This is a genomic window from Sphingomonas sp. R-74633 (assembly GCF_013416555.1).
Classification (GTDB): domain Bacteria; phylum Pseudomonadota; class Alphaproteobacteria; order Sphingomonadales; family Sphingomonadaceae; genus Sphingomonas.
Genome location: NZ_JACCFG010000006.1, coordinates 1 through 111,791, shown reverse-complemented (window position 1 = coordinate 111,791; position 111,791 = coordinate 1). Strand labels below are relative to the sequence as shown.

111 protein-coding genes, 2 tRNA genes and 1 pseudogene (1 of these 114 running past the window's edge) are annotated in these 111,791 nt (G+C 66.4%); 53 read left to right on the top strand and 61 right to left on the bottom strand.

What is annotated here, in order from left to right; all coding sequences use genetic code 11:
• Positions 1-2,447, top strand: the 3' portion of a protein-coding gene (locus HZY97_RS19160) for an HWE histidine kinase domain-containing protein (protein WP_180147699.1). Its footprint begins 106 nt before the window's first position; 2,447 of the gene's 2,553 nt are visible here — the last part of the coding sequence; its start codon lies off the left edge, out of view; the stop codon is at positions 2,445-2,447.
• Between the two features lie 44 nt (positions 2,448-2,491).
• On the top strand, positions 2,492-3,298 hold the full coding sequence (locus HZY97_RS19155; protein WP_180147698.1) for a hypothetical protein: 807 nt from the start codon (positions 2,492-2,494) through the stop codon (positions 3,296-3,298).
• Positions 3,299-3,342: 44 nt separating this feature from the next.
• Here the strand turns inward: HZY97_RS19155 and HZY97_RS19150 are convergent, their stop codons facing one another.
• Positions 3,343-4,170: a sigma-70 family RNA polymerase sigma factor gene (locus tag HZY97_RS19150; RefSeq protein WP_180147697.1), complete on the bottom strand. Its 828-nt coding sequence runs from the start codon at positions 4,168-4,170 to the stop codon at positions 3,343-3,345.
• 113 nt (positions 4,171-4,283) lie between these two features.
• Here HZY97_RS19150 and HZY97_RS19145 point away from each other — a divergent pair, with 113 nt between their 5' ends.
• Entirely contained in the window at positions 4,284-4,592 is a 309-nt protein-coding gene (locus HZY97_RS19145) for a hypothetical protein (protein WP_180147696.1), read from the top strand.
• 66 nt (positions 4,593-4,658) lie between these two features.
• On the opposite strand, the gene HZY97_RS19140 is transcribed toward HZY97_RS19145, so the two are convergent.
• Both HZY97_RS19140 and HZY97_RS19135 read right to left on the bottom strand, forming a co-directional pair.
• Positions 4,659-5,045 (bottom strand): glycine zipper 2TM domain-containing protein, encoded by a 387-nt coding sequence (locus tag HZY97_RS19140; protein WP_180147695.1) that lies wholly within the window; start codon positions 5,043-5,045, stop codon positions 4,659-4,661.
• 119 nt (positions 5,046-5,164) lie between these two features.
• Positions 5,165-5,995 (bottom strand): tail fiber protein, encoded by an 831-nt coding sequence (locus HZY97_RS19135; RefSeq protein WP_180147694.1) that lies wholly within the window; start codon positions 5,993-5,995, stop codon positions 5,165-5,167.
• A gap of 327 nt (positions 5,996-6,322) precedes the next feature.
• Between HZY97_RS19135 and HZY97_RS21095 the strand changes: the two genes are divergently transcribed.
• A complete protein-coding gene (locus tag HZY97_RS21095; protein WP_180147693.1) occupies positions 6,323-7,603 on the top strand; it encodes a YdcF family protein in 1,281 nt (426 codons plus the stop codon).
• Between the two features lie 149 nt (positions 7,604-7,752).
• Here the strand turns inward: HZY97_RS21095 and dnaJ are convergent, their stop codons facing one another.
• The gene (gene dnaJ, locus HZY97_RS19125; protein ID WP_180147692.1) at positions 7,753-8,877 is read right to left on the bottom strand and encodes a molecular chaperone DnaJ; all 1,125 of its coding nucleotides are present in this window, start codon (positions 8,875-8,877) and stop codon (positions 7,753-7,755) included.
• 72 nt (positions 8,878-8,949) lie between these two features.
• Positions 8,950-10,860: a molecular chaperone DnaK gene (gene dnaK, locus HZY97_RS19120; protein WP_180147691.1), complete on the bottom strand. Its 1,911-nt coding sequence runs from the start codon at positions 10,858-10,860 to the stop codon at positions 8,950-8,952.
• A gap of 162 nt (positions 10,861-11,022) precedes the next feature.
• Here dnaK and HZY97_RS19115 point away from each other — a divergent pair, with 162 nt between their 5' ends.
• Together HZY97_RS19115 and HZY97_RS19110 are read left to right on the top strand one after the other, a co-directional pair.
• Positions 11,023-11,463, top strand: a complete 441-nt coding sequence (locus tag HZY97_RS19115) for a copper chaperone PCu(A)C (RefSeq protein WP_180147690.1) — start codon at positions 11,023-11,025, stop codon at positions 11,461-11,463.
• 155 nt (positions 11,464-11,618) lie between these two features.
• A complete protein-coding gene (locus HZY97_RS19110) occupies positions 11,619-12,155 on the top strand; it encodes a PH domain-containing protein (protein ID WP_180147689.1) in 537 nt (178 codons plus the stop codon).
• Between the two features lie 43 nt (positions 12,156-12,198).
• On the opposite strand, the gene HZY97_RS19105 is transcribed toward HZY97_RS19110, so the two are convergent.
• Positions 12,199-12,576, bottom strand: a complete 378-nt coding sequence (locus HZY97_RS19105; RefSeq protein WP_180147688.1) for a hypothetical protein — start codon at positions 12,574-12,576, stop codon at positions 12,199-12,201.
• A 198-nt stretch (positions 12,577-12,774) separates the two neighbouring features.
• Here HZY97_RS19105 and HZY97_RS19100 point away from each other — a divergent pair, with 198 nt between their 5' ends.
• On the top strand, positions 12,775-13,248 hold the full coding sequence (locus tag HZY97_RS19100) for a hypothetical protein (RefSeq protein ID WP_180147687.1): 474 nt from the start codon (positions 12,775-12,777) through the stop codon (positions 13,246-13,248).
• 36 nt (positions 13,249-13,284) lie between these two features.
• On the opposite strand, the gene HZY97_RS19095 is transcribed toward HZY97_RS19100, so the two are convergent.
• Positions 13,285-14,862: an ABC-F family ATP-binding cassette domain-containing protein gene (locus HZY97_RS19095; RefSeq protein WP_180147686.1), complete on the bottom strand. Its 1,578-nt coding sequence runs from the start codon at positions 14,860-14,862 to the stop codon at positions 13,285-13,287.
• A 193-nt stretch (positions 14,863-15,055) separates the two neighbouring features.
• Between HZY97_RS19095 and HZY97_RS19090 the strand changes: the two genes are divergently transcribed.
• Positions 15,056-15,523, top strand: a complete 468-nt coding sequence (locus tag HZY97_RS19090; protein WP_180147685.1) for a vgr related protein — start codon at positions 15,056-15,058, stop codon at positions 15,521-15,523.
• A gap of 49 nt (positions 15,524-15,572) precedes the next feature.
• On the opposite strand, the gene HZY97_RS19085 is transcribed toward HZY97_RS19090, so the two are convergent.
• The 5 genes from HZY97_RS19085 to HZY97_RS19065 all read right to left on the bottom strand — a co-directional run bounded on the left by HZY97_RS19085 (position 15,573) and on the right by HZY97_RS19065 (position 22,275).
• Positions 15,573-17,051: a hypothetical protein gene (locus HZY97_RS19085; protein WP_180147684.1), complete on the bottom strand. Its 1,479-nt coding sequence runs from the start codon at positions 17,049-17,051 to the stop codon at positions 15,573-15,575.
• Between the two features lie 90 nt (positions 17,052-17,141).
• The gene (locus HZY97_RS19080) at positions 17,142-20,027 is read right to left on the bottom strand and encodes a M10 family metallopeptidase C-terminal domain-containing protein (RefSeq protein WP_180147683.1); all 2,886 of its coding nucleotides are present in this window, start codon (positions 20,025-20,027) and stop codon (positions 17,142-17,144) included.
• A 75-nt stretch (positions 20,028-20,102) separates the two neighbouring features.
• Positions 20,103-20,435, bottom strand: a complete 333-nt coding sequence (locus HZY97_RS19075) for a hypothetical protein (protein WP_180147682.1) — start codon at positions 20,433-20,435, stop codon at positions 20,103-20,105.
• Positions 20,436-20,486: 51 nt separating this feature from the next.
• Positions 20,487-21,554: a hypothetical protein gene (locus tag HZY97_RS19070; protein ID WP_180147681.1), complete on the bottom strand. Its 1,068-nt coding sequence runs from the start codon at positions 21,552-21,554 to the stop codon at positions 20,487-20,489.
• Positions 21,555-21,747: 193 nt separating this feature from the next.
• Positions 21,748-22,275: a hypothetical protein gene (locus tag HZY97_RS19065; RefSeq protein ID WP_180147680.1), complete on the bottom strand. Its 528-nt coding sequence runs from the start codon at positions 22,273-22,275 to the stop codon at positions 21,748-21,750.
• Between the two features lie 91 nt (positions 22,276-22,366).
• Here HZY97_RS19065 and uvrA point away from each other — a divergent pair, with 91 nt between their 5' ends.
• Together uvrA and HZY97_RS19055 are read left to right on the top strand one after the other, a co-directional pair.
• Complete coding sequence (uvrA, locus tag HZY97_RS19060) at positions 22,367-25,321, top strand: excinuclease ABC subunit UvrA (protein WP_180147679.1); 2,955 nt, start codon at positions 22,367-22,369, stop codon at positions 25,319-25,321.
• 53 nt (positions 25,322-25,374) lie between these two features.
• Positions 25,375-25,761 (top strand): hypothetical protein, encoded by a 387-nt coding sequence (locus HZY97_RS19055; RefSeq protein WP_180147678.1) that lies wholly within the window; start codon positions 25,375-25,377, stop codon positions 25,759-25,761.
• Positions 25,762-25,839: 78 nt separating this feature from the next.
• On the opposite strand, the gene HZY97_RS19050 is transcribed toward HZY97_RS19055, so the two are convergent.
• Positions 25,840-26,499, bottom strand: a complete 660-nt coding sequence (locus HZY97_RS19050) for a hypothetical protein (RefSeq protein ID WP_306670085.1) — start codon at positions 26,497-26,499, stop codon at positions 25,840-25,842.
• 206 nt (positions 26,500-26,705) lie between these two features.
• On the opposite strand from HZY97_RS19050, the pseudogene HZY97_RS21145 reads away from it, so the two are divergent.
• Positions 26,706-26,915: pseudogene (locus HZY97_RS21145) on the top strand (hypothetical protein); the annotation flags it as partial.
• Between the two features lie 49 nt (positions 26,916-26,964).
• Here HZY97_RS21145 and HZY97_RS19045 read toward each other — a convergent pair.
• Positions 26,965-28,275 carry a hypothetical protein gene (locus HZY97_RS19045; protein WP_180147677.1) on the bottom strand — a complete coding sequence of 437 codons (1,311 nt, stop codon included), beginning with the start codon at positions 28,273-28,275 and terminating at the stop codon, positions 26,965-26,967.
• A 130-nt stretch (positions 28,276-28,405) separates the two neighbouring features.
• Between HZY97_RS19045 and HZY97_RS19040 the strand changes: the two genes are divergently transcribed.
• The 10 genes from HZY97_RS19040 to HZY97_RS18995 all read left to right on the top strand — a co-directional run bounded on the left by HZY97_RS19040 (position 28,406) and on the right by HZY97_RS18995 (position 33,238).
• The gene (locus tag HZY97_RS19040; RefSeq protein ID WP_180147676.1) at positions 28,406-28,582 is read left to right on the top strand and encodes a stability determinant; all 177 of its coding nucleotides are present in this window, start codon (positions 28,406-28,408) and stop codon (positions 28,580-28,582) included.
• Positions 28,582-28,857 carry a type II toxin-antitoxin system RelE/ParE family toxin gene (locus tag HZY97_RS19035; protein ID WP_180147675.1) on the top strand — a complete coding sequence of 92 codons (276 nt, stop codon included), beginning with the start codon at positions 28,582-28,584 and terminating at the stop codon, positions 28,855-28,857. The genes HZY97_RS19040 and HZY97_RS19035 overlap by 1 nt, the downstream gene beginning before the upstream one ends.
• Before the next feature lie 197 nt (positions 28,858-29,054).
• Positions 29,055-30,206, top strand: a complete 1,152-nt coding sequence (locus HZY97_RS19030; RefSeq protein ID WP_180147674.1) for a hypothetical protein — start codon at positions 29,055-29,057, stop codon at positions 30,204-30,206.
• 218 nt (positions 30,207-30,424) lie between these two features.
• Positions 30,425-30,637, top strand: a complete 213-nt coding sequence (locus HZY97_RS19025) for a cold-shock protein (protein WP_180147673.1) — start codon at positions 30,425-30,427, stop codon at positions 30,635-30,637.
• 102 nt (positions 30,638-30,739) lie between these two features.
• Positions 30,740-30,949: a hypothetical protein gene (locus HZY97_RS19020; protein WP_180147672.1), complete on the top strand. Its 210-nt coding sequence runs from the start codon at positions 30,740-30,742 to the stop codon at positions 30,947-30,949.
• Positions 30,946-31,107, top strand: a complete 162-nt coding sequence (locus HZY97_RS19015; protein WP_180147671.1) for a hypothetical protein — start codon at positions 30,946-30,948, stop codon at positions 31,105-31,107. The genes HZY97_RS19020 and HZY97_RS19015 overlap by 4 nt, the downstream gene beginning before the upstream one ends.
• Positions 31,108-31,247: 140 nt before the next feature.
• Positions 31,248-31,784, top strand: a complete 537-nt coding sequence (locus tag HZY97_RS19010; protein WP_180147670.1) for a DUF3617 domain-containing protein — start codon at positions 31,248-31,250, stop codon at positions 31,782-31,784.
• 80 nt (positions 31,785-31,864) lie between these two features.
• Positions 31,865-32,257 carry a hypothetical protein gene (locus HZY97_RS19005; protein ID WP_180147669.1) on the top strand — a complete coding sequence of 131 codons (393 nt, stop codon included), beginning with the start codon at positions 31,865-31,867 and terminating at the stop codon, positions 32,255-32,257.
• A 67-nt stretch (positions 32,258-32,324) separates the two neighbouring features.
• Positions 32,325-32,732 carry a glycine zipper 2TM domain-containing protein gene (locus HZY97_RS19000; protein ID WP_180147668.1) on the top strand — a complete coding sequence of 136 codons (408 nt, stop codon included), beginning with the start codon at positions 32,325-32,327 and terminating at the stop codon, positions 32,730-32,732.
• Positions 32,733-32,812: 80 nt separating this feature from the next.
• Positions 32,813-33,238 carry an OsmC family protein gene (locus HZY97_RS18995; protein WP_180147667.1) on the top strand — a complete coding sequence of 142 codons (426 nt, stop codon included), beginning with the start codon at positions 32,813-32,815 and terminating at the stop codon, positions 33,236-33,238.
• A gap of 1,072 nt (positions 33,239-34,310) precedes the next feature.
• Here HZY97_RS18995 and HZY97_RS18990 read toward each other — a convergent pair.
• Entirely contained in the window at positions 34,311-34,748 is a 438-nt protein-coding gene (locus tag HZY97_RS18990) for a cupin domain-containing protein (protein ID WP_180147666.1), read from the bottom strand.
• Between the two features lie 105 nt (positions 34,749-34,853).
• Between HZY97_RS18990 and HZY97_RS18985 the strand changes: the two genes are divergently transcribed.
• The 5 genes from HZY97_RS18985 (at position 34,854) to HZY97_RS18965 (ending at position 38,051) form a co-directional block, all read left to right on the top strand.
• Complete coding sequence (locus tag HZY97_RS18985; RefSeq protein WP_180147665.1) at positions 34,854-35,213, top strand: glycine zipper 2TM domain-containing protein; 360 nt, start codon at positions 34,854-34,856, stop codon at positions 35,211-35,213.
• A 99-nt stretch (positions 35,214-35,312) separates the two neighbouring features.
• Entirely contained in the window at positions 35,313-36,491 is a 1,179-nt protein-coding gene (locus tag HZY97_RS18980) for a glycosyltransferase (protein WP_180147664.1), read from the top strand.
• Between the two features lie 55 nt (positions 36,492-36,546).
• The gene (locus HZY97_RS18975; protein ID WP_180147663.1) at positions 36,547-36,696 is read left to right on the top strand and encodes a hypothetical protein; all 150 of its coding nucleotides are present in this window, start codon (positions 36,547-36,549) and stop codon (positions 36,694-36,696) included.
• A gap of 77 nt (positions 36,697-36,773) precedes the next feature.
• A complete protein-coding gene (locus tag HZY97_RS18970; protein ID WP_180147662.1) occupies positions 36,774-37,376 on the top strand; it encodes a hypothetical protein in 603 nt (200 codons plus the stop codon).
• A gap of 45 nt (positions 37,377-37,421) precedes the next feature.
• Complete coding sequence (locus HZY97_RS18965; protein WP_180147661.1) at positions 37,422-38,051, top strand: TMEM175 family protein; 630 nt, start codon at positions 37,422-37,424, stop codon at positions 38,049-38,051.
• Between the two features lies 1 nt (position 38,052).
• On the opposite strand, the gene HZY97_RS18960 is transcribed toward HZY97_RS18965, so the two are convergent.
• Genes HZY97_RS18960 through yajC form a run of 5 tightly spaced genes read right to left on the bottom strand, consistent with a single transcriptional unit; the run spans position 38,053 to position 42,507 of the window.
• Positions 38,053-39,174, bottom strand: coding sequence for a DUF3089 domain-containing protein (locus tag HZY97_RS18960; protein ID WP_180147660.1), 1,122 nt, complete (start codon positions 39,172-39,174; stop codon positions 38,053-38,055).
• A gap of 57 nt (positions 39,175-39,231) precedes the next feature.
• Positions 39,232-39,603: an Mth938-like domain-containing protein gene (locus HZY97_RS18955; protein WP_180147659.1), complete on the bottom strand. Its 372-nt coding sequence runs from the start codon at positions 39,601-39,603 to the stop codon at positions 39,232-39,234.
• Between the two features lie 4 nt (positions 39,604-39,607).
• A complete protein-coding gene (gene secF, locus HZY97_RS18950; RefSeq protein WP_180147658.1) occupies positions 39,608-40,564 on the bottom strand; it encodes a protein translocase subunit SecF in 957 nt (318 codons plus the stop codon).
• A gap of 15 nt (positions 40,565-40,579) precedes the next feature.
• Positions 40,580-42,169, bottom strand: coding sequence for a protein translocase subunit SecD (gene secD / locus HZY97_RS18945; RefSeq protein WP_180147657.1), 1,590 nt, complete (start codon positions 42,167-42,169; stop codon positions 40,580-40,582).
• Positions 42,169-42,507 (bottom strand): preprotein translocase subunit YajC, encoded by a 339-nt coding sequence (gene yajC, locus HZY97_RS18940; protein WP_180147656.1) that lies wholly within the window; start codon positions 42,505-42,507, stop codon positions 42,169-42,171. The genes secD and yajC overlap by 1 nt, the downstream gene beginning before the upstream one ends.
• A 144-nt stretch (positions 42,508-42,651) precedes the next feature.
• On the opposite strand from yajC, the gene HZY97_RS18935 reads away from it, so the two are divergent.
• A tRNA-Pro gene (locus HZY97_RS18935) sits at positions 42,652-42,728 on the top strand.
• Positions 42,729-42,868: 140 nt separating this feature from the next.
• The gene (locus HZY97_RS18930) at positions 42,869-44,218 is read left to right on the top strand and encodes an MFS transporter (protein WP_373684439.1); all 1,350 of its coding nucleotides are present in this window, start codon (positions 42,869-42,871) and stop codon (positions 44,216-44,218) included.
• Positions 44,219-44,254: 36 nt separating this feature from the next.
• On the opposite strand, the gene HZY97_RS18925 is transcribed toward HZY97_RS18930, so the two are convergent.
• On the bottom strand, positions 44,255-46,504 hold the full coding sequence (locus HZY97_RS18925; RefSeq protein WP_373684438.1) for a glycoside hydrolase family 3 N-terminal domain-containing protein: 2,250 nt from the start codon (positions 46,502-46,504) through the stop codon (positions 44,255-44,257).
• A gap of 229 nt (positions 46,505-46,733) precedes the next feature.
• Between HZY97_RS18925 and HZY97_RS18920 the strand changes: the two genes are divergently transcribed.
• Both HZY97_RS18920 and HZY97_RS18915 read left to right on the top strand, forming a co-directional pair.
• A complete protein-coding gene (locus tag HZY97_RS18920; RefSeq protein ID WP_180147653.1) occupies positions 46,734-47,750 on the top strand; it encodes a LacI family DNA-binding transcriptional regulator in 1,017 nt (338 codons plus the stop codon).
• A 172-nt stretch (positions 47,751-47,922) separates the two neighbouring features.
• Positions 47,923-49,356 carry a glucoamylase family protein gene (locus HZY97_RS18915; RefSeq protein ID WP_180147652.1) on the top strand — a complete coding sequence of 478 codons (1,434 nt, stop codon included), beginning with the start codon at positions 47,923-47,925 and terminating at the stop codon, positions 49,354-49,356.
• On the opposite strand, the gene HZY97_RS18910 is transcribed toward HZY97_RS18915, so the two are convergent.
• Together HZY97_RS18910 and HZY97_RS18905 are read right to left on the bottom strand one after the other, a co-directional pair.
• On the bottom strand, positions 49,349-51,154 hold the full coding sequence (locus HZY97_RS18910) for a family 43 glycosylhydrolase (RefSeq protein ID WP_257215177.1): 1,806 nt from the start codon (positions 51,152-51,154) through the stop codon (positions 49,349-49,351). The genes HZY97_RS18915 and HZY97_RS18910 overlap by 8 nt on opposite strands.
• A 74-nt stretch (positions 51,155-51,228) precedes the next feature.
• Positions 51,229-54,192, bottom strand: coding sequence for a TonB-dependent receptor domain-containing protein (locus tag HZY97_RS18905; RefSeq protein WP_373684437.1), 2,964 nt, complete (start codon positions 54,190-54,192; stop codon positions 51,229-51,231).
• 230 nt (positions 54,193-54,422) lie between these two features.
• Between HZY97_RS18905 and hslV the strand changes: the two genes are divergently transcribed.
• From hslV to hslU, 4 genes are all read left to right on the top strand, one after another.
• A complete protein-coding gene (hslV, locus tag HZY97_RS18900; protein ID WP_180147651.1) occupies positions 54,423-54,974 on the top strand; it encodes an ATP-dependent protease subunit HslV in 552 nt (183 codons plus the stop codon).
• A 19-nt stretch (positions 54,975-54,993) separates the two neighbouring features.
• Positions 54,994-55,368 carry a hypothetical protein gene (locus HZY97_RS18895; protein WP_180147650.1) on the top strand — a complete coding sequence of 125 codons (375 nt, stop codon included), beginning with the start codon at positions 54,994-54,996 and terminating at the stop codon, positions 55,366-55,368.
• 68 nt (positions 55,369-55,436) lie between these two features.
• Positions 55,437-56,549 (top strand): FAD-dependent oxidoreductase, encoded by a 1,113-nt coding sequence (locus HZY97_RS18890; protein ID WP_180147649.1) that lies wholly within the window; start codon positions 55,437-55,439, stop codon positions 56,547-56,549.
• Positions 56,550-56,610: 61 nt separating this feature from the next.
• Positions 56,611-57,903: an ATP-dependent protease ATPase subunit HslU gene (gene hslU / locus HZY97_RS18885; RefSeq protein WP_180147648.1), complete on the top strand. Its 1,293-nt coding sequence runs from the start codon at positions 56,611-56,613 to the stop codon at positions 57,901-57,903.
• 146 nt (positions 57,904-58,049) lie between these two features.
• On the opposite strand, the gene HZY97_RS18880 is transcribed toward hslU, so the two are convergent.
• The 9 genes from HZY97_RS18880 to HZY97_RS18840 form a co-directional block, all read right to left on the bottom strand.
• On the bottom strand, positions 58,050-58,457 hold the full coding sequence (locus HZY97_RS18880; RefSeq protein WP_180147647.1) for a hypothetical protein: 408 nt from the start codon (positions 58,455-58,457) through the stop codon (positions 58,050-58,052).
• Positions 58,458-58,468: 11 nt separating this feature from the next.
• A complete protein-coding gene (locus tag HZY97_RS18875) occupies positions 58,469-58,864 on the bottom strand; it encodes a hypothetical protein (protein WP_180147646.1) in 396 nt (131 codons plus the stop codon).
• Positions 58,865-58,915: 51 nt separating this feature from the next.
• Entirely contained in the window at positions 58,916-59,641 is a 726-nt protein-coding gene (gene gloB / locus HZY97_RS18870) for a hydroxyacylglutathione hydrolase (RefSeq protein ID WP_180147645.1), read from the bottom strand.
• Between the two features lie 83 nt (positions 59,642-59,724).
• The gene (locus HZY97_RS18865; RefSeq protein ID WP_180147644.1) at positions 59,725-60,066 is read right to left on the bottom strand and encodes a hypothetical protein; all 342 of its coding nucleotides are present in this window, start codon (positions 60,064-60,066) and stop codon (positions 59,725-59,727) included.
• A 38-nt stretch (positions 60,067-60,104) separates the two neighbouring features.
• A complete protein-coding gene (locus HZY97_RS18860) occupies positions 60,105-61,133 on the bottom strand; it encodes an NAD(P)H-dependent flavin oxidoreductase (RefSeq protein ID WP_373684436.1) in 1,029 nt (342 codons plus the stop codon).
• Positions 61,127-61,582, bottom strand: a complete 456-nt coding sequence (locus HZY97_RS18855) for a VOC family protein (RefSeq protein ID WP_180147643.1) — start codon at positions 61,580-61,582, stop codon at positions 61,127-61,129. Before HZY97_RS18855 ends, HZY97_RS18860 begins: the two co-directional genes overlap by 7 nt.
• Positions 61,583-61,630: 48 nt before the next feature.
• Positions 61,631-62,389 carry a tetratricopeptide repeat protein gene (locus HZY97_RS18850; protein ID WP_180147642.1) on the bottom strand — a complete coding sequence of 253 codons (759 nt, stop codon included), beginning with the start codon at positions 62,387-62,389 and terminating at the stop codon, positions 61,631-61,633.
• The gene (locus HZY97_RS18845; RefSeq protein WP_180147641.1) at positions 62,374-63,123 is read right to left on the bottom strand and encodes an alpha/beta hydrolase; all 750 of its coding nucleotides are present in this window, start codon (positions 63,121-63,123) and stop codon (positions 62,374-62,376) included. The genes HZY97_RS18850 and HZY97_RS18845 overlap by 16 nt, the downstream gene beginning before the upstream one ends.
• Before the next feature lie 195 nt (positions 63,124-63,318).
• Positions 63,319-64,206 carry a neutral zinc metallopeptidase gene (locus HZY97_RS18840; protein ID WP_180147640.1) on the bottom strand — a complete coding sequence of 296 codons (888 nt, stop codon included), beginning with the start codon at positions 64,204-64,206 and terminating at the stop codon, positions 63,319-63,321.
• A 117-nt stretch (positions 64,207-64,323) separates the two neighbouring features.
• Between HZY97_RS18840 and HZY97_RS18835 the strand changes: the two genes are divergently transcribed.
• From HZY97_RS18835 to HZY97_RS18820, 4 genes are all read left to right on the top strand, one after another.
• Positions 64,324-65,463, top strand: coding sequence for a patatin-like phospholipase family protein (locus HZY97_RS18835; RefSeq protein WP_180147639.1), 1,140 nt, complete (start codon positions 64,324-64,326; stop codon positions 65,461-65,463).
• A 9-nt stretch (positions 65,464-65,472) separates the two neighbouring features.
• On the top strand, positions 65,473-66,258 hold the full coding sequence (locus tag HZY97_RS18830) for a 3-hydroxybutyrate dehydrogenase (protein ID WP_180147638.1): 786 nt from the start codon (positions 65,473-65,475) through the stop codon (positions 66,256-66,258).
• Between the two features lie 17 nt (positions 66,259-66,275).
• Positions 66,276-66,899: a DUF4893 domain-containing protein gene (locus tag HZY97_RS18825; protein WP_180147637.1), complete on the top strand. Its 624-nt coding sequence runs from the start codon at positions 66,276-66,278 to the stop codon at positions 66,897-66,899.
• A 69-nt stretch (positions 66,900-66,968) separates the two neighbouring features.
• Positions 66,969-68,276, top strand: coding sequence for an amidohydrolase (locus tag HZY97_RS18820; RefSeq protein WP_180147636.1), 1,308 nt, complete (start codon positions 66,969-66,971; stop codon positions 68,274-68,276).
• A gap of 10 nt (positions 68,277-68,286) precedes the next feature.
• Here the strand turns inward: HZY97_RS18820 and HZY97_RS18815 are convergent, their stop codons facing one another.
• Complete coding sequence (locus HZY97_RS18815) at positions 68,287-68,712, bottom strand: hypothetical protein (protein WP_180147635.1); 426 nt, start codon at positions 68,710-68,712, stop codon at positions 68,287-68,289.
• 210 nt (positions 68,713-68,922) lie between these two features.
• Between HZY97_RS18815 and arr the strand changes: the two genes are divergently transcribed.
• The gene (arr, locus tag HZY97_RS18810; RefSeq protein ID WP_180147634.1) at positions 68,923-69,309 is read left to right on the top strand and encodes an NAD(+)--rifampin ADP-ribosyltransferase; all 387 of its coding nucleotides are present in this window, start codon (positions 68,923-68,925) and stop codon (positions 69,307-69,309) included.
• Between the two features lie 138 nt (positions 69,310-69,447).
• On the opposite strand, the gene dmeF is transcribed toward arr, so the two are convergent.
• From dmeF to HZY97_RS18780, 6 genes are read right to left on the bottom strand one after another with little or no spacing between them, the layout of a single operon-like run.
• On the bottom strand, positions 69,448-70,344 hold the full coding sequence (gene dmeF / locus HZY97_RS18805; protein ID WP_180147633.1) for a CDF family Co(II)/Ni(II) efflux transporter DmeF: 897 nt from the start codon (positions 70,342-70,344) through the stop codon (positions 69,448-69,450).
• A gap of 8 nt (positions 70,345-70,352) precedes the next feature.
• The gene (locus tag HZY97_RS18800; protein WP_180147631.1) at positions 70,353-70,628 is read right to left on the bottom strand and encodes a metal/formaldehyde-sensitive transcriptional repressor; all 276 of its coding nucleotides are present in this window, start codon (positions 70,626-70,628) and stop codon (positions 70,353-70,355) included.
• A 40-nt stretch (positions 70,629-70,668) separates the two neighbouring features.
• Positions 70,669-71,079, bottom strand: a complete 411-nt coding sequence (locus HZY97_RS18795) for a thioesterase family protein (protein WP_180147629.1) — start codon at positions 71,077-71,079, stop codon at positions 70,669-70,671.
• The gene (locus HZY97_RS18790) at positions 71,076-71,645 is read right to left on the bottom strand and encodes a hypothetical protein (protein WP_180147627.1); all 570 of its coding nucleotides are present in this window, start codon (positions 71,643-71,645) and stop codon (positions 71,076-71,078) included. The genes HZY97_RS18795 and HZY97_RS18790 overlap by 4 nt, the downstream gene beginning before the upstream one ends.
• Positions 71,642-71,929: an antitoxin Xre/MbcA/ParS toxin-binding domain-containing protein gene (locus tag HZY97_RS18785; protein WP_257215176.1), complete on the bottom strand. Its 288-nt coding sequence runs from the start codon at positions 71,927-71,929 to the stop codon at positions 71,642-71,644. Before HZY97_RS18785 ends, HZY97_RS18790 begins: the two co-directional genes overlap by 4 nt.
• Positions 71,929-72,102 (bottom strand): hypothetical protein, encoded by a 174-nt coding sequence (locus HZY97_RS18780; RefSeq protein ID WP_180147625.1) that lies wholly within the window; start codon positions 72,100-72,102, stop codon positions 71,929-71,931. Before HZY97_RS18780 ends, HZY97_RS18785 begins: the two co-directional genes overlap by 1 nt.
• A gap of 169 nt (positions 72,103-72,271) precedes the next feature.
• Between HZY97_RS18780 and HZY97_RS18775 the strand changes: the two genes are divergently transcribed.
• Positions 72,272-73,141, top strand: a complete 870-nt coding sequence (locus tag HZY97_RS18775) for a LysR family transcriptional regulator (RefSeq protein ID WP_180147623.1) — start codon at positions 72,272-72,274, stop codon at positions 73,139-73,141.
• A 7-nt stretch (positions 73,142-73,148) separates the two neighbouring features.
• Here the strand turns inward: HZY97_RS18775 and HZY97_RS18770 are convergent, their stop codons facing one another.
• From HZY97_RS18770 to HZY97_RS18760, 3 genes are all read right to left on the bottom strand, one after another.
• On the bottom strand, positions 73,149-74,099 hold the full coding sequence (locus HZY97_RS18770) for a cation diffusion facilitator family transporter (RefSeq protein WP_180147621.1): 951 nt from the start codon (positions 74,097-74,099) through the stop codon (positions 73,149-73,151).
• A complete protein-coding gene (locus HZY97_RS18765) occupies positions 74,100-74,450 on the bottom strand; it encodes a hypothetical protein (RefSeq protein ID WP_180147619.1) in 351 nt (116 codons plus the stop codon).
• 139 nt (positions 74,451-74,589) lie between these two features.
• Positions 74,590-75,339 carry a Bax inhibitor-1/YccA family protein gene (locus tag HZY97_RS18760; protein WP_180147617.1) on the bottom strand — a complete coding sequence of 250 codons (750 nt, stop codon included), beginning with the start codon at positions 75,337-75,339 and terminating at the stop codon, positions 74,590-74,592.
• Positions 75,340-75,434: 95 nt separating this feature from the next.
• Between HZY97_RS18760 and thpR the strand changes: the two genes are divergently transcribed.
• On the top strand, positions 75,435-75,968 hold the full coding sequence (thpR, locus tag HZY97_RS18755) for an RNA 2',3'-cyclic phosphodiesterase (protein WP_180147615.1): 534 nt from the start codon (positions 75,435-75,437) through the stop codon (positions 75,966-75,968).
• 132 nt (positions 75,969-76,100) lie between these two features.
• Here the strand turns inward: thpR and HZY97_RS18750 are convergent, their stop codons facing one another.
• Positions 76,101-78,407, bottom strand: coding sequence for an ATP-binding protein (locus HZY97_RS18750; protein WP_180147613.1), 2,307 nt, complete (start codon positions 78,405-78,407; stop codon positions 76,101-76,103).
• Positions 78,408-78,556: 149 nt separating this feature from the next.
• Between HZY97_RS18750 and HZY97_RS18745 the strand changes: the two genes are divergently transcribed.
• Genes HZY97_RS18745 through HZY97_RS18735 form a run of 3 tightly spaced genes read left to right on the top strand, consistent with a single transcriptional unit; the run spans position 78,557 to position 80,420 of the window.
• Positions 78,557-79,087 carry a hypothetical protein gene (locus HZY97_RS18745; RefSeq protein WP_180147612.1) on the top strand — a complete coding sequence of 177 codons (531 nt, stop codon included), beginning with the start codon at positions 78,557-78,559 and terminating at the stop codon, positions 79,085-79,087.
• Complete coding sequence (locus HZY97_RS18740; protein WP_180147610.1) at positions 79,084-80,070, top strand: acyl-CoA desaturase; 987 nt, start codon at positions 79,084-79,086, stop codon at positions 80,068-80,070. The genes HZY97_RS18745 and HZY97_RS18740 overlap by 4 nt, the downstream gene beginning before the upstream one ends.
• Complete coding sequence (locus HZY97_RS18735; RefSeq protein ID WP_180147608.1) at positions 80,067-80,420, top strand: hypothetical protein; 354 nt, start codon at positions 80,067-80,069, stop codon at positions 80,418-80,420. The genes HZY97_RS18740 and HZY97_RS18735 overlap by 4 nt, the downstream gene beginning before the upstream one ends.
• Here the strand turns inward: HZY97_RS18735 and HZY97_RS18730 are convergent.
• From HZY97_RS18730 to HZY97_RS18715, 4 genes are all read right to left on the bottom strand, one after another.
• A complete protein-coding gene (locus HZY97_RS18730) occupies positions 80,417-80,887 on the bottom strand; it encodes a low molecular weight protein-tyrosine-phosphatase (RefSeq protein WP_180147606.1) in 471 nt (156 codons plus the stop codon). The two genes, HZY97_RS18735 and HZY97_RS18730, sit on opposite strands and share 4 nt — an antisense overlap.
• Positions 80,884-81,408, bottom strand: coding sequence for a superoxide dismutase family protein (locus tag HZY97_RS18725; protein ID WP_180147604.1), 525 nt, complete (start codon positions 81,406-81,408; stop codon positions 80,884-80,886). The genes HZY97_RS18730 and HZY97_RS18725 overlap by 4 nt, the downstream gene beginning before the upstream one ends.
• Before the next feature lie 64 nt (positions 81,409-81,472).
• The gene (locus HZY97_RS18720) at positions 81,473-82,498 is read right to left on the bottom strand and encodes a hypothetical protein (protein ID WP_180147602.1); all 1,026 of its coding nucleotides are present in this window, start codon (positions 82,496-82,498) and stop codon (positions 81,473-81,475) included.
• Positions 82,499-82,578: 80 nt separating this feature from the next.
• Positions 82,579-82,944, bottom strand: a complete 366-nt coding sequence (locus HZY97_RS18715; protein WP_257215175.1) for a RodZ family helix-turn-helix domain-containing protein — start codon at positions 82,942-82,944, stop codon at positions 82,579-82,581.
• A 179-nt stretch (positions 82,945-83,123) separates the two neighbouring features.
• On the opposite strand from HZY97_RS18715, the gene HZY97_RS18710 reads away from it, so the two are divergent.
• Positions 83,124-84,047, top strand: coding sequence for a helix-turn-helix domain-containing protein (locus HZY97_RS18710; RefSeq protein WP_180147598.1), 924 nt, complete (start codon positions 83,124-83,126; stop codon positions 84,045-84,047).
• A gap of 227 nt (positions 84,048-84,274) precedes the next feature.
• Here the strand turns inward: HZY97_RS18710 and HZY97_RS18705 are convergent, their stop codons facing one another.
• Together HZY97_RS18705 and HZY97_RS18700 are read right to left on the bottom strand one after the other, a co-directional pair.
• Positions 84,275-85,996, bottom strand: coding sequence for a hypothetical protein (locus tag HZY97_RS18705; RefSeq protein WP_218943165.1), 1,722 nt, complete (start codon positions 85,994-85,996; stop codon positions 84,275-84,277).
• A gap of 245 nt (positions 85,997-86,241) precedes the next feature.
• Positions 86,242-87,294, bottom strand: a complete 1,053-nt coding sequence (locus HZY97_RS18700) for a hypothetical protein (RefSeq protein ID WP_180147596.1) — start codon at positions 87,292-87,294, stop codon at positions 86,242-86,244.
• A gap of 350 nt (positions 87,295-87,644) precedes the next feature.
• Between HZY97_RS18700 and HZY97_RS18695 the strand changes: the two genes are divergently transcribed.
• Positions 87,645-90,287, top strand: coding sequence for a TonB-dependent receptor (locus HZY97_RS18695; protein WP_180147594.1), 2,643 nt, complete (start codon positions 87,645-87,647; stop codon positions 90,285-90,287).
• 198 nt (positions 90,288-90,485) lie between these two features.
• Here HZY97_RS18695 and HZY97_RS18690 read toward each other — a convergent pair whose 3' ends face one another.
• The 4 genes from HZY97_RS18690 to dcm form a co-directional block, all read right to left on the bottom strand.
• A complete protein-coding gene (locus HZY97_RS18690) occupies positions 90,486-91,382 on the bottom strand; it encodes a hypothetical protein (RefSeq protein ID WP_180147592.1) in 897 nt (298 codons plus the stop codon).
• A 91-nt stretch (positions 91,383-91,473) separates the two neighbouring features.
• Positions 91,474-92,778, bottom strand: a complete 1,305-nt coding sequence (locus HZY97_RS18685; protein WP_257215174.1) for an MvaI/BcnI restriction endonuclease family protein — start codon at positions 92,776-92,778, stop codon at positions 91,474-91,476.
• Between the two features lie 22 nt (positions 92,779-92,800).
• Entirely contained in the window at positions 92,801-93,253 is a 453-nt protein-coding gene (locus HZY97_RS18680; protein ID WP_180147590.1) for a very short patch repair endonuclease, read from the bottom strand.
• Positions 93,254-93,256: 3 nt separating this feature from the next.
• Positions 93,257-94,480, bottom strand: a complete 1,224-nt coding sequence (dcm, locus tag HZY97_RS18675; RefSeq protein WP_180147588.1) for a DNA (cytosine-5-)-methyltransferase — start codon at positions 94,478-94,480, stop codon at positions 93,257-93,259.
• Positions 94,481-94,803: 323 nt separating this feature from the next.
• Between dcm and acnA the strand changes: the two genes are divergently transcribed.
• A complete protein-coding gene (gene acnA, locus HZY97_RS18670) occupies positions 94,804-97,473 on the top strand; it encodes an aconitate hydratase AcnA (protein WP_180147586.1) in 2,670 nt (889 codons plus the stop codon).
• A gap of 117 nt (positions 97,474-97,590) precedes the next feature.
• Here the strand turns inward: acnA and HZY97_RS18665 are convergent, their stop codons facing one another.
• Positions 97,591-97,785 carry a hypothetical protein gene (locus HZY97_RS18665; protein WP_180147584.1) on the bottom strand — a complete coding sequence of 65 codons (195 nt, stop codon included), beginning with the start codon at positions 97,783-97,785 and terminating at the stop codon, positions 97,591-97,593.
• A gap of 343 nt (positions 97,786-98,128) precedes the next feature.
• Between HZY97_RS18665 and HZY97_RS18660 the strand changes: the two genes are divergently transcribed.
• The 4 genes from HZY97_RS18660 to HZY97_RS18645 are packed head-to-tail and all read left to right on the top strand — an operon-like array spanning position 98,129 to position 101,882.
• Positions 98,129-98,881, top strand: coding sequence for a GDSL-type esterase/lipase family protein (locus tag HZY97_RS18660; protein WP_257215173.1), 753 nt, complete (start codon positions 98,129-98,131; stop codon positions 98,879-98,881).
• Entirely contained in the window at positions 98,878-100,092 is a 1,215-nt protein-coding gene (locus HZY97_RS18655; RefSeq protein WP_180147580.1) for a GDSL-type esterase/lipase family protein, read from the top strand. Before HZY97_RS18660 ends, HZY97_RS18655 begins: the two co-directional genes overlap by 4 nt.
• Before the next feature lies 1 nt (position 100,093).
• Entirely contained in the window at positions 100,094-101,500 is a 1,407-nt protein-coding gene (locus tag HZY97_RS18650; RefSeq protein ID WP_180147578.1) for an MBOAT family protein, read from the top strand.
• A 10-nt stretch (positions 101,501-101,510) separates the two neighbouring features.
• Entirely contained in the window at positions 101,511-101,882 is a 372-nt protein-coding gene (locus tag HZY97_RS18645; protein ID WP_180147576.1) for a hypothetical protein, read from the top strand.
• Positions 101,883-101,941: 59 nt separating this feature from the next.
• Here HZY97_RS18645 and HZY97_RS18640 read toward each other — a convergent pair whose 3' ends face one another.
• The 4 genes from HZY97_RS18640 to HZY97_RS18625 form a co-directional block, all read right to left on the bottom strand.
• Positions 101,942-105,001 carry a TonB-dependent receptor domain-containing protein gene (locus HZY97_RS18640; RefSeq protein ID WP_180147574.1) on the bottom strand — a complete coding sequence of 1,020 codons (3,060 nt, stop codon included), beginning with the start codon at positions 104,999-105,001 and terminating at the stop codon, positions 101,942-101,944.
• A gap of 308 nt (positions 105,002-105,309) precedes the next feature.
• Positions 105,310-105,783, bottom strand: coding sequence for an FKBP-type peptidyl-prolyl cis-trans isomerase (locus HZY97_RS18635; RefSeq protein WP_180147572.1), 474 nt, complete (start codon positions 105,781-105,783; stop codon positions 105,310-105,312).
• A 9-nt stretch (positions 105,784-105,792) separates the two neighbouring features.
• Complete coding sequence (gene mtnP, locus HZY97_RS18630) at positions 105,793-106,662, bottom strand: S-methyl-5'-thioadenosine phosphorylase (RefSeq protein ID WP_180147570.1); 870 nt, start codon at positions 106,660-106,662, stop codon at positions 105,793-105,795.
• Positions 106,663-106,665: 3 nt separating this feature from the next.
• Entirely contained in the window at positions 106,666-108,081 is a 1,416-nt protein-coding gene (locus HZY97_RS18625; protein ID WP_180147567.1) for an amino acid permease, read from the bottom strand.
• A 260-nt stretch (positions 108,082-108,341) separates the two neighbouring features.
• On the opposite strand from HZY97_RS18625, the gene HZY97_RS18620 reads away from it, so the two are divergent.
• Positions 108,342-108,821, top strand: coding sequence for a rhodanese-like domain-containing protein (locus tag HZY97_RS18620; RefSeq protein ID WP_180147565.1), 480 nt, complete (start codon positions 108,342-108,344; stop codon positions 108,819-108,821).
• 270 nt (positions 108,822-109,091) lie between these two features.
• Here the strand turns inward: HZY97_RS18620 and HZY97_RS18615 are convergent, their stop codons facing one another.
• Positions 109,092-109,907: a glutaminyl-peptide cyclotransferase gene (locus HZY97_RS18615; RefSeq protein ID WP_180147564.1), complete on the bottom strand. Its 816-nt coding sequence runs from the start codon at positions 109,905-109,907 to the stop codon at positions 109,092-109,094.
• Between the two features lie 53 nt (positions 109,908-109,960).
• The gene (locus HZY97_RS18610; protein WP_180147562.1) at positions 109,961-110,518 is read right to left on the bottom strand and encodes a hypothetical protein; all 558 of its coding nucleotides are present in this window, start codon (positions 110,516-110,518) and stop codon (positions 109,961-109,963) included.
• 92 nt (positions 110,519-110,610) lie between these two features.
• Here HZY97_RS18610 and HZY97_RS18605 point away from each other — a divergent pair, with 92 nt between their 5' ends.
• Positions 110,611-111,516, top strand: coding sequence for a LysR substrate-binding domain-containing protein (locus HZY97_RS18605; protein ID WP_180147560.1), 906 nt, complete (start codon positions 110,611-110,613; stop codon positions 111,514-111,516).
• A gap of 161 nt (positions 111,517-111,677) precedes the next feature.
• Here the strand turns inward: HZY97_RS18605 and HZY97_RS18600 are convergent.
• Positions 111,678-111,754 (bottom strand) — tRNA-Met (locus HZY97_RS18600).
• Positions 111,755-111,791: the final 37 nt, after the last annotated feature.

The following is a 111,791-nucleotide window of genomic DNA, read 5'->3' as shown; positions in this document are numbered from 1 at the left end:
TCGACTGGCTGATCCGCCGCGTCTCGGCCAATGCCGAGCAATTCCTCGAAAAGCCCGCCGACGACCTGCTCGGCACCTCCGCGGTCGACCTGCTCGGCGACCATGCCGTCCACACGCTGCGCAACCGCCTGGCGATGCTGCGCGGCCATGACGCAGTCGAGCGCGTCTTCGGGCTGAAGATCGCCACCGGCCGCTGCTTCGATTTCGCGCTGCACATGATCGGGGACACGATCATCCTCGAAGGCGAGGAATGCTGCGAGGATGCCGGCACCGATATCGGTTCGGCGATCCGCGCGATGATGGCCCGGCTCGACGAGACCAGCGACGCCCCCGCCTTCTACCGCGAAGGCGCCCGCCAGGTCCGCGCGCTGACCGGCTTCGACCGGGTGATGGTCTATCGCTTCGATCGTGACGGTTCGGGCGTCGTCGTGGCCGAGGCGGCGCGCGCCGGCATCGGCAGCTTCCTCGACCTGCGCTACCCCGCCAGCGACATCCCGCAACAGGCGCGCAAGCTCTATATCCGCACGCCGTTCCGCATCATCGCCGACGTCAATGCCGATCCGGTGCCGATCGTCCCCCGCCTCGACGAGAGCGGCGCGCCGATCGACCTTTCGCTCTCGGTGCTGCGCTCGGTCTCGCCGATCCATATCGAATATCTCAAGAACATGGGCGTCGGCGCCTCGCTGTCGATCTCGATCATCGTCGAGGGCCAGCTCTGGGGCCTGTTTGCCTGCCACCATTATGCCGCGCGCTGCCCCAGCTTCGAGCGCCGCTCGATCGCCGAGCTGTTCGGCCAGATGTTCGCGCTCAAGCTCGAGAGCCGCGAGCGCAAGGAGCTCGCCGCCTATGAGCTCGCCGCGCGCTTCGCCAGCGACCGGCTGCTTGCCGCGGTGGCCGGCGATTCGACGCTGCTCGACAATCCCGAATGGCTCGGCACGATGATGCGCGAGACCGTGCCGTGCGACGGCATCGCGATCTGGCTCGACGGCAAGGTCTCCTATTCGGGGATGACCCCGCCGGCCGACGCCTTTTCGGCAATCACCCGCCGCCTCAACGCGATGGCCGCCGGCAAGATCTTCTCGACCGATCGCCTCGCCGACACGCTCCCCGCCGCCGCCGACTATGACGATGTCGCCGCCGGCCTGCTGGCGATCCCGATCTCGCGCCGCCCGCGCGACTATGTCCTGCTCTTCCGCCAGGAGAAGATCCGCACGGTCAAATGGGCCGGCGATCCGCACAAGCCCGCCCAGCTCGGCCCCAACGGCCCCCGCCTGACGCCGCGCAAGAGCTTCGAGCTGTGGAGCCAGGAAGTCCGCGGCCGCTCCGAGCCTTTCCTCAACGCCGAGCTGCGCGTCGCGGAGATGCTGCGCGCCTCGCTGATCGAAGTCGTGCTGCGCCTCAGCGACGATGCCCAGGAAGAGCGCCGCCGCTTTTCCGAGCGCCAGGAGCTGCTGATCGCGGAGCTCAACCACCGCGTCCGCAACATCCTCAGCCTGATCCGCGGCCTGGTCCGCCAGTCGCTCGATCCCGACGCGGACAAGCGCGACACGATCCATCTGCTCGAGGGCCGGATCGAGAGCTTGGCCCGCGCGCACGACCAGATCACCCAGGATAACTGGTCCGCCGCGCCGCTGTTGCGCCTGATCGAGACCGAGGCCGCCGCCTATCTCGCCGGCAAGGCCGGCCGCGTGACCACCGACGGCCCACCGGTGCTGCTCCACCCCCAGGCCTTTTCGACGCTGGCGCTGGTGCTCCACGAGCTGATGACCAATTCCGCCAAATATGGCGCGCTCTCGGACAATGGTTCGGTCCATGTCGGCTGGCAGATCGACCGCGAGGGCGACCTGTCGATCGAATGGCGCGAGCGCGGCGGCCCCGCGGTGCAGCCGCCCAAGCGCCAGGGCTTCGGCACCACGATCATCACCCGCTCGATCCCCTATGACCTCGGCGGCCGCGCCGATGTGCGCTACCCGCTCACCGGGCTCGAAGCCGATTTCTGCGTCCCCGCCCGCCATATCGAAGTCGATCCCACCCGCGCCCCGCGCCCGGCTCCTCCGCCCGAGCCGACGCCCGGCGCCACCGCGCCGAAGCTGCTCTCGGGCGTTGTCCTGCTGGTCGAGGACAGCCTGATCATCGCGATGGACGCGGAGGACATCCTCACCCGGCTCGGTGCCAGCCGCGTCGTCACCGCCGGCTCGCTCGCCCAGGCGCGCGAGGAGATCGGCCGCGAGGCGTTCGAAGTCGCGGTGCTCGACGTCAATCTCGGCGCCGAGACCAGCCTGCCCCTCGCCGACGACCTTGCCGCCGCCGGCGTGCCCTTCCTGTTCGCCACCGGCTATGGCGAGCAGCTCAAGCTCCCGCCCGAACATGCCAAGGCGCTGGTCACCCAGAAGCCCTATACGCTGGCCAGCATCTCCCGCGCGGTAAGCGACCTGCTTTCAAACTAGGATTTCACGGGATACGCCTGTCTCCGACCAGAGGAGGCAGGCGAATGGCGATCGGCGCATCGGTGGGCAAGGGCGGGATCAATGATCTCGCGGACGTGCTCGTCGTCCAGCATCTGCTCAACGACTGGCTGGGCTTCACCGGCCAGAAGCTGCTGCCGACCAGCGGCGAATGCGGCACGCTCACCGTCGCCGCGATCACCGGCTATCAGGGCAAGGTCCTCGCCATGCCCGCCCCCGACGGGCTGATCAGCCCCGGCGGCAAGACCTGGCTCGCGCTCGCCGCCGGCCAGGGCGCCCGCCCGCCGCTCTCGGGCGCCGACTGGTGGAACGCCAATCAGGCCAAATACCCGAACAGCGCCGCGGTCACCGACCTGATCCAGCCCTTCCAGGCCAATGCCGCCGCCTTCCTCAAGGCACTGAAGGACGCGGGCGCTACCGTCACCGTCTCCGCAACCCGCCGCAACGCGACCCGCGCCCACCTGATGCACTATAGCTGGTGCGTGGCGAAGGGCTCGGTCGCGCCGAACAAGGTCCCCGCCCTTCCCGGCCTCAAGATTCAATGGGATCATGGCGACCTCGCCAAATCGAAGGCCGGCGCCCAGGCGATGAGCGACCTGTTCCAGATCGCCTTCGAACCCTCGCTCACCTCGCGCCATATCGAGGGCCGCGCGATCGACATGACGATCTCATGGTCCGGCACGCTCAAGATCAAGGACAAGCAGGGCAAGACGCGCGAAATCGCCGGCACGCCCCGCTCGGGCGACAATCCCGACCTGCAGAAGCTCGGCGCCGGCTACGGCGCGATAAAATTGCTCTCCGACCCGCCCCACTGGAGCGACGACGGGCACTAAGGGTTGGCGAAACTGGGCCCCGGCCTTCGCCGGGGAACCGTAAATCAGTCCAGCCCCAGCCCCTCCATCACATAGCCCGCATAGTGGAAGTCGCGGATGCCCGCGATCCTGCCGCCCTGCCAGTCGAGCAGCACCACGAAGCGCGCCACGCCGTCGGTACTCCGCGCGACCACCACCGGCCGCCCCTCGGCCACCCCCACCTCCATCCGCCACACCGGATTCTCGGCATAGCGGGTGAAATACACCCCGACATTGCCCGCGCCGGCCAGCCGCGTCCGCGCCACCAGGTCGAGCCGCACATCCTCGGCAAGCAGCTCGCGCAGCGCGTCCCAGTCATGCGCGTTGAACCGCGCGGCATAGTCCTCCAGCCGCGCGCGCTCGGCGGGGTCGAGCCGCACCGGCGCCTCCGCCATGTCGCGCAGCCGTGCCCGCCCGCGGTGCAGCGCCGCCTTCACCGCGGCCAGCGTCGTGTCGAGGATCGCGGCGACTTCCTCGCCCGAATGGCCGAGCACATCGGCGAGCACCACTACCGCGCGCTGTCCGGGCGGGATCGCAAGGAAGGTGGAGAGCGCCGCGCTCGCCGCCGCGCGGCTCTCCGCCGGTGCGCCGCCCGGCACCTCCTCGTCGAGCAGGTCGAACGCCTCGCGCCGCCGTTTGCGGATCGCGTCGAGCGCGGCGTTGTGGGCGATGCGGAACAGCCAGCGCTGCGGCTCTTCGACCTCGGCACCCGCCGCCAGCGCCGCGCCCGCCTTGGCATAGGCGTCCTGCACGACATCCTCGCCGTCGAATGCCGATCCCATCATCCGCGCGCAATAGCGGTGCAGCGCCGGGCGCATCGCAGCCAGGGTGTCGGGCAAAGTCTCGGATGTCATCGCCACTCCTATCGTGTCCCGCACGATAGACGATGCCGCGCGCCAAAAGGATTCGCACGGCGCGAATCCTTTTCGTGGCCGCCATCGTCATGGCCGGCGGAAGGAGAAATCAAATGCCCCGATTGACGATGGTCCGCTACACCGTGAAGCCCGAGGCCGCCGGGGAGAATGTCCGCCTCTCCCAGGCAGTGTTCGCCGAGGCCAACCGCACCCGGCCCGAGCACATCGCCTATGGCCTGTTCCGCCAGGGCGACGAGTTCGTCCATGTCTTCCTCAACCTCGCCGAAGACAGCAGCGAGGCGCTCACCGGGATGCCAAGCTTCCAGGCCTTTGAAGCGGGCATGGCTGACCGTGTCCTCGCCGCGCCGGCGGTTACCCGGCTCGCGGTCGAGCGGATCGGCAGCTACGGCCTGCCCGCCTGACACGCACGAGAAAGGGGCCCGGCGTTTCCACCGGGCCCCTTGCCTCCACTCGATATGTTCGAGGACTTAGCGGCAGCGACGGCCGCCATTATCCTTGTCGATCGCCTGGCCGACCAGCGCGCCGCCTAGGGCGCCCAGCAGGGTGCCGGGGGTACGATCGCCGTAGCGGTCGATGCTGCGGCCGACCAGCGCACCGGCGACACCGCCCAGCAACAGGCCCGTGGTGCCATCCGAACGGCGGCAATAGTTGCGGCCGTCGCGCCCGCGCCAGCTCGGGCCGTTATAATAGCCACCGCGATCGTTGTAGCCGCGGTTGTAGCCACGATTGTCATAGCCGCGCTCGTAGCGACCGTGATCCTGATAGCCACCGCCGTAACGCTGCGCGCTGGCAGGAGCCGAAAGGGCGGGAAGGGCAACGGCCATGGCCGCGAGGCCCAGAAGCGTCTTACGCATGATCTTTCTCCTCATCTGGCCGGCGCCGCAGCACCGGTGTTGAGGATGGTCTAAGCGATTCGGCCTGAGGCGATCCTGAACTGCCCTTGCAGCTTACGTTAACGTAATGATCTCGTAGGCTAGCCCCCCGCCAGCATCTTCCCGCGCAGGTCGGGCAACGCGAAGCTGGTCTTGCCGTCGCCGCCCCAGACATTGCCGATCGCCTGAAACAGCACCGGCCAGCCCGACACCGCCAACAGGCTGCCGTCGCACACCGCCCAGCCCGGCGGCACCTGCGCCCCGGCAAAGGCGATCACCTGCCCGGCATAGAAGCTGCCCGCCGGCGGTGCGCCATTGCCCGTCGCGGGCGCGAGCGGGCCGCTGGTGTTGATCAGATAGTGCAGCCCCAGCCCGTCGATCGTGCCCGCGACCTTCTGGCCGAGCGCCACCGCCAGCCCCACGCCGATCGGCGCAGCGCCGTTCAGGTCGGGCAGCTGGAAATAGAGCCCGTCGCTGCCGCCGAACGCCGCGCCGATCGCTTGGTACAGCGCGACATTCTGGCGAACCGGCAGCGTCGAGCCGTCGCACACTGCCCAGCCGCTCGGCGCATAGGTTCCGCCAAACGGCACCAGCATGCCCAGTACCGGCGCGTCGCCGCCGGTCATCGTCGCGATCAGCCAGGTCATGGTCAGGCCCCCTTGCGTCATCCGCCCGATCGGCGCGCCGCCCAGCGTGACGCGGCCATGGAGGTTGGGCAGCCCGATATGCTGCTCGCCGTCCCCGCCGAAGTTCAGCCCGATCACGGCGGTCAGCGGCTGGTATTGGATGATCGGCAGCAATTGCCCGGTGCAGGCGGGCGCGCCCCAGGCCGGATAGCCGCCGGCGAAACTCTCGACCATGCCGATGGTGAATTGCGCATTGCCCGGGCCCTGCTCGGGAAAGCTGCCATTGACCGCCATGAGCTGCTGCATCCCCGCCGGCGGCGGTGGCGGCATGGGGCCCGGTCGAAAGCTCTCCGCCAACGGCGCGGACGGCTGGCGCGCCCCGCTCCCGAACAGCCGCGCGAACAATCTCCTGAGCCAGGCCCACATGGCATATCTCCCACCCTCCGATACTGCAGACTCGTGCAACTATCGATGCGCGGATAGCTCCCAGATGGGAGGGACTGGACGATAATGGTGGGATTGCTCGCTTCCACCTGGCGAAAAGCGATCGCCCGCGCGCTATCGGGCGGGGGCGCCGATATGATAGCTCCCGCCAACCGCCCCGCGATTCAAACCCTGACAGGAAGACCCATTGTGCGCCTAGGCCTTGCCACTGCCCTGCTCGGCGCCGCGCTGGGCGCCTCGAGCCTGACCCTGGTCCCCGCAGCGCCCGCGCAACATGCGCCTGCCGGCCCGGTGCGCAGCTATGCCTGGGTGCAGAGCGGCGCGCCGGTGCAGGACGAGAATTTCTACCTGCTCACTTTGCTGACCCGGCTGCCCGAATATCGCGCGGCGATCCTTGTTTCGCCCCGGCTCAACCGGATCAAGGCCGACCGCGCGCAGCGCATCGCCGCGGCGCTTACAAGCTGCGGCGCCGAAAGCGCGAAATGCCGGATCGACGCAATGCTGTGGCAGCCGCAGGAGATCGACGCGATCGGTGACGCGCTAGCAAGCGATCCGCGCATCGCCGGGATCGCCGCCCGCCATCTACGCCCCTCGGGCGCCTTCCAGCTCCACGCCGCGAAGGACGATGCCGGCCTGCTGCGCGCCGCCTGGGTGGACGCCGCCGCCGCGATGAACCGTATCTACCGGGTCTATGGCCTGGCCGAAGCGCCGCGCTATCCGAAGATCGATTCGGGCGACTTCAAGCCGGATGATCCCGCTTTTGGCCGCCTGCTCGCCGAGGGGATGGATATTGCCGCGCGGGGTACGCCCGACGACGCGCCCGTCTTCGCCGCCCCGCTCCAGTTCGCGCTGATGCTGCTCTATCTCAACGATCGCGAGCTGGTCCGGGTCAGCGCGCCGCTCGAGAAGCAGGAGAACGCCGCCGCCGCGGCGCGCGTGGCGCACACCGACTGGTCGCGATACCCTTATACCTCGATCCTGGTGCTCGGCAGCGGCCCGGGCGCGCTCGGCACGGGCATCAGCAATATCGGCAAGCTGCGCACGATGCGCGCCGCCCAGCTCTACCGCGAAGGCAAGGCGCCGTTCCTGATCGTCTCGGGCGGCGCGGTCCACCCGGTGCATACCGACCTCACCGAAGCGATGGGGATGAAGCGCGAGCTGGTCGAGCGCTACGGCATCCCGGCAAGCGCGGTGCTGATCGAGCCGCAGGCGCGCCACACGACCACCAACTTCCGCAACGCCGCGCGGCTGATCTTCCGCTACGGGCTACCGATGGATCGCCCTGCGATCGTGACCTCGAGCGCGTCGCACATCACGTCGGTGGTCGCCGACAGCTTCCGCCAGCGCCTCGACGCCGAACTCGGCTATCAGCCGATCACGCGCGGCCGCCAGCTGGGGCCGTATGAAATGGAGTGGCACGCGCTCCCGGCCGCGCTGCACCGCGACGCGACGGACCCGCTCGATCCCTGAACCCTTCGTGCGCTTTCTTTGAACTTTTCCCCGGCGAAGGCCGGGGCCCAGCCCTTTAAAAATCACGCGCGGTAGCGCGTCTTCGCGCGCACGCCGAGCCTGGGGCCCGGCCTTCGCCGGGGAAAGCTTAATGCAAGCGTCAGGCTAAATCAGCCCAGCGCCGCCTTGAGCTTGGCGAAGAACCCCGTCGATTGCGGGCATTCGTCGCCGGTCTCGGTCGAACGGAATTCCTCGAGCAGCTCGCGCTGCTTCGCGGTCAGCTTGCTCGGCATCTCGACGACGAGCTCGACGACCAGGTCGCCGCGCCCGCGGCCCTGCAGCACCGGCATGCCGACGCCGCGCTGGCGCACTTCGCGGCCGCTTTGCGTGCCGGGCGCGATCTTGATGACGTGCTTCTCGCCGTCGAGCCCGGGGATGACGATCTCGCCGCCCAGTGCCGCGGTGGTGAAGCTGATCGGCGCATGGGCGAACAGGTTCGTCCCCTCGCGCTCGAACAGGCTGTGCTTCTTGACGTGCAGGAAGATGTAGAGGTCGCCGGCCGGCGCGCCGCGCCCGCCCGCCTCGCCTTCGCCCTGCAGGCGGATCCGCGTGCCTTCGTCGACGCCGGGCGGCACGTTGATCTTGAGCGTCTTGGTCTTGTCGGTCCGGCCCTCGCCGCGGCAGTCGCGGCACGGCTCGTCGATGATCTCGCCGGCGCCGTGGCAATGCTGGCAGGCGCGCTCGACCATGAAGAAGCCCTGCTGCGCGCGCACCTTGCCGTGCCCACCGCAATATTTGCACTGGGTCGCCTTGGTGCCCGGCTTCGCGCCGGTGCCCTCGCAGGTGTCGCAGTGCCCGGAGACGTCGACGGTGATCTCGCTGGTCTTGCCGTGAAAGGCCTCTTCCAGCGTGATTTCCATGTCGTAGCGCAGGTCGGCGCCGCGGCGCACCTGGCGCCCGCCGCCACGGGCACCGCCCATGAACTCGCCGAACACGCTTTCGAAGATGTCGCTGAATGCGCCGAAGTCCTGCGGACCGGCACCGCCGCCCCCGCCGCCCATGCCGTTCCGGAAGGCGGCATGGCCGAAGCGGTCATAGGCCGCGCGCTTCTGGGGATCCTTCAGGCAGTCATAGGCTTCGTTGATCGCCTTGAACTTGGCCTCATGGTCCTTGCACCCGGCATTCTTGTCGGGATGATATTTGATCGCGAGCTTGCGATAGGCGGATTTGAGCGTCGCGTCGTCCGCGGTGCGCTCGACTTCGAGCAGCTCGTAGAAATCAACTTCGGTGGTCATTTAAAACTCGGGCCCCCGCCTTCGCCCGGCATTCCCGACCCGCAGTCAGGAATGCCGGGGAAAGACATGCAGTTACGCCTTGTTGTCATCCACCTCGGAGAATTCCGCGTCGACGACTTCTTCGCCGCCCGCTTCGCTCTCCGCTGCGCCGCCGGCCTGAGGCGAAGCCTCGGACGCCTGCTGCTTCTCGTAGATCGCCTGGCCGAGCTTCATCGCCACCTGGGCAAGGTTCTGGCTCTTGGCCTGCATGTCGTCGGCGTCACCGCCCTCGACTGCAGCCTTGGCCTCGGCCACCGCCGCCTCGATCTCCGCCTTCAGGCTGGCATCGACCTTGTCGCCATTCTCCGCGAGCTGGCGCTCGGTGGTGTGGATCAGGCTCTCGGCATTGTTCTTGGCTTCTGCGCCGGCACGACGCTTCTTGTCCTCTTCGGCGAAATTCTCGGCGTCGCGGACCATCTGCTCGATGTCGCTGTCCGAAAGGCCGCCCGAGGCCTGGATGCGGATCTGCTGCTCCTTGCCGGTGCCCTTGTCCTTGGCCGACACATTGACCAGGCCATTGGCATCGATGTCGAAGGTGACTTCGATCTGCGGCACGCCGCGCGGCGCCGGCGGAATGCCGACCAGGTCGAACTGGCCGAGCATCTTGTTGTCCGCCGCCATTTCGCGCTCGCCCTGGAAGACGCGGATCGTCACCGCCTGCTGATGATCATCGGCAGTCGAATAGACCTGGCTCTTCTTGGTCGGGATCGTCGTGTTGCGGTCGATCATGCGAGTGAACACGCCACCCAGCGTCTCGATGCCGAGCGACAGCGGCGTCACGTCGAGCAGCAGCACGTCCTTGACGTCGCCCTGCAGCACGCCGGCCTGGATCGCCGCGCCGATCGCAACCACCTCATCGGGGTTCACGCCGGTGTGCGGCTCCTTGCCGAAGAACTCCTTCACGATCTGGCGCACCTTGGGCATGCGGGTCATGCCGCCGACCAGCACCACTTCGTCGATCGCCGAACCCTTGACGCCGGCATCGGCCAGCGCCTTGCGGCACGGCTCGAGCGTGCGCTGGATCAGCTCCTCGACGAGGCGCTCCAGCTCGGCGCGGTTGATCGTCTTCACCAGATGCTTCGGCCCATTGGCGTCGGCGGTGATGAAGGGCAGGTTCACTTCGGTGGTCTGCGCGCTCGAAAGCTCGATCTTGGCCTTCTCGGCGGCTTCCTTCAGGCGCTGGAGTGCCAGCTTGTCCTTGGTGAGGTCGATGCCCTCGGCCTTCTTGAAGTCCTCGGCCAGGAACTGCACCAGCTTGGCGTCGAAATCCTCGCCGCCCAGGAACGTGTCGCCGTTGGTCGCCTTCACTTCGAACACGCCGTCGCCGATCTCGAGCACCGAGATGTCGAACGTGCCGCCGCCAAGGTCATAGACCGCGATCGTCTTGCCGTCGTTCTTCTCGAGGCCGTAAGCGAGCGCTGCCGCCGTCGGCTCGTTGATGATGCGCAGCACTTCCAGGCCCGCAATCTTGCCGGCGTCCTTGGTCGCCTGGCGCTGCGCGTCGTTGAAGTATGCCGGAACCGTGATCACCGCCTGGGTGACGTTCTCGCCCAGATAGCTCTCGGCGGTTTCCTTCATCTTCTGCAGGATGAAGGCGCTGATCTGCGACGGGCTGTAATCCTCGCCGCCGGCCTGCACCCAGGCGTCGCCATTCGGGCCGCGCACGATGGTGTAGGGCACCAGCTCGGTGTCCTTCTTGGTGATCGGGTCGTCGAAGCGACGGCCGATCAGCCGCTTGACCGCGAACACGGTCGAATCCGGGTTGGTCACTGCCTGGCGCTTGGCCGGCTGACCGATCAGCCGCTCGCCATCCTTGGCGAAGGCGACGATCGAAGGCGTGGTGCGTGCGCCTTCGACATTCTCGATTACCTTGGGCTTGCCGCCCTCCATCACAGCTACGCAGCTGTTGGTGGTGCCCAGATCGATACCGATTACTTTAGCCATGTTCCCTCGTTGGCCCCCAGGTCCTAATCTAACAAATTGGCCCCCTCGCCCCTGCTAAGAGGCAGCGCGGAGAACCGGTCACGTCGCCGGATATAGGTGCGCATGCGCTTGCCGCAAGAAGCTTGGCTTTCTAGAGGCTTTCCCGAAATGGGAGTTAACTGCATGCGGCTGTTTCCGGGTCTCCTCGCACTGGCGGCGCTCAGCGCCTGCGCACCCAAGGGCGAGCTCAAGGCGGACGGCGCCTGGGTGCGCCTCCCCGCGGTCGCCGGCCAGCCCGGCGCGGCCTATTTCACCGTCCAGGGCGGCGCGGCGCAGGACACGCTCCTCGCCGTCTCTACCCCCGCCGCGATTCGCGCCGAATTGCACGAGAGCATGAAGGGCGATCACGGCATGATGCAGATGGCCCCGCTCAAGGACGTCGCCGTCCCCGCCGGCGGCAAGCTCGAATTCGCCCCCGGCGGTCGGCACGTGATGCTCTTCTCGATCGGCCCCGCCGTGAAGCCGGGCCAGAAGATCCCGCTCACTTTGTCCTTCGCCAGCGGCAAGGCGCTGCGGCTCGAGGCAAAGGTGGTCGGCGCAGGCGACGCGGCGCCGGGGAGCTAACGCCAAAACCCCCAATTCGTCATCCCCGCGCAGGCGGGGATCCAGGGTTTCTCGACCGCATCGCCCGTGACTCTGGATCCCCGCCTGCGCGGGGATGACGGAGGATGGGGACGCCGCTATCCTCCCCGCCAAACCACCGAGGGAGGCCCGTACTCATGCCCCAGATCCTGGACCGTTTCCGCTCCTCCACGCTCGGCTGGCTGTTCGGCACGCTCGCCGGTTGGAGCACCTGCTTCCTGTTCCTCGCCGGGCTGGTCGGCAGCTTCTATTTCCTGGCGCAGGGCACTTTGGTCGGCGCCGCCTGGGTCGCGCCGCTGCTGCTCGCCGTCGCTTTGGTCGTCGTCATCCTCAAATGGTTCGAGAATATCGCGATCGCCTATGAGGTCACCGAGGACCGGCTGATCCTCCACAAGGGCATCCTGCAAAAGTCGATCGACGAGATCGAGCTCTACCGGGTCAAGGACGTCCGCATCGATTTCTCGATCATCAACCAGATCGCCGACATCGGCACGATCACCATCACCTCATCGGACGAGACCACCCGGGACGCCCCGCTGGTGATCCGCGACGTCGCCAAGGCCCGCGCCCGCCGCGAAAAGCTGCGCGACCTGGTCAACACCGCCCGGCGCAACCGCGGCGTCCGCGAGATCGACATGGTCCAGGAAGGGTTCGGCGAGCCGCCGCTGAACTAAGGCGGCTTTCACCCCCAAAGTCAGCCGTCAGAAGCGATCCCTTTCAACGATCGACTGGTTTCGCGGCCGACGACGAGCCTTGCCGGACGAGGAGGCCGGCCAGCAGATCCTGCACGGCTCGCTCGCAAGTATCGATGATGGCTTGCAGCTCGTCCAACGCGGGCCACATGCTTTCCAGCGCCGACGACCTGCCTGCCAGCACCCCTCCCAATTCGGTTGCGTAGCGCCGGGCGAGTTGCACCTTGCCCGGCAATTCGCGTGTCGGCTGATCGTCGATCCATACCGCCGAGAATTTTGCCCGAAGCGCCGCCAGTTCCCTGTCGTTGATCCGGCGTTCCAGGTCCTCGATCTGCTTGAGGCAATTGCGATGGAATTCGCGCTGAAGGCCGAGTTGCTCGTCCCGTTTGAAAAGACCGAACATCACGCAGCCCTCCCGAGGTTCAAAGCACCAGCGCAATTGAACAGGGCTGGGCGGCCAGTATCGTGAGCGTGTGGCGGTTAATATTCAACGACCGACATCGCCATCTGGCCGCCCGCAAGCGGTCAGGCCGGAAACGCCCAATAGCGGACATCGGAATGATCGCTTAAGGTCGCTTGATGATGCAAGTGCAGGTGTCGAATGAGGATCGAGTTTGCTAACAGGCCCGATGCGGCCGCAATGGTTCCGCCCGATCTTGAGCTCGAAGCGGTTTGCGGCGGATTAGTCGTTGGATGGCGCGATCATCGGAGCGGCTTGGCGTTTGAGTGGGAAAACTATGACGTCGTTGGCACCCCGACAGAATTTCATTTTAGGCTGTTTCATGCGGAATTCCCGTCGAAGATAATTGTCAGCTTCAGGTTTGAGCGCATTAGCAATGGTCAGGTAGGCAGGACGTTGCTCTATCGGGTTAGTCGCTCCGACTTTGAACGCGGGCTTAGTTTGACTGATGCCGACGCCGACGCTGTATTTACCGCCATCGGCAAGGAGAACGATCTCCTAGAGTTTTGCCTGAAGGCTACGCGAGTTTGTCATCTGAGGCCGTTGAGGATCGAGCCGGACTGTGTTCGCGTGCATCCACGAGCGGAGTGGGTAGACTTTCGCGTAGTGGACTAAGCCCGAAATGACCGCTTCCCACCCAAGAGCCGCCCCTCACCGCCCCACCGCAATCTCCCGCTCCACCCCGATCGCTTCCAGAAACGCCCGGTCGTGGCTCACCACCAGCAGTGCGCCGTCATAGCCCGCCAGCGCCGCCTCGAGCACTTCGGTCGACTCGAGGTCGAGATGGTTGGTCGGCTCGTCGAGCAGCAGCAATTGCGGCACCGCCGCGCCGCCCAGCACGCAGGCCAGCCCCGCGCGCATCCGTTCGCCGCCGCTCAGCTCCGCCACCAGCTTCAGCGCATCGCGATTGCGGAACGCGAATCGCGCGCACGCCGCATACGCCCCACGCTCGGTAGCGCCCGGGTGCAGCCGCCGGAAATTGTCGAGCACGCTCGCCCCGGCCTCCAGCAGCCCGACATGCTGGTCGAGCATCGCCACCCGCCCCTCGGCCCGCCACACGCTGCCCCGGTCCGGCGCCAGTTCCCCCGCCGCCAGCCGCAACAGGCTGGTCTTGCCCGCGCCATTGGGCCCGGACACCGCCACCCGCTCGGGCCCGATGATCTCGAAGCGCCACGGCCCGAACACGCGGTCGCCGCGCAGCAATGCCGCATCCTCGAATGCCAGCAACCGGCGCCCCCTCGGCAATCCCGTCAAAGGCAGCTCGATCACCAAAGGCGTCACCACTTCCACCGCCTCGCGCGCCGCTGCCAGCCGTTCCTCGGCCGACCCAACCAGCCGCTCACCGACCTCGGCCCCGCGCCCGGCCGAATTTTCCGCCCGCTCCTTTTGCCGCCCGAGCAAGATCTTCGGCGCCGACCCGCTCGCCGCAAAGGCCCGCCCCGCCCGATCACGCCGCGCCTGGCGCTCGCGTGCCTGTTGCGCCCCTGCCTCGGCGCTGCGCAGCGCCCCGCCCGCCCGCTCGACTTCCGCCGCCGCCCGCTCGCGCTCGGCATCGCGCGCCTCGGCAAAGCCCGACCAGCCGCCGCCGAACACCCGCTCGCCGAGCGGCGTCAGCTCGACGATCCGGTCCATGCCTTCCAGCAGCGCCCGGTCATGGCTGGCGACCAGCACCCCGCCCTTCCACTCGGCAAGCAGCGCCGCCACCGCCGCGCGGCCCTCGGCATCGAGATTGTTGGTCGGCTCGTCGAGCAGCAGCAGATCGGGCGCGTCGAGCCGCAGCCTTGCGATCCCCACCCGCGTCCGCTCGCCGCCCGACAGCGTCGCCACCCGCCGGTCGAGCGCGAGTTCACTCAGCCCGGACGCCGCCAGCGCCGCGCTCACCCGCTCCTCGAGCGTCCAGTCGGCCTCGGCAAAGTCGCTATCGTCGCCCGTACCGCCCAGCACCCGCGCCACCCGCACCAGCCCCGCGCGCACGCCCAGCACTTCATCGACGCGCCAGTCCTCGGGCCAGCTCTGCCGCAGCACGCCGACGCTCCCCGCGCGCACCACGCTGCCCGCCACCGGCGCGAGATAGCCCGCGACGATGCGCAGCAAGGTCGACTTGCCCGAACCATTGCGCCCGACCAGCCCGGTGCGTTCCCGCCCGAGCGCCAGCGTCAGATTGTCGAAGAGCCGCGCGCCCTCAGGCGTTGCGGCGGAAAGCGAATCCAGGGTTACGAAGCAAGACATGAGGCACCTGCGGGCAGGACGAGACGATCGGGCGAATGGCGATCGGTTCCTGGCGCATGGCGGTACACTCCTTCGAGAATTCGAGAGCGCTATCTGGCGAAGCGGCGCGCGCCTGACAAGACCGACGCGGTGCGAATAGCGGTGGCCGGAACCTGCCCGCCGTCCTAGCAATTGACCCCGGGAAGGGGCGACGATGACCGAAAAGGGCGAAGCGCGGAAACTGACGGCCGGCGAGATCGCGCTCGCCCGCTCGATCTATCACGACGCGATCGACCTGAGCGGCGTCGAGATCCGCCGGCGCAAATGGTTTCCGTTCCAGCCGGTCAAGACCACGATGGCGCCGACCGGCCATATCCATTTCCACCCCGACAGCGACAAGTGGCGCGAGGATTACAGCAAGGAAGGCATCGGCTTTCACGGCCTGCTGCTCCACGAGCTCTGCCATATCTGGCAGACCCAGCGCGGGATCTTCCTGCCGCTCCGGCGCCACCCGTTCTGCAGTTACACCTATGCGCTCAAGCCCGGCCAGCCCTTCACCAAATACGGGCTCGAGCAGCAGGCCGAGATCGTCCGCCACGCCTATTTCCTGCGCCACGGCGTGGTCGTCGAGGGTGCGCCGGGACGCGAAGCCTATGAGACGCTGATCGCGGCCTTCCGCTGACGCAGCGCGGGCGCGGCGCCGGTCCACCCGGCACCGCGCCCCTCGCCTGCTAATCCACCTTGAGCGAGTCGTTCTGGATCTTGGCCGGCGGGCTCGGCCGCGACGGCGGCGGGCTCGGGCGCGAGGGCGGCGGCGATGAAGCGCGCGGCGGCGGCGTGAAGCTGGGCCGCGACGGCTGCGGCGCCGCGCTCGGTGCCGGCGGCGTGTAGCTCGGCCGCGGCGCAGGCGGCGCGCTGCCAACCGGCGGCGTCGGGCGCGGGCGGAACTGCGGCGGCGACGCGTCGGGCGTACCCGCGTTGCCCGGTGCAGGACGCGGACGCCAGCCTCCCTCGGGCCGTGGACGCGGCGCGGGCGGCTCGCTCACGACAGCAGGCGGCATCGGCGCTGCGCCGGCGCTCGGCGGAGTCGGTGCGGGGCGCGGGCGCCAGCCGCCATCGGGCCGCGGACGCGACGGGCGCGTCTCGACCGGAGGCTGCGGCGCGTCCGAGACCGGCGCGGGCACGTCGGTCACCGGCTGCTTGACCACCGGTGCCGGCGGCGGCGTAACCGGGCGGCCGCGGCGCCAGTCGGGCGAACCGTCGGGCCGGCTCGGCCCCGGGCGCGTGAAGGGCGGGCGCGGCGGGTTTCCGGGCGTCGCGACCGGCGGGGTTCCGGAGGATGGCGGCGGGTTGGTGCCCGGGCCACCCGGGCGGCCCGGCCTGCCGGGCTGGCCCGGCCGTCCGCCATTGCCCGGCTGGTGCGACCAGCCCGAGCCCGGCTGCGGCGGGCGCCCGGTGCCGGGGCGTCCCGGCTGGTCCGGACGGTGGTAGCGGCCCGGCGGCGGTCCCTGGAAGCCGCCCTGGCGCCAATGGCTGAAGCGCAGCGCCTGCTCGCGGCGACGGCGCTGCTCGTCGTCGAAGCGCCGGCGCCATGCCGCGCTGTCGCTGCGCGCATGATAGCGGCTCCAGCCCGGATAGCGGCTGCGCCCCTCGTCCCACAGCTGAATGAAGCCGAAGATATAGGGGCTGGCATCGACCCAGGCGTCGGCATCGACCGGGCGATAGTCGCGCCCGCTCAGCGCCTGGAACAGCGCCCGCCCGCGCGCATAAAGATCGTGCGCGGCATCGTCATAATCGCCGAACTCGCCGCGCGGCGCGGCCTCGCCATCGGCGTCATAGACCATCACCAGCCGCCCGCCGACAAAGGCGAAGCTCATCCCGGGCTCGACGGTGAGGAACGGGCTGGTCGCGCCGGGCGCGAAATAATAGCTGCGGATGCCGCCTTCGCCGGCGTCCTCGACGATGATCGTATAGCCGTCGCCGGTCTGCCAGGCCCAGGGCTCCTGCCCTTCAAAGGCGAAGGCAGTGTCGGGCGGCGCATCGCCGATCGCGTCCCACAGCGCATCGGCCTGGTCGATCCACTGATAGTCGTCGGCCGATTGCTGGCTGGACTGGCCCATCGCCGCCGCCGGGGCGGCCTGCGCAACACCGGGCAGGGCCAGTGCCACGCCCGCCAGCATCGTCAGCCTGATCATCCTCTCGAACCGCATGGCCTTCCCCTCTCTCTCCGTCCTGACCGAATTTCCGCCCCGGCCGCTGAACGGCGCGTGAAACCGCGGTGCAGCTTCCTGAAAGGAAAGTCAGGCGAGGTGGAGGAGGTCGGCGTCGTACGGCACGAAGTGATGCGTGTGCGGCCCGGTCGGCTCGTAGCTATCCGGACCGGCATGGAAGATCTCGGCCAGGCTGCCGCCCGCCGGCTGCTGGACGTCGTGCAAGCCGGCCAGCGCGTCGTCATGCGCAGGCAGCAGGATCTGCTGCGCGTCGCCCTTGCCCCCGCCGTCGACCGCCATCACCGGTGCGCCCTTGCTGCTCGAGGCCGGCGCCATAACCTCGGCCTTTTCGGGCGCCTGGCTGGTCGAGAGGATGAAGTCGCCCGACGCGAGCTGCGCCTTGGCCACGCCGATCAGGATGATGTAGTTCCCGCCGCCCAGCGCGATGTTCATGATCCCGCCGCCCTGGTCGGTCATCGCCGCCTGCACCGCCGCGAAATTGGCGAAGCCATAGGCGCTCAGGTCGATCTTGTCGGTGCCCGGCGTGAAGTCGCCGATCGTGTCGATGCCGCTGCCCGCGCCGAACACGAACGTGTCGTTGCCATCCTGGCCGAACAGCACGTCGTCACCCTTGCCGCCATCGATCCGGTCATTGCCCGCGCCGCCCAGCAGCCAGTTGGTCGCATCGCTGCCGGTGATCGTATTGGCGAGTTCATTGCCCACGCCATACAAAGTCGTGCCCTGCAGGATCAGGTTCTCGACATTCGCGAAGAGATAATAGGTCCCGCCGGCGAAATTGGCATAGACCGTGTCGGTGCCGCCGTTGACGTCCTCGAAGGTGAAGTCGTTCTGCGCATCGACATAATAAGTGTCGTTGCCGGCCCAGCCATAGAGGAAGTCCTGCTCGCCCGCGCCATTCTCGCCGTGCAGCACGTCATTGCCATTGTCGCCGACCAGATAGTCCACGCCGGCACCGCCCCACAGCGTGTCGTTGCCGTCCTCGCCATAGATCCAGTCGTTGCCGGCGCCGCCGTTGATCGTGTCGTTGCCCAGCCCGCCGAGCAGGCGGTCGCCGACGTCGTTGCCGGTGATGACGTTGTCGAGCTCATTGCCCACGCCGATATGCCCGAGCGCCCCGTAGAGCACCAGATTCTCGACATTGGCGTAGAGCTGGAAATTATCGAAGGCATAGGCGGTGTCCGTGCCTTCGCCCGCGGCCTCGTAGATCACGTCGCCCTGGTTGACGACATAATAGGTGTCGTTGCCCAGCCCTCCGTTGAGCTTGTCGTTGCCCGCGCCGCCATCGAGGATGTCGTCGCCGGCCAGCCCGATCAGCGTGTCGTCGCCCAGCCCGCCGGTCAGCTTGTTGGCCACGTCGTTGCCGATCATCAGGTCGGCGCCGCTGCCGCCGATCGCATTCTCGATCACCGCCCCGCGCGCGATCGAGACATTGCCCGTCCGCCCGCCGACGCTGGAGAATTGCTCCTGGGTCAGGTTGATCGTCTGCGCCTGGCCGAAGCCCGAATAATCGAGCGTGTCGACGCCGCCATTGTCGAACACCGTATAGGCGACGTTCGCATTCTTGGTCGCGTCATAGATGTCGCGCCCGGCATTGCTGTTGAAGCCGTAGACGGTGTCGCCGGTCCGGGTCAGCGTGTTGGCGCCGTAGAGCGAGGCGATCGCCAGCCCGTCCGCCACCATCGGGCTCACGGTATATTGCCGCGTGAAGCCGAGGTTGTCGAAATACGTGTTCTCGTTCTCGTCGAAATACGACATCACCGTCGTGATCCACGCATCGTTGAGATACGCCGCATCCGACGGATAGTCGGCGGTGCCGTTATACGGTCCGCCATGGCCGAGACCCAGCGCGTGGCCGATCTCGTGGATGAAGGTCTGGAACGAATAGCTGTTCAGCCCGGTGCCGTACTGGGTCACCCAGGCCTGCGAGACGTTCACCGTCGCGCTGGTGGTGATCCCGCCCGAATAGACCGCGCCGGTCGAGGCGCCCTCCTCGGTGTTGGTGAACAGGATCTGCCCGCCGCTGGTCACTTCGGAGAAGGTGATCCCGGTCACGTCGGTCCACAGCAGCAGCGCCTGGCGCGCCAGGTTCGCCGCGGCGGTACCCAGCCCGCTCACGTTGAAGGTCAGCGTGCCGCCCGCCACCACGTCGAAATGGTGGCGATTGCCGCTCCAATAATCGTCGGTCAGCTGGTGGGCGATCTGGTCGTTGGTATAGACTTCGAGCGGCGGCGCCGTGATCATGTTGAGCCGGTAGGTGCCGGTCTCCTGGTCGTTCCAGCCGGCGACATCGATATAATAGGTGCCGCTCGTCGTGGGCGTGAAGCGCACACCCGAATAGGTGCCGACGCGGTCGTCATTATAGCCATATTCATTGCCGGCGCCGTCGCGGTCGGCGCCGCTGGCGTTGCGGATCATGATCGTCGAATCGACATCGCCCGCACCGCCGGTCGACTGGGTCTGGAACAGATAGCTCTGCCCCGCGACCAACGTGACCCGGTAGAAATCATGGTCGCCCGCGCGATCGATGCTGCTGTTGGCGGTGCCGTCGAGCGCGATCACGCTCGTCGTCGTCACATCGCCCGCGATCGTGTCCGCACCCGACGCCGCGGTGTCGGTCGCCCGGATCAGGAAGGTGCCGGTCGTCCGATCCTCGAAGGTGCCGCCGGCGATGTAATAGGTGCCGCTCGTCGTCGCAGTGAAATGGATCTCGGAAAAGGTCCCCGCTGCGCCGTCATCGTCTTCGGCCAACAGCGTGCCGCCCGAATTGTACAGCCGCAAATAGCTGTCGACATCGTCCTGGTTCACCGAGTTGGTGGCGAAGCTGTAGCTGTGCCCCGCGACCAGCGTGACGCGATACCAGTCGCGGTCGCCTGCCGTGTCGATCGTGGTAGTAACCGTGCTGCCTATATCGAGGACGACGGTTGTAGAGCTGTCACCGGGGACCGTGTCGGGCATGCGCTCTCACCAGAAAAAGGCGTGAATTGACGGACTTGCTTCCGTCATTCCAGCATATGGGCACCTAAGCTAGTCTTACCGCTTCGCCAGTCGCCCCGCAATCTCCCGCGCGAGGAGATCGATCGTGGATGGTCCCATCGCCTTGTCCGAGGTCGCGACCGAGATTTCAGGGAGCTCGGTGGCCCGCCCGCCCGCCACCCGGATCACTCGCGCGCTGGCGATACCGGGCTTCTCGAAGCGCAGCGCGACCCGCACCCCGTCAGGCCGCACCCCCGCCCGCGCCAGCCCCGCCCTCAGCCGCGTGCACGCGGCATCGGGCGTCGTCGCGGGGACGAGCAGCTTGGTGCCGGTGGCGGCGCAGCTGAAACCGGGATCGGTCAGGCTCAGAACCAGGAGAAGCGCAAGCATGCCCGATCGCGTATCACGCCCTGCCTCGCCGTGCGATGAACGGGCGCCCGGTCACACCTTGGCGCGCACCACGCAGATCTGCAGCTTGGTCTGCATCAGGTCGAGCTCGGTCTTGTCCTTCCGCTGCTGATATTCGGGATCGCTCTTGGTCAGTACACCGCCCTTGTCGTCGTTGAGCTTGCCCGTTTCGAGATCCTTCTTGTCCTCGGTTCCCTCCTTCTCCTTCTCGCCGAGTTGGGAGAACTCGGCGGCGATGCCGGCGGAATCAAAGCTGCCGATGCTGCTGAACCGCTGGGCGAGCACGCGTTCGATCGAAAGCAAGGCAGTGGACACCATCTCGTAATGCACACGCGGCGCCGAGAAGCGGCTGCGCAGCACCGCCAGCTCGATCTCCACGGTGCGCAGCGTATCCGCGGTCGCCGCTACTTCCTTCGCCTTGGCATCGGCCGCTGCGTCTAGCGCGGCTACACCGGCCTGCGGCGTGGCTGTATTCTGGTGGGCCTGCAGCAATGCCTTGATGCCGGGATCGACCGGCGGAGCCACAAGCCCGGCGACGCGCGCCTTCTCGGCGGCGATCCGCAACTTGCCGACATCTTCGGTCTGCTCGGTCAGGTCGGCCCGCAGCCCGGCGGCATTGGCCTCCTGCACCTCCTGGCGCGCCATATCGACCGAAGGCGCCGCGCCATGGGTGTCGAAAAAGTCGAAGCCCACCGCCGCCGCCTTCACGCACAGCACTGCGTCCAGCGCGGAATCGAGCACCGCCGCCTTCTCCTTCGGCGCGTAATAGCTGTTGCCGCGGCCATAGATCGCCGCCCCAGCGCTCGCCGCCAGCGCCGCGTCGGGGCTAAGGCCCAGCGCCGGGCCCACACCGGCGACGAACAGGCCGAGCATCGAAGGCACTTCGAAGATCTGCCGACCGTCCGCGGCTTCGTGCGCGGCGCAGCGATAGGCGCGGATGTAATTATTGATCAGCTGGACCGAGCCTTCGATGTCGGGCGTGATCTTGTTGCTGTCCGGATCCTTCGTGCCGGCCACATCGAGCTGGTCGCAGGTAAAAAGCCGCCCCGCCTCGACCCTGCGATCCACTACGACCTTCGGCGGCGCGAAGCTCGTCGTCACGCAGCCCGAAAGCATGCACCCCGCGGCAATCGCGCCCAAAATCCCGGACGGATTCCGCCCTGTCTTCCGTTCCCCCATCCTGTTCGTCCCCCGCCAACATCTGCACGAAGGTTAAGGTATGAGTAATTATGTCCAAGTCGAACTTGGTCCTTTTCGGGGGTGTTTCTGCGCCGGGGTGCCGGCCACCGGCCAATTACCCCTCCAGCGCCGCATGCAGCGCCATCCAGCGCGGCGTGATCGCGTCGAGCCGGGCCTGGTCCTCGGGGGTGATCGCGTGCTCGACGCCGGGCTCGCCATAGGCGTTGAGGATCGCCGCGCGGGCATTGGCCAAAGCGACATATTCGGCCGCCGCGGCATTGCCCGGCTCGGCGCCCAGTATGTTGGTGCGATAGCGCTCGGGGTCGAACACCGCAGTCGGATCGCTGAGGAACAGGATCCGCGTCTGGCCGTAGAGCATCGGTGTCACATCGTGCAGCCTGCCCTGCGGATCGCGCCAGATGCCGTGATGCTCGGCCTCGAAATAGCGCCCCGGCCAGCGCCAGATCGCCCAGCCCCAGGCGATCTCGCCGCCGTACTGCGCCACCTGCGCCGCCGCATTGTCGAAGCAATAGGCGATGCGCGCGCCTTCGCCCGGCGTCACGTCGACATATTCGGGCAGGCCCGGCGCGACGGTCGCGCAAAATGCCAGAACCGCCGCGTCGATCGCGGCCGGCGTGTCCATGCCCATCGCCTGCCCTTGCTCCTGTGGGTGCCCGTTACCATCTTCGAACGGACACTTGACCTAACGAACAAATCTGGAACAAACCAGCCCCATGGCACTCACTACCATCTCCGTCCGCGGCGCACGCGAGCATAATCTCAAGAGCGTGGACGTCGACATTCCGCGCGACACGCTGACGGTGATCACCGGCCTGTCGGGCTCGGGCAAGTCCAGCCTCGCCTTCGACACCATCTATGCCGAGGGCCAGCGCCGCTATGTCGAGTCGCTCTCGGCCTATGCGCGCCAGTTCCTCGAGCTGATGCAGAAGCCCGATGTCGATCATATCGAGGGCCTGTCGCCGGCGATCTCGATCGAGCAGAAGACGACGTCGCGCAATCCGCGCTCGACGGTCGCCACGGTCACCGAGATCTACGACTATATGCGCCTGCTCTGGGCGCGCGTCGGCATTCCCTATTCGCCCGCCACCGGCCTGCCGATCAGCGCGCAGACCGTGTCGCAGATGGTCGACCGCGTCCTCGCGCTTCCCGAAGGCACCCGCCTGCTCCTCCTCGCCCCCGTCGTGCGCGGCCGCAAGGGCGAGTATAAGAAGGAGCTCGCCGAATGGCAGCGCGCCGGCTTCCAGCGCGTCCGCATCGACGGCGAGACCTATCTGATCGAGGACGCCCCGGCGCTCGACAAGAAGTACAAGCATGACATCGAAGTCGTGGTCGACCGCCTCGTCGTCGGCGGCGACATCGCCACGCGCCTCGCCGAGTCCTTCGAAACCGCGCTCAAGCTCGCCGAGGGCCTGGCCTATATCGACCTGGTCGATACCACGGTGGCGGAGCTCGCTGGCAACCGCGTCCAGGAAGCCCGCGCCGAGTTCACCGTGGACGGCGGCGCGATGAAGGGTGCCGGCATCGCCGCCAACCGCATCGTCTTCTCCGAGAAGTTCGCCTGCCCCGTCTCCGGCTTCACCATCCAGGAGATCGAGCCGCGCCTCTTCTCGTTCAACGCCCCCCAGGGCGCCTGCCCGACCTGTGACGGCCTTGGCGAGAAGCTGGTGTTCGACGAGGATCTCGTCGTCCCCAATCACGATTTGACGATCAAGAAGGGCGCGATCGTGCCCTGGGCCAAGTCGAACCCGCCCTCACCTTATTACATGCAGGTGCTCGGCTCGCTCGCCCGCGAGTTCGGCTTCAGCCTCGACACGCCGTGGCGCGACCTGCCCGGCGAGGTCCAGCTGATCATCCTCCACGGCACCGGCGGCAAGCCCGTCACCCTCACCTTTGTCGACGGCCGCAAGTCCTACGACGTGAAGAAGCCGTTCGAGGGCGTGATCGGCAACCTCAACCGCCGCATGCTGCAGACCGAATCCGCCTGGATGCGCGAGGAGCTGTCGAAGTACCAGGCCTCGCACCCCTGCGAAGTCTGCCACGGCGCCCGCCTCAAGCCCGAGGCGCTGGCGGTCAAGGTCGCGATGCGCGACATCTCGAGCGTCACCCGCCTCTCGGTGGTCGACGCGCTCACCTGGTTCGCCACCCTCCCCGACCAGCTCACTCCGCAGAGCAAGGAAATCGCCCGCGCGATCCTCAAGGAGATCGACGAGCGGCTCGGCTTCCTCAACAATGTCGGCCTCGACTATCTCAACTTGGATCGCACCTCGGGCACGCTCTCGGGCGGCGAGAGCCAGCGCATCCGCCTCGCCAGCCAGATCGGCTCGGGCCTGTCGGGCGTGCTCTACGTCCTCGACGAGCCGAGCATCGGCCTCCACCAGCGCGACAACGACATGCTGCTCGCCACGCTCCGGCGGCTGCGCGACCTCGGCAACACCGTGATCGTCGTCGAGCATGACGAGGACGCGATCCGCACCGCCGACTATATCCTCGACATGGGCCCCGGCGCCGGCGTCCATGGCGGCGAAGTCGTCGCGCGCGGCAGCCTTAAGGACGTGCTGAACACCCCCGGCAGCATCACCGCCGACTATCTCTCCGGCCGCCGCGAAGTCCCCGTCCCGAAGAAGCGCCGCAAGGGCACCGGCAAGAAGCTGACCGTGGAAAACGCCACCGCCAACAACCTCACCGGCGTCACCGCGAGCATCGCGCTCGGCACCTTCACCTGCATCACCGGCGTCTCGGGCTCGGGCAAGTCGAGCTTCACGATCGACACGCTCTACGCCGCCGCCGCGCGCCAGCTCAACGGCGCCCGCGTCCTCGCCGGCAAGCATGACCGGATCACCGGCCTGCAATATCTCGACAAGGTGATCGACATCGACCAGTCGCCGATCGGCCGCACCCCGCGCTCGAACCCGGCCACTTACACCGGCGCCTTCACCAGCATCCGCGACTGGTTCGCCGGCCTGCCCGAGGCGCAGGCGCGCGGCTACAAGCCCGGCCGCTTCAGCTTCAACGTCAAGGGCGGCCGCTGCGAGGCGTGCCAGGGCGACGGCGTGCTCAAGATCGAGATGCACTTCCTCCCCGACGTCTACGTCACCTGCGATGTCTGCCACGGCGCCCGCTACAACCGTGAAACCTTGGAAGTGAAGTTCAAGGGCAAGAGCATCGCCGATGTGCTCGACATGACCGTCGAGGATGCCGTCGAGTTCTTCAAGGCGGTCCCGCCGATCCGCGACAAGATGGCGATGCTCGCCGAAGTCGGCCTCGGCTATGTCAAGGTCGGCCAGCAGGCGACCACGCTCAGCGGCGGCGAGGCGCAGCGCGTCAAGCTCGCCAAGGAACTCGCCCGCCGCGCGACCGGCCAGACGCTCTACATCCTCGACGAGCCCACCACCGGCCTCCATTTCGAGGACGTCCGCAAGCTATTGGAAGTGCTCCACGCGCTGGTCGAGCAGGGCAACACCGTGGTGGTGATCGAGCATAATCTCGACGTCATCAAGACCGCCGACTGGATCCTCGACCTCGGCCCCGAGGGCGGCGTCAAGGGCGGCGAGATCGTCGCCCAGGGCACGCCCGAGGACGTGATCAAGGAACCGCGCAGCTTCACCGGCAAATATCTCGCGCCCTTGCTCAAGCCCGCCAGGGTGCGCGAGACCGAAGCGGCGGAGTAACCCACTCCCTCTCCCCTCCGGGGGAGAGGGCCGGGGAGAGGGGCAGTGCCGCAATGACCGAGCCCATCGAAAACCCCGACGACCCCGCGCACCTCGCCCGTCTCGAGGCCGAGACCGAAGCCGCCGCCCGGGCCGAGAACGACGCGCTGCTGCTCGGCATGTCGCCCTGGCTTATGATCGGCGGCTGCCTGGTGCTGGCGGTGATGAGCCCGCTGCTCATGATCTGGCTGGGCGCCCTCCCCTTCGGCACCACCAACGGCGTCACCGGCTGGCTCTGGGTCAGCTTCCCGCTGCTGGTCTATGCCGGCCTCGTCTTCCGCCGCGCCCGCTTCAAAATGCCGAACGGGCAGGTGTACCAGGGCTGGAAGGTCCGCGCCGCCGCAGTGCTGGCGGTGCTGGTGTCGCTCGCGATCTTCCTGCTGCGCTGGTTCGCGCCCTAGGCCCCGCGATACCCCAGCCCAGAATAAAGGCGCCACCGGGCGAGCCCGACAGCGCCTCCATTCTCGATCCGGCTCTGCTCAGTTGGGCGAAGCGCCCGCCGCCGGCTTCTCCGCCACGGCCGGCGTCAGCACGGCCGGCGCCGAGGCCGCCGCGGGTGCCGAAACCGCCAGCGGCGCCTGCGACACGTTGATCGACAGCGGCACGTCCTCGTCGGTGAACGCCTTGACCTGCGCGCCGATCGGCACGCGCGCGCTCGTCCCGGTCATGAAGAAGCCCGCCGGCAGGAACACCACCGCCGAGACCGCCGCCGCGCCAACGCCGCCCGCGACACCCTTGTCGTCGAACGTGCCGGTCAGGCGGATCTGGCGGCCATTCACTGTTACATAGAGGATATGCGCGCTGAGATGGCCCGACTTGCCCCACATGCCCTTGTTGCGCACGTCGGTGACTTCGCCCACCGCCGGGCTGCCCGCCGGGATCACGACGACGCCGTTGAGCATCACCGGCTCATAGGTCTCGAGATGAAAGCGCTGGCCGACGCGCAGCTTCTTGCCCTTGGTGGTCAGTTCCTCGGTCAGCTTGAGCGGCACCGCGGTGCCGACGCGAAGAACAGAGGTCTCCGCAGTAATGCCCGGAACCGGCGCAACGACCGAAGCCGTCTGTGCCGCGTCCTGCGCATAGGCCACCGGCGCGAACATCCACAATGCGCCGACTACGGCGCAACCCATCGATTTCATGGCAATCCCCCCTTTACGCCCAGCCCCCCTGGGTCGCTCCGGCAAAAATGACAGGCCGGTTAAGCATGTCAAGGAGTCGCGGATGGCTGCAATGTTGTGCGGGTATTGGGGCGCGTCGTAGCTTCGTCACGGAGAATTGGTTTGTACGAGAGCCAGGATTCACATGTGCAAGCTGATTACCCGCAGGCTGACGCGCTCTTGGTACGAATGGGAGCCGGATGATCGAGCATAATCTCGACGTCATCAAGACTGCCGACTGGATCCTCGATCTGGGCCCGAGGGCGGCGTCAAGGCGGCGAGATCGTCGTCCAGGCACCCCGGAGGATGTGGTGAAGGAACCGCGGAGCTTTACGGGGAAGTATCTCGCGCCGTTGCTAGGGAAGGGCGGAGCGAGGGAGACTGTAGCGGCGGAGTGAGGCCCTCTCCCGGCTTGCGGGAGAGGAGCGCATGCAGCGCAATATAAAATCAATGCATCTTCGTCCCTGATGCTACTAGCACGGCCCGAGCTATAAATTGCATGAGATCGATGTCATGCGCTAGTGACTGCTCCTCTTTGCTATAAGGGAGTAGTATTCCAAGCTCATCCTTACCATCTTCCTTGGTATGCACAACCCTGCACCGAATTCCATATAGCCTTTCTGCGGCTACAATCCTTAGATCTTGACCAACAGCATCCGTGACAATGTTAATGTCATGTATTTTTTTACAATCTTTTTTATAGAAGGTCTTTTTCTCATCTGAAGATTCTATGAATTGCCTTATCGCATCCGACGTCAAACATTCGTTCATAACCGCCTTAAGCTGACTTCTCTCGTCAAGAAATCCACCAGATCGATTGATAGACAATGCGTTAACCAACCTTCCTATATCGGAATCTCGCTCCGGGCGAAAAGAAGGGTCATTGAGCACCAATTTTAGACGACGATTGACCTCTACTTTTGAATAAACAGGATAGAAATATTCAACCACCTGATAGAAAGCCAAAAACTGTAGGAGTGGCATAGCCGAAGCGGCCCTTCCATACCAATATAGAGAACTCGGAGCCTCATCATATTCGTGCTTAGGATATTCCACTTGACTCAGAATAACGGGGCGCCTCCGAAATGCCCTCCTCCCGATTGTAACAACGTCTCTTGATCTACTCAGAGCGATTGGCTGATTAAAGAGGAGGTCAATTTGAAAGAAAAGTGAATTAGATAACGTCTTTAGATGAGATATAATTTTATCGTGCCCCTGCAATCCCTCTATAGACATAGTCATGGTCAGTCGACGATATGTAGGGCGCGTGGCAAATACTCTATATTTCTGACTAGCAAAACCGATCCGAAAAGTGTGCTGTCCGTCATCGCTTTTCAAAATTAACTCAGGCGGATTGTCCTGATCGGGCTGCGAGCTTGGAAAAAAGTGCCGTGCAAGTGAGCTGGATGACAGATTGCCTACCGGCTCAAGCCCGACCTCCACGGTGCCAGCTTTATAATCACACAGGGCCTCCAATCCGTCTAGAAAACTTAGACCTTCTAGTTCTACGCTTAGGAAGTTTGACAAGTCCGCCGAATCGTTAAGCAATATACTTCTTTTATTCCTACCACACGGTAGAGAAATTATTAAATAACGACTGCCAAAATCTGGATCGGTAACGTCATCCGCATCAAGCTTGGCAGCCTTTGCAGCATCTAGAACCTTTGGCGCCAAGCTTTCGAACGCTTCTTTCTCTTGAAGTTCTTCCTGCTCCTCATCACCAAAATCTTCGCTCGTTTCATTAGTTACATCAGGCATATTTCCCCCCTTAGAGATTGAAATTTGCTCGGGTGGGAAAAAGAATCAATAAGAACAGTCGCGATAATGGAGTGGCCAGTCCGAGATCGGACAGTCTTTCCCTTCCACCCATTCAAGCTATATTCCCCCCATGGCAAAGCTCGCGCCCATCGTGTCCGAATTCGCTTCCACCGAGGAAGAGGCGGCGCATGATGCCTGGGTTCGCGCCAAGGTGGAGAAGGCGCTCGCCTCCACCGCGCCGCGCATCCCGCATGCGGAAGTGATGGCGGAGATGCAGGCGATCCTCGACCGGCACAAAGAACCCTGATGCTTCCGCTGGTCTGGCGCGATACCGCGCGCCAGGACATGCGCGACATCATCGGCTATGTCGCCGCGCACCGGCCTCCAGCCGCGCGACGCCTTGCCGAAGCGGTCCGTCACACCGCCGATCGACTACCTGCGCATCCCCATCTCCACCGCCCGGGCCGCGCTCCCGACACGCGCGAGGCGGTGATCCACCCCAACTACATCCTGATCTACCGCGTCACCGCAGACGCCATCGAGATCCTCGCGCTACTCCACGCCCGCCAGCTTTATCCCTAGCCCCGCCGCGGCAACGCTGCGTCGTCGGTCGGCGCTGGCAGCGCCACCGGCCGTGCGCGCCTCGTGCGCTTGCGGCTAGCTTCGCTACCCGCCTCACCGGCGCGCCCTTAGAACAAACCATAAACAAACCCCTTTCCTACAGCCCCCAATCCAGCATATCTGAACGGTCCTCAAACCAACCCGAGAGGACCAAGCAAATGTCGGTGCATCATCCGATCCCGCCCAATCCCTATCACCAGGGCGACGACCTCCTCCCCGAACTCGCGCCCGCCGATTTCCGCACGACGCCGTCGCAGCGCATCACCGGCTGGTCCGCGGAGAAGCAGGTCCTTTTCCTCCGCGCGTTGCTCGAGGGGCATTCGGTCGGCCAGGCGTGCCGGCTGGTCGGGCTGTCCAAGCAATCGGCCTATGCCTTTCGCCACTCGCCCAAGGGCACCGGCTTCTCGCTCGGCTGGGACGCGGCGGTGCTGCGCGCCCGCAACTTCCTTGCCGACGAGCTGATGGAGCGTGCGCTCCACGGCACTGTCGAGACGGTCACGCGCGACGATGGCAGCGCGGTCGAGCGCCACCGCTATGACAATCGCCTCGGCATGCAGCTGCTCAACCGGCTCGATCGCATGGCCGATCGCAATGCCAGGGAGACCACCCACGCCGCCGCGCGGCTGATCGCGCAGGATTTCGACGGCTGGCTCGAGCTGATCGCGCGCGAGGCCGGCCCCGCCCGCGCCGGGCTCTACCTTGCCCAGCATATCGAGCCCGCCGGCGAAGCGGATCTCGCCCCGTTGCGCGCGCTCGCCCGCGCCGACACATGGCTGCGCACCCATAGCGACCTTGCCGAGCCGCTCGCCGAGCTGGACCCCGCCGCCCGCGCGGACTGGTCGGGCGGCGACTGGAACCGTGCCGAGGCCGCCGGGCTGGTCGCGCTCGCCCCGGCGCCACCCGAGCCTCCCGTGCAGGCGAGTCAACGGAATCAACATTTTCAGGACCCCGACAATCCCGACGGCGACCCCGTCTGGTGGGACAGCGCGGCCGAGGACTGGCGCACCCGCTTTCCGCCGCCCGCCGGCTATGACGGCGAGGAGGACGGCGCCTATGGCGAGCCCGATTATTCGCGCGCACTGACGCTCGAGGAAGCCGAGACCGTCGAGGCGCCGATGCGCGCCGAGATCGCCGCGCGCCGCCTGGCCGAGGCGGCCGAGCGCGATGCCTGGTTCGCCCGCGAGGCGGCATCGGTGCCGGCGGCGGAAGGCGAATCCTCCCACCGTCATGCTGAACTTGTTTCAGCATCCAGCGCACCCCCGGTGATATCCTCTCGAGGCACGCTGGACCCTGAAACAAGTTCAGGGTGACGGGGAAGATTTGCCGTGATTATCCGCGAAGCTGTGCAGAGAAGAGCGCAAAATATTGCCGCGCCCTTGTAATACCGCAATTCGCGCCCATATCGCTTCCGCTACAGTCGCACATCGACGGTCTTCGGCGCTTTGCGGCCCCTTCTTCCTTCTTTCTGCCCCTTGCAGCGCGAGGTCCGCCCGCTCTTGGGCGCGCCGACAATTGAAGGAATAATCACATGAGCCACACCGGAACCGTCAAGTTCTTCGACGCCACCAAGGGCTTCGGCTTCATTTCGCCGGACGGCGGCAGCCAGGACCATTTCGTCCATATCAGCGCAGTCGAGCGCTCGGGCATGGGCACGCTGAGCCAGAATCAGCGCGTCAACTATGAGCTCGAGAACGACAAGCGCGGCCGCGCTTCGGCAGCGAACCTCTCGCCGGCCGAGTAAGCGAAAGCGAAAGGGCGGCCTCTGGCCGTCCGGCGGCGCCCCCAGGTCCCCCCTTACGGGGCGCCGCCATTCCCTTTCCATCCCTCCCCGGGAGAACAGACTTTGGCCAACCACCCCGATTATCGTGCCCAGGCCGCGAAATGCCGCGCCGAAGCCGATGCCGCCACGCTCGACAATGTCCGTGATCAGCGCCTCCGCGCCGAAGCGGCCTGGATCGAAATGGCGGTCCGCCAGGAACGCGTCGCCAGCTCGCGCATTGCACGCGAAGCGCCGGTCGCGATCCACTTACAAACTGAACAAGGAATTCCATGAACTTTTTTGACAAGATCCACGAAACACAGATTATTCGTACCCGCGGCAAGAAGCCCTTCCAGGCCTTCGTTCCGCTCCACCGCCGCCTCTTCCCCGTCGATCCCAGCCAGCGACAGCGCGCCATTGCCCGCGCCGCGGCGATCGAAGTTCTCGGGTAGAAGACCCGGCGCGGTTCCGGGGCCAGCCAGACAGCCTGGCCCCGCTTAACCCTCTTCCACAGCATCGCCCCGTTGCTTCCGTGTCGCACCAGCCTATGTTCCCATCCGGGGCGGGGCTGACCACCGATAAGGGGATGTCCATGAAGCGCTTGACGATGCTGCTGCCGCTGGTGCTGGCGGCCTGCAATTCCGGGCCGACGGTCACGGCGAAGAACGCCTCGGTCGAGGAAGTCTCGAACAAGGTCGCCGCGGCGCAAGGTGCCGGCAGTTTCATTTCGCCGGGCCATTGGGACGGCAAGGTCACCATCACCAACCTCAGCGCCCCCGGCATGGAAAAGATGCCGCCGGAATCGCTGAAGATGATGAAGGACAAGATGGCGGCGGGGCAGAGCTTCTCGAGCTGCGTCACTGCCGAGGACGTCAAGTCGCCCAAGGCCGGCATGTTCGGCGGCGACAAGAGCTGCCGCTATGAGCATTTCACCATGGCCGGCGGCACCATCGACGCCAAGCTGACCTGCGAGACTGCGGGCCAGAAGCGCGAGATGACGATCAAGGGCAGCTATTCCGGCGACGCCTATCACACCGAAGTCACCTCCGACGGCGGGGCGATGGGCACGATGTCGGCGAGCGTCGACGCCAAGCGCGCCGGCGAATGTACCGGCAAGGAGAAAAGCTGAGCTTAGCGGCGGCGGGGCGGCGGGAACGCTCGCCCCGCCCGCCCGTTCAGGCCGAAACCCCTGGAACCAGAGGAATTTCGATGGCCACCACCCGCAAGACCGGCACAACGACCCGCAAGCCCGCCGCCAAGCCGGCAGCAGCCCGCAAGCCCGCGGCCCGCAAGGCGCCCGCCAAGCCCAGGGCAAAGGCAAGCGCAGCACCCGCTCCGGCCCGCACTGCCCATTCGGCAAGCATGGCCTCGCTTGGCGCGCTCGCCGTGGCGGCGCTGGGTGCCGTGGCATTTGGTGCGTGGCGGCTGCTCCGCCGTCCGGCCGAGGGCGTCGAGCCTACCGACCTGATGGGCGACGAGCACCCCGACGGCTCGGAGCGTGCCATCCCGGCCTTCCGTCCCGATCCCACCGCCCCGGTGCCGGCATCCGAGCGCGAGCAGTTCCGCCCCGCCCTGGCCCAGCTCGGCAACACCGTTTCGTGATGCAGGCGAAACCTTTCCGCCACGCTGCGCATTCCCCCGGGCAGAGTGGGTTCACGGAGAGAAAACCATGCGTATCCTGATCCTTGGCGCAGTCGCGGCGGTCTCGACCCTCGCCGGCTGCACCGACTATAACAGCGGCCCGCGCAGCTACGGCTATTCCAGCTACGACTATAACCGCCCCGATCCGTCGTACGGCGGCTATTATGCCGATCGCTATTACCGTGAGGGCGCCAACTACCGCGAGCACCGGCTGAGCCGGAACGACCGGGTCTATCGGGGCCAGGACGGCCGCTATTATTGCCGCCGCTCGGACGGCACCACCGGCCTGGTCGTCGGCGGCATCGCCGGCGGCGTGCTCGGCAACATCATCGCCCCGGGCGGCTCGGAGCTGCTCGGCACCGTGCTCGGTGCGGCGGCCGGTGCCGCGGTCGGCTCGTCGGTCGACAAGAACAGCAGCGACGCCCGTTGCCGCTAAGCGTTCACCCTAAAGGGTAACCTTCCGGCCGGGCCTCCGGTCGCCTAGATCAGGGGCCCGGCCATGAGGGAGACTCGACGATGACGACGCGTACCGCAACTGCCCGCTACGACGGCTTCGGCAAGGAAGGCAAAGGGCATATCAGCACCCAGTCGGGCGTGATGACCGACCAGTTCTACGGCTTCAACACGCGCTTTGGGGATGAACCCGGTACCAACCCCGAAGAGCTGATCGCCGCTGCCCATGCCGGCTGCTTCACCATGGCGATGAGTTTCGCCCTGGCCCGAGCCGGCTTCAGCGACGGCAGCCTGGAAACCAGCGCCGCGGTGAAGCTCGAGCAGGATGGCGACGGCTTCAGCATCACCCGCTCGGACCTGACGCTCAAGGCGAGCGTGCCCGGCCTGGCCCAGGAGCAGTTCGAGGCGCTGGCCGCCGGCGCCCATGCCAATTGCCCGGTCTCCAAGCTGCTCAAGGCCGAAAGCAAGCTCGACGCGACCTTGCTCTGAACCGGATCCGGTTCGGCTTGTAATGTAGGATTTTGCCTGCTTTGCCAGTGGTATGGCGGAGCTAGTTTCCGATGCGAGACCATCAATGCTGATCCCCGGCGAAGGCCGGGGCCCAGTATCGGCGCACCCGCAAATGCGCAGCCACCTCTCGAACGACATTGCAACGGGGCCCCGGCCTTCGCCGGGGAACCGGTCGCGAACCACCCCAAGACGCAAAAGGGGCCCGGCATTGCTGCCAGGCCCCGTGTCGCCGGACTGCTGCCGTGGACCCGGACGGATCATCGGCATGGTTTCGGCGGCTCCTCGGCCCGCGCCGGCAAGGGCATGCGAACCTTGGGTCGGTCGTCGAGGCTGGCCGTTGTCCGCTCATCCCGAAGGAGAGCTGCGGTTACCAGCCTCGGCGGCCCGCTTCGTCCTCCCGGCCGGGGGCCGGAACTCGGAAGCCTTGCTGGACGCGATCTTCTCCGTCCGATCCCTTCAACACTCTCCGCTCCGCTTGCGCTTCGCATCGAGCCATCCGGTTTCTCCGGCGGGCCGTTCCTTCGTTCAAGGTCCCGAGCGCTTGCGCACCGTTTCCGCGAACCAGGGTTCCGTCCCCTTTCCGTCTCTTCCTTCCACGTCCGGCGGCGCTTGCGCACCCCCTTCGGTCCGAGCTTCGAGCAACGCTTGCGCGCTACCGTCGGCTTCCGCTTCAGGCCACGTTTGCACGCCGCCTTCCACTTCAGTTTCGCACGTCGCTTGCGCGCCGCGCTCCACTCTCGCTTCGCGCCACACTTGCGTGCCGCGCTCCGCATCCGGTCGAGCCGTGCCCTGGTGTCCCTCGAAACGTCAGCAGCGCGTGGGCGGCACTTCCATTTCGCAACTTCCGGGGCTTCGCATCCCCGAACCTTCTCCGACTGCGGTTTCCCGAAGGCACCTGCGTCGTTTCCGGTCCGTGTAAGCCTCTGATCTTCCTTTGGTTTCCCGCCGTTGGACCGTTCCGCTTACAGTTATGAAGGTGTCATCGAACCCGAGTCGTGCAAAGGGCGAAATGCGTCTGCAAACCTGTGAAGACTGTGGATAACGTGGAGAACTAGGCAATATTATTGCGTGGAGCCCAGTTGGGAGGTGCCAATTCGAACCCGGCGAAATCGAAGCCCGGAACGACGAGGCAGCTCACCAGCGCCCATCCGTGCGGCGCTTCGGTCGCCTGCCAGCGATTCGCCGGGACCAGGCACTGGGGCGCATAGCCGGCGACCACATCGCCGCCAAGCCGGATGATCGCCGGATCGCTGCCCGCCGCATCGGCGATGTGCACCTCGATTGGGCTGCCGGCATGCCACAGCCACCATTCGTCAGCGTCGACCCGGTGCCAGTGCGAGCGCTGGCCCGTCTCGAGCAGGAAGTAGATCGCGGTGCCCAATGCCCGCCCGTCGCCACCCGGCGCCGCGCGCCAGGTCTCGCGGTACCAGCCGCCCTCGGGATGCGGAGCAAGCCCCAGCTGCGCGATGATCGCCTGCGCTTCGTCCACTGCCTTACCTCCGCTGAACGGAACGTAGTTTCCCGTTCATGCAACCTGATCAAGATCAAGAACGTTACGTCCCCGGTTCGCCTGTAGAATATCGAGGAGTGAGAGATGCGTAAGTTTATTCTGGCGCTTGGCGCCCTGGCCGTCGCGGTGCCCGCCGCGAGCGTGGTTCCGGTCGCCGTGAACGCTGCCCCCATCGCCAAGGCCGGCGTTGGCGTCGAGAGCCCGGCGCAGCAGCGCTACCGCAAGCGCTATGCCTATCGCGAGTGGCGCGGGCGTGACGGCCGCAGCTATTGCCGCAAGCCCGATGGCACCACCGGCCTAGTCGTCGGCGGCGTTGCCGGCGCGCTGGTTGGTCGCACGATCGACACGCGCGGTGACCGTACGGTCGGCACGCTGCTCGGCGCCGCTGCCGGTGCCGTCGCCGGTCGCGAGATCGAGCGCAGCGGCAAGAAGAGCTGCCGCTAAGCCCTGAGACCATCGCGGCCCGCCCGGCAGAACGCGCCGGGCGGGCCGCTTTGCGTCCGCGCGCGGAGATTTAACCCTTCGGCGCTATAAGCCCGCTTAATGCTCCGCGTGCTCATCCTGTCGACGCTGTTCCCCGACGCCTCGCGCCCCAATTTCGGCATCTTCGTCGAGCGCCAGACGCTGTCGCTGGCCGAGCGCGACGATGTGGAGGTGCGCGTCGTCGCTCCGCGCGGCCTGCCACCCTTCCCGCTGTCGCTGCACCCCCGCTATGCGCCCCTCACCGCGCTGCCGTCGCGCGAAGAGTGGAAGGGCCTGACCGTCCACCGCCCACGCTTCCTCAACCTGCCCGGCACCGGCGGCCGCTTCCATGCCCAGGCCATCGCCGCCGCCGCCGCGCCGCTGCTCAAGGAGATCCGCAAGGACTTCCCCTTCGACGTGATCTCCGCCGAGTTCTTCTTCCCCGATGGCCCCGCCGCGGTGCTGCTGGGCAAGCGTCTTGGCGTGCCCATCTCGATCAAGGCGCGAGGCTCCGACGTCCATGACTGGGGCCGGCGCGAGCCCACCGCCAGCCAGGTGATCGCCGCCGGCCAGACTGCGGACGGCGTGCTGGCAGTGAGCGAGGCATTGCGCGACGACATGATCGCGATGGGCATGCCCGGCGAGAAGATCGAGACGATCACCACCGGCGTCGACCTCACCCGCTTCGCACCGCGCGACCGCGCTGCCGCCAAGGCGGAGTTCGGCATCACGGGCCCGCTGGTCCTCTCGGTCGGCGCGCTGATCCCCTTGAAGGGGCATGACATCATCATCGACGCGGTCAGCACCCTGCCTGGCGTCACGCTGTGGATCGCCGGCGAAGGCGCAGACCGCAAGCGCCTCGAAGCGCAGATCGAGCGCCTGGGACTTGGCGACCGGGTCAAGCTGCTAGGCTCGGTCCCGCCCGACCGCGTCGCCGCCGCGCTTGCCGCAGCCGATGCGATGGCGCTTGCCTCGGAACGCGAGGGGCTGGCCAACGCCTGGCTCGAGTCGATCGCCAGCGGCACGCCGGTGGTGATCCCCGATGTCGGCGGCGCCCGCCAGGTTGTGACTGCGCCCGCTGCGGGCCGCATCGTCGCACGCACCCCTGCCGCATTCGCCGAGGCGCTGGCCGGGCTGATCGCCAATCCCCCCGTTCCGGCCGACACCCGCGCCATCGCCGCCCCTTTCACCTGGGCGGCCAATAGCGCGCGCTATCGCGGCTTCCTCCAGCGCCTGGTCGATCGCCGCCAGGCCCTCTGAGGGAACCGCCGCCTCCTCCCCGCCGTTCGTGTCGGGGGCGTGACGGAGTGAAGCGATGGATCCCTTTAGCAATCTGCCCGAGCCGCGCGCCGATGCGCCGCCTCTGGTCTATTACATCCTGCCGCAGGAAGAGCCGCCGATCGGCCCCGGCGACCTGGAAATCGAATTCGAGTTCGAACTCGATTCGGACGAAGAGGATGAATGATCCATTTCCGCGTTGACTAGCCCGCCTTGCTCCCTGACATTCGTGACAGTGCAGTTACTATGGGCGGAGACCAGGTGATGGCGGGCAAGAAAGACAAGAAGTCGGGCGAAGCGAAGACCGAGAAGAAGGGCTTTCTTCCCAAGAGCATCGCCGGGATGAAGCTGCCCAAGGAGCTGCGCAAGCAGCTTGATGCGCTCGCCAAGCATCCGGTGGTGAACGACCTGCTGGCCGCGGGTCTTGTAGCGCTCGCAGCCCGGCTCAAGCCCAGCGACAAGGCCGCGGAGGCGGCCCCCGCGCCGTCTGCCACGCCCGCGACCGCCGCCAAACCGGTGGTGAAGCGCGCGCGCAAGCCTGCAGCCGCGAAACCAGCGGCCAAGGCCCCGGCCAAGACCGAAGCGAAGCCGGCTGCGAAGCCCGCCGCCAAGGCGCCTGCCAAGACCGCGACAAAACCCGCCGCGAAGCCGGCAGCGGCCAAGGCTCCCGCCAAGCCTGCCGCCGCGAAGCCTGCAGCAAAGGCGCCCGCCAAGGCTGCCGCAACCGCCAAGCCGGGCACCAGCGAAACCGCCGCGCCAAAGCCCACTCCCAAACCGCGCAAGCCGGCCGCGGCCAAGGCGCCGGCCGCCAAGCCGCGCGCTACCACGCGCCGCACCAAGGCCACACCGCCCGCGACGACGCGCTGATCCTCTGCTAGGCGCGGCGCCGAATCGATTTGGGGGGGCAGTTGAATGAGGCCGAAGGACACGCACGCCGATAGCCCGGCGCACGGGCTGGAGCGCATGGCGTTCTTCTCCGACGCCGTGTTCGCGATCGCGATTACCCTGCTGGTGATCGAGATCCATGTCCCGCACCTCACCGCGCCCTACACCGACACGGCATTCCTAGAGGCGCTGAATGCGCTGATCCCCAATTTCATCGGCTTCTTCGTTTCGTTCTTCGTGATCGGCGCCATCTGGGCCGGGCACCACCGCGCGTTCGATTGTGCGCGCCACTGGAGCCCAACGCTGTTCGCGCCCAATCTGCTGCTGCTCAGCGCCATCGCGGCGATGCCGTTCTTCACGGCCTTCTCGTCGGAATATTACGGCCACCGCGTGCCCGCCGCATTCTACTGCGGCTGGATGGTGGTGATCGCGATCTGCAATATCCTGGTCCAGCGCATCCTCACCGCGCCGCCGGTGGTGGGCGAGCAAGTGACCGGCGAGCACCGCACGATGATCCGCCAGCGCGGTCTCGCCCTGCTGCTCGGTTCGCTCACCGCCTTCGTGACCAGCCTGTTTATCCCGTTCCTCGGCCAGATCGCGCTGATCACCATTCCCTTCTGGCGCCAGCTGCTGATCCGCCTCGCCCCGGCGCGCTAGTCTAGCGCGTCTTCGCCCAGGCCCGATATTGCCGCGCAGTCAGGTCGACCAGGTCGCCCTGCGCCAGGTTCATGTCGATCAGGTGCAGGCCCCAGTCCTTCAGGATGGCAGTGCCCACCTTCACATCGCCCGCGATCGTATCGGTGCGCGGATCGGCGGGGTCGGCGTTCACGCTCACCGCGAGATAGTTGAACCCGTCCTTGTTGACGCATTCCGCGGAGATCAGCCCCGGCACGCTGACGAACGGCGTCGTCACCGCCGCGCCGTCCTTGCTCCAGGCATCGGCCGGCCCCGGGACGAGCATGTTGCCGCCCGCGTTCAGATAGGCGTGCATCACGGCCTTGCCGCCGCCCAGCGCCGCCGGGTTGGTGCACCCCGCCTCGACGCCCGGCCGATCGCCCTTGGCGAAGCGCGTATTGGCCGGCGGCGGGGAATCGGCGCGGAAGCTGGCATAGGTGATAACGCAGCCCGCCTGATCGGCGCTGCGGCATAGCGGGATTGTCGGGAACACCCCGCCCACGTCCTTGCCGATCGGCACCGGGATCGTACTGCCGATCAGCATCGCCGAGACCAGCTGCTTCTGCGCCGGCTTGCCGTCGATCGCGGTCGCGACGAGGCGCGTCAGGATCAGCGAGCCCTGGCTGTGCCCGATCAGCACGACGCCGCGGCCCTTATTGTCATGGGCCATGTAGTCGTCCCACGCCGCCTTCACGTCCGCGAATGCCATGTCGCGGTCGATCTTGGGCGTGCCGCCGCCGATCACGCTGCGCAGCGCAGTAAGCGTCACCTGGCGATAGACCGGCGCGAACACCCGGCAATTCTTCGCGAAGCGCGCGGCCTGGAACTGGGCGACGCGCTTCTCCTCGTCGCCGGGGATCATGTCGCTATTCGGCGTCGTGTCGAGCGAGATGGTCGGATAGACGTAGAAACAGTCGAACTTGGGGTCGCTCGCCGCCTTGAACGGCTCGGCGCTGCGTTTGCCGCTGGCCGCGACCACGGTGGTCGACAAGTCCATGGTGCACGCATCCTGGCGGCCGGGCCGGCACAGCCAATTGGCGTCGTTGCGATAATCCGGCGTGTCGGACTGCGCGGCCATCGCCAGAGCAAGCGCGAGAATCATCATGCGAGCATCCTCCCTTTTGCCGGGAGCATACCCAATATTCGACTGTCGGAAAGCCGCTTAGTCGAGCGGGTACAGCGCGCCCGCAATCCAGCGCAGTTCGGCGCGCAGCACGCCCCAGGCGCGGGCCGCAGCGCGGCTGTCCATCGCCTCGATGCCAATGCCTCTGGCACCCAGCGCGCGGCTCAGCGCAGCCGAGGGGCGCACCAGGGTCGCGCCGGTGCCGAGCAGCAGGAACTCAGGCTTGGGGTCGAGCGCCAGCAGCGGCGCGAGATCGGCCTCGGTCAGCTCCGCGATCGGCGGCGGCGTCCAGCCATCGGCACGCTCGGGGGTGATCAACAGCCCCTCATACACGCCTTCGTCGACCCGGAAGCCGCGCCCGGAGAAGCCGGCAATCACCGGCCCCTCCGCGCTGGCGCGCTTCACTTCCATCAGCTCAGCCGATGCGCTCGGCGCCGGTCGCCGCCGAGGGCTTTTCCTCGCGCGGGCCGGGCTTGAGGCCGAGCGAGATCAGCAGCGACGACGAGACGTAGATCGACGAATAGGTGCCGACGACGATGCCGAGCATCATCGCCGCCGTGAAACCGCGCAGCACCGGGCCGCCGAAGATCAGCAGCGCGGCGAGCGCGAGCATGATCGTCAGCGAGGTCATCACGGTACGCGGCAGCGTCTCGTTGACCGACAGGTCGATAAGCTCGCTCATCCCCATCTTGCGGTACTTGCGCATATTCTCGCGGATACGGTCGTCGATCACCATCTTGTCGTTGATCGAATAGCCGATGATCGTCAGCACCGCGGCGACGATGTTCAGGTCGAACACCATCTGGGTGAGCGCGAAGAAGCCGATCGCCATGAGCACGTCGTGGATGATCGCGACCGCGGTCGAGACGCCAAACTGCCATTCGTAGCGGAACCACGAGAAGATCGCGATGCCGATGATCGCGAGGACCACCGCCAGCACGCCCTTGTTCACCAGCTCGCCCGAGACCTTGCCCGACACGGTGGAATAGGTGGTGAAATCCGCGTTGAACTTCGCCTTCAGCGCTGTCTTCACCGATTCCACCATCGCGTTGACCGCGTCCGGTGCGGCCGACTTGGGCACCGGCAGGCGGATCGTCACGCTGTTCTGGCCGCCGAGCTGCTGGAGCGCCGGCTCGCCGAAGCCGAGCTGGTGGACCGTCTCGCGGATCGTATCGAGATGCGCCTGGGGCGGGCTCGGGAACTTCTCCTCGATGGAGACGCCGCCGACAAAGTCGACGCCCATGTTGAGCCCGCGGACGCCGACCAGCGCGACGGCCGCGATGGTGAGCAGCATCGTGACCGCGAAGGCGATGTGGCGGACGCGAACGAACCCGATGTTCGTGTTGTCCGGGATGATCTTGAGGAGCCGCATGTGCGTCGCTTCCGATTAAATATGGATTTCGGTGGGCCGGTTGCGGCGCAACCAGATCGTGACGAGCATGCGAGTGAACACGACCGCGGTGAACACCGAGGTCGCGATACCGATCAGCAGCACGATCGCGAAGCCACGGATCGGGCCCGAGCCCAGGATCACCATGATCAGGCCGGCGATCGCGTGGGTCACGTTCGCTTCGAAGATCGTACGGCTGGCTTCCTTATAGCCCAGCTCGATCGCCTGCATCACGCTTCGTCCGCGCCGCCTCTCTTCCCGGATGCGTTCGTTGATCAGCACGTTGGCGTCCACCGCGGTGCCGATCGTCAGCACGAAGCCGGCGATGCCCGGCAGCGTCAGCGTCGCGTTCATCAGGCCCATCACCGCGAGGATGACCAGCACGTTGATGATCACTGCCAGCGTAGCGTACAGGCCGAAGCGGCCATAGGTGAGGATCATGAACGCGATCACCGCGACCACCGCGATGATCGACGCGGTGATACCCGCGCGGATCGAGTCGGCGCCGAGTTCCGGGCTGACGGTCGATTCCTGCACCACCTTCAAGTCCACCGGCAGCTTGCCCGATCGAAGCGCGATCGCGAGGTTGTTGGCGCTCTCCACGGTGAAGCCGCCCGAAATCGAGGCGCTGCCGCCGAGGATCGGCTCGTTGATGTTCGGTGCCGAGATCACGACACCGTCGATGATGATCGCGAACGGCTTGCCGCTATTTTCCTGCGTCACCTTGGCGAAGCGCTTGGCGCCGGCGCCGTTGAGCTGCAGCGTCACGTCCGGCAGACCCTGCTGGTTGTAGCTCTGCTTGGCATCGATCAGCATGTCGCCGGTGATCATCACCTGGCGCTGCACCGCGACCTTGCCACCGCCCTCGTGCGGCAGGACGATGTCCTCGGGCGGCGCCTGGCCTGCCTGCACGGCATTCTGGTCGGCATTGGCGTCAACCAGGCGGAATTCGAGTTTCGCCGTCTTGCCGACCAGCGCCTTGAGCGCAGTCGGGTCCTGCAGGCCGGGGACCTGCACGACGATGCGGTTGGCGCCTTCGCGGATCACGGTCGGCTCGACCGTGCCGAGCGCGTTGATGCGCGTCTCGATGATCTCGCGCGCGTCGTTCATCGCGGTTTCGATCGCTTCGTTGATGCCCGCCTCGGTGGGGGTCAGCACGAACTGCGACGAATTGACCACGGCGACGTCCCACTGGCGCTGGCCGGTGGTGCCCACGCCGGTGCCGGTGATCGCGAGCAGCTTCTCGCGCGCCGCATCGACCTTGGACGGGTCGCGCAGCATGAAGCTGACCTTGCCGCCCTGGATCGAGATATCGCCGATGTCGATCTTGGGGTCCTTGCGCATCTCGGCGCGGACCTGCTCCTGCATCTGCGTGAGCCTGGCCTGGCGCACGTCATCGGTGTCCGCCTCGAACAGCAGGAAGCTGCCGCCGGCAAGGTCCAGGCCCAGGTTGATCGCGGGCTTGGGCACCCAGCTCGGCCAATGGTCGCGCGCGCTCTTCGGGAAAAAGCTCGGGACCGACAGCGCGATCATGATCGCGATGCCGACGAGGATCGTGGTGATCTTCCAGCGGGGAAAGTCGAGCATCAGTCGTTCGCGGGCTTCGCGCCGCCGGCAGGCTTCACGCTGGTGAGCGTGGCCTTGATCGCGCGGACCTTGACGTTCGGGCCAAGCTCGAGCTCGACCTCATTCTCGTCGACCTTGGTGACCTTGCCGATCAGTCCGCCGCCGGTGACGACCTGGTCGCCCTTCTTGACCGCGTTGATCGAGCCCTGAAGCTCCTTCATCCGCTTTTGCTGCGGGCGGATCATCAGGAAATAAAAGGCAACGAAGATGAGGACGAGCGGCGCAAGACCGAGGATTCCGCCCATCGGGCTGGCCTGTGCCGCGCCTGCGGCCTGTGCATATGCTGGGGTGATGAACATGGGATCCTGGAATTAGCTGGGTAGCCGGCGCGAAGTCCGCTCCGTTCAAGCGCCGCGCGCTAACATGCGTGACCTGCACGCGCAACTATTGTCGGGAGCGGCTTGCATCCTGCGCCGCACCGGCCTAGAGGCCCCAACCTCGGTCGGGGCGTAGCGCAGCCTGGTAGCGCATCACACTGGGGGTGTGGGGGTCGCAGGTTCGAATCCTGTCGCCCCGACCAACTAAAATTCCCCTCGGGCCGCCCGACGCGGCGCCCGATTCGGCCTTTGGGCCAAACCCTTTGAAAAGCACCGTTCCCGCGCACTGCTACCCGCGCTAGGCAATTGCCATGTCGGCGGAGGACGGGATGTCGAATCAATGGTGATCGCTCGCCTTCGCGCGGCCCCTGCCCGCGCGCGCTTGCTACTCTTCGCCTTCGGGGACTTCGCCTTCAATCTCTACTGGCAGAGCATCATGCTCTTCCTGCTCTTCTACTATACCGAAGCGCTCGCGCTGCCGGTGGCGACCGCGGCGGCGATCTACACGATCGCCTCGGTGTGGGACGGCCTCGCCAACTTCATCGCCGGCGCCGTTGCGGACCGGCGCGAGCCCGGGCGCGGCTATGGCCATTTCCTGATGCTCGGCAGCATCCCGCTCGGCCTCGCCTTCGTGCTTACTTATGTGCCGCCGCTCGCCAGCGGCTGGTGGGGCATTGGCAGCATCTTCGTCGGCCATTTGCTGTTCCGCACCGCCTATGCCGCCCTGAACGTGCCCTATCTAGCGATGAGCGCGCGGGTGAGCAGCGACAGCCGCGACCGCGCCTTCCTCGCCGGGATGCGGATGTTGTTCGGCACGATGGCCGCGGTGTTCGTCGCGCGCGGCACGCTGCCGTTCGGCGCCTGGTTGAGCGGCAGCCCGATTCCTGCGCATGCCTATCTCGGCGCGGCGATCCTGTTCGCGATCCTCGGCACCGTGATCTTGATGCTGGTCGGCGCCAGCTACCGCGAGCAGGTCGTGCCGGTGCGCACTGCCCCGCCCTCGATCGCGGCAAGCCTGAAGAGCCTCGCCGCCAACCGCGCCTTCGTCACGCTGAACCTGGCGATGATGGCGATGATCGTCGCGGTGACGATCCTCAACAAATCGGTGCTCTATTATTTCAAATATTTCGTCGGCGACGACGTGGCCGGGCAGAGCGCGCTCGCCTGGATGGGCGTCGTCGGCGCCGCGGCGGTGCCGCTATGGATGCTGCTCCAGCGTCTGCTCGGCACCCGCGGGCTATGGTTCCTCGCCGCCTCGGCCTGCATGGCGGGACTGGTCTTCTTCGTCGGCGTGCACATCGACAAGGCCGGGCCGATGCAGCTCTTCCTCGTCACGATGCAGGCGCTGATCGTCGGCCTGCACTTCGCCTATTGGGCGATGCTGCCCAACACGGTGGAATATGGCGAGCGCGCCACCGGGCTACGCGTCGAGGGCGCGGTGTTCGGCATGGCGGCGCTGCTCCAGCGCATCGCCATCGGCCTCGCCACGCTGCTGCTCGCCGCCGGATTCGACGCCGCCGGCTATGTCGCCAATGTCCAGCAGAGCAGCGCCACGCTCGCCGCGATGCGCGGCACGATCGCGCTGGTGCCGCTGGCGTTCCTGGCGCTGTCGGTCGCGTTCATGCTGCTCAACCCGCTCGGCAAGGGCGCGCATGCGAAGATCGTGAAGGACCTCGAGGATCGGGGTTCCTGAAAATCCTCCCCCGGCTTCGCCGAGGGAGGAATCACCTCAAGCAGTAAGCGTGAACTGCGCTTTCACGCCTTCGGCCTCGGCCGACGGGGCGATCCACACATCGAACAGCCCCGGCTCAACGGTCGGCTTGTTCTCCCGCCCGATGAACAGCAGCTGCGCGCGACTGAGCTTGAACGTCACCGTCTCGCTCGCCCCGGGCGCCAGCGCCAGCTTGCGGAAGGCCTTGAGCTCGCGCACCGGCCGGGTGACGCTCGCCACGCGGTCGCGGATATAGAGCTGCACCACTTCCTCGATCGCGCGCGATCCGGAATTGGTGATCTTCGCCGAGACGGTGATCTCGCCGTCCCACGCCAGCGTCGCCGGCGCCGACAGCTCCGAATAGGCCACCTTGCCATAGGTCAGCCCGTGCCCGAACGGGAACAAAGCCGAGTTCGGAATGCCGCGATAGTGCGCCTTGTAGGGCTGCAGCGCGCCTTCCGGGTTCGGGCGCCCGGTCGGCTTGTGGTTGTAGTAATAAGGCTGCTGCCCCGGCGAGCGCGGGAAGCTGCACGGCAGGCGCCCGGCGGGGCTGTAATCGCCGAACAGCACATCGGCGGTGGCGTTGCCGCCTTCCGAGCCCAGGAACCAGGTGACGAGAATCGCGCCAGCGTTCAACACCGCGCCCTCGAGCGCCAGCGCCCGGCCGTTCTTGAGCACCGCCACGATCGGCTTGCCCGTCTTCGCCACGGCCTCGGCCAGCGCCATTTGCGGCTCGGGGATCACGATCTCGGTGCGCGACTGCGCCTCGCCCGACATGTTCTCGGCCTCGCCGATCGCCAGGATCACCACGTCCGCCGCATTCGCCGCGGCCACCGCCGCCTCGATCCCGCCGGCCAGCGGCGCCTCGACACCCGAGCCCAGCGCCACGCTTACCGCGCCCTTGTCGGCCACTGCCGCACGCACGCCGCTCGCCAGGTCGATCGCCTGGGCATTGTCGCCATAGACCACCCAAGGGCCGTTGATGTCGTGCTTGCCCTCGGCGAACGGCCCGATGATCGCGATTCGCTTGCCGCTCTTGGGCAGCGGCAGCAGGTCGCCGTCATTCTTGAGCATCACGATCGACTTGCGCCCGGCCTCGCGCGACAGCGCAATCGCCGGCTTGGTGCGCGAGCGCGCCTTTTCGCGCTTCACGTCGATGCGGCGGAAGGGGTCGTCGAACAGACCGAGCTTCGCCTTCATCGCCAGCACGCGGCGCACCGACGCGTCGAGCACCGTCATCGGCACTTCGCCCTTGGCGACGAGATCGGGCAGATGGTCGCGGTAGAAGCCGCTGGTCATGCTCATGTCGACGCCGGCGAGAAAAGCTAGCTTGGTCGCCTCGCGCGCATCCGCGGCAAAGCCATGGTCGATCATCTCCATGTCGCCGGTGTAGTCCGACACGACAAAGCCCTCGAAACCCCATTCCTCGCGCAGGATCTTGCGCATCAGCCAGTCATTGGCGGTCGAGGGCACGCCCGAAATCTCGTTGAACGAGGCCATGCCCGAAAGCGCGCCGGCGTCGAGCGCCGCCTTGAATGGCGGCAGATACACCTCGCGCAGCGTCCGCTCGGAGACATCGACGGTATTGTAGTCGAGCCCCGCCTCCGCCGCGCCATAGGCGGCGAAATGCTTGAAGCACGCGAGCATCGCGTCGTTCGCCTTCAGGTCCTTGCCCTGGAAGCCCTTCACCCGCGCCACGGCGATCAGCTCGCCGAGCAGCACGTCCTCGCCCGCGCCTTCCATCGTGCGGCCCCAGCGCTGGTCGCGCGCAATGTCGACCATCGGCGCGAAGGTCCAGTCGATGCCCGCCGCGGCGCCTTCATAAGAGGCCATGCGCGCAGTGCGCTCGGCCAGCTCGGGCTCGAACGACGCCGCCTCGCCCACCGGCACCGGGAAGATCGTGCGGTGGCCGTGGATCACGTCGGCGGCGAAGAGCAGCGGAATCTTGAGCCGCGACTTGGTCATCGCCACCGTCTGCATCCGCCGCGCCATCTCGGCGCCATTGCCGTTGAACACGCCGGTGAGGCGCCCCTTCTCGACATCGGCGAGTTGCTCCTCGAAGCTCGGACCATTGGTCGGCGGGTTGAGCGCGGTGGCAACACCGCCGCCCCAGGCCGCGGGCAGCAGCGTGAGCTGGCCGGCCTTTTCGTCGACCGTCATCTTGGCGATCAGCGCATCGATGAAGGCGGGGACGGGCAGATTGCCGGCCGCCTGCAGCATCGCCCGCGCCGGGCTCGCAGCCCAGGCCGCGACCGCTCCGGCTCCCATCAAGGCCGCGCGTCGCGAAATCCGGGTGTCAAACATGTCCATTCCTCTCCTGATCGGCCCGAGCCAACCCTCAACGGGCTTTGTCACCATGATGTCCGCGCGTGAAACTTTTTTGCTTGTTTGCGCCGTCCGTAACCGGTTACATAACTCGGGCACGGCTTGCATTGCAATCGCCGAAGCGGTCTGGAACGTAGGAAAACGCTGCGAAGGCCGGGAAGAAGGGACTGAAATGGGCGAGGCCACTATCCGCGATGTCGCACGCCGCGCCGAAGTTTCGGTCGCGTCGGTGTCGCGCGCCCTGAACGGCCTCGACAATGTCCGTGCCGAAACCCGCGACAAGGTGATCAAGGCAGCGTCCGAATTGGGCTATGTCCCGCATGCCGGCGCGCGCAGCCTCAGCCTGGCGCGCAACCACGCAATCGGCGTGGTCCTGCCCGATCTTCACGGCGAGTTCTTCTCCGAATGTGTGCGCGGCATGGACCGCGAAGCGAGCCGCCGCGGCTATCTCCTGCTGCTGTCCAACATGCACGACGATGGCGATCAGGCGGCCGTTGCCCTCCGCGCAATGCGCGGCCGCGTCGACGGCCTGCTGGTGATGGCCCCGCATATCGACCCCGAGACGCTCGAGCGTGCGCTGCCGCCGGCCCTGCCCTCGGTGATGATCAACAGCCACCGCGAGGTGCCGGGCCGCCCGTCGCTCCGCCTCGACAACCGCGCCGGCGCCGAAGCGATGGTCGCGCACCTCCACGCCAATGGCTATCGCCACATCGTCCACATCGCCGGCCCCGAAGGCAATGTCGACGCGCAGGAGCGCGCGCAGGGCTATCGCGACGCATGCGCCCGGCTCGGTCTGCCGCCGCGCATCATCGCGGGCGATTTCAACGAGGAAACCGGCGAATCCGCCGCGGCCGAGATCCTGGCAAGCTCCACGCTCACCGACGCAGTGTTCGCCGCCAACGACATGATGGCGATCGGCTGCCTCTACGGCCTGCGCACCGGCGGCAAGCGCGTGCCCGAGGATATTGCCGTCGCCGGCTTCGACGACGTCCCCCTCGCCCGCTATCTCTCGCTCAGCACGATGCGCGTGAACGTTGCCGAGATGGGCGCCCGCGCCGTCTCCCGGCTGATCGACATGCTCGAAGGCCGGGACCAGGTCCGTGCCAGCGAAACCCAGATCCCCGAGCTGGTGACGCGCGCCACGACGGCGCCGCACACCGCCTCCCAAGGCGGAGCCGCGCATGCGTGAGTGTGGCTCCGTTTCTTTTTGTCCCGAAACTGTAACCGGTTTCAGCAATAGCGCTTCGCACCCTACACCCCCCCTGGGGGGCGGCGCCTCGTGCACCGCCCCCGATTTTTTGGACCCGATTTTCTAGGTCCGGGGCGAACCGTCATCCGTTCTCGTGTATGAGGCTTTGATCATGATCGACCGGCGCGCGCTCCTTTCGCGGTCTTCGCTCCTGTTGGCCGGCTCGGCCCTGCCCGCCGCCGCCAACGCCCAGTCGCGCAAGCCCGCCGCGGTACGCACGCTCCCCGCCTTTTACGAAGACATCGAGGAGCGCACCTTCCGCTGGTTCTGGGAGACCGCGCGGCGCGACAATGGCCTGGTCCCCGATCGCTATCCCTCGCCCAGCTTCTGCTCGATCGCCTCGGTGGGCTTCGCGCTCACTGCCTATCCGGTCGGCGTCGAGCGCGGCTGGATCACCCGCGCCGAGGCCCGCGACCTCACGCTCACCACGCTGCGCTTCTTCTGGGAAGCGCCCCAGGGGCCCGAGCCGACCGGCAAGATCGGCCACAAGGGCTTCTTCTATCACTTCATCGACATGATCAGCGGAGAGCGTTTCCGCGACGTCGAGCTGTCGAGCGTCGACACCACATTGCTGCTGATGGGCGTCCTCTTCGCCGGCCAATATTATGACCGCGCCGACGCGAAGGAGCGCGAGATCCGCGACCTCGCGCAGAAGCTCTATGCCCGTGCCGACTGGAACTTCTTCCGCTCGGACGGCCGCAAGGCAGTGTCGATGGGCTGGCACCCCGGCCGCGGCCTGATCGAGCGCAGCTGGGACGGCTATAACGAGGGGATGTTCGTCTACATTCTCGGTCTGGGCGCCCCCGAGCACGCCTTGCCGGCGGACAGCTGGGAGGTGTGGACCGCGCCCTATGCGCATAGCTGGCGCGGCGAGGGTCCGACCCGCCACCTCGCCTTCGCGCCGCTGTTCGGCCACCAGTACAGCCAGATCTGGATCGACTTCCGCGGCATTCGCGACGCGACAATGCGTGAGGCCGGCATGGATTATTTCGAGAATAGCCGCCGCGCCACCTATGCCAGCCGCGCCTATTGCATCGCCAACCCGCAGGGCTGGGACGGCTGGTCGAAGGACATATGGGGCCTCACCGCCTGCGACGGCCCCGGCGATTTCAAGCTGCCGTTCAAGGGCAGGACCGTCGAGTTCTTCAGCTATTCGGCGCGCGGCCCGCTGGGCCAGCCCGACGAGCGCGACGACGGCACCCTCGCCCCGACCGCGGCACTCGGCTCGCTGCCCTTCGCGCCCGAGATCGTGATCCCCGCTGCCGAAGCGCTACGCCGCGAGCATGGCGCGTTGCTCTACGGCAAATATGGCTTCTTCGACTCGTTCAACCCGAGCTTCCGCTGGACCGACAAGCGCGTCAGCAATGGCCGCGTCGATCCGGTGAAGGGCTGGTACGACACCGACTATATCGGCATCGACCAGGGCCCGATCCTGCTCCAGGCGGCGAACTATCGCAGCGAGTTCGTGTGGAAGCGGATGCGGTCGTGCCCGCCAATCCGGAAGGGACTGAAGGCTGCAGGGTTCACCGGGGGCTGGATTACCTGATCTTCACCGGCTTCGAGCGCCGTGAAACCCCATTCTCGTCAAACGCCTCGACCGCCACCCAATAGCCAACCCCGACATTCAGCGCCCGGATATCCAGCGCGGCGCCCTGATCCGCCCAGCGCTGATAGGTCAGCGTTAGCCGGTCCGGCCGCACGCCCCACAGCACGTTATAGCCAACCGCCCCGCGCACGGGCTTCCACGCCACATGCGCATTGCGCGCGTCGCTATCGCGCACCGCGGTCACGCCGGTTGGCATCGCCGGCGCCTTGCCATCGGCCGAGCCAAACACCCGCAAATCGCTAATCGCCAGGTTCGCGCCGCCGACGTGGCCGTGCACATAGCGCACATAGCGCGCCCGCACCGGCGCCGGCAGCTGGAAATAGGCATTGGGCCGGTCGCGGCGCGGTGCCTCGGTCTTCGCCAACGGAGACCACGCCTTGCCATCCAGCGAAGACTGCAACTCGAACTCGGTATAGATGTCGGGCGCGTCGCCGAAGCGGCCCGCCTTATAGTCGGCGAAATTCACCTGTACCGCGCGCAGCGTCCTGGCGCCGCCCAGGTCGACGGTCAGCGTCTCGCCCGGCTTGTTCGCCGCCGCCACCCAGAAGGTCCGCGGGTTCTCGTCGGTCGCGCGATCCGCGGCGAACGCGCCCTGGGTCGACGAAGCCACCGCCGGCTTCCGGTACGAAAGCAGCATCCAGCCGGTGAACAGGCTCTCCGGATCCTCGACCTTCGCGGTCGGCGCATAATGCGGGAAGTCGCCGAAGCGCGTCGAGACCGCCATCTGCCCGTCCGCCCAGAACTTCGCCGGCCACATCCCGATGCGCCGCTCGAAGGTCCAGTTATAGCCGATCCACGGCGTGCCGGTGTTCCACCAATTGCCGTGGACGTCCTCGAAGGTCGAGCCGTGCCCCGCGCCCTGCACGAACCCGCCGGGCTTGTAGGCCACCGGATTCCACGGCGCATATTCGAACGGCCCGAGCGGCTTGTCGGAGACATAGGTGCCGTTCGAATAGGCGTTATATTCGGTCCCCGGCGCGCCGTATTGGAGATAATAGCGCCCGCCGACCCTGGTCATCCAGGCGCCCTCCATGAAGGGCTGGATCGGGGTGCCGTTCGGCAGCGTGCCACTGTGATCCTGGCCGAAGCGCTCCCAGCCATGTTCCTCGGGATGCAGCGCCAGCATCGGCTTTGGCTTGCCCTTATAGGCCAGCTTGCCGTCTTCGAAGGCGATCTCGATCCCGTAGAGCGGGAAGACGTTGGACGATCCCCAGTAGAGATACCATTTGCCGTCCTCGTCCTTGAACAGCGCGGGATCCCAGGGTCCGGGCGGCACCTTGTCCTCGCCGGGCGCGGGAACGTGCCCCTCGCCCACCGAGTCGACCAGCTCGGGCATCCGCCGCACGAAGAAATCGAGCTTGCCGCTGTCGGGGTCGCTGGTCGACAGGATCGATTCCGCCCGGGTCATCGACGGCTGGATGAGGATGCGCTCGCCATCGCTCCACACCGCGGGCGCGACGATCGAGTTGAACGGCCAGCGGCTCGGCGTGATGAAGGTCCAGTGGACGAGATCGCTCGACGACCAATAGCCGTCGGCCAGCGTCTGGAAGAGATAGTATTTGCCCTTGAAGGTGACGACCGCCGGGTCCGCGCCGGTGCGGTACGAGACGCCCTGGTTCACCTGCTCGAAATTGTAGCGGTAATCGATGTCGATCGGATTGGCGTAGGTCTGGCGCGCCTCCTGCGCCTGCGCTGCACTCGCCGCGACCATGCCCGCCAGCAGAAATCCGAACCGCATCGCCAATCCCCAAAAAGAACAGGGGGAGGAGAGCCGAAGCCCGCCTCCCCCAAATTGCATTGCTCAGGCCAGGCTCAGAACTTGTAGCCGAGGCGGAACTGGATGCGCCGCGGCAACGTGACGGTGTTGTTGCCGATGCGGCCCGGATCCAGCGGATCGGTCAGGCTGAAGAAGCCGTCGAAATCCTTGAAGTTCTTGTTGTTGAACGCATTGAGCAGGTCGACCGCTGCCTCGACCTGGCCGAAGCCATGGATCTTGAAGCGGTTGGCCAGCGTCAGATTGACTTCGCAGAAGGCGAACAGCCCCTCGATACAGTTCTTCTCGGGATAGGCTGTGGTCAGCTTGAGCTTGCCCACGTCGAAGCCCTGGGTCGCGTCGGTGACCAGATAACCCTGGCCGCTGCCGAGCGTGGTGAGCGTCGAGAAGGAGAAGCCGAACGGCAGGTCGACCATGCCCGAGATCACCAGCCGGTGGCGCTCGTCGCCCGGACGAGTGCGCCAGCCATAGGAATCCGGCGTGATGCCATCGAGGCTGAACAGGTCGTTGCCGTTCTGCTCTGCCTTGGACAGCGTATAGGCGATGTTGAGGCCCCAGCCCGACGCGGCGGTGTAGTTCTTGTCGAGCGTGACGTAGAGCGCCTTGTAGCGGGTATCGAGCCCGTCATAGCCGATCAGCACATTGGCATAGCCGAACGGCGTCACCGGCGCGGTGTTGCAGCAATTGCCGAGACCATTGTTCTGCCGCGTGGCGAACAGGTTGGTATAGCCGTTGCGGCCGCGCTGGTACGAGCCGGTGATCGCGGCCTGGAACACGCCGAAACGCTGGCGCACGCCCAGGCTGAACTGGTCGTTCACCGGCGGCTTGGCATCGTTCTTCACTGCGAACAGCTCGGGCAGGCCGGCGCCGGCGGCGCTGCCCTGGAGCGCGAGCAGGCCCGCACGGGTCCCATAGGCCGGGTTCCACGCCACGGTCGGCAGGCCCGACCGCGGCGAGCCGTCGACCGAGAAGCGGAACACGCCCACCGGGTTGAGCACGCGCGACAGCTCGTCGATCGTGTTGTTGAAGTTGTTGCGGTCGTAATAGCGGCCAAAGCCACCGAAGATCACCGTCGAGCGATCGCCCTTCAGGTCATAGGAGAAACCAAGGCGCGGGGCGAAGGCGCCCATGAACGGCTTCCGGTCATTGCCGTCGGTGATGTAGTTTTCGGGATTGAAATAATAGGTCGCGGGCAGTGCGCGCAACGCCGCCGCGGCATTGGCCGGGGTCACATAATCATTGTTGAACCCGTTGGTCTCATAGTCCCAGCGCACGCCCAGGTTGAGCTGGAGCTTCGGGGTGACGTTCCAGTCGTCCTGCACGTACAGACCAAGCTGGGTGTTCGACGCCTGGATCAGCGAGCTGCCCAGGCCCAGGCGCGCCTCGCTCGGGAAGGCGAAGCTCAGATCGTCATTCGGGTTGAGCGGCGTGCCATTATTGCCGTTGTCGGTGAAGGTATAGTGCGGCTGGACATAGCTGTGGTCGTCGAAGGTGATGTCGGTCACCTGCACGCGGATGCCCGCCTTGAACACATGGCCCGCCAAGCCCGACCAGGTGAAGTCGTCGCGGAACGTATAGCTGTTCTGCACTTCGTTGCGGGTCGAGTCCTTGCCGCCCGCGATGATCACGCCGGCATATTCATATTGCGGCAGATCGGGGTGCAGCGAGGTCGGATTGAATGTGTAGTTCAGATAGCTGGCATTGAATTCGTTGACGAAATTGCTGCCGTTATACGCCCATTTGAACTGATAGGTGTCGACCCGGTTCTTCTTGTTCTCCGCCGCCTCATAGGAAACGTTGTTGCCGAAGGCCTGGATGTCGCTCTCGTCGCGGCGGCTGAACGACAGGTCGAAGGTCTGGCGGTCGTCCGGGGTCAGCGTCAGTTTGCCGAAGTAGAAGTCGCTGCGGAACGGGCTGACGAACGCGCCCTCGAGCGTGTGGATATCGCGGCCGAGCGATGCCGATGCCGCGGCCTGCAGCGCCGCGTTGCCGCCCGCGACCACGTTGAACGCGCGGTTCTGGTCGTTGCCTTCATAGGCACCGAAGAAGAACAGCTTGTCCTTGATGATCGGGCCGCCCAGCGCCACGCCATACTGCTTGCGCTCGAAGTCCGGCTCGGCGCGGTTGTTGCGCTTGTCGAGATACGCCTTCTCGGCCAGGCCCTTGTCCGTATACTGGCCGAAGGCCTCGCCGTGGAACTCGTTGGTGCCCGACTTGGTGATCGCCGTGACGATCGCCGCGCCGGCCTGCTCATACTCGGCCTTGTAGTTCTGCGTGAGGACGCGGAATTCCTGCACGGCGAGCTGGCCGAACGGGTTGCCGCGGCTGTTCTGCTGGCCGGCGACACCGCCCTCGCGCAGCTGGTTCTTCAGGCTGACGCCGTCGATGAACACATTGACCTGGCTGGCGGTCGACGCACCCGAGGTGAAGCTCTTGTCGGTCTCGCTGTCATTGTAGCGCACGCCCGGGGCGAGCGCCGTGAAGGACAGGAAGTTGCGGTCGGTCTGCGGCAGCCGCTCGATCTGCGTAGTGCTGACGTTCGTCGCGATTTCGCTGGTCCGCGTCTCGCGCAGGCGCGATCCGGTGACGACGATCTGGCCCTCGGGCGCGGGCGTCGCTGCCACCGTGCCGCCTACCGCCAGGTCGAGGCTCGCCGCCTCGCCGACGCCGACGATCACCGTCTGCGACACCGTCTCGGTGCCGATCGTCGCGACGACTTCATACTGGCCCGGACGCAGGCCGTTGAGCGTGTAATAGCCGCTTGAATCGGCCACTGCGCGTGCGGTCTGGTTGGTGCCGGTGTTGCGCGCGCTGACCTGCGCACCTGCCGCGCCGGCGCCATCCGCGCCGGTCACCTGGCCGCCAAGGCTGGCGGTGCTCACCTGCGCCGAGGCCATGGTCGGCAGCAGCACGGCGCCGGTCGCAAACAGCGTGGCTGCCGCCATTGCCGTCACGGAGATGCCGCGCGTCAGGGCACGGCTATGCTTATTCTGAATTCCCACTGTATTTCCTCCCCAGCGAGGTTGTAACCGGTTACAAGCGTCGGCGGCGGTTGTTTTGTTTTTCGTGTTTGCCTGAAACCCCCATGAAACCGGTTTCATGAAACTGTCAATCCTGCGGACGCGTCAGCGTTGTCGGGTGTGAATTTTGCTGCGGTGCGATGTGTCGTCGATGCAACACTGACGCAGCGTGCCTCTTGCGGGCCATGCCATCGTCTCCCCATATCGTCTCCATGAGCGAAACAAATGCGTGGCACGGCACAACGATCCTCTCCGTGCGAAAATCTGGCAAAGTGGTGATTGCGGGTGACGGTCAGGTCTCGGCCGGCAGCACCGTGATGAAGCCCAATGCGCGCAAGGTCCGCCCCTTGGGCGACGGCAAGGTGATCGCGGGCTTCGCCGGCGCCACCGCCGATGCATTCACTCTGTTCGAGCGGCTCGAGGCCAAGCTTGAGCGCCATAACGGTCAGCTTCTCCGCGCCGCAGTCGAGCTGGCCAAGGACTGGCGGACCGACAAATATCTCCGCAACCTCGAGGCGATGCTGATCGTCGCCGACAAGGAAGTGACGCTGGTCGTTACCGGCAATGGCGATGTGCTCGAGCCCGAGGGCGGCGTTGCCGCGATCGGCTCGGGCGGCAATTTCGCCCTCGCCGCAGCGCGCGCGCTGGTCGACTATGAGACCGACCCCGAGAAGATCGCCCGCCAGGCGATGAAGATCGCCGGCGAGCTCTGCGTCTACACCAATGACCGGCTCACCGTGGAAATGCTGGACAGCGATAGCTGAGCCGAGCATCGGCGGCGGCATGAAATTCCGCCTCGACTATGATTCCCGCCGCAACCTCATCCTGATCAACATTCGTGAGTTCTGGACCGTCGAGACGGTCCGGGACTTCGCGACAGCGGCCGGCGCGAAGGCGCAGGAAGTGCGCGCGATCCGCGACGACTATGACGTCCTGATCGATTCGCGCGATTTTCCGGTCCAGGCGAATGACGTCGCCGACCTGCTGCCCAGCATCGCCGAGGCGGGGCTTACGCTCACCTCGGGCCGCGCAGCCTCGGTCGTCGGCAGCCATCTCAACAAGCTCCAGGCCGAGCGCACCCAGACGCATCCCCGGATGCGGATCTTCATGACCTTCGAGGAAGCCGAGGCCTGGCTGGCGGAGCCGCGCGAGCCATGACTTCCGCTCATACCTCCCCCAATCCAAAACAGGGTTGAGCGCAGCCGCCTCTCCCTTACCCTGCGCCCATGCTGATCGCCCGCCGCCCGCTGATCGCCTCCGCCGCGCTGGCCCTGCCCGCCTGCACGACGACGCCCCGCCCCCTGAAGGCAGTGAACCCCAGCCGCGGGCCCAAATGCCTGCCGATCGCGAACGTCTCGGCGAACCGCGTCATCCGCACCGTCGCGGGTCTGCGTCCCTATCGCGCTTCGGGCTTCGTCGTCCGCGCCGAGCCGTTCGGCGACAAGCGCCTCGTCCATAATTACGGCCATGGCGGCTCGGGCATCACGCTCGGCTGGGGCACCGCACGGCTCGCGGTCGATCTCGGTCTTCCCGGCCATAGCGGTCCGGTCGCAGTGCTCGGCTCGGGCATCGCCGGGCTCACCACCGCGCGCCTGCTGCAGGAGGCCGGCCGCCAGGTCACGCTCTACGCCGCCCAGCTCCCGCCCCACACCACCTCGAACATCGCCGGCGGGCAATGGCACCCCGCCGGGCTCTACCAGCATGACCGCGTCACCCCCGAATGGCTCGCCCAGTTCGAAGCGGCGATGGACTATAGCTGGCGCCGCTTCCAGATCATGACGGGCGACGAATACGGCATTCGCTGGCTGCCCACCTATATCGAGCTGGGCGACGGCGATGCGGACGAGCCGAGCTCGCCTGCGACCCGCCACGAGACCGACCGCGTCGTGCTGGGCCCCGGCGAGCATCCCTTCCCCGTCCAGCGCGTCACGCGCTTCATGACGATGTACGCGGAGAGCGGTCATTTGCTGCGCCAGCTCACCCGCGACGTGCAGCTCGCCGGCGGCAAGTTCGTAGTCCGCGAATTCGCCACCCCCGCCGAGGTCGCCGCGCTGCCCGAAACTTTGGTCTTCAACTGCACCGGCCTGGGCGCCGGCAAGCTGTTCGGCGACGCCGAGATCGAGCCGGTGCGCGGCCAGCTCGCCGTGCTGCTCCCCCAGGCCGAGGTGCAATACGCCTTTGCCGGCAAGATGGGCTATATGTTCCCCCGCGGCGACGGCATCATCTGCGGCGGCACCTTCGAGCATGGCGAATGGGACGCCACGCCCCAGCCCGATCGCATCGCGAAGATCATCGCCAGGCAACAGGCCTTCTTCGCCGGCTTCCGCTGCACGGCTTGAAGCGGCGTCCCCGGCACCCGACATCGGGGTCCGAAACAATGCCAGAGTATCCATTTCCCAAATGAACGAAGCACTCACCCCCAAGGCGATCGTCGCCGCCCTCGACGCGCACATCATCGGCCAGCAGGACGCCAAGCGCGCCGTCTCGGTCGCGCTGCGCAACCGCTGGCGCCGCCAGCAGCTCTCCGCGGATCTCCGCGATGAGGTCACGCCCAAGAACATCCTGATGATCGGACCGACCGGCTGCGGCAAGACCGAGATCAGCCGCCGCCTGGCGAAGCTCGCCGATGCGCCCTTCGTGAAGGTCGAAGCGACCAAGTTCACCGAAGTCGGCTATGTCGGCCGCGACGTCGAGCAGATCGCCCGCGACCTGGTCGAGGAAGCGATCCGGCTCGAAAAGGAGCGCCGCCGCTCGGCGGTGAAGGACAAGGCCGAGGAGGCCGCGATGCAGCGCTTGCTCGACGCGCTCACCGGCAAGGACAGCTCCACCGCCACCCGCGAAGCCTTTCGCCAGCGCTTCCACGAAGGCACGCTCGACACCAGCGAGATCGAGATCGAAGTCGAGCAGGCGCCGTCGATGCCCTTCGACATCCCCGGCGCCGGCCCGCAAATGATCAACCTGGGCGAGATGATGAAGGGCCTGAGTGGCTCGCCGCTCAAGCGCCGCAAGCTCAACGTCCGCGCCGCCTGGGAGAAGCTCGTCGAGGAAGAGGCCGACAAGCGCCTCGACCAGGACGAAGTCAGCCGCGTCGCACTCGCCGATGCGGAGGCGAACGGCATCGTCTTCCTCGACGAGATCGACAAGATCGCGGTGAGCGACGTGCGCGGCGGCTCGGTGAGCCGCGAAGGCGTCCAGCGCGACCTGCTGCCGCTGATCGAGGGCACCACGGTGGCCACGAAGTACGGGCCGATGAAGACCGACCACATCCTCTTCATCGCTTCGGGCGCCTTCCACGTCGCCAAGCCCTCTGACCTGCTCCCCGAGCTCCAGGGCCGCCTGCCGATCCGCGTCGAATTGAAGGCGCTGACCGAGGCGGACTTCGTCGCGATCCTCAGCGACACCAAGGCGAGCCTGGTCCAGCAATATGCCGCGCTGCTCGGCACCGAAGGCGTGCAGATCGACTTCACCGACGACGGCATCCGCGCAGTCGCGAAGATTGCCGCCGAGGTGAATGCCGAGATCGAGAATATCGGCGCCCGCCGCCTGCAGACGGTGATGGAGAAGCTGCTCGAGGACATCAGCTTCGGCGCCGAGGACCGCAAGGGCGAGACGCTGGTGATCGACGGGGCTTATGTGGACAGCCAGCTCGCCGCCGTCGCGCGCAACACCGATCTCAGCCGCTACGTGCTGTAACCGAAACACCCTCCCCCGGAGTGGGAGGGGGACCAGCGAAGCTGGTGGAGGGGGAGTGCCGCGGGCGATGCGCTCGGGGGCTTCCCTCTCCACCACCGGCTTCGCCGGCGGTCCCCCTCTCCCTCCGGGAGAGGATTTCGCTTTTCCTACTTCGCCTTCTCGTACGGCGTGAACTTGCCGAACATGCAATACGGCCCCGGAATGCTCGCTCCCGGATCGATCGCCCGGAAGCGGTCGTTCCGGCAGATCTGCGATCCGTGCACTTCCACGATCAGCGTCGTATAGGGCCTGAGCCCCGGGCAGGCGCTCGCCAGGTCGTTGCGCCACAGCGTGCGCCCCACCGGCTTGTAGATGATCGTGTGGTCATCGATGATCTGCGGCCCCTCGGAATCGCTGACCGAGATACAGTCGCGCGGAGTGCCGGGGGTGCGATCGCCGAGCACATCGGCCAAATCCTTGGCCGCTTCCGCCTGCTCGGATGCCTGCATCTGCGCGCTCGGCGTACAGCCCGCCAGCGCGAGCAGGCCGAGCGCGACGATCGGGGCGATACGCATGGCGGCTCTCCTCATTTTGCTTTGGTATAGGGCACGAACTGGCCGAGCGCGCACGAGCTGGTCATCATCCCGCCGATCCGCGCACGGGTCTGCACGATGTCGCCGCGGCACAGCCGGCCCGACATGCTGCGCACCACCGGCAGGTCGCCATAGGAAAGCCCGGTGCAGCTGCCGACCGTGTCGTTGCGCCACACCTTGGTCTTGCCGCCCACATAGAGGATCGTGTCACGATAGCCGCGGGTCTCGCCGACCCGGCTCTGATCGATGCATTCCTGCGGCTTGCCGGGGGTCAGCCCCGCCAGCGTCCTGGCGATCTTGGCGTCATCATTGTTCGAAGTCTTCTGGGGCAGTGCGGCATTGGCGCCGCAGGCACCCAGGATCAGTACAGGCAAGGCGAAGCGGATCATCGTGATTCTCCCGTCGCCCCCGACACCTGCCCGCTTATAGCGCCTCGCCGATCAGAATGCATCCTTTGCCGCACGGCGCTCGGCGAGCTGCTCGGCGCTTTCCGCGCGCAGGAACGGGTTGGTCGCCAGCTCCGCGCCGATCGTCGTCGGCACTGTCGGCTCACCCGCCTCGCGCAGCGCGTCGACCTCGGCCATCCGCGCCTGCAGCGCTTCGTTGTCGGGCTCGACGGTCAGCGCGAAGCGCCCGTTCGCCTGGGTATATTCATGCGCGGGGTAGACCATCGTCTCGGGCGGCAGCTTGGCGAAGAGCTGCATGTTCTTGAACATCTGTGCCGCCGTTCCTTCGAACAGCCGGCCACAGCCCATCGCGAACAGCGTGTCGCCCACGAACAGCATCTGATCCTCGACGAAGTGATAGGCGATGTGCCCCGCGGTATGGCCCGGCACTTCTAGGATATGCGCGACGTGCTGGCCGACCTTGATCTTGTTGTTGCCCCCGGCCAGCCAGTCGGCGCCGGGAATGCGCGTGCCCTCGCCCGACGGCGCGATGATGATCGCCCCGGTCTCGGACTTCAGCGCCGCATTGCCACCAGTGTGATCCGGGTGCCAGTGGGTGTTGAGGATCGCGTTGAGCTTCCAGCTGCGCCGCTTCAGCTCGGCGAGCACGGGCGCGGGATCGCCGGGGTCGACCACGGCGGTCTTGTCCGCGCGCTTGTCGTGGATCAGCCAGATGTAATTGTCGCTCAGCGCGGGAATGCGCACGATCTCGAGTGCCATTGTAAACCTCCTCCCCCGCTTAGCTTTGTAGCTCCTTAACCAGGCTTTGCACCAATTTAGCGGAATTTAGGGGTTTTCGCCGCTCATTCGACGCGGTCGTGCTGGTCCTTGCGGATCCGCGCATAGCCGGCGGCGAGCTTGATCGGCTTGCACCTGACCAGCGCCGCCACCTCGGCCTTGACGCATACGCTCGCGCCCGGTGCGACATTGGAGAAGCGCCGCATCTCGCCCGGCTGGAGCACCCTGCGCTTCGGCCACGCGTCGCGAAAGTCGATCTGGCAGGTGCCGCCGCTTGAGGCGATGCATTTCACGCTGGTCGCGCTGCCATCGTCGTCGACGTCGAACGCCACGTCCACGCCCGGCTTTTGTTGCGCGCCGTGGCATCCGGCCAATGCCAGCGCCAGCAAACCTGCACGAAAACGCATCTACGCAACCTCGCAACTGTATTAGTAGAATAATACAGTTAAGCCCTTGCCGAGGCAAGCGCCTCGACGAGCTGGCGGACCAGTTGCTCCGCCCCCATCGCCCGCACCCGCGCCACGCCGGTACCGGCCCAGAGCGGCGAATAGTCGCCCCGCCCGTCCGCCTCGGCCTTCGCCCTGAGCGGAGCCAGCGCGTTCGAGCCATAGGGGAAGGCGGGCGCCTCCGTGCGGATCGGGCCGAGCTCGCGCATCAGCCGGTTGCGAATCCCCTGCGCCTCGCGCCCGGAGAAGAGATTGGTGAACTCGGTCGGCACGTCGCTGCCGAGCAACGCGCGGAACGGCGCCGAGATGCTGCTTTCCTCGGCCGCGAGAAAGGCAGTGCCGATCTGCACCCCGCTCGCCCCCGCCGCCAGCGCGCGCGCGATGTCGGCGCCATCGACGATCCCGCCCGCCGCAATCACCGGCACCGCGATTTCCTCGGCGAGCAGCTCGGCAAGCGGCGTCGGCGCATGGCCCTCGCCCAGGAACCAGCCAGAATGTCCACCTGCCTCGGCACCCTGCGCGATCACCGCGTCGACGCCGCGCTCGGCGAGCCAGCGCATCTCTTCGATCGTCGTCGCATTGCCGAACACCAGCGCGCCGGTGCCGCGTACGCGCGCAAGCAACGCCGTATCGGGCAGCCCGAAATGGAAGCTGACGATCTCGGGCCGCGCTTTTTCGACCGCCTCGCACAGCGCCGCATCAAACGGCCGGCGCAGCGGCGGCGCCGGGCCGGGCTCGACGCCCTCTTCGGCATAATAAGGCTCGAGCAATGCCCGCCAGGCCGTCTCGTCCGGCGCCGGCTCGGACAGATGGTGGCAGAAGAAATTGAGGTTGAGCGGCCCGGTCGCACCCACACGGACCTCGGCAATCTGTTCGGCGAGCTGCGCCGGCGTCAGCAGCGCGCAGGGCAGTGATCCCACCGCCCCGCCCTTGATCGCCGCAATCGCCAGCCGCGTGCCACCGGCGCCGGCCATCGGCGCCTGCACGATCGGGGCGCCTGCCCCGAGCTTCTCGAGAAAGCCTACCACGCCCCCACATTGGGCATCGACGCCCAGGGCTCGGCGGGGGCGAGCGGATCGCCCGCCTGGAGCAGCTCGATCGAGATATTGTCGGGGGTGCGGACGAACGCCATGTGGCCGTCGCGCGGCGGGCGGTTGATCGTCACGCCGCCGTCCTGCAGCCGCTGGCAGGTCTCGTAGATATTGTCGACGCGGTAGGCGAGATGCCCGAAATTGCGCCCGCCGCTATATTCCTCGGGCGCACTGCCGTCCTCGGCCGGCCAGTTCCAGGTCAGCTCGACCTCGGCGTCGGCGCGCTGGCCCTCACCCTTGGAATCCTCGTCGGCGGCGAGGAAGATCAGCGAGAACCGCCCCTTCTCGCTGTCCATCCGCCGCACCTGCTTCAGGCCCAGCAGTTCGAAGAAAGCGACGGTGGCATCGGGATCCGTGACGCGGATCATCGTGTGGAGATAGCGCATGGGCGCGGAGATAGGCCCTACCCGCCCCTCCCCGCAAGGGAGGCTCGGCTACTTCTCCGTCGCGGAGAATTGCTCCAGCGCCTTGCGCGCCGCGCTTGCGATCGCGGTGCCCGGCGCCAGCTCGATCGCCCGGCTCCAGGCGGTGCGCGCATCCGCCTCGTTGCCGCTCGCCGCGGCGATATTGCCCGCCTCGAGCTGGACCGAGGGATCGTCGCCCGCGCGCTGCAGCGCCTCGGTAATGTCGTTTGCAGCACGCGGCAGGTCGCCACCGCGCCGCGCCAGCGTCGCCGAGAGCAGCCAGGCGAGCGGATCGCTGGCGGCATAGGTCAGCGCCTTGTCGAGGTCGCTGCGCGCCGCTTCATTGTCGCCGAGCGCCACCATCGCCCGCGCCCGGTCGAGATGCGCCTCGCCCAGGTCGAGCCCGGCCAGCGTGCCGGTGGCGAGCGCCGCATCGATCGCCGCGCGCGCCTTGGCCGGCTCCTGCGCCGCGATCCAGGCATTGCCGGCCGAAGCCCAATATTGCGGCGCGCGCGGGTCCTTGGCGACTTCCGCCTCGTGCGCGGCATCCTCGAACGTGCCCGCCGCGGCCGCCCATTTGCCCTGATTGGCATAGGCGACGCCCATGCACTGGCGCGCCATCACCCCGCCGCCTTCGGAGCGCCACTGCACCGCGTCGGCCAGCGCCTTGCCCGGATCGCCGGTCGCGAGATCCATGCACTGAGTGAAGCGCGGCGGCTCCTTCGCCGGCGCGGCCGGCGCACTCTGCACCGGGGCGGTCTGAAGGGCGAGGATCAGGAGGGGGAGCATAGGGCCAGGACTTCCTCGAGCGCGCGCACGATCAGGGCCAGGTCCTGCTCGCGCGAAAAACGGTGTTCCGCGTCCTTGACCAGCAAAGTCTGCACCATGTCTGAACGGATCGCGGCGGCCAGCCGGGGGGCGTGCTCCCACGGCACTTCCTTGTCCTTCTGCCCCTGGAGCAGCCGCACCGGCCCGCCCCAGGCGATCGGCTGGACGAGCACGCGATTGGCCTCGCCCGACGCCCAGAAAGCCCGGGTGGTCACCGTCGGCTGGTCGCCATAATCATTGGGCTGCTCGATCCGTCCGCTCTGAAGCAGCGCGAGCTTCTGCTCCATCGTGAAGCCCCAGTCGGTGAAGTCAGGCGCCGGGGCGATGCCGATCATCCCGGCAACCAGCTCGGGCCGCGCCTTGGCGATCATCGCCATGATCCAGCCGCCCATCGACGAGCCGACCAGCACCGCCGGCCCCTTCACGACCTCCTCGATCATCCGGATCGCATCGTCACGCCAGGTAGCGAGCGTCTCATCCTCGAAATTGCCCTCGCTCGCGCCGCAGCCCGAATAATCGAAGCGCAGGAACGCCCGGCCATGCGCCTTCGCCCAGGCCTCGAGGTGCAGCGCCTTGGTGCCGTTCATGTCCGACGCATAGCCGCACAGGAAGACCACGGTCGGGCCGGCGCCCGGCGTGTGGCGATAGGCAAGCTTGGGGCGGGCGGGGATTTCGGCGGGGGTTTCTTCGGTCATGCCGCGGGGATAGCGGGCGGGCCGTCACCTTAAAACCCTCTACCGCTTGCGGGAGAGGGTGGCCGCCCGAAGCGCAGGCCGGGTGAGGGTCAGTGCGGGAAGCAAGCGCGCCGCCCGCGGTCCGCACGCACCCTCACCCGTCCGCCGACTGCGTCGGCTCCTTCCCTCTCCCGCAGGCGGGAGAGGGAGAGAAGGTCAAATCCCTCCCGAAAACGTGTCGCACGCTCCAGGATCGCCGCTCTCCAGACCCTTCCTCAGCCACGCCATACGCTGCGCCGAGGTGCCGTGGGTGAAGCTCTCCGGCACGACGGTGCCCTGACCCTGCTTCTGCAGCGTATCGTCGCCGATCGCGTTCGCCGCAGTCATGCCTTCCTCAATGTCGCCCGGCTCGATCCGGTCCTTGTTCTTCGCCGCCCACACGCCGGCATAGCAGTCCGCCTGCAGCTCGAGCCGCACCGACAGCGCATTGCCCTCGCTCTCGCTCGCCCGGGCCTGGCGCCGCGAGACTTCGGTCGAGACGCCGAGCAGGTCCTGGATATGGTGCCCCATCTCGTGCGCGATCACATAGTCGCGGGCGAAGTCGCCCTTCGCCCCGAAGCGCTGCTCGAGTTCCTGGAAGAAACTGGTGTCGAGATACACGCCGGCATCGCGCGGGCAGTAGAACGGCCCCACCGCCGCCGAGGCCGAGCCGCAGCCCGACTGCACCTGTCCGGCATAGAAGTTGATCGTCGCCGGCTGGTACTGCTTGCCTTCGCCCTGGAAGATCGCCGCCCAGGTATCGTCGGCGGACTTCATCACCTTGCACGCCTCGAGCCGCAGCGGCGATTGCTCGCACACCTGCCGCCCGCTCTGCCCGGCCGTGGGCGACTGGCCGCCGCCGCCGGTGGTGCCCAGCATCCCGCCCCCGCCGCTCATCGCGAAATAGGCGATGGCGATGATCCCGATCACTGCGATGCTCCCGCAGCCCATGCCGCGCCCGAGCAGCAGCGGCAGCAGCCCGAGCAGTCCGAAACCGCCACCGCCGCCCCCGCCGCTTCCCAGGTCGCGGGCATTGTCGGTGGGGTCGATATCGTCGAGCCGCATGGCGATCCCTCTTCGTTGATACCCCGCAACAATGCCCCAAGCCGCGCACGGTTGCACGCGGCGAACCTTACGAAAGATACACTTCCCTCGCTCCGCCGTTTCGGCCACAGCACCGCCATGGCAGACGCAGAGACCCGTCCCCGCCGACAAGCCCCCGGCCTGCCGCTACCGGACACGGTGGCGCTGGTGCTCCAGGGTGGCGGCGCATTGGGCGCCTATCAGGCCGGCGTGATCGAGGAACTCCATACGGCCGGCATCGAAGTCGACTGGGTCGCGGGCATCTCGATCGGCGCAGTCAACGCCGCGCTGTTCGCCGGTAACCCGCCCGAGAAGCGCCTGTCCGCGATCCGTGCCTTCTGGGACCAGGCGACTTCCGCGCTCCCCGACATCTCGCTGCCGATGAACGACGCCGCGCGCGAGTTCAGCCATGAATGGGCCGCCGGCCTGGTCATGCTCGGCGGCGTCCCCGGCTTCTTCCGCCCACGCCTGCTGCCCCCTGGCTTCGCCACCCCCGGCACCCCCGAGGCACTGAGCTTCTACGACACTAGCCCTTTGCGCGAGACGCTCGACCGGTTGGTCGACTGGGACCTGCTAAACAAGGGCCCCATCCGCCTCTCGGTCGGCGCAGTCGACATCCAGAGCGGCAATTTCCGCTATTTCGATACGCGCGACGAGACGCTCGACGCGCGCCACATCATGGCCTCGGGCGCCCTCCCGCCGGGGCTGCCCCCGGTAGAGATCGACGGCGCCTGGTATTGGGACGGCGGCCTCGTCTCGAACACGCCGCTGACGCACATTCTCGACCGGCAGGATGCCGAGACATTGATCTTCCAGGTCGATCTCTTCCCCGCCGCCGACGAGCTGCCGCGCACGATCACCGACGTCGTCGCCCGCGAGAAGGAAATCCGCTTCTCCAGCCGCACTCGCACCGTCTCGGACGAGCGCATGCGCCTGCGCCAGGAGCGCCAGATGGTCTGCCGCCTGCTCGACAGGCTGCCGCCCGAATTGCTCGAGGATCCCGAGGTCCAGGCGATCCGGGCGCGCGTCTCCGAATATCCGGTCAGCCTCGTCCAGCTGATCTACCGCGCCAATGCCTGGGAAGGCGGTTCGCGAGACTTCGAATTCTCGGCGCGCTCGATGCACGAACATTGGCAGGCCGGCCGCACCGCGGTGGTCGAGACGATGGCGAATGCCCGGATCGTCGCCAGCAACATCCTTGACGGCAACACCGCCGCCTTCGATCTCACCCAGCGTTAGGAGTAGTTCATGTTCCTCAAGGGCAAGTCCGCGATCATCACCGGTTCCACTTCGGGCATCGGCCTGGCCTATGCCAAGGCGCTGGCCGCCGAGGGCGCGAGCGTGATGATCAACGGCTTCGGCGACGCCGCCGCGATCGAGAAGGAGCGCGCCGGTCTCGAGGCGCTGAGCGGCGCCAAGGCGCTCTACGACGCGGCCGACATGACCAGGCCCGACCAGATCGATGCGATGGTCCAGCGCTGCCATGACGAACTCGGCGGCCCGCACATCGTCATCAACAATGCCGGCATCCAGCATGTCGCCCCGATCGAGGAATTCCCCGTCGAGAAGTACGATGCAATCATCGCGATCAACATGTCCTCGGCCTGGCACGTCACGCGCGCCGCGGTGCCGTTCATGAAGGCGCAGAAATGGGGCCGGATCATCGCCACCGCCTCGGCGCACAGCCTCGTCGCCAGCCCCAACAAGAGCGCCTATGTGATGGCCAAGCACGCCATTGCCGGCCTGACCAAGACGATCGCGCTCGAAGTCGCGACCCACGGCGTCACCGTCAACTGCGTCTCGCCCGGCTATGTCTGGACGCCTTTGGTCGAGAACCAGATCCCCGACACGATGAAGGCGCGCGGCCTCACCCGCGAGCAGGTGATCAACGACGTGCTGCTCGATGCGCAGCCGACCAAGGAGTTCGTCACCGCGGAACAGGTCGCCGCGCTGGTGCTTTTCCTCTGCCGGGACGAAGCCGCGCCGATCACCGGCGCCAACTACTCGATCGACGGCGGCTGGACCGCGGCCTGATGAAGGAATTGAAGCGCATGAAATGGCCCCCCGCCGCCGCGTTGCTCGCGCTCGGCCTGACCGGCTGCAACGTCTATCGCGAGGCGACGACGAGCGAGCCGCCGTCCGGCTGGGGCTGGCGCAAGGTGGCGACCGACAGCGACGCCGACCGGGTGCGCCAGTGGCGCAAGGCATGGGACGATGCGCTCGCACCTGCCAAGGCCGAAGCGCCGGCGGCGATCGCGGCGGACCCGAAGCTGTTCGATCCCGACGTCGCGCTCGGCCATGCGATGCCGCCGGCCGGCGAGTATCGCTGCCGCACCATCAAGCTCGGCTCGCAGCAGCCGATCACGCGCTATTACACGGCCTATCCCGCCGGCCGCTGCGTGATCGCGCCGCGCGGCGACGCGCTTCGCCTGGTCAAGGCCGACGGCGAGCAGCGTCCCGACGGCATCATCTATCCCAACACCGATGCCCGGGCGATGTTCGTCGGCGTCATGGTCTATGGCGACGAGACCGCCCCGCTGCGCTACGGCGTCGACCGCAAGCGCGACATGATCGGCTATATCGAGCGCATCGACGAAGCCCGCTGGCGCCTCGTCCTCCCCTATCCCGGCTTCGAGTCCAAGCTCGACGTGATCGAGCTGACGCCGGCGAACTAATCACGGGCGGGCGTTTGACACCCCGCCCGCCCCACGCGACACTCTTCCCTCGATCCAGGGGGGAACCAAATGCTCGCTACTCTTCTTCTCGCCAGTGCGATGAGCTTCAGCACGCCCCCTGCCGCCGATCCGGTGCACGACGCGACCCAGGCCGCGCTGCCCCAGCTCCTCGAATTCTACCGCGACTTCCATTCGAACCCCGAGCTCAGCCTTCACGAGGTCCGCACGGCCGCCAAGCTCGCCGAGGAAGCGCGCAAGGCCGGCTTCAAGGTCACCGAGAAGGTCGGCGGCACCGGCGTGGTCGCGATCCTCGAGAACGGCCCCGGCCCGGTCGTGCTGATCCGCGCCGACATGGACGGCCTGCCCGTCACCGAGGCGACCGGCCTGCCCTTCGCCTCCACGGTGCGCACCACCACCGATGACGGCGTCGAGGCCGGCGTGATGCATGCCTGCGGGCACGACACGCACATGGCGAGCTGGATCGGCACGCTGCGCAACCTCGCCGCGATGAAGGCGAAGTGGCACGGCACCGTGATCATGATCGCCCAGCCCGCCGAGGAGCGCGGCGCCGGCGCCAAGGCGATGCTCGACGACGGGCTGTTCACCCGCTTCCCCAAGCCGCAATTCGCACTCGCCTTCCATGACAGCGCCAGCCAGCCCGCCGGCCAGATCGGCGTGACGCCGGGCTATGCGCTCGCCAATGTCGATTCGGTCGACATCCTCGTGAAGGGCGTCGGCGGGCACGGCGCCTATCCGCAGACCACCAAGGACCCGATCGTCCTCGCCGCGCGCATCGTCACCTCGCTCCAGACGCTGGTCAGCCGCGAAGTCGATCCGCAGGATGCCGCGGTCGTCACCGTCGGCATGATCAAGGGCGGCTCGACGCACAACATCATCGGCAGCGACGTGACGATGCTGCTCACCGTGCGCAGCTTCAAGCCCGAGGTCCGCAAGCTCCTGCTCGACGGCATCGCGCGCATCGCCAAAGGCGAGGCGATCGCCGCGGGCGTGTCTGACGACCGGATGCCCGAGGTCAAGCTGCGCGACAATTTCACCCCCGCGACCTTCAACACCCAGCCGCTCAGCGACCGGATGAAGACGCTATGGACCGCCCGCTTCGGCAAGGACCGCGTCGTCGAGACCCGCGCGGTGATGGGCGGCGAGGACTTCAGCCGCTACTGGCTCGCCGACCAGTCGATCCAGAGCCTGATCTTCTGGGTCGGCGGCGTGCCGGCCGAAAAATGGGCGGCGTCGGACGATGGCAAGAAGCCGCTCCCTTCGCTCCACAGCGCCTATTGGGCGCCCGACGCGGAGAAGGTGATCGGCACTGCGACCGAGGCGATGACCGCGGCGGCGCTGGATATCCTCAAGAAATAGCGCAGCGCGATCAGCTGGTCGCGCGATCCTCCGCCTTTTCCAGCAACGGATAGAGGATCGACTTCTCCGTCGCGATACGCGCGCGCATCGCCTTGCGCATCTCGATCGACGCCGCGCGATAGCCCGGCCAGTCCGCGACGACGCGCTCGATCGTCCAGGCGCCGACATGGCGGCTGGTCGCGGAGAGCATGTCGGTATTGCTGTCGCGCAACACATCGAGCTGCGGCGCGGATCGCGGCGCATCCGCGGCCAGCCGCGTACAGGCCTGCTCCACCAGCCGCCGACGCCGGCTGCTCGCCCGGCTCAGCCGCCAGCGGATCGCAGCCAGCGCGCTCGGATCGGGCGCCGGCGCGCGCGTCGCATCCTCCAGCTCCTGGATCCCCGCGAGCAATGTCGCATGTGCTTCGTGCAGCTCGGTTAGCATGTCGTCGTTCAATGCCTCTTCGGCTCAACGCCGGGGCGCGGACAGCGATCCCATGGCACCGCGAACGCGGGAAAGAGGCAGGTCCTGGGGAGTGCGGGGCGCCGGCGAGTCGTCGCGGCCTCTTCCCACTATCATTGTCTAACCCAGGACGGGGCTTGCGGCAAGCCGGGGTCCCTGCGCCATGAGGCTGCCCTCGATTCGCAACGAGGGAAGCAGCAGCACATGATCTACTATCACGGCACCCGCGCGGACCTGCGCATCGGCGACCTGATCGCCGCCGGCTATAATTCCAACTACGGCCAGCGGAGGGCCGCCTCCTGGGTCTATTTCGCCGGCACGCTCGAAGCCGCGACCTGGGGCGCCGAGCTGGCGCAGGGTGCAGGCCGCGAGCGCATCTACATCGTCGAGCCGACCGGCGCGTTCGTCGACGATCCCAACCTCACCGACAAGAAATTCCCCGGCAACCCGACCCTCTCGTACCGTTCGGCCGACCCGCTTCGCGTGGTGGGAGAGGTGGCGGAATGGCAGGGCCATTCGCCCGAGCAGCTCCAGCACATGAAGGACGCACTCGAACGCCTGAAAGCGCAGGGGATCGAGGCGATCGACTAAATTCCTTCTCCCGTTGGGAGAAGGAGGGGCCCGCTCAGCGAAGCTGAGTGGGAGGATGAGGACAGGCGCGTTTCAGGCACCTCGCTCGTGGCTAAACTGCCCTCACCCAACCCTCTCCCAAAGGGGAGAGGACTTAAATCAGCGGCACTCCACGGTAAGATGCGCCAGCTCATGCACCGGCGCCAGCCGTACGCGGATCGCCTCGGCATCGCCTCCCGCCACGCTGACGATCGCCGCCCGCGCCTCGGGACCTACCCGCCACACATGCAGGTCGAGGATCCGCACGTCCCCGAGCAGGGTGCGCACTTCCTCCGCGACATGGTGGTCGGTCCGGTCGAGCAGCACCGCCGCGGTGTCGCGCATCAAGGTCCACGACCAGCGCGCGATCACCACGCCGCCAACGATCCCCATCGCCGGATCCATCCACGCCCAGCCGAGATAGCGCCCAGCAAGCAGCGCCGCGATCGCCAGCACCGAAGTCAGCGCATCGGCGAGGACATGGACATAGGCCGAGCGCATATTGTTGTCCTGGCCATGGTGATGGTGATGGCCGTGGTCATGATCGTGGTGGTCATGCCCGCCCGAAAGCAGGAAGGCGCTGGCGATATTCACCACCAGCCCCAGCACCGCGACGATCGCCGCCTCGCCGAACGCCACGGTGATCGGCTCGAACAGCCGCAGCACCGACTCCACGCCAATCCCCAGCGCGATCAGCCCGAGCACCATCGCCGAGGCAAAGCCTGCCAAGTCGCCGACCTTGCCCGTACCGAAGCTGTAGGCCGCACTGCGCGCATGTTTGCGCGCATAGGCATAGGCCGCCGCGGCCACCGCTAGCGCGCCGGCATGCGTCGCCATGTGGAAGCCGTCGGCGAGCAGCGCCATCGATCCGGTCCAATATCCGGCGACGATCTCGCCGACCATCATCACCGCGGTGAGCGCCACCACCCACAAGGTCCGCCGCGCATTCTCGTCATGCGCGGCGCCCAGGAAGACATGCTCGTGCGCCAGCGCATCGATTTCGGGAAGACTAGCCATGTCGGGTCCTATTTCGAATAGCGGCGGATCACTGCCAGCAGGTCCTCAGCGCCCTGCGCGCGCTCGGCGTCGCTGAGGTCCGGATGCGCGACATGCGCCTCAAGGTGATCGGCGATGATCTCGTCGAGAAGCCCGTTCACTGCGCCGCGCACCGCGGCGACCAGCTGGAGCACCTGCGCGCAGTCCGCATCGCCCTGCAGCGCGCGCTCGACTGCACCGACCTGCCCGCCGATGCGGCGGACCCGCGCCAGCAGCGCGTCATCGTTATGGGAAAGATGAGCCATACCCATACCCCCTATAGGTATGGGCGCACCCGGTAAAGTCTTAGGCCGCTTCGGTCCGCGGCAGGAAGCACGCCACCGTCTCCGCCGGCAGCCGCGCGGGCTGCAGCGTGTCGGCGTCGAGGCAGCACCAGCGCGACTTGACCTCGGCCAGCGTCTCGCTGCCGCGGCGGATCACCGTGTCGTAGAACGCGCTCTCGCGCCGCACGCTCTCCAGCACCACGGTCGCGACCAGCGCGTCGGCGAGGAAGGCGGGCTTGCGATAGGTGATGTCGTGCCGCACCGCGACCCAGCGATGCGCGGTCACCGCCTCGGGCGGCGCCAGCGCCTCCCAATGATCGACCACCGCGGCCTGCACCCAGCGCAGATAGATCGAATTGTTGACGTGCCCCAGCGCGTCGATGTCGTCCGCTTCGATCCGGATGGCATAATGGTGCGGGCTGCTCTGCGTCATGAAGCTCCGTTCGGGATACTGCGCGCCTCGGCGAGCAGGCGGTCGGCCAAATCGAGATAATAGCGGCAGACTTCGGACAGATCCGTGACAGAGACCGCCAGCTCGGCACCCACCGCAACCCGCTTAAGCCGGCCGCCGGGAGTCCGCCAGCCGATCGTCATCGCATCGTCGCCTGCCCCGTCGCCGCGCAGCACCGTGCCCGCGCAGTAGAACAGGCAGTCGCGCGAGCGGCCAAGCGCGGCGAGCCGATCATGGTCGGGATCGGGCACGCTGAGCGCGCGCCGTAGTCGGGCGAGCTTGTTCGCAGTGTTGCGCTCGCCCTCGGGCAGCGCGATCCCGCGGCAGCGCGCCGCCTCGCCGACCAGCAGGTTCAGGAAACGGTCGAGCTCGCGCAGCCCGTTGCCGATCACCTTGGCGCGGTAGCGCCCTGCGATCGCCCGCGGCGCTTCCCCGGGTCCGCCCAGGCCGATGCCCAGGAACCGCGATCCGCGCTGCAGCGTCGCATAGGCACGGATCAGTTCGGGGCTGGTCACGATCGCTGCGTTGCGCGCAGCGCCTTGCCTCACTGCGCCTCGCGGCGTGCGGCAATTGCCTTCTCGACAGCGGCCAGCCCCTCGGCACTGGCGATCGCCAGGTCGAGCGGGCGCCCGCCCAGCGCGTCATCCTGTTCGTTGAGGAAGGCAGTGGCGCCCTCGCGGCCCAGTGCCTCGAATGCGATCCGCGCGATCCGGCCCTGGCGCTCGGCGCTTTCGGGCGAAAGCCGCACCTCGGAATATTTCTTGCGAAAGCCCGACGTCCGCGCCGGCTTTTCGGGGGCGCCTTCGGCGGCCGGCTCCTGCATGTCCGACATCAGGCGGCCGACACCGGCAAAGTGGCGATGCGCAGCGCGCCGCACAGCCGGGCGATGCGCTCGGCATAGAGCCGCGCCAGCCCGCGATGGGCAAGCCGCGCCTCGGCACAGGCAGCATTGGCTGCGCGCATCAGCGAAATTTGCTGTCGGTAGAGTAGCTCGTTGAGGTCCATTGTCCTGCTTCCGTGGCGTAAGCGGGAGCACAAGGGCTCTCAGTCGCGGGCGCCTACGAATGGAACTGCCAACGATGCCTGGAGCCTAGCGCATCGCCACTGCGATAGCCACCGGCGATACGGATCGGCGCTGGCACCCGTCATTAGATAAACTTATGCTCGCCGGCCTATGGTCCGCCCTCACCTCCCCCTGAACGCGCTGCGCGCCTTCGAGGCTTCGGCCCGCCACCTCAGCTTCACCCGCGCCGCGATCGAGCTGTGCGTGACCCAGGCGGCGATCAGCCACCAGGTAAAGGGGCTCGAGGAGCGGCTTGGCGCCCAGCTCTTCCGCCGCCTGCCGCGCGGGCTGGCGCTCACCGATGAAGGACAGGCGCTGCTCCCCGCACTCGGCGACAGCTTCGATCGCATCGCCGAGCTGGTCGAGGGCATTGCGAGCGGCACTGCCGCGCAGCTCCTCTCGGTCGCCGCGGTCGGCACCTTCGCCACCGGCTGGCTGCTCCCGCGCCTTCCCGGCTTCCACGCCGCCCATCCGCGCATCGACTTGCGCCTGTTCACCAACAACAACCGCGTCGACCTTGCCGGCGAGGGCCTCGATTATGCGATCCGCTTCGGCGCCGGCGCCTGGCATGGCACCGAGGCCGTGCCGCTGATCGAGACCCCGCTGACGCCGCTCTGCACGCCCGACCTCGCCGCACGGCTGACCATGCCCGCCGACCTGCTCGCGCTCCCGCTGCTGCGCTCCTACCGCGCCGACGAATGGCCGCGCTGGTTCGCCGGCGCCGGCATCGCCCCGCCCACGCTGCGCGGCCCGGTGTTCGACAGCTCGCTGGCAATGGCCGAGGCGGCGATCCAGGGGCTGGGCATCGCCCTCGCCCCGCCGGCAATGCTGACTCGCCACCTGGAGGAAGGCCGCCTCGTCCGCCCCTTCGATCTCGAAGTCAGCACCGGCCGCTACTGGCTTACCTGGCTCCAGTCCCGCACCCCGAGCCCGGCGATGGTGGCGTTCCGCGAGTGGATCACGGGGGAAATCGCCACATAGAAGCCCTCTACCCCATCGCCACTGCGTCCACCGCATCCTCACGCTTTTCGGGCCGGATATAGATCGAGCTGAGCTTGGGCTCCTGCGCCTTCAGCCTATGCTCCAGCCGTTCGATCAGGCTCTCCGCCTCGCCCATCGGCAGTGCGTCCGAAAAATCGGCGCTCACTGCGACGAACACGCGGTCGGGCGCGGTGTGGATCGTGCGGACATGGTTCACATGCGTGATGCACGGCTCGGCCTCGAGCAGATTGCGGATCGCCGCGATCATGGCCGGATTGGCCCGCTCGCCGATCAGCAGCCCCTTGGATTCGCGCGCCAGCAACATCGCCACGCCCGCCAGGATCACGCCGATGACGATCGAGGCCCAGCCGTCGATCCTGGGGTCGCCATAATGGTGGCTCGCCCATACGCCGGCGCCCGCCACGATCAGGCCGGCCAGCGCCGCCGAATCCTCGAACAGCACGATGAAGCCCGACGGGTCCTTCGATTCCTTGATCGCCTTCCACCAGCCGCATTCGGCCTTGGACTTGGCGAACTCGCGCATCGCGATCCACCAGCTCGTCCCCTCCAGCGCAAAGGCGATGGCGAGCACGACATAGTTGATCAGCGGATCGCGCAGCGGCTCGGGCGACTGGATATGCTTCCAGCCCTCATAGACCGACACGCCCGCGCCCAATCCGAAGATCAGGATCGCGACGATGAAGGCCCAGAAATAGAGCTCGCGGCCATAGCCGAAGGGATGGTCGCTGTCCGGCGCACGCTTCGCGCGGCGCTGCCCGTAGAGCAGCAGGCCCTGATTGCCGGTATCGACCAGGCTGTGCACCCCCTCAGTGAGCATCGAGGAGGAACCGGAAATCGCGGCCGCCACGAACTTGGCGACCGCGATTCCGAGATTGGCGGCCAGCGCCGCATAGATGACGATGTTTCCGCGCCATCCCGACGCGGGCGAAGCCGCCACTTAGCCGAGGCCGATCTTCGACAGGATATTGCCGATCACGCCCTTGTCTTCGCCGCCCTTGGCGAGCTTTGCCTCTGCCTTGGGGTCATAGCCCGAGCTTTCGGGAAGCTCGTTGGCGCTGTGGCTGTGGACCGGCTGCGTCGATGCCGGCGGATCCGACGCGTCCATCGACTCGTCGAGCCCGCGGTCGAGCCGCGCTTCCTTGCTCTCGGGGTTGCGGTACAGCCGTTCGGCAATCGATTCATCGGTACCGGCGTCCGCCGACTGGGCCGGCGTGCGCGGGGTTTCGTCGTCTGGGCCCGGTGCCACCGACATATGGTCCAGCGCCGGGTCGATCGGGTTCGCGTCCATTTTCACTCTCCTGAGCGTTGCCCTGCTGTAACGAACGCCTCACGATTCGCGTTCCCGCGCGGACATCTGTTGGACGCAAAAGAAAACGGCCCGGCGAATTTCTCCGCCGGGCCGTATTTCGCTTTGTTGTTTGGGGAACTTAGTTCCGCTGGCTGCCGAACAGGCGCAGCAGGAACAGGAACATGTTGATGAAGTCGAGATAGAGCGTCAGCGCGCCCATCACCACGGCCTTGCCCATCACGTCCGTACCCTGGACGACGAAGTACATGCTCTTGATCTTCTGCGTGTCATAGGCAGTGAGGCCCGCGAACAGCAGCACGCCGATCACGCTGATCGCCAGGCTCAGCGGGCCCGAGCCGATGAACAGGTTGACGATCGAGGCGACGATCAGACCGACCAGTCCCATGATCAGGAAGGTGCCGAAGCCCGACAGGTCACGCTTGGTGGTGTAGCCCCACAGGCTGAGACCCGCGAAGCCCGCCGCGGTGCCGAAGAACACCTGCGCGATCGACGTGTCGGTATAGGTGAGGAAGATCGTCGACAGCGACAGGCCCATCAGCGTGGCATAGGCCCAGTAAAGCGCCTGCATCGCCGGGGTGGACAGGCTGCGCTGGCCGAAGCTCATCACCATCACGATGCCGAGCGGCGCCAGCATCACGATCCAGCCGAGCGCCGACATCGCGATGCCGCCATTCGCCTGCTGCACGAACAGCGAGGTGATCGCGCCGCTCTTGGCGAAGGCGAACGCGACGATGCCCGTCAGCAGCACGCCCGAAGCCATATAGTTGTAGACCGACAGCATGTAGGACCTGAGCCCCGCGTCACGCGCTTCCGCGCCTGCGCCGGCGGTCACATAGGCGCCCGTCCGGGGATCCGACCAATTAGCCATTTGAAACTCCTTTGCCCGGCCCATGCCGGTATCCTGCGAATATCGCCCTCTCAGGGGGTGTTTTCAAGCGAAACCGCCCGCGTTACGGGCTTGTCATGCTCCGGTTATTCGTTGGTCTGCGTCCGCCCGCCCCCATTCGCGCCCAGTTATGTGCGCTGATGGGCGGGATTCCGGGCGCGCGCTGGCAGGAGGACGACCAGATCCACATCACGCTGCGCTTCATCGGCGATGTCGATGAGCGCGCCGCCGAGGATGCCGCGCTCGCGCTCTCCGCCGTCCACTGGCCCCCGATCGAAGTCGCACTCGACGGTGTCGGCACTTTCGACAGCCGCGGCCGGATCAACGCGCTCTGGGCCGGGGTGCGCCCGAAGGAGGGCCTTGCCGCGCTCCACCGCAAGATCGACCAGGCGCTGGTGCGCGCCGGCCAGCCGCCCGAGCGCCGTGCCTATTTGCCCCATATCACGCTGGCCCGGATGAACACCCCCAGCGAAGCCGTGGCGCGCTTCGTCGAGGCGCATGCCGGCCTCGCCAGCCCGGCCTTCACGCTCGAGCATTTCTATCTGTTCGAAAGCCATCTCGGCCACGAGGGCGCGCGGTACGAGGCGGTGGAGCGGTATTCGTTGACGTGACTCCCCTCCCTGCAAGGGAGGGGCTGGGGGTGGGTGGAGGCCTGGCGATACTGAATAGCCGGGCCCTAGCCGCACCGTATAGGGGGCAAGGGCCCACCCCCGACCCCTCCCTTGCAGGGAGGGGAGAGCCCGCTACTTCTTCTTCCCCCGCGCCTCGATCACCGCGCGCACCTTCTTCGCCAGCTGCTCGCGCGAATAGGGCTTGGAGAGCAGGTCCACCCCGGCATCAAGCCGCCCGTCATGGACGATCGCATTCTCGGTGTATCCCGAGGTAAACAGTACGGCGAGCTCGGGCAGGCGCGCCCGCGCCAGCCGCGCCAGTTCGGGGCTCTTGAGCGTCCCCGGCATCACCACGTCGGTGAACAGCAGGTCGATCGCCACGCCGCTCTCGATCACGCTCAGCGCGCTCTGCGCATCATTGGCGCGCAGCACGGTATAGCCGAGCTCGGTCAGCAGCTCGACCACCGTCGCCTGCACGTCGGGATCGTCCTCGGCCACCAGGATCGTCTCGGTGCCGCCGCGCATCGGCACCGTCTCATGGGACGCGACCAGCACTTCCTCGCGCTTGCGGACGCGCGGCAGATACAGCTTCACCGTCGTGCCCTGGCCGATCTCCGAATAGATCTTCACATGGCCGCCCGATTGCTTGACGAAGCCATAGACCATCGACAGTCCCAGCCCCGATCCATGCCCCTCGGGCTTGGTCGAGAAGAACGGCTCGAACACCTGCTCGATCAGCTCGGGCGCGATACCGCTGCCGGTGTCGGTCACCGCCAGCATCACATATTGCCCCGCCGGCACGCCCTCCAGCCCGTCGGTATAATCGTCGTCGAGCGAGGCGTTGGCCGCCTCGATCGTCAGATTGCCCGTCCCCTCCATCGCATCGCGCGCATTAATCGCGAGGTTGAGGATCGCGTTCTCGAGCTGGGTCGGATCGGCCTGGCAATTCCACAGGCCTCCCGACGTGATCACTTCGATTCCGATTGCCTCGCCCAGCGCGCGGCGCAGCATGTCCTCCATCCCGACCAGGAACTTGCCGACATTGAGCACGCGCGGCTCAAGCGGCTGGCGTCGGCCAAAGGCGAGCAGCTGGCTCGCCAGCTTCGACCCGCGCTGCACGCCCGCCAGCGCATTGGCCACGCGCCGTTCGGCCTTTTCCTGCCCCTGCACGTCGCGCGCGAGCAGCTGGAGATTGCCCGAGATCACCTGGAGCAGATTGTTGAAGTCGTGCGCGACGCCGCCGGTCAGCTTGCCGATCGTCTCCATTTTCTGCGCCTGCTGGAGCGCCGCGAACACTGCCTCGCGCTCCGCCACTGCCTCGGCGACGCGCGTCTCGAGCTGGTCGTTGAGCCGGGTCAGCTCCGCCTCGGCCGCGCCGCGGTGCAGGATCTCGCGCTCGGCCGCCTGGAACAGCCGCGCATTGTCGAGCGCCAGCGCCGCCTGCCCCGCCAGGCTGACCAGGCTCGCCTCCGCCGCCGCGCCGAACACGCCCGGCGTCGAATGGCCATAGAACAGCCCGCCGATCACTTCGCCCGCCGGCGTCTTCACCGGCACCGCCAGGTACGCGCGCACCGGCAGATGCCCCTCGGGCATGCCCTTGTGCGGCGCATTATGCCCGTAGCGCGGATCCTGGGTGATGTCGTCGACGCGCACCACGCCCGTGCCCTCGAAGGTCGGCGCGAACACCTGGGTGTTGCGCGGCATCGGGAATTTCTCGAACTCGCTGCGCGGCACGCCGGCGATCGCATAGAGCGTGTAGCTCTCGCCCGCGGCATTGCGGACATTGTAGAAGAACGCGCCGAACTGTGCCCCGCTCAGCGCCACCCCGGCATCGACTGCCTTTTGCGCCACGCGCTCGGTATTGAGCTCGCCGGTGATCGCGCGGCCGGCCTGGTTGACGATCTCCAGCGTGCGCGACTTCTCCTCGAGCGCCGCCAGCGCCGCGGCCGCGCGCTCCTCGGTCTCATAATGTTCGGTGCGGTCCGCGCTGATCCCGAAAATGCCGAGCACCGTGCCGTCCGCCCCGCGGATCGGTGTCATCGACAGGTCGACGCGGATGTCGATCTTCTCGCCATTGCCGCGCATGCTCTGCACGTGCAGCCCCGGCCGCAGCACCGCCTCGCCGCGATAGGCCTGTTCGAAATAGCGGCCGACCTCGCTCCAGACCTTGGGCCAGCTCTCGCGATAGGAGCGCCCGAAGATCCGCCGGTTCTCGTCACGATAGGCGTTCAGGATCAGGTCGTTGTAGAAGAACACATAATCCGGGCCCCAGGTGATGAAGGCGCGCTGGGGCGATGCGAGCATCAGGTCGATCGCCTGGCGGAGCGCGTCGGGCCAGTCGGCGACGGGCCCGAGCGCCTGGGCCTCGAAGCCCGGCGCCCGCAGCATTTCCCCAGTTTCTCCGCCATGATCGGGCCAGGCGGCGTCGGCTGTTGCCATTAAGCGTCCCTTGGGCCCCCGCCCGGATCGGGGTTTATACCGGGAATGTGGCGAAGGGGAAGACGGGGCTTTGGGCCGGGCGGCGCAGTTGCTGCCGTTTCGGAGCGGCACCCTCTGGCGGAGTTGCGCGCCGCCGCTAGGATGCCGGCATGGGCGTGGCGGCACTGTCTCCTGCGGCGATGCAGATCGTCATTTGGCTGGGCGAGGTCGGCCCGCGCTGGGGGCTGCCGCAGGCCGCCTGCCGGGTCCACGCCGCCCTCTATCTCGCAGCCCGGCCGATGCCCGCGAGCCTGTTTCCCGACCTGCTCGGGCTGGATGCCGGCGAAATCACCGAAGCGCTGGACTGGCTCGAACAACACGGGCTGATCGAGGCAGGCACCGACGGCTGGCGCACCGGCGTCGATCCCTGGGCGCTGATGCTGCAGACGCTCGAGGCGCGCCGGACGCAGGAACTGGCGCAGGCGCGCACGGTCATCGACCAGTGGCGCCACGCCGCTGCCGGCGAGGATCCACTGGTCTCGCGCCAGGCGGCACGGCTGTTCGACCTGGTCGAGGATATCGCGGCGATCGATGCAGGCACGCGCGGGCTTTCGGCGGCGACAACGCGCCGCCTGATCGGTCTTGGCGGCCGCGCGGCGCGGCTGTTCGGCAATGGCCTGGGTGCAAGGGGACGGCGATGAGCGAGGCAGGCGGTGCGGCACATGGCAGTTTCAAGGTCAATTCGCTGACCGGCCTCGACAAGGCCGACGCCGTCGCGGGCCGGGTGCGGTGGGACGGCCCGCGCTCGATCTGGAACGCGACGATGCTCGCCGCTGCGCTCATCCTCGGGCCGCTGACCTTCAGCTGGAGCGCGCTCGCGGTCTTCCTGGTGACGGCGGGCATCACTCTGTGCGTCGGCCATTCGGTCGGCTTCCACCGCCGGCTGATCCACCGCAGCTTTGAATGTTCGAAGGGGCTGGAGCGCGTCCTGGTCTGGTTCGGCACCGCGGTCGGGATGGGCGGCCCGATCTGGACGATCCGCCTGCACGACAGCCGCGACTGGGCGCAGCGCCAGCCCGATTGCCACTGGTTCCTCCGGCATGCCAAGCCGCTGCTCGTCGACGGCTTCTACTATCTGAACTTCCGTCTCGAGCTGGCGAACCCGCCCGGCTTCGATCCCGGCCCGGGCATCGCCGATGATCGCTTCTACCAGTTCATCGATCGCTATTGGATGTGGCAGCAACTGCCGATCGCGCTGGTGCTCTACGCGCTCGGCGGCTGGCCGTGGGTGGTCTGGGGCGTCTGCGTGCGCGTCGCGGCGTGCACGACGATGCACTGGTTCATCTCCTATTTCGCCCACACAAGCGGTCCGCAGGACTGGACCGTCGATGGCGCGGTCATCCAGGCCTATAATGTCCCGCTGCTCGCGATCCCGACGATGGGCGAGAGCTGGCACAGCAACCACCACGCCTTCCCCGCCTCCGCCCGGCATGGCCTCTATCCGGGCCAGATCGACCTGGGATACCGTTTCATCCAGTTGCTCGAACTGCTCGGCCTGGCGCGGGGCGTGAAGCTGCCGGCATATCTGCCGCCCCGCCCGGGCATCACCCCGGTCAGCGCCCGCGCGCTCAGCGTCGCCGCGCCAGGCCAGGCGGAGATTGCCGGGCAGGACAAGGCCGCGTGAGCGATCCCCTGCCCGAATTCCGCGCGGCGCACCGCCTGGCCGAGCCCGACGCTTCGCACTGGCTGCTCCGCTTCGGGCCGGTGACGCTGAAACTGCGCAACTTCGCCTGGCGCCAGGCCGCGATCGACGCGCATGACCGGCACCATCTGATCACCGGCTATCCGCTCACCCTGCGCGGCGAGATGCAGCTCGCGGCCTGGGAATGGGGCGCCGGCCGCTATCCCGACTGGCGCGCGACCGCCTTCTGCGCGCCGCTCGTCGTCGCGGGCGCCATCCTGATGCCGCGGCGAACCTTGCGCGCCTTTCGCGAAGGCAGGAAGTCCGAGAGCCTCTACCCGGCGCGGCGCTAGCCCCGCCGCCCGATCCGCGCGACCAGCGCCTCGGCCGCCGCGCTGACATCGCCCCAGGTCACATCGAAATCCGCGTCCTCGCCATAATAGGGATCGGCGACCGAACTCCCCTCGCGCCCCGGCACGAAGTCCATCAGCAACCCGACCTCCGCCGTCGCATCCGCCGGCGCGATCGCCGCGAGGTCGCGCAAATTCTGCCCGTCGAGCGCCAGCACATAGTCGAAGCGCCGAAAGTCCTCGGCGCGCACCTGCCGCGCGCGCAGTCCCGAAATGTCGGTGCCGTGGCGCCGCGCCGCCGCCTGCGCCCGCCGATCGGGCGGCTCACCGCTATGCCAGTTGCCGGTCCCCGCCGAGTCCACCGTCACCGCGATCCCGGCACGCTCCGCCGCCGCCCGCAGCGCCCCTTCGGCGAGCGGCGAGCGACAGATATTCCCCAGGCATACGAACAGGACCGAGGGCACGCTCACATCGCGTGGAAGACGCCGCAGGCGATCCGCCCGCCCGAATTGCCCGAGGGATCGGTCTTGTAATCGTCGGCATTGGCATGGACGACCAGCGCCGCGCCATCCTCGTCGAGCAGCCCGGCAAAAGTGCCGCCCGGCAGCGTGAAGATCGTGCGGTCGCGGCCATCTTCGCCCACCGAGAGATTGGGCAGGTCGCCCGAATGCGGTCCCATCGGATTGTCCTTGCCATGCTGGTGCGCGGTCGGGTTCCAATGGCCGCCGGCGCTGGCAAAGTCGGGGCCGTCGCACTTGCCGACGGTGTGGACATGCGTGCCGTGCACGCCCTTGGTCATGCCGTGGACCTCGACCATCACGCGGATTGCACCGTCGACTTCCTCGGCGATCGCCTTGCCGACATCGGTGCCGTCGGCCATTTTGAGGTCGGCCTGGGCGCGGAAGTGACCCGCCATGTAGCGCGCGTCCTTCTGGGGGCTCGCGCACCCGGCCACCGCCAACAACCCCGCCACCGCCACAAGACCACGCATCGCCCACACTCCGGATAAATGTTCCCGTTACGTAATGGCTGTCGGCGCCGCCGGTTCCAAGGGGTCAGCGCAAACATTCTCCGTCCGTCTTGCCCGCGACGCTGCCCACCCCAAGGATGATCTTCGCCCGCCGCTCGAAGGTCAGCGCCTGCCAGCGCCCCGAATTGCCGATCGCCGTCCGGCTCCGCAAAAAGGTCAGATGGAGCATCTCATATTGCTCCGGATCGATGAGGCGCTTGTCGAGCAGGCAGCCCCAGCGATCGACATTCCACGCCCAGTCGCGCTGGACCCCGTCCTGGTCGATCGACCGCGCCAGCGCGCCATACCAGGCGAAGATCGCCTCCAGCCGGTCCCAGCGCTCGGCCTCGGGCATCGCGCCGAGCTTGCGCCGCAGCCGCGCCAGGTCCTCGTCGAGCGGGAAGCCGCCCTGCTGCACCTTGGTGTCGACTGCCCAGCGCACCTTGCGCGGGCCGATCGCCTCGCCCGGGAACACGCGCAGCAGGTCCTGCCGCACGCCCTCGAGCAGCACCAGATAGGCGTCGAGCTGCACCTGCATCATGCCGTCGCTCTCGAACAGAGCCGCCAGCTCGCCGCGCAGCACCGGGTTCAACTTCCCGTCGGGGCCATGCGCCGCAAGGATCTTCGCCCGGCATTTGTCCTTCACCGGCACCGCCAGGCAGTCGCGCGCGAAGATGGTCTTGCCATAGACCGGCATCAGCGCCTTGCGCGCGCGCCCGAAATGCCGCTGGTCCTGCTTCCAGGCCTTGAGCAGCGGCTGCAGGCTGCCGGTCCCGAAATTCCACTGCGACATGCCGACCGAGATCAGCTGCCCGTCGAAATTGCCGGTCGGGTCGGCCCAGCATCCCGAGGTCTCGGGAATCGAAGTCTCGTGCATCTGGGCAAAGATCGCCGCGCGGTCGAGCCCGATCGCCGCCAGCCGCACGGCGCTGTCGGCATCGATCACCAGCATTGGCGCATCGCCGACCTGCCGGCACGGCGCGGGCGCGGGCGGCACGGGCATCGTCTGCGCAGCCGCCGGCACGCCTGCCAGCAGTCCCGCCGCCATCGCCAGTCCAGCCCAGATCCGCATCGCCATCCCCCGTCGTCAGGAGGAGAGCCTAACCGAGCGCGCCGGGCCACGCCCCCTCGAAATCGCGCGCGCCCTATGCCTCAGTCGAACAGGCGGGTGCGACCGCGCCGGCCCCAGAGCTTGCACCGCCGGCGCTCGGGCGGCGGTGCCATCGCCGGCTCCTCACGCTGCCACAGTCCGCTGGTCTCCGCATCGAGCGCGGCAAGCAGCGGCCCCGGATCGAGCCCGAGCAGGTGCGCATAGCGGCGCACCGCCGCAGCGGCATAGACATGCGCACGCAGCCGGGTGAAGTCGCCCGCTTCGATCGCCTCGATCATCCGGCGCGGCACGCGCGTCGCGGCATGCACCGCGCCCAGCCCGAGACCCATCGCCTCACGCCGTGCCCGCAACCGCGCGCCCAGGCCGGACGCTGGCGCCGTCGATCGATTCTGTCGAACCCCCTGCATCGCTCCGGGCTCGGCCCCGGCGCGCCTTCCGGCAACGCCACCGCTACCCGTTTCTGCGAAGCACCACGCAAATCACGCCAAACCCGTGCAAATCTGCGAATTCCTTCTACTCAAAATGACGAATCGGTGGTTAACCATCTTTCCGCAGCTCCATCGGGGGCCCAGATGTTCGGGAGAAGATGCCAACCCATCTGCCACTCGATCCCCCGCCGATCCGCCTGATGACCCGGCTGCTTTCCGAGTTGCAGACGACGATCCTCGCCCATGCCATTCGGCTGTTCGAGGGCGATCTCGACCGCGTCACGATCTTCGCGCTGATCACCCGTGACACCTATGGCTTCGAGCGCGAGGGCCAGGGTCCGCCGAGCGGCATCTCGGCCCATTCGCTCGCGATGTCGCTGTCGCGCCCCTATGAAACCGTCCGGCGCCACGTCCATGCCCTGGTCGATGCCGGCTGGTGCGAGCGCGGGCCCGACGGCGTCCATGCCAGCCCCGCCGAGCTGGCCCGGCCCGAACTCGTCGCCTTCTCCACGCTGATGCACGACGCCGCAGTGCGCTTCGTCGCCGACCTTGCGCATAACGGCGTGCCGATGCCCGAAGTCGGCGCGGCCCGCCCCTATCACCACAGCTCGGGCGTCCAGGCGGCGATCGACATGATGCTGGCGGTGGTCGACAGCAATCGCCGCGTCCATGGCGACTGGCTCGAGCTCGTCGTCTTCTCGACCATCTATTGCGCCAATTCGCGCCTGCTCAACCAGGATCGCGCGCTCGCCCGCCATTATGCCGATGGCCGCAATTCGCCGCCGGCCGATCTGCGCCCGCCGGTGCGCACCAGCGCTGTCGCCCGCGCGCTCGGCCTGCCCGAGGCGACGGTGCGCCGCCGCGTCGCGAGCCTGTGCGAGGATGGCCGGGTCGAGCGGCTTGGCAAGAAGCTGATCGTCTCGGAAGCCTGGCTCAACCGCCCGGAATCGGTGGCGACCAGCACGCAGAGCTTCGCGATCGTCCGGCTGTTGCTCGCGCGCCTCGGGGCCAATGGCTTCCCGCTCGATGATCCCTCGCGCGCCTATCTCGCGCGCCGCCCCGACATCCCCGCCTTCGACTGACCCAATCCGGCGACAGGCCGCCGCGCGGGTTCGTCAAAATGGGCACCCCGCCGCTTGAGCCGTCGCCCGCCCGCCCCTTAGGGGCGGGAAGAACGGACGGCATGACGTCGTCCCAAGAGGCATGACCCCGGTCCCAATGCGGGGTCAGGCAGATCGTCGGCTCCCTCCGACGGTCACCATCGGTGGGCGCGGGCTTTCCCGCCCGCGCCCTATCCGACTTCCTCAGCTTATGGCGCCGGGTTCCAGCCGACCGTGCCGTTCCACTGCGCAAAGGCCTTGGCGCGGGTGTTGATCGCCGACAGGTCGGCGGTGCTGCTGCCATAGGTGGTGTTGCGTCCGGTCATCGACAGCGCCGTGCCCGCCGCGTTGAGCGAACCGCTCTCGCGCCAGCCCTCGGTCGCGCTCGGCAACAGGTTCGGGATCGGGTTGATCCACCAGCCCGCGGCGGCGACATGCGTCCCCATCTTCACGCCGATGAACGCGGCATTGTCGCAATATTGCGTGCCGTTCGCCGCCGACCCGCCGCCGAGCACCAGCATCGTCTGGCAGAAGCCCGCCGCCTGGGTGTTGCCGCCCGAGCGCGCCAGATAGGTCGATCCGCTCGGCACCGTGCTCTCGGAGGTCAGCGACCCGCCGAGCACGACGAAGCCCGGATAGCCCTTGGCCGAGCGCGCCTGGAAGATGTACCCGCCCGACGTCGGCGCCGTCGGATCGAACACCGTCCGCAGCTCCGAATTCTCGAGCACCATCGCGTAGGGATAGCCCCAGATGAAGTCGACATCGCCCGCGACCAGGCTGTTGTAGATCCACACCCAGCCCTTCATCTGCAGCGTATCCTGCGTGCTGATGAAGTTCATGTCGGTGCCGATGAAGCGCGATCCGTTGATCGTCGCGGCGTTATAATAGATCACCTCGGCCTGGCTGTTCTGCGTGGCGTCCTTCACATGCGTGTTCTGCATCGTGAAGTTGGTCATCTTGATCAGGTCGCCGCCCTCGATCAGCATCACCGCACGCCCGCCGCCCAGCGACAGGCGATTGCCCAGCGCCGACGCGCCGCCGATATTGGCGAAGGTCGTGTTTGGCGTCGCGCGGCTGCCGCCCGTGCCCGGGTTGAACGCATCCCAGTTGCTCGCCTGCACCACCGTGTTCGCGCGGCTCTCGCCGGTGATCGTCAGGTTGTTGACGTTGCGCAGGAACAGCTGCTCGTCATAAATGCCGTTCTTGATCGTGATCGTCTTGGCGGCCGCATTTGCCGCCGTGCCGCACGACGAGCAGCCCACCGTCATCATGTAGTTGAGCGCGCCCTGCACCGAGCGGAAGTCCGCCGCGCCATCGTCGTCCACCGTCACTGCGGTGGTCGAGGTCGGCGCCGATTTGGTCTTGAAGGTCCACGCCGTCGCGCCGGAGATGCCCTGGAAGGTGCTCGCCCCGTTGAAGCCGCCGTTGAACGTGCTCTTGTCGACCGTGACATAATAGGAGGTGTCATAGGCCAGCACATTGTCGTGCAGCTTGATCGACACCGTGTTGCCCGCGATCCGGACCGGGCGATAATAGGTAAAGCGATACTGGGTCAGGCTCGGCACATTGTTGCCGATCTTGTCGATCTCGGTGTTGCCATTGCCCAGCGCGACCTGCGTCTCGAGCCCCGCGGCCACCACGTCCGACGAGGTGTCGATCGTGTCGACCAGCGTACCGTCGGCCTTGTAGACGCGGATCTTGCCGTTGCCCGTCGCCACCGGCGCGCTTGCGAAGGTCAGCTTGAGCAACGTGTCCTTGTACGCCGCCGTCTCGCCATTGGCGGGCAGCGTGCCCGAAACCGCGGCACCCGGCGAAGGCGTCGGCGTAGCGGTGGGCGCCGGTGTCGAAACCGAGCCGCTGCCGCCGCCGTCACATGCCGACAAAGCCAATATCAGTGCGACGCCCGCACCTGTGGCGCACAATTTCTTCATGATCGCCTCTCCCCTTATGGCCAGGTGGTCCTGGTCCATTTTCCGGGAGCATCTTGATACCGGTGTCAGACACAGTCAAGACACAGTTGCGCGGCGCCGTCTTACCCTAAGCCCATGAAAACACGCCGCCAAAATCAGCGCTCGCGGCGGCATGGCCGCCCCGGTGCGGCATACTGCGCCGGAAACTGCCATGCCACCGGTAGCACCGGATCGGATCGGCGTGCCGATTCGCCCAGCGCGCGCGATTACCCCGTCGCCGGCTCGGCCTGCGCCGCCGCGGCCGCATCGGCCGCCGCCACTGCGTCGCCGATCCCGCCGATCGCCAGCACCAGCGGGAGCAAGGGCGGCTGGATCGTCGCCTGCACCTCGGCCGCGTCGAACAACGTGGTCACGCCGAATTCGACGTTATAGGCGGTGGTGTGCTGGTACAGGATCTCCTTGGCCAGCGTCGTGCTGTCGCTGATCTCGCCATATTCGCGCGCGCCCGTGAACAGCGCATTGTTGTTGGTGGCGACATAGGGATTGGCTGACCCGCCCGCGAAATTCTCGGCGATCGTGCGCAGCGCGGCGATCTCCCCGCTCATCTTGACGCCGGTATAATACATCGCCGTCGTCCACGGGACGATGCCGGTGGTCACCTGCGCCAGCCCCGGCCCGGTGCTTCCCGGCGCCCAGGCATTGGGCACGAGGTCGTGCGCATTATACTGGTTGGCGTTCCACATCTGATAGCCGCCGCCGGCGTCGACCACCGGATAAGCAGCGTTGAACGCAGCCGCGAACACCGAGTCCCCCGTCGTCGGCCCCGCCGTCGGAAAGGTGTAGACATTGCCCCAGCCGCTGCCCGTGGTGCCGCCGGGATAGAGCGCATAGGCGAGCAGCGGGGTCAGCCCGCCGCCCAGGCTGTGCCCGCAGAACACCAGATCATCCGCGCTGCTCGCCACGCCCTTCAGGAAATCGGCAAGGCCTGCGCCGCCCGCCTCGAGGCTCAGCAGCGCCTGCAGCCCCGCCGAGTTGCCGACGGAGACTTTGCCCGTGCCCGGCCCCGCCACCATGTAGAAGGGCACTGCGCCAAGGTCCTCGAAGAACACATTGTACGGCGAGTTCGGGTTGGTTGCCGAGATCGGCACGACATAGAAATTCTGCGTGCTGTTGTAGCAGACCGCCGCCGCCTGGTCGGAATAGTCGCTGAATGGCGCCTGCCACACCGCCGGGCCCCAGACGATCTGCCAGTCATCGCCATTGTTGAAGTCGGCGTCGCCGACCAAAGCATCCAATTCGGTTTGAAGATAGGTCGTCAACGCGGCCGAATCGCCCGTCTGCGTTGCCGCCGCACAGATTTTTATGGCCAGGCAATATACTTGCTGCTGAATGTTCGTACAAACCGCCATGATCTCATCCCTTCCGACAAGCGCGAACAGAGGAGTGAAATCTATATCTCTATTTCAGTCAGTCCATATCTTAACTTGGCGAAATTCCTTGTTACCATTTTCCCGCGCGATCTTTGTGACATTTACATGAAACGACGCAGCACTGCCTGGGTGCGCCGCGCCGCGCGCATCTAATTCAAACCGGAATGGCGGAATCAGGGCTCCCCATGGCTCTACGCAGCGGCGGCCAACGCGTCGCTTCGTGAAAAGGGGAAGAAATCATGCGCGCCGACCACCGCCGCGGGCTTTTGCTCGCGTCCGCCTCCATTGCCGCCACGCTGCTCGCCGGCACCGCTTATGGTCAGGCCGCACCTGCCGCGCAGGACGCCGCGGGCGCGCGCGACGACACCGATTCCACGATCGTCGTCACCGGCAGCGCGGGCCGTAACCAGCGCACCATCGCGGCCAAGCGCTCGGCGCTCGGCGTCGTCGACTCGGTCTCGCAGGACGATACCGGCGACCTTGCCGACGAGACCGTCGCCGACGCGCTGATCCGCCTGCCCGGCATCAACACGATGGAGACGCTCTATGGCGAGCAGTCTGCCAAATACGTGTCGGTGCGCGGCATCTCGCCCGATCTCAACTTCGTCTCGTTCGACGGACTGGCGATGTACTCCGCCGCGAACAATGGCGACGGCACCCGCCGCGTCGACCTCGCGCTGATCCCCACCCAGGTCGCGCAGATGACGCAGGTCGCCAAGAGCTTCACCCCCGATATCGACGCCGGCGCGATCGGCGGCGTGACCAACATCGTGCCCTACAGCGCGCTCGACGGGCGCAACCACTGGCTGATCGACGCCAGCGGCTCCTACCAGCCCAACACCAGCCAGTTCCCCGGCTTCAACGCGAAGGGCGGCAATCTCGACACGCGCTTCGGCGGCGGGATCAAGGGCCTCTACGTCCACCGCTTCGGCGCGCAGGACCAGTTCGGCCTCGTCGTCTCGGGCGTCTACAACCAGGAGAGCTGGCAGGCGTCCAAGCCCAACGCCAATGGCCGCACCTATTACACCGCCGCCGGCACCACCGCGAAGGCCGACCTGTCCGACTGGAACGGCAACGACCCGATGCCGACCCTCATGCGCCCGATGGACTATGCCAAGACCCGCCGGCTGTTCGGCGGCTATGTCGGCCTCGAATATCGCGCGAGCGACACGGTGAAGCTCTCGCTCTCCGGCTATGATTACAAGCAGGTCGAATACCAGACGCTGAGCGACTTCTACGCCGAGACCTTCACCGGCGTCGCCTATGCCGGCCCGCACGTCGCCACGCTCAAGATCGGCCGTTTCCGCCCGGCCTATGACTATGACAAGTTCACCACCGAATCGCGCGGCGCGATCTTCAAGGCGGTCAAGGACTGGGGCAGCAACACTTCGCTCGAGCTGCGCGGCGGCTACGGCCTCAGCCACTTCCACGACATCGACCTCGGCGTCGCCTATTCCGCCGCGCCGACCAATTCCTTCGTCACCTGGGACATGAGCGACCAGACCCCGGCCTATACCTTCTCCAACACCGCCGAGCTGGTCGACACCAGCAAGTACAAGCTGTTCTCCGCCTCCGACCTGTTCAGCGATTCCGTCTTCGAGAATGTCGAGGGCCGCATCGACCTCAAGCATAATTACAGCGGCGACAGCCAGGGCCTCGGCTTCGCCGCCGGCTTCGACGCGCGCAACGTCAACGCCACGCGCGACCAGGACCAGACCACCTACACCGCCAATGGCGCCGCGCTCGGCGACATCGGCACCGTGGTCAATCAGGACACGCTCGCCTGGCCCTACCCTACGATCTTCCTCAACTATGACCGTTTCGCCGAGACGACGAAGAAGACCCTGGCGGTCAACATCGCCTCGAGCGCGAACAGCTCGAACGCCAGCGACTATACCTATGACGAGACCGTCCTCGCCGGCTATGGCGCGGCGATGTTCGCCAGCGGCGGCTTCCGCGGCATCGCCGGCCTGCGCTACGACGATGTCCGCTTCCATGCCGACGTCCCGCGCCAGGTCAACGGCACCTATGCCGGCGCCTTCACCCGCTACAATGGCGGCTATGCGCACCTGCTGCCCTATGTCACGCTGACCCAGTCGCTCGGCAACGACGCCTGGCGCCTGCGCGCCGCGTTCAGCCAGACGCTCGGCCGCCCGGCGTTCAGCGACATCGCCACCGCCGAGGTCCGCGACAACCAGAACCTGACGATCAGCCGCGGCAACCCCGACCTCAAGCCCCGCGAATCGACCAATGCCGACGTGGCGATCGACCGCTATTTCAACGGCCATGACGGCCTGATCTCGCTCGCCGGCTTCTACAAGCGCATCAAGAACGACATCTTCTCGCTCGCCTCGCAGCAGGTGATCGACGGCACCACCTACACCGTCACCCAGCCACTCAACGCCTCGCATTCCGAGCTCAAGGGCATCGAGGCTACCTTTGTCGACAACCATGTCTTCGCGAGCGGCATCGGCCACAATCTCGGCGTCTCGCTCAACGCCAGCCGGATCTGGGCGAAGATGGACTTCATCGTCGGCGGCAAGGTCACGTCGCGCGACAATGTCCTCTACCAGCCCAACTGGCTCGCCAATGCCAGCCTGTTCTACGCGCTGCCCAAGGGCGGCGAGTTCCGCGTCGCCTATCAATGGGCGGACCGCAACCTCAACACCGTCAACGCCCAGCCCTATCAGGACTATGTGCTGCGCGCCCGCGGCCAGATGAACGCCGCGCTGCGCTGGGCGCTCCGGCCCAACCTCACCGTCAAGCTCGAGGCCGACAACATCCTCGGCGCCAACAAGAGCATGATGCACGGCTATTATTCGGAGCGCTACACGCTGAGCGTCAACCGCAAGTTCTTCCTCGATATCGTGCTGACCAACTGACGCGCGGCACCGGCACGGCGGCCCCCCGCGCGACCGGGTGGCCGCCGTGCCGGCGTTCCTTTCTCCCAACTGCCCCCCGGCTCCCCTCCAGCTGCTCCCCGGCGAAAGCCGGGGCCCAAGGTTTCTCTGCCGCGTCGCCCGTGACCCTGGGCCCCGGCCTTCGCCGGGGAACGGAAAAGCCTCGGGGAGAAACCCCAATCACGGACACCCCGTAATCCGCGGCATCACCGCCGGCCGTCGCGGCGGCAACTCCTCCCAGTCCCAATCGCCGTCGCCCTCGGCATCCTCCTCCGCCAGCGCCGCAGCTTCCCGCGCCGCCGCCTCGGCCGCGTCCGCCGCCTCGCGCGCCCGCGCCTTGTCGATCATGTCGAGCTTCCTGAGGATCACCGCATCGGTATCCTCGGGCTCGGCCCGCGAGCCGAAGAACCCGCCCGCCGCCTTGGCCGCTTCCTCGGCAAAGGCGACCAGCTCCTTCTTGCTCGCCCCATGCCGCGGCCGCACCGCCGCCCCGCTCGCCAGCCGCTCGAGCAGGAACTTGAGCAGCCCGTCCGAGAAGCGCCGCTTGCGCGACACCTCGACTCCGTCCTTCCACACGACTTCGTCCCACCCCTCGACCGCGCGCTCCCAGGCGGCCTGTTCGAGCGTGGGGATCGCCCGGTCGAGCGCCTTCTCCCAGGCCTCGGCGAACTTGGGATCGCGCTGGCGCATCCGATAGGCCGAGACATTGGAGATCCGCGCCCGCTTGCAGGCATCGCGCACGCAGCCGGTCTCGGAGAGCGCCCGCAGGAAGATCCGCGTGCGTATCTCGGTCCAGCCGTCATGCCGCTTGCGATACTTGCCGAACATCCCGTCGCGCCGCTGCGCCTTCTCGCCAGCGGCCGCGAGTTCCGCCGCCCGAGCCTCCCCGGCCCGCGCCACTGCCTTGTCCCACAGCCTGGCAAAGTCCGGATCGCGCTTGCGCACATAATAGGCGCCTGGGGCACTCATGCCCGTCTCGCGGCACGCCCGCCGCACGCTACCGTGCGCCGCCACCCCGCGCAGAAACGCCTCCCGCACCGCACCCGACCAACGCTGCCGCCCGAATTCGCCCGCCATGCGACTCGCTCCCTTGCTTTGGAGCGGACTCAGTTATGGAGGATTTTCCTACATTGGAAGAACAAATGTGGAACAACCATGCGCCGCCGTCCTATGTTGTCAGTTGGACGATCTCATGATGGTCGTAGAGCTTCGCCAAGTCAGCATGCGCTACCCGAAACTGGCTTCGGCGCTTGACGTGCGGCTTGGCAGATGACGCTCTCTCGATCTTCACAGCCGGATCGTAATAAATCACACCCGCTGCAAACGCCCTGAGAAAACGCAGAAAATCGGTTTTCTCGCAGAGCATCACTTGTCGACCATAGCTGTATTGCGCAGGCGGCGTCCGGAAGAGAGAGGGAACATAGGCAGCCTGCGCATGCTTTCGGTTCCAGTGCGCCATCATACCGGCGAAAGTCCAGGACGCCGCGATCTCATCTCGATTGTCGATCAGGGCCATTCCACCAGCCATATCGATGATTTTGCCAGTGGTTACATCGTAACCGTCCAGAACCATGCGCAAGCCGGTACGGTGATGGTGCTGCGTCTGGCAATCATAGCGGCCACCAAAGTTAAAGCGATCGGGCATGCCGTTCTGATCGGGATAGCCAAATTTTCGGAGAAATTCGACGACTCCCTCAGTTTTATAAATGCCGCCGGTTGGCTCCGGCGTCATGAGCGTCACAGGTGACTTTGGTCTGAACTTGATAAAATCGCCAACCCCATATTGCTTAACTTCCCAGCCCATGAAGTCTGGCTCAGCATAGCCGTTCGGGGTGATTCCGAGTTCTGCCTCGAGCGTATAGCCACCACCGTTAGGCGCCGAATACGGGGTCTTTGTTCCGTCCAGCGCCAGTTTCTGTGAGGCGATCCACTCAAGCTGACAGATCCGGCGCAGTTCATTCAAAAGCTGTGATTTCGGGCTGCTGGCAGCTTCCAGCCTCAGCGGCAACTCTTGGAAGACCCCAATAGTTTGCCATTCGCTTGCGTTGAACTCAGCGACAATGGGATCGTTCGCCGCTGCGGCATAGCCGAGCACCGCCCCTTGCAGGGTCATCCCAAGAAACAAAACTCTGCCCTCGTCCCGCACCCTCATGATCTCTCCCGGCGCAGCCGGGCACCCCAGAAGGAAACCGGACATGCGAACTTCAGGGTATTTTGGATAGAGGATCAGGCCCGTGTTCGGGGCGCGATGGCGCCCCGCTTCATCGACCCAATAAAAATCGACTGCGGCCTTCGCACGATCACGAACGGCACCGGCCACTTCGGCTGAGTCTGAATAGATATCGCCGTGCGGGATGATATTCAGCGCTGAGAAGTCCCCGCCCAGATAGAGCTGGTTCTTGGAATTGTCATTCGGAGCCAGCTTTTTTGCATAGATGCGGGTTGCACCGTGATGGCACATCAACGCCAGCAATTGGGAAAGTGAGGTAATCAGATCAACCGCCCTGGATTGTTATCGTCTCCAGGTCAGACCGTATCCAGTCGGCAAGACACCGCATAGTCTCAGATGAATCTAACTTCGTACGCCCCTTAAGCGCGCACTCCCACACACTCCCCACTCGCCAGCCAGCGGCACGCAAAGCGGCAACTGCCTTCGCGTCATTGGCTGCGTTGCGACCGATCTTGTCTCGCCAGAACGCCTGCCGCGTGCCGGGCCATTTGAAGAGATGGCAATCATGCTGGTGCCAGAAGCAGCCGTTCACGAACACCACAGCCCGCCAGCGGGGAAATACCAGATCCGGCTTACCCGGAAGGTCCTTCGCATGAAGCCGAAAGCGAAGCCCGGCGGCATGCAAACCCCGCCTGATTTGCATTTCGGGCTTGGTATTTCCGCCGCGGATCGCCGCCATATTACGACTGCGAGTCTCACTATCGTGAACGTCCGCCAAGCGTCAGGCTGCTTTCCGCGACTCTGCGATCTCCAGCAGCGCGTTGATGTGCGGCTGCATAGCTCGAGCGACTTCCTCGAAAACTGGCACGGCTACGGAATTACCAAACTGCTTATACGCCTGAGTGTCGGAGACAGGAATACGGAAATCATCGGGATAGCCCATTAAGCGGGCACATTCTCGCGGTGTCAGTCGCCGGGGATTGTCGCCCTTGCCCTGATTAACGAGTATCTCGGAGCCATCCTTATAGTAGCGAGCAGACAAAGTCCGGGCGACGTCATTCGGCCCGACAAGACCGAAACCAAATCCATTGCCCGCAGCCTTATGCTTTGCTGCGTAATTCCTGAGATACTGCCAAAGCTTGTCCGTCAGCGTGTACTTGCCATTGACCGCCGCCTTGGTTCCCAAAGTATATGCCGCTTCCGCAGCCTCAGAACCATCTTCAGGATGCAGGATCGATTTCAGGCGAACAGAACCTTTCGCTGGCAACGTCAGATTGTCCCACGAGAATGGAACGTCCTCACGAAAGCCGACAATGACAATTCGTTCCCGATGCTGCGGCACGAAATGCTGCGCATCAATGACCTTGTGCCAGACCTTATAACCCAAGTCCTCCGTCAGGGTTTTTACGATAACCTCGAATGTCCGCCCCTTATCGTGGCTCGTGAGATTTTTAACATTCTCTAGCAGGAAAGCCGCAGGGCGCTTGTCACGCAGAATACGTGCCACGTCGAAGAACAACGTTCCTTGGGTTTCATCCAGAAATCCGTGTTTACGCCCCAGAGAATTCTTCTTCGATACACCGGCAATTGAAAATGGCTGACATGGGAATCCAGCGACCAGCACATCATGATCGGGAATATCGTCCGTTCTTACCCTAGTTATATCCCCTTCGATCTGGCGGTTATCGCGGAAGTTTGCCGCATATGTCTGCTGCGCAAATTTATTCCATTCCGACGTGAACACACAGTGCCCGCCAATCGCATCGAAACCGCGCCGCAACCCACCGATGCCTGCAAAAAGATCAATGAAAGTGAAGCGACTCAGCGCAGGAACGGATTCGACAGCAGCCATCGACCTGAGCATATGAAGCGCTGCTTCGCGGGGAGCCCCGTCTCCCGCCTCCCAACGATAAACCTGACGTGGACTGTACCCAGTCATTAGAGCAAGCTCATCAACCGAGAGCCCTGCACGCAGCCGCAAAGCTGCAAATTCATTCTCTGACATAAAACCTCTGGGACAATTTATGACATGGTGTCGAAATTTGTCCCAGTCGACAAGCGCAAATTCCGCCTTTGTTCTAGAATTGTTCAACGCCCGGACGCAAGCGCCCTAATGCTTACCGGCGCGCTACTGGAACCACTCCGGTCGCGGCTGCGAGACACACACTTCTCTATATCACCCTCCCCTTCCCCTCCCCCCCATCCCGCGCTAAGGGCACCCCCGAATCTTCGCATTCGCAGCACCCGTCGCGCCCGCGCGGTCTACAATAGGCCAGCGTCCCCCGAGCGCCCCGGGACCGGACAGACAGGGAAAGGACCCCGCGCCCCATGACCGCCATCGGCAACGATACCCTCGGCACTCGCGACACGCTCACCGTCGGCACCGCCAGCTATGACTATTTCTCGCTGCCCAAGGCCGCGAAGAAGCTCGGCGACATCAGCCGCCTGCCCTTCTCGATGAAGGTGCTGCTCGAGAACATGCTGCGCTTCGAGGACGGCACCACCGTCACCAAGGACGACGCCCAGGCGATCGTCGACTGGCAGAAGGACGCGCGCTCGAACCGCGAGATCCAGTATCGCCCGGCCCGCGTGCTGATGCAGGACTTCACCGGCGTGCCCTGCGTGGTCGACCTCGCCGCGATGCGCGACGCGATCACCAAGCTCGGCGGCGACCCCGCCAAGATCAATCCGCAGGTTCCCGTCCACCTCGTCATCGATCACTCGGTGATGGTCGACGAGTTCGGCACGCCCAAGGCGTTCGAGGATAACGTCGCACTCGAGTACGAGCGCAATGCCGAGCGCTACGAGTTCCTCAAATGGGGCTCGAAGGCGCTGAACAACTTCTCGGTGGTGCCCCCGGGCACCGGCATCTGCCACCAGGTGAACCTCGAATATATCTCGCAGTCGATCTGGTCGTCGGCCGCGGCCGACGGCGCGAAGATCGCCTATCCGGACACGCTGGTCGGCACCGACAGCCACACGACGATGGTCAACGGCCTGGGCGTGCTCGGCTGGGGCGTCGGCGGGATCGAGGCCGAGGCCGCGATGCTGGGCCAGCCGGTGTCGATGCTCATCCCCGAAGTCGTCGGCTTCAAGCTGACCGGCAAGCTCGGTGAGGGCATCACCGCCACCGATCTGGTGCTCACCGTCACCCAGATGCTGCGCGCCAAGGGCGTGGTCGGCCGCTTCGTCGAGTTCTATGGCCCCGGCCTGCACGCGATGACGCTGGCGGACCGCGCGACGATCGCCAACATGGCGCCCGAATATGGCGCGACCTGCGGCTTCTTCCCGATCGACGACAAGACGCTCGACTATATGCGCCTCACCGGCCGTCCGGACGAGACCGTCGCGCTGGTCGAGGCCTATGCCAAGGCGCAGGGCATGTGGCATGACGTGAACGGCCCCGAGCCGATCTTCACGGACACGCTGGAGCTCGACATGAGCAGTGTCCGCCCGTCGCTCGCCGGCCCGAAGCGCCCGCAGGACCGCGTCAGCCTCGACAGCGTCGACGAAGTGTTCAACGGCGACCTGACCAAGGTCTACAAGAAGGACCATGCGGTCCGTGTCGACGTCGAGGGCAAGGACCACGACATCGGCGACGGCGACGTGGTGATCGCGGCGATCACCTCGTGCACCAACACCTCGAACCCGTCGGTGCTGATCGCGGCCGGCCTGGTGGCGCGCAAGGCGCGCGCGCTCGGCCTGACGCGCAAGCCTTGGGTCAAGACCTCGCTCGCGCCGGGCTCGCAGGTGGTCACCGACTATCTCAACAAGGCCGGACTGTCCGAGGATCTCGACGCGATCGGGTTCAACCTGGTCGGCTATGGCTGCACGACCTGCATCGGCAATTCGGGCCCGCTGGCGGAGCCGATCTCGGCCGCGATCAACGCCAACGACATCGTCGCCGCCTCGGTCCTGTCGGGCAACCGCAACTTCGAGGGCCGCGTGTCTCCGGACGTCCGCGCCAACTTCCTCGCCTCGCCGCCGCTGGTGGTGGCATACGCGCTCAAGGGCACGGTGACCGAGGACATGTACGAGACGCCGATCGGCGAGGGCACCAATGGTCCGGTGTTCCTCAAGGACATCTGGCCGTCGAACGAAGAGGTCGCCGGTCTTATCGCCGCCAACATCGACGATGCGATGTTCAGGTCGCGCTACGCCAATGTGTACGCCGGCGACACGCACTGGCAGAAGATCGATGTCGTGGGCTCGGATACGTACAATTGGCCGACCAGTTCGACCTACATCCACAATCCCCCCTATTTCGAGGGGCTTACGATGACCCCCGCGCCGGTCACCGACATCATCGACGCCAAGCCCCTCGCCATCCTCGGCGACTCGATCACCACCGACCACATCTCCCCGGCCGGCTCGATCAAGGCCGACAGCCCCGCAGGCACGTTCCTGCAGGAGCATCAGGTCTCGAAGAAGGACTTCAACAGCTACGGCGCACGCCGCGGCAATGATGAAGTTATGGTGCGCGGCACATTCGCGAACATCCGCATCAAGAACGAGATGGTCCCGGGCATCGAGGGCGGCATGACGCGCTACGGCGGTCAGGTCATGCCGATCTACGACGCCGCCGTGCGCCACAAGGCCGACGGCACTGCGCTCGTGATCGTCGCGGGCAAGGAATATGGCACCGGCTCTTCGCGTGATTGGGCGGCCAAGGGCACCAACCTGCTCGGCGTCCGCGCCGTCATCACTGAGAGCTTTGAGCGCATCCACCGCTCGAACCTGGTCGGCATGGGCATCCTGCCGCTCCAGTTCGCCGACGGCGTGACCCGCGAGACGCTCAAGCTCAAGGGCAGCGACATCTTCACGATCAAGAACGTCGCCGGCCTGCGCCCGCGTCAGGACGTCGAAGTCGAGCTCACCCGCGAGGACGGCACCAAGGAAACCTTCCTCACCCGTTGCCGGATCGATACCGTCAACGAGCTGGAATATTTCCTCAATGGCGGCATCCTGCAGTATGTGCTGCGCAAGCTCGCTTCCTGATCCATAGGATCGGATGGAAACACGAGAGGGAGGGCTTCGGCCCTCCCTCTTTTTTTGTGCGAATCAGGCAGTGCCGCTGCGCGTACGCAAATCCGAGGCAAAGTTAGCACACTCGACTCATCGCGCCATCGCCACGGCCTGCCTCAGCTTAACCTGCGCCGAAGTGATAATCATTCGCATATCAAAATATCGGCGCAGCGACTCGCCGCCATTTGATATGGCGCGCCCTAACGCCCCCAGAAAATATCCCGATAAATTTGCCATGAAGTAAAATTCATAAATAGCCTGACCAAATACTATTAGCGTCTTCACTTATAACCTCGGCGCTTTCGACGATATCGCGCAATAGCCTTCAAAACCCCTCGCTCGTTAAGGACATCATTAAGATTATATACTTGGAAATATGAAGAAATATTTCCTGTCAATACAGAATCCATCTAGACTCTACTTTTATCTCGCCCTATTGATGCGCCGGGCTCTAATAGACTGGCTCACCATGCAACTCACAAAACTAGTAATGGACCGCTCCGCGGTCCTTCTCCTCGGTGTGTCCGTAGGAGTCGCAATTGGATTCAGCTTCCTGGGAGGCCCGGGGCCTGCCAGGTCTACAGTAATCAACGGCAGTTGTTCGCCTGCTGTACATAAGGACGCAACTTTGCGTCCGCCCGAGGTAACCGGTGCAAGACAATGCGCGGCCCCCGCGCAACGTCAGCTGATCTCCACGCTTCGTGCGAACCGCCCCGTTCGTGTCGCGGTGTTTGGCGACAGCTATGGCGATGGCGTCTGGTCGGGACTGCAGCGCCAGCTCAAGCCGGCGGACGGCTATCAAGTGATCAAGTACAGCCAGCCGGCCAGCGGTTTCACCCGCTACCGCACGCTCAACCTCGAGGCGCATGCCGCCGAGCAGCTCGGCGACGACAAGATCGACGTCGCGGTGATCTCGTTCGGCGCCAATGACGCGCAGGGGATCATCACCGACGAGGGCAAGCACGCCCCGCTGATGGGCGATCTGTGGAAGGCGCAGATCGGCAAGCGGATCGAGCGCTATGTCGCGCTGCTCCGCCAGCACAATGCGCTGGTCTATTGGGTCGGCCTGCCCCGGATGCGCGACGCCGCGTTCGATGCGCAGGTGGGCGCGATCAACGATTTCTACGCCTCCGAGATGGCCAAGCTCGACGTGCCCTTCCTCGACAGCCGCCCGGTCGCGTCCGACACCAAGGGCCAGTACGCCGCGTATCTTCCCGATCCGAAGACCGGCGAGCGCACGCTGATGCGCGCCGGGGACGGCATCCATATGTCGATGACCGGCTATGTCTGGATTACCCGCGTCCTAGCCGGGCGGATCCGCGACTATGTCGACGCCACCCGCACGATCGCCGAGCCCGCGCCGAAGGAGGCCGGCAAGTGAGCGCGCTGCTCGCCCTGCTGCTGCAAGCCGCGCCCTGCACCGGGCCGGTCTGCAATTTCGACACGCTCGGCCCCTGGGCTGCACGGCTGAATGCCGCGCGCAGCGGCGCGGCGGGCGTCGAGCCGCTGCACATCCTCCAGATCGGCGACAGCCACACTGCGGGCGATGCGCTCACCGGTGCCTGGCGCGACCTGGTCCAGGATGAAGGCGGCCGCGGCGGGCGCGGGGTGCTGCCGCCCGGCCGACCTTATGCCGGCTATCTCACCCGCGGCGTGACCGTGACGATGTCGCCCAGCTGGCAGGTCGCCGCGAGCTTCGGCCCGGGATCGGCACCGCCGCGTCCTCCGCTCGGCCTGTCCGGCTTTACGCTCACCTCCACCACGCCCGATGCCCGCATGGCGCTGACCGCCGATCCGGCGATGGCGTTCGACCGTTTCGTGCTGTGCGCCCTGACAAACATGGTCACGCGCAGCGTCGCGGTGAAGACCGGTGACGATGTGCGGACGATCGATCTCAATTCCGATATCGTCGAGCCGCGCTGCACCACGCTCCGCTACGACACGCCGCAGACCGCAATCGACGTGATCGCCGACAAGGGCGCGGTGACGCTCACCAGCTGGGCGACCTTCCGCGATCATGGCGGCGTGGTGCTGTCCAATCTCGGCATCGTCGGGTCGCAGCTCCAGCATTTCGCCCGCATCGACGATGATGTGTTGGCTGCGGAACTCGGCGCCTATGCGCCCGACCTGATCGTCCTCGCCTTCGGCACCAATGAGGGCTTCGCCCCGCATTTCGACCCCAACACCTATCGCGCCACGCTGATCGAGCAGGTCAATCGGCTGCGCCGCCTCGCGCCGGGGGTGCCGCTCCTCATGCTCGGTCCGCCGCAAGCGCTCAGCCGCAACCCGGCGCTGCGGGCCAATGCCGAGGGCGCCTTGATCGGCTGCCCCGCCGCCGATCCCGCCAAGCCACCGCTGTTCGAGCCGCCCGCGCTCGGCCGCGTCCGTTCGATCCAGCGTGAAGTCGCGCAGGAGATGCACTTCGCCTGGTGGGATTGGGGCGCGCGGATGGGCGGGCCTTGCGCCGCCGTGCGCTGGGTCGCCGATGGCCGGATGCGCGGCGACTATGTCCATCTCACGTCCGCCGGCGGCCGCGCAGTCGCGCAGCTGCTCGAAGACGATCTCGTCCGCTTCGCAACTTCGGACCAATAAGATGCTGTTCCCCACGCTGAGCTTCGGGCTGTTCTTCCTTGTGGTGTTCGCCTTCACCTGGAGCACCACCTCCAACGACTGGCGCAAGCTGGTCCTGCTGATCGCCAGCTGGATCTTCTACGGCGCCTGGGACTGGCGCTTCGTGCCACTGCTGATCATCTCGGCGGTGATGAACTGGGGCGTCGCCGCGCTGATCGCCCGCAGCGAGGACGCACGCCGGCGCAAGGCGCTGATGCTCGGCGGCGTGGTCGTCAATCTGCTGATGCTCGGCTTCTTCAAATATTTCGACTTCTTCGCCGAGCAAGGCGGCAACCTGCTCGAGCTGTTCGGCGTGAAGCAGGACGCCGCGCTGATGCAGGTGATCCTGCCCGTCGGCATCTCGTTCTTCACCTTCCAGGGGATCAGCTACGCGGTCGACGTCTATAAGGGCCGGGTACCCGCGGCGCGGCTGCTCGACATCCTGCTGCTGATGTCGTTCTTCCCGCACCTCGTCGCCGGCCCGATCGTCCGCGCTTCGGATCTCGTGCCGCAATTCCAGGAAAAGCCGAAGCTCAACCGCGGCATGGTCACGATGGGGCTGCTGCTGATCGTCTGGGGCTTGTTCAAGAAGGCGGTGATCGCCTCCGAGCTCGCCACGGCCTTTGTCGACCCGGTGTTCGAAACGCCGGCGATGCACGGATCGGTCGACCTTGTCCTCGCCGCTTATGGCTATGCGGTGCAGATCTATTGCGACTTCTCCGCCTATTCGGACATGGCAATCGGCATCGCGGCGCTGCTCGGCTACCGCTTCCCGCGCAATTTCGACCGGCCCTATCGCGCAGCCTCGCTCCAGGAATTCTGGCGGCGCTGGCACATCAGCCTGTCCCGCTGGCTGCGCGACTATCTCTATATCGATGCGCTCGGCGGCAATCGCGGCGGCAAGACGCGGGTCTATCGCAATTTGATGATCACGATGCTGCTCGGCGGCTTGTGGCACGGCGCCGCCTGGACCTTCGTGATCTGGGGCGGACTGCACGGTGCGGCGCTCTGCGTCGAGCGCTGGTGGGCGCGCTCGGAGGTCACCAAGGCCTGGGTGCTGCCGCATTGGGCGAAGGTCGCGCTCACCTTCCATGTCGTGGTGCTCGGCTGGGTCTTCTTCCGTGCGGCGAGCTTCGGAGACGCCATCGCCTATCTCGGCGGGATCTTCGCCCCCGCCACCGGCGCGATGACGGCGACGCCGCTGGTCGTGGCGCTGATCCTGTTCGGCCTGGCGATCCACGCCTTGCCCTGGGACGCGATGCAGCGCGCGGCGCAGCGCCTGCGTACCCTGCCCGCCCCGGCCCTCGCGATCGCCCTGGCAGCGACGATGCTGGTGGTCGATGCGATGCGCTACGAAGGCGTCGCGCCCTTCATCTATTTCCGGTTCTGAGGAGGCCCCAATGGAAGCGCGCATCCGCGACAGCTACGAATTCCCCACCGATCTGGCCGAGGAAGCCGATCCACGCGGCGCGCTGCGCTGGACGGTCGGCGTGATCGCCACCACCGCCGCCGCGCTGGCGCTCACCAATGCGGGCGCGATCAGCGGCTGGGCCGCCAGCTTCGATCCGCAGCCGGCGGTGATCCCGCTGGTCCACGCGGCGGACGGCTGGGACGAAGCCACCGCGCGGCTCGGTCTCAGCACCCCCCACGCCCGCATGCACAAGGCGTGGAAGCATATGGAGCAGGCGCGCTGGTCGGGCGGCGGACCGGTGGTCGAGCAGGCGGCGCTGAGCGAGCACGCGCCCGGCCAGGATCGCGCCCTCCACGAATGACAAGAAAAGGGCGGCCTCCCGAAGGAGACCGCCCCGTTTTTACGATCTTCAAGCCGCTGTCAGAACTTGAAGGTCGCCCCCGCCCGGAACTGGCGGCCGATAAGGCCGGCATAGTGCCAGGTAGTCAGGAAGTTCGGCGCGCTCGCATAAGCCGCCGGAGCGACCGGTGCGCGTGCGTCGAGCAGGTTCTTCACGTTCAGGAAGAACGTGAACTGGTCGTTCACGCGGAAGGTCTGGTTGAGGTCAACATTGATGAAGCTGTTGACGTAGCAGAACTTCTCATAGCCCGGCGCCGACGCCGGCACCTTGTACAGGTTCGCCGCGCACGACGTGGACAAATTGCCCTGGTCGGTCGAGACTTCCTTGATCCGCCCGACATAATAGGTCGTCGCGCTGATCGTGTAGTTGCCGAAGTCGAGCGTGTTCTGCCAGTTGCCGCGGATGCGCGGCGTGCCATTGCCCGACGACAGGTCGTAGGGACCGAAGCTGCCGGCGAAGCGCTGGATGCCCGCCGCCGTGTCGCGGTCGTAGCGCAGCACATAGGTTGCCTCGACACGGCTGGTGAACTTCACCCCGCCGCCGAACTTGGTCGAGAGCGTCGCCGAGAAGTCGAGGCCCTCGGTCGTGTCCGAGTTCACGTTCACGAACGGCGCGTTGACGATCAGCACGCGCGGCAATGCGTTCGGGAACAGCGGATCGACGCCGTCGATCAGGTTGCACGAATAGCCTGCCCCGACCGCTGCCACCGCGGCGCAGCCCGCTGCCGATGCTGCGGCTGCCGACGGATAGCTGTTGCCGGCGACCGAGTAGTAGGCGTTGATCGCGGCGCCGGCGAGCGGGCCGTTCGCCACCAGGTTGGTCTTCTTCACATTGTAATAGTCGACCGTGGCGCTGAACCACTTCGCCGGCTGGAAGATCGCGCCGGCGGTGAAGCTGCGCGACTTTTCAGGCTCGAGGTTCGGATTGCCCGCAAAGCCGCGGCCCACCGAATATTGGAAGTTGTACGGGTTGCCGCCGTTCGAGCACGAGCCGGCATTGTTGGTGCCGCCATGCTGCGCGCAGAACGCGCCCGGCGGCGTGATCGTCACGAAGCCGGCATATTGGCTGCGGGGACCGGCCTCGGCGAAGGTCGGGGCGCGGAAGCCCTGCGAATAGGTACCGCGGATCGCGAACTCGCGGATCGGAGTGAACTTGATGCCCACCTTCGGCGAGAAGCGGCCATAGCCTTCCGAATAATGGTCATAGCGACCCGACAGGTTGAGATCGAGCGACTTCAGCAGCGGCGCATCGAGCTCGGCGAAGGCCGCATAGACGGTATGCGAGCCGAAAGCCGAGGAGGTGGTCAGGCCATAGGTATCGAGCGCAGCGTTCTGGTTGTTGTTCTCCAGCGTTTCATGCCGCACCTGGCCACCCACTGCGAGCTGCAGCGGACCGCCCGCCAGCTGCGCCAGCTCGCCGGTGATCGACGCGTCGGCCGAATACATTTCCGAATAGGACGGCGTGGTCTTGTCCGGCGCCAGGGCGCTGCGAACCGCCTGGGTGTTCTGGCTCGGATTGACGAAGTTGTAGGAGCCCGTGTTGATCGCCGTGCGCAGTGCCGCGATGTTGATCAGGCCGTGCTGGGTGATCTCCAGATTGTCGCGGGCATAGACGCCCTCGACCCGCCAGCGCCAGCTGTCGTTCGCAAAGCTGCCATTGAGGCCCCCGGAGAAGCGGTACACGTCGTTGGTGCGCTCGCTGCCGCCCGGGATGTCGCCGAACAGATAGTAGATGCGCGCGGCGTTGGCTGCCGCGATCGCCGGCGTTGCGGCCGCGTTGGTGGCATAGGGGTTGTTCGGGTTCAGGCGCCGATCCGTCGCCGTGGCGCAGTTCGTTCCCGCCGAGCAGACGAAATAGGGGAGAACGACGCCCGGATTGCTCGTCGCGACGAGCGGGCTGCCGCCGAACGGCTGAGTCTGGCGGATGGCCGACGGGAAGGCGCTGGTGATCGAGACATAGCTGCGGCTGAAGCTGCCGGTCAGATAGCCTTCGATATTGTCGCTCAGCCGGACGCTCAGCCGGCCGTTGACCGAATAGCGCTCCTGCAGCGGCTGGATCTGGCGATACAGGTCGGTCAGGTCATAGGGGCAGCCGACGCCGCGCGCGGCACCGGTGGTGACCGCGTAGGTCGGGCGCGCGCAATTGGCGATGCCGAGCGCGGTATAGGTTGCATAGGTCTGGCCCGGGTCGTTGGTGACCGCGGTGCCGCCGCTCAGCGGGTTGTTGAGATCGCCCTGCGTCGTGCGGACGACATAGGCAGTCGGCGTGTTGACGGTCAGGCCGCTGTCGGCGGTGTTGTTGTCGATGCCGCCGATCGGGGTCAGATCCTGCGTGTTATACGGGAAGCCGCGATCATGGTTCGAGACGCGGTCGTCGCGCTGATATTCGCCGTTGATGTAGAAGTTGAAGCCCGTCTTCTCATAGTCGCCGAAGCCCGCGGTAAGGTCCGCGCGGATATGGCCGGCATCGCCCTGTTCGGACGCGCCGCCCTCGACGGTACCGGCAATGCCGTTGAACTGCTTCTTGAGGATGATGTTGACCACGCCGCCGATCGCATCCGCGCCATAGGTCGACGAAGCGCCGTCCTTCAGGACTTCGACGCGGTCGACCAGGCTGAACGGAAGCGAGTTCAGGTCGACATAGGCGTTGTGCCCGTCATCGTTGATCGGGAAGTTGGTCGAGCGCAGGCCATCGACCAGGACCAGCGTCGAGGAGACGCCCAGGCCGCGCAGCGACACGGCCGAGCCGCCCGCCGAGAAGCCGGTCTGGAAACCGGTGCCGATCGAGCCGGCGCTGTCGGCCGAGATCGAGCGGATCGCGTCGCTCATCGTGGTGATGCCGGCCTTGGCCAGCGAGTCCGACGTCAGCACGGTGACCGGCGATGGCGTCTCGGTGTCGGTACGGCGCAGCAGCGAGCCGGTGACGACGATCGAATCGCCCTCTTCGGCGGCAGGCTTGTCCTGCGGTGCGTCGGCAGGCGCGGTCTGCGCATAAGCCGGCGCGGCGATCATGCCGAGCGCAAGCGCCAGCGGCGCCGCGCTGCGGGCAAGATGCCGCAGATTGGTTTTCGGATGCAGCATGAAATTTCCCTTCGCTCTCCGGACTTTTGTCCGGTTGATGTCGAGCGGACTCTCCCCCGGGAAAGCCTCTCTGGGCGCAGGGTGTTTTACTCCGCATCGGTTGTAAAGAAGCGGAAACATTCTCAGAGATATTTGGAAATATTTATCGGGCGGTGTGCCACAAAGGCAACACGCCGTTTCCGAGGCGCAGGCGGAGCCTGCTCTTCCCAAAAGCGGCATTGAACCACGGGAAAATACGTAGCCCCGCGGCCGGCATTGGAAACGCCGATCGCGGGGCTGAAATATTTCCGAAACTGCCGGAAGGCGGCTTAGCCCGCTGCGGGAATGTCGATCAGCTCGATCTTGAACAGCAGAGTCGCGCCGCCCGGAATCGGGCCCTTGCCGGTGAAGCCGTAACCAAGATTGGCCGGGATCGCGATTTCGAAGACATCGCCCACGCCCATCAGCGGCACGGCGACCTGCCAGCCCTTGATCAGCCTGCCGAGCGGAAACGTCGCCGGCTCGCCGCGGTCGTACGAGCTGTCGAACTTCTCGCCGTCGATGAAGGTGCCGGCATAGTGCAGCGTCACCGTGTCGGCCACGGTCGGGTGCTTGCCCGTGCCGTCGCCCTTCACCCGGCGCCAGCGCAGTCCCTCGGGCGTGCTGTGCCAGCCATCGGCACCGTTGAGCTTGGCCAGCGCGAGCATCTGCTGGCTCTGCCAGGCCATGTCCTGCGAACGGTCGGGCGCGGGCGCGTCCTGATCCTGGGCGGCGAGCAGGGCAAGGGCAGCAAGAAACGACATATAGGGTCCTTAGTTGGAGAGGGCGCGGCCGGCGACGGCGTCGAGCTTGCGCAGCAGATGCGGATCGCGGGCGCTCGAGGCCGTGATCAGCGCGAAATCGAGGCAGGTGTCGATCGGCGAGGCCGGGCGCTCCTCGGGCAGCGCAGTGAGCAGGTTCATCACCAGCTTGCGCGCCTTGTCGGCATTGGTGCCGAGCTGGGCGATCACCGTGGCAACGTCCACCGCCTCTTCGCCTTCGCGCCAGCAATCATAGTCGGTGACCATGCCGACCAGCGCATAAGGCAGCTCGGCCTCACGGCACAGCTTGGCCTCGGGCATCCCGGTCATGCCGATGATGTGGCAGCCCCAACTGCGGTAGAGATGGCTCTCGGCGCGGGTCGAGAATTGCGGGCCTTCCATCGCCAGATAGGTGCCGCCGACATGCGTGGTCGCTCCGGCTGCCTTGGCCGCATCCGCCGCCAGTGCCGAAAGCCGCGGGCAGACCGGATCGGCCATCGAGACATGCGCGACCATGCCCTCGCCGAAGAAGCTCGAAGGCCGGCCCTTGGTCCGGTCGATGAACTGGTCGGCGATCGTGAAGGTGCCCGGCGCGCGCTCCTCGGCCAGGCTGCCGACCGAGGAGATCGCGAGCACGTCGGTCACGCCCAGGCGCTTCAGCACGTCGATATTGGCGCGGACGTTCAGGTCGCTCGGCGAGACGCGGTGGCCGCGGCCATGGCGCGGCAGGAACACCACGCGGACATGGCCGACGCGCCCGACGAAGCAATCGTCGGAAGGCTTGCCCCAGGGGCTCTCGGTCGAGATCCATTCGCCGCCCTCGATGCCTTCGACATCATAGAGACCCGATCCGCCGATGATCCCGATCGTCCAGCCCGACATGCCTTACCCCTTTGCTGCGTTGCGGCGGGCATAGGCGAAGTAGACGACCAAACCCAAGAGGTTCCAGCAGCCGAACCAGATCTGCGTGCGCTCGGGCAGGCTGATGAACAGATAGGCGCAGCCGAAGATCGCCCCGAGCCCGACCAGCCACGGCGCCGGCGTGCGGAACGGGCGCGGCGCGTCGGGCGAACGGCGGCGCAGCACGAGCAGGCACAGTCCCACGGCGGCGAAGGCGAGCAGCGTACCGGCATTGGCCAGCGCCGCGATCTCGTCGATCGGCAGGAAGGCGGCAAAGATGCTCACCACGCAGGCGGTGAAGATCGTGATCCGCACCGGCGTGCCGCGCTTCGAGACCTTGGCGAGGCGCTTGGGCAGCATGCCGTCGCGCGCCATCACGAAGAAGATCCGGCTCTGGCCGAACAGGAAGCCCAGGATCACCGTGGGCAGCGCGATGATCGCGCTCAGCGCCAGGAATTTGGCAACGCCCGGCTGGCCGATCTCGCGCAGGATCAGCGCCAGCGGCTCGGGGCTGTCGGCGAAGCGCGTGTAGCTGAGCGCGCCGACCGCGGCGACCGCGACGATCATGTAGATCGCCACGCAGGCGATCATTGACCCGACGATGCCGATTGCCAGGTCGCGGCCAGGATTCTTGGCTTCCTCCGCCGCTGTCGAGATCGCATCGAAGCCGTAAAAAGCGAAGAAGATGATCGCCGACGCGGCCATCACCCCGCGCTCCACCCCGCCCTCGGTCATGTGCTTGGTGAAGCCGAACGGGGCGAAGGGCTGGAAGTTCGCGGCGTCGAAATAGGGCAAGGCCACCGCGACGAACACGGCGAGCGCGATCAGCTTCACCACCACCAGGATTGCATTGAGCGTGGCGCTCTCGCGCGTGCCGACGATCAGCAGGCCCGAGACCAGCCAAACCACGAACAGCGCCGGCACGTTCACGCCCCAATGTGCAATTTGCCAGCCCAGCATCTGCGGGCCGTGGGTCAGTTCGGCGGGCACGCCCATGCTGGTCAGGAACGGCGTGGCATAGCCGGACCAGCCCACTGCGACGGTCGCCACCACCAAGGTATATTCGGCGAGCAGGCTCCATCCGACCACCCAGGCGACGATCTCGCCCAGCGAGGCATAGCTATAGGTATAGGCGCTGCCCGAGGTCGGGATCATCGTCGCGAGCTCGGCATAGGCCAGCGCGGCACAGGCGCAGATCGCACCCGCCACCACAAAGGACAGGATCACCGCCGGCCCGGCCCGGTCCGCGCCGACGCCGATCAGCGTGAGGATACCGGTCCCGACGATCGCGCCCACGCCCAGTGCCACGAGATGCGGCCAGGAAAGCGTGCGCGCGAGCCGGTGCTCGGGCGGCCGGTCCTCCTCGGCGACGATCTGCTTCAACCGGAACAGGCTGGACATCGAAACTCCCCTCTCTCTTTGGGCAAGAGGTGTAGCGCCGCGCGACGCGCACGCAACTTTGTTTCGCCGTTCTTCCCCTGTCCCCAAACACCATTCTGCTCCCCGGCGAAGGCCGGGGCCCAGTTGCAAGTCGTTCGAGAGGTTTCCACGCCTAACCCAGTGCGCCGATACTGGACCCCGGCCTTCGCCGGGGAGCATTCAGCTTTCATGCAGGTGCTCAGCCAGATCATTCCGCATCCGAACCCGTGTGAGGAACGCCCATGCTGCTCGCCGTCGCCCTGCTCTTCGCCGCGCCGCAGGATCCGCCCGCCAATCCACAGATCGACTATGCCGGCTTCGCCACGCTCACCCGCGACGTGCGGACGCTGCGCGCCAAGCGGCTGCTCCCCTTCGATCGCTTCCAGGCCAAGGCCGCCGAGAAGGGGGCGCTGCTACTCGATGCCCGCTCGAAGGACGCGTTCGCGCGCGGCCATATCGCGGGCGCCGTCAACCTGCCCTTCACCGATTTCACTGCGGAAGCGCTGGCGGCCGCGGTCGGCCCGAACCGCGACCGCCCGATCCTCATCTACTGCAACAATAATTTCTCGAACCACCGCACGCCGGTGCCGCTCAAATCGGCCCCGCTCGCGCTCAACATCCAGACCTTCATCAATCTGGTCGGATACGGCTATGCCAATGTCTGGGAGCTGCGCGACGTGGTCGACTTCGACGATCCGAAGGTCGGCTGGGTGCAGGGCTGACAGTCCTCCGCGCGGAGGCGCACTTCCCCTTGCAATGTAGGATTTCGCCTGCTTGGCTTGCGCGGTCGGGTTAGCCACCCGGCCGCTCTTTGACTTGTTGGAAAGATAGGATCCCGCGCACGCAAGGATGTTGCGAGACGCGCGCCGTTTCCCCGAATTGAGTCAAGCCAAGCGCCCGCGAAAGCCGCTTTTGGCCTGTACTTCGTATACTTTGCCGAGTCGCGCGGATCTAAGCTGTAGGACCCGCCACCCGCTTCCGCGGGAACCGGGTCACTTGCTGCAGGTGGTCAGCTGCGTCGCCTGGGCATTGTCATTCACCGCGGCGCCCTGCTTCACTTCAAACAGCTGCGGCCAGCGCTTGCCGACTACGAACACGCGCTTCGTCGCGGCGTCATAGGCGATGCCGTTGGGCACCACGTCGGGATCGTCGGTCTTCGGGCCAAGCGTGCTCACGTCGAGGAAGCTCTTCACATTGCCCGTCGCAGGATCGATCCGTGCGATCAGGTTGGTCTGCCAGATGTTCGCCCAGATCTCGCCGTCCACCCATTCGAGCTCGTTGAGCTTCGCGACCGGACAGCCATTGGCGGTCACCTTCAGCGTCGACGCGACCTGCATCGTCTTGGGATCGAGGAAGCGCAGCTCGGGCGTGCCGTCCGACAGGATGATGTTCTTGCCGTTCTGCGTCATGCCCCAGCCTTCCCCGGTATAGGAGAAGGTGTCGCCGAGCGCGAAGTCCTTGAGGCTGTAGGTGAAGCCGGTCTTGTCCTGCCAGGTGACCTGGTAGAGCTTGTCGCCGAACGCAACGACGCCCTCGCCGAAATAGGGTGCGGGCAGATCGACCTGCTGGAGCACCTTGCCGGTCGCCGGATCGACCTTGCGGATATAGGAAGTGCCCGCCTCGCCCGTGCTCTCGTAGAGCGCACCGTCCTTGAAGAAGAGGCCTTCGGTGAACGCCGTCGGATCGTGCGGGTGCGTCGCCGCGATGTTCACCGCATAGACCGGCACCCCGCTGGCCCGCAGGAAGAAGAACCACACGCCGACCGCGATCACGGCCAGGGCGACGACTGCGAGGATAATGCGCTTCATCGCCGCGGAGAAAGCCGTGCGGGGGCGCTGCTGTCAACGGTGAAGCCGCGACTCTAGCGTGTCAGCTCGCAAATCCAGTTGGCTTCCCAGCTCTTGCCGCCATCGGCGGAAAAGGACTGAGTCATCCGCGCCGCCTTGGGGCCCAGATCTTCCCAGACGAAGCGGACCAGGATCATCCGCCCCTTCCACGGCTCCATGTCGTAGAATTCGCCGCGCTTGCCGTTGAATTGGCCCACCGTCGCCGGCATCGGCAGCTGGCCGGCATCGAGGTCGATCCCATAGATCGCCCATTGCCGCGTCTTGGGATCGTAGAGCCGCAGCGTCTGCGCCTTGATCCGTCCGGTACCGTCGGCGGTGCGGACGTCGAACTCCTCGAAATTCGCATTGGTATCGAGCAGCTTCTGGTGATTGGAGATGCCGTCATACTCGATCCATTTGGTCGAGCCGACGAGCCGGTCGGGCAGGCGGCGAACATGCGCCTTCCAGTTGCCGATCAGGAAATCAAAGTCATGCGCGCCGTCGCGCTGCGCCTGTTGCTGCGGTGGCGTGGCGCCGGTCAGCGCGGGCGTGGCGGCGACGAGCGCCAGGGCGGCCAGGATGCGCGAGATCATGCACGTCTCCCCTCTTTGAGAACGCCGCCAACCTCGCCCGCCCGTCCGGCGTGCGCCACGCGGCAATTGCTGCTACAGGGCAAGGCACACTTATGGTCGAGCAGCCCCGTCTTCCCTCGCTGGCAGCGATCGGCGCGTTCGAGGCGGCCGCGCGGCTCGGCAGCTTCGCCGCGGCGGCGCGCGAGCTCGGCACCACCTCGGCCTCGGTCAGCTATCACATCCGCCAGCTCGAGCGGCAGACCGGCGTGCCCTTGTTCCGCCGCTTCGCCCACCGCGTCGTGCTGACCGAGGCGGGGCGCGAGATCGCCGGCACCACGATCCAGGCCTTTGACGCGCTGCGCGGCAGCTTCATGCGGGCCGCGGCGATCGACGAGGGCCGGCTGGTGCTTTCCGCGCTGCCGACCTTCGGGACAAGCTGGCTGATCCCGCGGCTCGGACGCTTCCGTGCGGCACATCCCGAGATCGCGATCGAGCTCGACCTGTCACCCGAACCACGCGATCTCGCCGCGGGGCATGTCGACGCCGCTATCCGCAACGGCCATGGCCAATGGCCGGGGCTGCGTACCGCGCCGCTCTTGCCGAGCATCTTCCTGCCGCTCTGCCCGCCCGCACTCGCCGGCGTCGACCTCGAGTCCGCACCGCTGCTCGGCCGCCCCGACTGGTGGACCAGGTGGTTCGCTGCACTCGGCCGCCCGGTGCCGCAGCATTTCGGCATCGCGCTCGCGGACGAGCATCTCGACGCTGCAGCCGCCATCGCCGGGCACGGCATCACGATCGGTTCGCCGATCCTGTTTCGCGCCGAGCTCGAAGCTGGCCGGCTGGTGCCGGCGCATGATCTGGTGGTGGGCGACGGGCGCAGCTTCTGGCTCGCCTGGCCATCGGGGCGCCAGGGCAGCCGCAAGATCCAGGCCTTCCGCGCCTGGATCGAAGTCGAGGCCGAAGCGGAACGCGCGGCATCATCGGATTTCATCGCCCGTTCGATCCTCTGCGGGCAATAAAAAACCCGCCGGTCCTGTGCGGACTGACGGGTGTTGGAAGGGGCGTGTCCGTCGGAATTCCGACGTCGGAAGCGTCGGAAAATTCGCGCCGTTTAGGGTCGATAGACAAAGAAAAACCCCGCTAAGTCGTTAGACTTGCGGGGTATTTTTCATCGGCGCGTTGGTTGCGGGAGCAGGATTTGAACCTGCGACCTTCAGGTTATGAGCCTGACGAGCTACCGGGCTGCTCCATCCCGCGCCAAACGGGTGTGCATTGTGAATGGGTTTTGATCCCG

Coding starts and splice junctions, on each gene's coding strand:
- HZY97_RS18880 (WP_180147647.1), bottom strand. CDS start 58,457: ATGCGTATCGCCCCGATCGTCGCGCTCGGCCTGCTCGCGCTGGCGGGC.
- HZY97_RS18970 (WP_180147662.1), top strand. CDS start 36,774: ATGGCGGGCAAGAAAGACAAGAAGTCGGGCGAAGCGAAGACCGAGAAG.
- HZY97_RS19040 (WP_180147676.1), top strand. CDS start 28,406: ATGGCAAAGCTCGCGCCCATCGTGTCCGAATTCGCTTCCACCGAGGAA.
- HZY97_RS19155 (WP_180147698.1), top strand. CDS start 2,492: ATGGCGATCGGCGCATCGGTGGGCAAGGGCGGGATCAATGATCTCGCG.
- HZY97_RS19075 (WP_180147682.1), bottom strand. CDS start 20,435: ATGCTTGCGCTTCTCCTGGTTCTGAGCCTGACCGATCCCGGTTTCAGC.
- HZY97_RS18840 (WP_180147640.1), bottom strand. CDS start 64,206: ATGCGGCTCGACGATATCGACCCCACCGACAATGCCCGCGACCTGGGA.
- HZY97_RS18765 (WP_180147619.1), bottom strand. CDS start 74,450: ATGGACGCGAACCCGATCGACCCGGCGCTGGACCATATGTCGGTGGCA.
- HZY97_RS18615 (WP_180147564.1), bottom strand. CDS start 109,907: ATGAAGCGCATTATCCTCGCAGTCGTCGCCCTGGCCGTGATCGCGGTC.
- mtnP (WP_180147570.1), bottom strand. CDS start 106,662: ATGTCGGGCTGGACGATCGGGATCATCGGCGGATCGGGTCTCTATGAT.
- HZY97_RS19005 (WP_180147669.1), top strand. CDS start 31,865: ATGGCCACCACCCGCAAGACCGGCACAACGACCCGCAAGCCCGCCGCC.
- HZY97_RS18750 (WP_180147613.1), bottom strand. CDS start 78,407: ATGGCAACAGCCGACGCCGCCTGGCCCGATCATGGCGGAGAAACTGGG.
- HZY97_RS18745 (WP_180147612.1), top strand. CDS start 78,557: ATGGGCGTGGCGGCACTGTCTCCTGCGGCGATGCAGATCGTCATTTGG.
- hslV (WP_180147651.1), top strand. CDS start 54,423: ATGAGCGAAACAAATGCGTGGCACGGCACAACGATCCTCTCCGTGCGA.
- HZY97_RS19080 (WP_180147683.1), bottom strand. CDS start 20,027: ATGCCCGACACGGTCCCCGGTGACAGCTCTACAACCGTCGTCCTCGAT.
- acnA (WP_180147586.1), top strand. CDS start 94,804: ATGACCGCCATCGGCAACGATACCCTCGGCACTCGCGACACGCTCACC.
- HZY97_RS18740 (WP_180147610.1), top strand. CDS start 79,084: ATGAGCGAGGCAGGCGGTGCGGCACATGGCAGTTTCAAGGTCAATTCG.
- hslU (WP_180147648.1), top strand. CDS start 56,611: ATGAACGAAGCACTCACCCCCAAGGCGATCGTCGCCGCCCTCGACGCG.
- HZY97_RS18855 (WP_180147643.1), bottom strand. CDS start 61,582: ATGCGCTATCTCCACACGATGATCCGCGTCACGGATCCCGATGCCACC.
- HZY97_RS18975 (WP_180147663.1), top strand. CDS start 36,547: ATGGATCCCTTTAGCAATCTGCCCGAGCCGCGCGCCGATGCGCCGCCT.
- HZY97_RS18610 (WP_180147562.1), bottom strand. CDS start 110,518: ATGATCTCGCGCATCCTGGCCGCCCTGGCGCTCGTCGCCGCCACGCCC.
- HZY97_RS18985 (WP_180147665.1), top strand. CDS start 34,854: ATGCGTAAGTTTATTCTGGCGCTTGGCGCCCTGGCCGTCGCGGTGCCC.
- HZY97_RS18645 (WP_180147576.1), top strand. CDS start 101,511: ATGGAAGCGCGCATCCGCGACAGCTACGAATTCCCCACCGATCTGGCC.
- HZY97_RS19095 (WP_180147686.1), bottom strand. CDS start 14,862: ATGTCTTGCTTCGTAACCCTGGATTCGCTTTCCGCCGCAACGCCTGAG.
- HZY97_RS19000 (WP_180147668.1), top strand. CDS start 32,325: ATGCGTATCCTGATCCTTGGCGCAGTCGCGGCGGTCTCGACCCTCGCC.
- HZY97_RS19010 (WP_180147670.1), top strand. CDS start 31,248: ATGAAGCGCTTGACGATGCTGCTGCCGCTGGTGCTGGCGGCCTGCAAT.
- HZY97_RS18760 (WP_180147617.1), bottom strand. CDS start 75,339: ATGGCTAATTGGTCGGATCCCCGGACGGGCGCCTATGTGACCGCCGGC.
- HZY97_RS18625 (WP_180147567.1), bottom strand. CDS start 108,081: ATGTCCAGCCTGTTCCGGTTGAAGCAGATCGTCGCCGAGGAGGACCGG.
- HZY97_RS18635 (WP_180147572.1), bottom strand. CDS start 105,783: ATGTCGTTTCTTGCTGCCCTTGCCCTGCTCGCCGCCCAGGATCAGGAC.
- HZY97_RS19085 (WP_180147684.1), bottom strand. CDS start 17,051: ATGCGGTTCGAGAGGATGATCAGGCTGACGATGCTGGCGGGCGTGGCA.
- HZY97_RS18820 (WP_180147636.1), top strand. CDS start 66,969: ATGCTCGCTACTCTTCTTCTCGCCAGTGCGATGAGCTTCAGCACGCCC.
- HZY97_RS18830 (WP_180147638.1), top strand. CDS start 65,473: ATGTTCCTCAAGGGCAAGTCCGCGATCATCACCGGTTCCACTTCGGGC.
- HZY97_RS19050 (WP_306670085.1), bottom strand. CDS start 26,499: ATGAAATCGATGGGTTGCGCCGTAGTCGGCGCATTGTGGATGTTCGCG.
- HZY97_RS19110 (WP_180147689.1), top strand. CDS start 11,619: ATGCCCCAGATCCTGGACCGTTTCCGCTCCTCCACGCTCGGCTGGCTG.
- yajC (WP_180147656.1), bottom strand. CDS start 42,507: ATGTTCATCACCCCAGCATATGCACAGGCCGCAGGCGCGGCACAGGCC.
- HZY97_RS18960 (WP_180147660.1), bottom strand. CDS start 39,174: ATGATGATTCTCGCGCTTGCTCTGGCGATGGCCGCGCAGTCCGACACG.
- secD (WP_180147657.1), bottom strand. CDS start 42,169: ATGCTCGACTTTCCCCGCTGGAAGATCACCACGATCCTCGTCGGCATC.
- HZY97_RS19145 (WP_180147696.1), top strand. CDS start 4,284: ATGCCCCGATTGACGATGGTCCGCTACACCGTGAAGCCCGAGGCCGCC.
- HZY97_RS19090 (WP_180147685.1), top strand. CDS start 15,056: ATGACCGAAAAGGGCGAAGCGCGGAAACTGACGGCCGGCGAGATCGCG.
- HZY97_RS18850 (WP_180147642.1), bottom strand. CDS start 62,389: ATGCTCCCCCTCCTGATCCTCGCCCTTCAGACCGCCCCGGTGCAGAGT.
- HZY97_RS18925 (WP_373684438.1), bottom strand. CDS start 46,504: ATGGGAGCCGGAGCGGTCGCGGCCTGGGCTGCGAGCCCGGCGCGGGCG.
- uvrA (WP_180147679.1), top strand. CDS start 22,367: ATGGCACTCACTACCATCTCCGTCCGCGGCGCACGCGAGCATAATCTC.
- HZY97_RS19035 (WP_180147675.1), top strand. CDS start 28,582: ATGCTTCCGCTGGTCTGGCGCGATACCGCGCGCCAGGACATGCGCGAC.
- HZY97_RS18775 (WP_180147623.1), top strand. CDS start 72,272: ATGGTCCGCCCTCACCTCCCCCTGAACGCGCTGCGCGCCTTCGAGGCT.
- HZY97_RS19065 (WP_180147680.1), bottom strand. CDS start 22,275: ATGGACACGCCGGCCGCGATCGACGCGGCGGTTCTGGCATTTTGCGCG.
- dmeF (WP_180147633.1), bottom strand. CDS start 70,344: ATGGCTAGTCTTCCCGAAATCGATGCGCTGGCGCACGAGCATGTCTTC.
- HZY97_RS18605 (WP_180147560.1), top strand. CDS start 110,611: ATGGTCGAGCAGCCCCGTCTTCCCTCGCTGGCAGCGATCGGCGCGTTC.
- gloB (WP_180147645.1), bottom strand. CDS start 59,641: ATGGCACTCGAGATCGTGCGCATTCCCGCGCTGAGCGACAATTACATC.
- HZY97_RS19045 (WP_180147677.1), bottom strand. CDS start 28,275: ATGCCTGATGTAACTAATGAAACGAGCGAAGATTTTGGTGATGAGGAG.
- HZY97_RS18845 (WP_180147641.1), bottom strand. CDS start 63,123: ATGACCGAAGAAACCCCCGCCGAAATCCCCGCCCGCCCCAAGCTTGCC.
- HZY97_RS18910 (WP_257215177.1), bottom strand. CDS start 51,154: ATGCGGTTCGGATTTCTGCTGGCGGGCATGGTCGCGGCGAGTGCAGCG.
- HZY97_RS19140 (WP_180147695.1), bottom strand. CDS start 5,045: ATGCGTAAGACGCTTCTGGGCCTCGCGGCCATGGCCGTTGCCCTTCCC.
- HZY97_RS18785 (WP_257215176.1), bottom strand. CDS start 71,929: ATGTCGGACATGCAGGAGCCGGCCGCCGAAGGCGCCCCCGAAAAGCCG.
- HZY97_RS19135 (WP_180147694.1), bottom strand. CDS start 5,995: ATGCAGCAGCTCATGGCGGTCAATGGCAGCTTTCCCGAGCAGGGCCCG.
- arr (WP_180147634.1), top strand. CDS start 68,923: ATGATCTACTATCACGGCACCCGCGCGGACCTGCGCATCGGCGACCTG.
- HZY97_RS18920 (WP_180147653.1), top strand. CDS start 46,734: ATGGGCGAGGCCACTATCCGCGATGTCGCACGCCGCGCCGAAGTTTCG.
- HZY97_RS19015 (WP_180147671.1), top strand. CDS start 30,946: ATGAACTTTTTTGACAAGATCCACGAAACACAGATTATTCGTACCCGC.
- HZY97_RS18865 (WP_180147644.1), bottom strand. CDS start 60,066: ATGCGTTTTCGTGCAGGTTTGCTGGCGCTGGCATTGGCCGGATGCCAC.
- HZY97_RS18980 (WP_180147664.1), top strand. CDS start 35,313: ATGCTCCGCGTGCTCATCCTGTCGACGCTGTTCCCCGACGCCTCGCGC.
- HZY97_RS18800 (WP_180147631.1), bottom strand. CDS start 70,628: ATGGCTCATCTTTCCCATAACGATGACGCGCTGCTGGCGCGGGTCCGC.
- HZY97_RS18915 (WP_180147652.1), top strand. CDS start 47,923: ATGATCGACCGGCGCGCGCTCCTTTCGCGGTCTTCGCTCCTGTTGGCC.
- HZY97_RS18995 (WP_180147667.1), top strand. CDS start 32,813: ATGACGACGCGTACCGCAACTGCCCGCTACGACGGCTTCGGCAAGGAA.
- HZY97_RS18705 (WP_218943165.1), bottom strand. CDS start 85,996: ATGAAGAAATTGTGCGCCACAGGTGCGGGCGTCGCACTGATATTGGCT.
- HZY97_RS18725 (WP_180147604.1), bottom strand. CDS start 81,408: ATGCGTGGTCTTGTGGCGGTGGCGGGGTTGTTGGCGGTGGCCGGGTGC.
- HZY97_RS19105 (WP_180147688.1), bottom strand. CDS start 12,576: ATGTTCGGTCTTTTCAAACGGGACGAGCAACTCGGCCTTCAGCGCGAA.
- secF (WP_180147658.1), bottom strand. CDS start 40,564: ATGCGGCTCCTCAAGATCATCCCGGACAACACGAACATCGGGTTCGTT.
- HZY97_RS18835 (WP_180147639.1), top strand. CDS start 64,324: ATGGCAGACGCAGAGACCCGTCCCCGCCGACAAGCCCCCGGCCTGCCG.
- HZY97_RS18825 (WP_180147637.1), top strand. CDS start 66,276: ATGAAATGGCCCCCCGCCGCCGCGTTGCTCGCGCTCGGCCTGACCGGC.
- HZY97_RS18890 (WP_180147649.1), top strand. CDS start 55,437: ATGCTGATCGCCCGCCGCCCGCTGATCGCCTCCGCCGCGCTGGCCCTG.
- thpR (WP_180147615.1), top strand. CDS start 75,435: ATGCTCCGGTTATTCGTTGGTCTGCGTCCGCCCGCCCCCATTCGCGCC.
- dnaJ (WP_180147692.1), bottom strand. CDS start 8,877: ATGACCACCGAAGTTGATTTCTACGAGCTGCTCGAAGTCGAGCGCACC.
- HZY97_RS18710 (WP_180147598.1), top strand. CDS start 83,124: ATGCCAACCCATCTGCCACTCGATCCCCCGCCGATCCGCCTGATGACC.
- HZY97_RS18795 (WP_180147629.1), bottom strand. CDS start 71,079: ATGACGCAGAGCAGCCCGCACCATTATGCCATCCGGATCGAAGCGGAC.
- HZY97_RS18690 (WP_180147592.1), bottom strand. CDS start 91,382: ATGGCGGGCGAATTCGGGCGGCAGCGTTGGTCGGGTGCGGTGCGGGAG.
- HZY97_RS18715 (WP_257215175.1), bottom strand. CDS start 82,944: ATGCAGGGGGTTCGACAGAATCGATCGACGGCGCCAGCGTCCGGCCTG.
- HZY97_RS19030 (WP_180147674.1), top strand. CDS start 29,055: ATGTCGGTGCATCATCCGATCCCGCCCAATCCCTATCACCAGGGCGAC.
- HZY97_RS19150 (WP_180147697.1), bottom strand. CDS start 4,170: ATGACATCCGAGACTTTGCCCGACACCCTGGCTGCGATGCGCCCGGCG.
- HZY97_RS18620 (WP_180147565.1), top strand. CDS start 108,342: ATGCTGCTCGCCGTCGCCCTGCTCTTCGCCGCGCCGCAGGATCCGCCC.
- dnaK (WP_180147691.1), bottom strand. CDS start 10,860: ATGGCTAAAGTAATCGGTATCGATCTGGGCACCACCAACAGCTGCGTA.
- HZY97_RS19055 (WP_180147678.1), top strand. CDS start 25,375: ATGACCGAGCCCATCGAAAACCCCGACGACCCCGCGCACCTCGCCCGT.
- HZY97_RS18720 (WP_180147602.1), bottom strand. CDS start 82,498: ATGCGGATCTGGGCTGGACTGGCGATGGCGGCGGGACTGCTGGCAGGC.
- HZY97_RS18650 (WP_180147578.1), top strand. CDS start 100,094: ATGCTGTTCCCCACGCTGAGCTTCGGGCTGTTCTTCCTTGTGGTGTTC.
- HZY97_RS18780 (WP_180147625.1), bottom strand. CDS start 72,102: ATGGACCTCAACGAGCTACTCTACCGACAGCAAATTTCGCTGATGCGC.
- HZY97_RS19115 (WP_180147690.1), top strand. CDS start 11,023: ATGCGGCTGTTTCCGGGTCTCCTCGCACTGGCGGCGCTCAGCGCCTGC.
- HZY97_RS18640 (WP_180147574.1), bottom strand. CDS start 105,001: ATGCTGCATCCGAAAACCAATCTGCGGCATCTTGCCCGCAGCGCGGCG.
- HZY97_RS18965 (WP_180147661.1), top strand. CDS start 37,422: ATGAGGCCGAAGGACACGCACGCCGATAGCCCGGCGCACGGGCTGGAG.
- HZY97_RS19025 (WP_180147673.1), top strand. CDS start 30,425: ATGAGCCACACCGGAACCGTCAAGTTCTTCGACGCCACCAAGGGCTTC.
- HZY97_RS19100 (WP_180147687.1), top strand. CDS start 12,775: ATGAGGATCGAGTTTGCTAACAGGCCCGATGCGGCCGCAATGGTTCCG.
- HZY97_RS18875 (WP_180147646.1), bottom strand. CDS start 58,864: ATGATCCGCTTCGCCTTGCCTGTACTGATCCTGGGTGCCTGCGGCGCC.
- HZY97_RS18955 (WP_180147659.1), bottom strand. CDS start 39,603: ATGGAAGTGAAGCGCGCCAGCGCGGAGGGGCCGGTGATTGCCGGCTTC.
- HZY97_RS18695 (WP_180147594.1), top strand. CDS start 87,645: ATGCGCGCCGACCACCGCCGCGGGCTTTTGCTCGCGTCCGCCTCCATT.
- HZY97_RS18895 (WP_180147650.1), top strand. CDS start 54,994: ATGAAATTCCGCCTCGACTATGATTCCCGCCGCAACCTCATCCTGATC.
- dcm (WP_180147588.1), bottom strand. CDS start 94,480: ATGTCAGAGAATGAATTTGCAGCTTTGCGGCTGCGTGCAGGGCTCTCG.